The organism is Streptomyces sp. NPDC056169 (assembly GCF_042268445.1).
Taxonomy (GTDB): Bacteria; Actinomycetota; Actinomycetes; order Streptomycetales; family Streptomycetaceae; genus Streptomyces.
Genome location: NZ_JBHJUO010000019.1, coordinates 111,903 through 196,327 on the forward strand (window position 1 = coordinate 111,903; position 84,425 = coordinate 196,327).

Here is an 84,425-nt window from a genome sequence, read left to right on the forward strand (position 1 = left end):
GATGAACCGGCACGCCGAGACGCTGAAGCAGGTCAGGACCGAGCTCGACGAGCGGATCAGGAAGGCGGCCTCGGTCAACCGGTGACACGGCGAAGGGCCCTCCTCCCGCGGGAAGAGGGCCCTTTTCGTTCGCGCGCTTCAGGCCTTCGGGGCCACCTTGGTTCCACCGAGGTAACCATCGGACGAGAATTTTCCTACCGACGGTGTTACGTTTTAGGCATGAGCAGTCACGTGGCACCCCAGGCCGTCGAGCGGGCCGGCAAGAGATCCGTGTCGCTCGCCCAGTCATTGATCAAGGAAGTAGAGGAACGCGCCGGCAAGAGCGGGTTCTCCTCCGTTGTGGCCGAGGCCCTGGAGGAATGGCTCGCCGCGCAGAAGCTCCGCGAGGTCGTGACCGCCGACCGCAAGGCGTTCGGCCCCGTCTCCGCCGAAGCGCGGCGGCAGGCGGAGCAGGAGTGGTAAGCAAGCGCCTCAAGATCAAGGCAAAGAGCGAGGGCACGCTCGTCCTGGACGCCCAGGGGCTTTCACTACACGTCGACGGCGACGAGAGGATGCGTGCGCGCATTGAGGTCGCTCAGCAGAGCGGCCGACGCGTGGCGCTGTCCGCACTGACGCCCTTGGAGGTGCGCCGAACAGGAGAAGCCGCCAAGCGACTCCAGTTCCTGCTGTCCCGGTTCGACGTGAAACCGGTCAACGACGCGGTGACGGGCGCCGCAGCGAAACTGCTGGACGCCTCGGGCCTTGACGGACACGAATGCCTCGTGGACGCACTCGTGGTCGCCACGGCCGCACTCTGCACTCCCCCGGTACTCCTCGTCACGTCTGACAAGTCGCACATCCCGGCGCTGTGCAAGGCCGCCGAGGAGCTTCCGGGCTCGCCGACGGTAAAAATCGTCAACGTGTGACGGCCCAACGCCACGAGCCGGGCCGCTCGACTGTCCAGCGAGCGTCCCGGCCTTGAACGGTCAAGCTCGGGGTGCCACCTTCGAGAGGCCGTTGATGATGCGGTCCATCGCGTCGCCGCCCGTCGGATCCGTGAGGTTCGCCAGCATCTTGAGGGTGAACTTCATGAGGAGCGGGTGGGTCAGGCCGCGCTGCGTCGCGATCTTCATGACCTTCGGGTTGCCGATGAGCTTCACGAAGGCGCGGCCCAGCGTGTAGTAGCCGCCGTAGGTCTCCTTGAGGACCTGCGGGTAGTTCCGCAGGGCCAGCTCGCGCTGCGCGGGGGTCGCGCGGGCGTGCGCCTGGACGATGACGTCGGCCGCGATCTGGCCGGACTCCATGGCGTACGCGATGCCCTCGCCGTTGAACGGATTGACCATGCCGCCCGCGTCGCCGACGAGCAGCAGGCCCTTGGTGTAGTGCGGCTGGCGGTTGAAGGCCATCGGGAGGGCGGCGCCGCGGATCGGCATCGTCATGTTCTCCGGGGTGTATCCCCAGTCCTCCGGCATCGAGGCACACCAGGCCTTGAGCACCTCGCGCCAGTCCAGCTCGCGGAAGGCGGAGGAGGAGTTGAGGATGCCGAGGCCGACGTTGGACGTGCCGTCGCCCATGCCGAAGATCCAGCCGTAGCCGGGGAGCAGCCGGTCCTGCGGGCCGCGCCGGTCCCACAGCTCCAGCCAGGACTCCAGGTAGTCGTCGTCGTGGCGGGGCGAGGTGAAGTACGTGCGGACGGCGACGCCCATCGGGCGGTCCTCGCGGCGGTGCAGGCCCATGGCGAGGGAGAGCCGGGTGGAGTTGCCGTCGGCGGCGACGACGAGCGGGGCGTGGAAGGTGACCTCGCGCTTCTCGTCGCCGAGCTTGGCGTGGACGCCGGTGATGCGGCCGGTGCGGTCGTCGACGATCGGGGCGCCGACGTTGCAGCGCTCGTAGAGGCGGGCGCCGGCCTTCTGGGCCTGGCGGGCGAGCTGCTCGTCGAAGTCGTCGCGCTTGCGGACGAGCCCGTAGTCCGGGTACGAGGCGAGCTCGGGCCAGTCGAGCTCCAGGCGGACGCCGCCGCCGATGATCCGCAGGCCCTTGTTCCGCAGCCAGCCGGCCTCTTCGGAGATGTCGATGCCCATGGAGACGAGCTGCTTGGTGGCGCGGGGGGTGAGGCCGTCGCCGCAGACCTTCTCGCGGGGGAACGCGGTCTTCTCCAGGAGCAGGACGTCCAGTCCGGCCTTCGCCAGGTAGTACGCGGTGGTGGAGCCGGCCGGGCCCGCCCCGACGACGATCACATCAGCGGTGTGCTCGGAGAGGGGCTGCTCGGTCACGACGGAGTCTCCCGGAAATTCGGTGTTGAGGACGTATCGCAGTCTATGGGGGGCGGGTGCGGGGGAAGCGGAGGGTCACCCCACCGCTTTCCCACAGGGTGAACACGTGTTCCCCTGTGCGGAACGTGATGGCAGATTGATCATCCGTGACCGACTTCCGATTCGATATACGGCGGGGCGCGCTGATCACAGCCGTCCTCGCCCTCCTCTGCTCGCTGTTCTACGTGCTGCCCGCGAACGCCGAGTCCACCGACTTCGCCGACTGCCCGGCCGACACGCTCTGCCTCTACTCCGGAGCCAAGGGGACCGGTGAGCGGCGCGACTTCACCGACCTGCAGAACCTGGAGAGCTACGCCCCGGCCTGGGACGGCAAGACCCTGTCGGCGAAGAACAACACCGACCTCTGGGCCTGCGTCTACGGCGACCCCGCGTACGGCGGCGCCCTGCAGACCGTCAAGCCGGGCAACGCCGACGCGTACGCGGCCGGCGCCGTCCGCTCCCACAAGCTGGTCCCGGCCCGCGCCCGCTGCTTCACCGGCTACGAGCGCTGCCCCGACAACCGGGTCTGCACCTTCCCCGAGCCGAACGGCCGCGGCGCGATGACCGTCCACCTCCCGAAGACCGACCCGACCACCCGGAACTACGGCAACAGCTACGGCACCGGCGCCATGCCCAAGTCCGTCTGGAACCGCACGCAGAAGCACGTCTGCTTCTACCCCGAGCCGACGTTCACCGGCAGCTGGACCGACCCGGACGACGCCACGAAGTACGGCGCCTACGTCGTCCTGCGCGGCGACAGCATCACCGTCCCGGCGCCGTTCGCCACCTCCATCCGCTCGCACGAGCTCGTCAACGGAACGGCGGAATGCCAGTGACCGGGAACCGCCTCCGCCCCTGGGTGGCCATGGCCGCCGCCCTCGGCGCCGCCCTCACCCTCACCTCCGCCGCCGCACACGCCGACGTACCGGCGGCCGACCCGCTCGCCAACTGGACGAAGGGCACATCGGTCAAGATCACCGCCGGGGTCACCCACACCACCTGGACCGAGAAGGTCCTCGCGGACGGAACGAGCCCCGACAACCGGGCCAAGCCCCGGATCCTCCAGGTCGTCGAGATCGACCCGACCGCCGGGGGCCTCACCCTGGAGAGCACCATCGGAACGAGCGGCGGATCGGCCGAGGTGGTGACCGACCAGCTCACCCAGGTCTCCAACACCGTGGCCCGCCGCCCGTACGCGGGCGTCAACGGCGGCCTCTTCCAGCCGGAACCCGCCGGGGCCGGCGTCGCGGACACCGCGGCGCACTCCAGCGTCTCGGCCACCGACGGCGTCCTGCACAGCTCCAGCTGCTGGAACGGCGGGAAGGGCAGTACCGGCGCGGTGATCCAGTACGGCACCCCGTACATCACCAAGCTCCTCACCGACCTGAAGCTGACCGGGCCCTCCGGCGAGACGGTGCGCGTCGACGACTTCAACCGGACCCCGGGCCGGCCCCCGCACTGCGCGCGCGACGCCGAGGACACGCAGGTGACCACGAAGCCGTCCGTCTTCACCGACCCCGACGAGATCGTCGTGTTCACCGACGACTACGGCCTTCCCGTGCCCAAGCCCGGCACCGACCCGACCATCGCCGCCACCGCCGACGCCGGCTTCGAGGTCGTCGTCGACGCGCACGGCGTCGTCACCCAGGTCCGCGAGGGCCGCGGCGGGACCACCGTCCCGGAGGGCGGCCGCGTCATCCAGGGCATCGGCACCGGGGCGCAGTGGCTCCGCGAACGGCTCGCCGTCGACGACCGGGTGACGATCGACCAGAAGCTCCACGACGTCACCCTGAACCGCGACATCCCGCTGGACGAGTCGGTCGACGTCGTCAGCTCCTTCCACCAGCTGCTCCGCGACGGATCGATCCCCTCGGAGCTGCCCAACTCGTGCAGCGAGCCGAGGACCGGCAAGGACGGCACGACCCAGATCTGCATCGACTCGCGCACGGCGCTCGGCACCAACGTCTACGGACGCCCGGTGCTCGTCACCCTCAGCGGCGAGACCGTCCCGAGCGGCGACCTCACGACCAACGAGGACGGCGCCTACCTGCGGGACTTCGCCACCCTCCTGGACGCCCCCGGCCTCGGGATCATCGACGCCATCAACCTGGACGGCGGCGGCTCCACGACCCTGGTGACACGGCCGCTGACGGACATGGCCGTGAACACCCCGCCGACGGACCGGGTGGGCGGCAAGTACGTGTACCGGAAGGTGGCGGACTCGGTGTACGCCGGGGTGGGCGGCTACGGCATGTACGCGAAGTAGCCGCCGACCGCTCAGACGGCCTTGAACCCCCGGTGGAGGGCGACGATCCCACCGGTCAGGTTCCGCCAGGCCACCTTCGACCAGCCGGCCTTCTGGAGCAAGCCCGCCAGGGTCGGCTGGTCCGGCCAGGACTGGATGGACTCCGCCAGGTACACGTACGCGTCGGGGTTCGAGGAGACGGCACGCGCCACCGGCGGCAGCGCGCGCATCAGGTACTCCTCGTACACCGTGCGGAACGGCCCCCAGGTGGGGTGCGAGAACTCGGAGATGACGACCCGGCCGCCCGGCTTCGTCACCCGGTACAGCTCGCGCAGCGCCTGCTCGGTGTCCTGGATGTTCCGCAGCCCGAAGGAGATCGTGACGGCGTCGAAGACGTCGTCGCGGAAGGGCAGCTTCGTGCCGTCGCCCGCCGTGAACGGCATCCACGGGTGGTTCTTCTTGCCGACCTGGAGCATCCCGATCGAGAAGTCGCAGGGCACGACGTACGCGCCCGCGCGCGCGAAGGGCTGCGAGGACGTGGCCGTACCCGCCGCCAGGTCGAGGATCTTCTGCGCGGGGCGCGCGTCGACCGCCTTCGCGACCTCCTTGCGCCAGCGGCGGTCCTGGCCGAGCGAGAGCACGTCGTTGGTGAGGTCGTAGTTGGCCGCGACGTCGTCGAACATGGAGGCGACTTCGTGCGGCTGTTTGTCCAGGTTGGCTCGGGTCACGGGACCCATTCAAGCAGCCGCCCGAATCTCTTCCCGTACCGCTTCAACCTTTCGGGCCCGGCGGTGCTCAAGGACGGTCGGAAGCGCTCTTCGGAGGCGCTGTCCGGGACCGAGAGGAGCAGGGGTGCGATGGCAGTGCCGACCGAGGTGAGACCCGTGGGGGTGAACGTGGGACCCGACGGGGGACCGGACGTGGGGACGGCTGTGGGGACGGACGTGGGGACGGTCGCGGGGTTCGAGGAGTTCGCCCGCTCCGCGCAACAGCGGCTGTACCGGACGGCGTACCTGCTCTGCGGGGACGCGGAGGGCGCCCGGGACCTGACCCAGACCACGCTGGCCAAGCTGTACCAGCACTGGCGGCGGGCGGGGGCCGCCGATCATCCGTACGCGTACGCCAAGACGGTGCTGACCCGCACCTTCCTGTCCGAGCGGCGGCGCCGGCTGCGCGATCTGCTCGCGCTGACCCGGACCGGGGGCACGGAACCGGCACCGCCCGCCGACCACACCGATCTGCGGGTGACGCTGCTCGGCGCACTCGCCGAGCTCCCGCCCCGGGCACGGGCGATGGTCGTGCTGCGCTACTGGGAGGACCAGAGCGTGGCCTCCGTGGCGACCCTGCTGCGGTGCAGCGAGGCCACGGTCAAGAGCCAGTGCTCGCGTTCGCTCGCCCGACTTCGCGTACGCCTGGCGGATGCCGGGCTCTCGATCACGGAAAGCTGAGGTCCACCGTGGAGAACAACGACGGCACCGCTCTGTTGCGCGACGCCATGGACCGCACGACGGACGGTCTGCCCCCGCTGCCCGACCTCGCCCCGCTCGCGGTGCGCGAGGGCCGCAGGCGACGGACCCGGTCCCGGCTCGCGGTCGGGGCGGCTGCCTTCGCCGTGGTCACGGCGGGGGCCCTCGGCCTCACGCTGCTGCCGGGCCCGGGGGCGGACGTCGCCGGGGTGGCGAAGCACGTCGACGCCGAGGCCGAGGCCGAGCGGGAGCGAGCCACGGAGCACCAGCGGAAGACGGCGGCGCTCCTCGACGAGCTGCTGCCCGCGAAGGTCACCGACATCCGGCCGGTGGAGGGCCAGGTGGCCGAGTACCGGATCACGGTGGACGGCCGGCCCTTCATCATGACGGTCTCGGTGCGGCCGATGTCGGCTTCCCTCCTCCAGGACTGCCGCGACTGCGAGAAGGACACGAAGCTGAAGACCGGGCAGATCGTCGAGTGGGCTGACTTCAAGGCCGTGCAGTACTGGTACGGCAAGAGCCGGGTCGCGCTCTCCGTGTTCGGGGAGGGAGCGGCGGTGCCGCTGACGGCACGCGACCTCTCCGCCCTGACCGGAGACCCCCGCTTCCTGGACCTGGTGAAGGCCCGGAACGCGCATCCGCTGGAGCCGGAGGAGCCGCTCAACGGAGGCCTGACACGACCCCGCACGAAACTCTGAACGGACCCGGGACGGACCCGGCACGGACCCCGGAACGGACCCGGGACGGCTCAGCGGGCGCGGTAGACCAGCCGGCCGCCGATCACGGTGGCCACGCAGGTCGACGGGCCGAGCCGGACCAGGGCCGCCCGGTCCGGGACGTCGAAGACGGCGAAACGCGCCGGGCCCCCCGGGGCCAGACCGGGCAGGAGGATCAGCGGCGCCGGCGAGAAGGACGGGCCGGCCGGGAGCTTGTCGGGGCGGCGGCCGACGGCCAGACCGGCCCGGCGCACGGCGTCCGCCGCCGCCTGGCCGCGGAGCTCGCCCGCTACCGCGACCGTCCCGTGCGCGAGCATCCGCTGCACGCCGCGGCGCGCGGACGCCCCGCGGCGGGACGGGTCCATCCGGAAGATCCGCTGCGCCCGCTCCCCGGGGATCGGCTCGGTGCCGAACCCCTCGGCCTCCCGGGGGTCCGGGTGGTACATGCCCTCAAGGAGCTCGGGCCCGTACGGGTTGAGCAGTCCGGGCGTGAGGATGCCGGGCCACTGCCGCACCCGCGCCTCGGGGCGCAGGGCGGCCAGGTCCTCGTACGGTCCGACGGCGGCGACGACGTCGCCGTCGACCAGGACGGCGGTCTCGGGCGACGCCTCGGCGTAGTGGATCGTCAGCACGGTCGCCTCAGTTGGCGTCGAGGAGCTTCAGCTCGGGGTGTGCCGTGCCGCCCTCGATCGCCGTGGACGAGATGTGCGAGGCGACGCGCTCGTCGACCGGGTCGTTCGCCGGGTCGTCGTGGACCACGATGTGCTCGTACGTCGTGGTGCGCTGCGCCGGGACGCGGTCCGCCGTGCGGATCATGTCGATCATCTCGCGCAGGTTGGAGCGGTGCTTGGCGCCCGCCGACGAGACGACGTTCTCCTCCAGCATGATCGAGCCGAGGTCGTCCGCACCGTAGTGCAGGGTCAGCTGGCCGATCTCCTTGCCCGTGGTGAGCCACGAGCCCTGGATGTGGGCGACGTTGTCGAGGAAGAGGCGGGCGACCGCGATGATCCGCAGGTACTCGAAGAGCGTGGCGTGCGTACGGCCCTTGAGGTGGTTGTTCTCGGGCTGGTACGTGTACGGGATGAAGGCCCGGAAGCCGCCCGTCCGGTCCTGCACGTCACGGATCATGCGCAGGTGCTCGATCCGCTCGGCGTTGGTCTCGCCGGTTCCCATCAGCATGGTGGAGGTCGACTCGACGCCCAGGCCGTGCGCGATCTCCATGATCTCCAGCCAGCGCTCGCCGCTCTCCTTGAGCGGGGCGATGGCCTTGCGCGGCCGCTCGGGCAGCAGCTCGGCGCCGGCACCTGCGAAGGAGTCGAGACCGGCCGCGTGGATGCGGGTGATCGCCTCCTCGACGGAGACCTTCGAGATCCGGGCCATGTGCTCGACCTCGGAGGCGCCGAGCGAGTGGATGACCAGCTGCGGGTAGGCCTGCTTGATCGCGGCGAAGTGCTTCTCGTAGTACTCGACGCCGTAGTCCGGGTGGTGGCCGCCCTGGAACATGATCTGGGTGCCGCCGAGCTCCACGGTCTCCGCGCAGCGGCGCAGGATGTCGTCGAGGTCGCGGGTCCAGCCCTTGGCCGTGTCCTTCGGCGGCGCGTAGAACGCGCAGAACTTGCACGCCGTCACGCAGACGTTCGTGTAGTTGATGTTCCGCTCGATGATGTACGTCGCGATGTGCTCGGTCCCCGCGTACCGGCGGCGGCGCACGGCGTCGGCGGCGGACCCCAGCGCATGCAGGGGCGCCGAGCGGTACAGGTCGAGCGCCTCCTCGGGGGTGATCCGGCCACCCGCGGCTGCGCGGTCGAGAACAGACTGGAGCTCGGCCTTCTCGGTCACCGGGTACGTCCCTTTCGGAGGGGTTCTGATCGACCGAACCAGCGTACGCCAGCGCTTGTCACGGCTTCCTCAGGGTGTTCGGCGGCAGCAGTTCCACCCGGACGTCGGCCGGGAATCCCGTCGTCGGGCCGGTGCGGCGGGCGAACTCCCGCACCCCCGCGAGCTGCTCCGGGCCGAAGCGGAAGTCGAGCGTGCGGAAGTACCGCTCCAGGAGTTCGGCGTCGAAGGTCTCCCAGCGGGCGGCCTGCTCGGCGACCTTGGCGACCTCTTCGAGGGAGAGGTCGCGCGAGGCCAGGAACGCCTGGTGCACCTCGTGGACGGTCTCGGGCTCGCGCGCCAGGTAGTCCTTGCGCGCCGCCCAGACGGCGAAGACGAACGGCAGCCCGGTCCACTCCTTCCACATGAGGCCCAGGTCGTGGACCTGGAGCCCGAGGCGGGGAGCGTCGTGCAGCGAGGCCCGGAGCGCGGCGTCGCCGATGAGGACCGCCGCCTCCGCCTCCTGCATCATCACGCCGAGGTCCGGCGGGCAGGTGTAGTAGTCGGGCTTCACCCCGTACTGCTCGGCGAGCAGCAGCTGGGCGAGCCGTACGGAGGTGCGGGAGGTGGAACCGAGCGCGACCCGGGCCCCGTCCAGCTCCTTCAGCGGCCGCTGGGAGACGATCACGCAGGACATGACGGGGCCGTCGCAGCCGACGGCGATGTCGGGGAGGGCGACCAGGTCCTCCGCGTTGCGGAGGTACTCGACGAGGGTGATGGGGCCGACGTCGAGGTCGCCCCGGACGAGGCGCTCGCTGAGCTTCTCCGGGGTGTCCTTCGTGAGCTCGAGATCGAGGAGCGTTCCGGTCCTCGCCAGTCCCCAGTAAAGGGGCAGGCAGTTCAGGAACTGGATGTGTCCGACGCGGGGCCGGCTGCGTCGGTGGGCGCCGGTTGCGTCGTCGGTTGCATTGTCCACATTGCGAGGCTAGACCCGCCTCGCGGCGCGGGCATCGCCGGGGCTCGCGACACGTCGGACGTCAGCGTGGAACCGCAGATCAAACATGTGGGTGACGTGATCTTTCCCTCTACCGCCCGCCGCGCCCTGCGTGCTAGGCTCGTCCGCAAGTTGCAGTTTGGTTTCCCTTGCAGTACAGAGCCTGCGGAGCATGTGACCCGCAGGCTTTTGTAGTTTTCAGACTTGTTTGCAGGTTCTGGAGCAGGGCGACCCTTTGGCCCATAGGAGGGCTCATGGCTACCGGAACCGTGAAGTGGTTCAACGCTGAAAAGGGCTTCGGCTTCATCGCCCAGGACGGCGGCGGCCCGGATGTCTTCGTCCACTACTCCGCGATCAACGCGAACGGCTTCCGTTCGCTTGAGGAGAACCAGCTCGTGACCTTCGACGTCACGCAGGGCCCGAAGGGCCCGCAGGCGGAGAACGTCACCCCGGCCTAAGTTGCCCGGGTCGGCTTCAGCGCTGGTCTAGAGCAGTACCCAAGGAGCCCCGCTCCGTGCCTCCGGGCACGAGCGGGGCTCCTGCCTTTTTCCCGTCGGGTCAGCAGGTGGGGATGACCGCCCCGTTGTTGTCACGGGCCTCGTCGTTGCCCCAGCGTGACAGGTAGTACGCGGAGACGTACGCTCCGTTGCCGTTCTTCCCGGCGTAGACGGTGTCGAGGTCCGTCCTCAGCCACCAGTGGTTGAAGTTCCCGGAGCCGTCCCGGACCTCCTGCCCCCAGACCTTGCAGTAGACGTAGTTGGTGCCCGCGTTCAGCACGCCCTGGGCGTCGTTGGTGTTCGCCTGGGCGTAGCCCGTGGCGTTGGCGAAGGTGTCGACCCAGTACTTCCCGCCCCCGCCGCCCGAGCAGCCGTTGTCGCTGGTCAGGTACTTGGAGCCGTAGGAGCCCGGGTAGGGGGCGAGGGAGGCGCCGTTGATGACGATGGGCTGGCCGACGCCGTTGTAGAGCTGCTCGTAGTGGATGTGGGCGCCGGAGCTGTTGCCGGTGGTGCCGGTGGTGCCGATCTGCTGTCCCTGGGCGACCCAGGCACCGTCGGCGACGGAGTAGGCGTTGAGGTGGAAGTAGTACGTCTTCCAGCCGCTGCCGTGGTCGACCACGATGTAGTTGCCGGCGCCGCTCGGCTGGGAGTAGCGGTAGGCGGTGCCGGACGCCGAGGCGAGGACCGGGGTGCCGGCCGTCGTGCCGCCGTCGGAGCGGATGAAGTCGAGGGCCTGGCGGACCTCGGCGGAGTGGTGGCTGTAGGTCCACTGCTGGCCGCACGGGTAGGGCGCCTTGAAGAGCGGCGCCGCCTGGGCGGGGGTGGTCGTGACGAGCGCGGTGAGCAGGCCCGCGACGAGCGCGAGCAGGGTGCCGAGTGGAGTGATCCGTGCACGCATGCGTCCTCCGGTACGAGGGGTGGGGGCGGGGATCGGCGGCGCGGGGACCCTTGGGGGATCAGGGTCGACGCGCGTTGAACGGACCACAGCGTGCCGGAAGATCGCGTGCCGCAGTAGACCGCGAGAACCACACTCGTGCGGCGGTGATTACGTAGTCTGGACACATGACCGAACGGAAACCGCCGGGCGTGAGCTTCGAGTCGTTCGTCGACAAGCAGATCCGGGAGGCCTCGGAGCGCGGCGAGTTCCGCAGCCTGCCCGGCTTCGGAAAGCCCCTGCCCGACGACTCGGCCCCGTACGACGAACTGTGGTGGATCAAGGGCAAGATGCACAGCGAGGGCGCGTCCGTGCTCCCGCCGTCGCTCGCCCTGCGCAAGGAGGCCGAGGACGCGGAGGAGGCGGTGGCCGCGGCCGTCTCGGAGCGCCAGGTCCGCCGGATCCTCGGCGAGATCAACACCAAGATCGCCGAAGCCCTCGCCCGGCCGCTGGCCGGACCCCCGCTCAACCGGACGCTCTTCGACGTCGAGGCGACGGTGGCGCGGTGGAAGGCGGAGAGGAGCCACCCGTGAACCCCGCGACTCCCAGGCATCTCAGCCATCTCACGCATGACACACATCCCGTGAACAGCGCCGCGCTCCTTGTGGACGCGTTCGGCCGGATCCGCGAGGTCGTCCGCGATGCCGTGGAAGGGCTGACGGAGGACGAGCTCGCCGCCCGGATCGACCCGGACGCCAACTCGGTCGCCTGGCTCGTCTGGCACCTCACCCGGATCCAGGACGACCACCTCGCGGACGCCTTCGACACGGAGCAGCTGTGGGCCTCGGACGGCTGGGCCGCCCGCTTCGCCCTGCCGTTCCCCCGCCGGGCCACCGGATACGGGCAGACGAGCGCCCAGGTCGGCGAGGTGCGCGCGTCGGCCGAGCTGCTGCTCGGGTACCACGACGCCGTGCACGCGCGGACGGTGGAGCTGATCGGCTCGGTGACGAACGCGGACCTCGGCCGGATCGTCGACACCGCCTGGGACCCCCCGGTCACCCTCGGCGTCCGACTGGTCTCGGTGATCGCGGACGACCTCCAGCACGCGGGTCAGGCGGCGTTCGTGCGGGGCGTGGTGGAGCGGCGCGCAACGTCGTGACGCGTGTCAGCGGTGGCTGACAGCCTCTGCTCGATCTTCGCGTGAGGCAACTGTTCCGGTTGGGGGGCACCACCGGCCGCCTCCGCGCGCCACGACCGCGTCGCAGCCTGCCTTCGCGCGGTCGCCCCTGGGGAGGATCTCCCGACCGGCCCGATCGTCTATTTGTTCGGGCCGGTCGTACAACCACCGGCGACGATCAAGAGTCCAACCAAGCGTGGCACGCGCCATGTCCGTTTGTCTTGGGGGGATTTGACCTTGCAGAACCGTTTGTCCGGCCGTCGCCGTCACCTCGTCGCCGCCGTGGCCGCCGTCCTGTCGATCACCGCCGGTACGGCCCTGGCCGCCGGTCCGGCCATCGCAGCCGGTCCGGCCGCCCTCGCCGCCGCGCCGGCGGCCCCCGCTGCCGCCGCCGAGGACGTGAACGTGCCGTTCCCGGTCGACGCGGGGATCGCGGGTGCCGGGGCCACCGGCTTCCTGACCCGGAACCAGGGCGGCGAGCTCCACTGGACCCGGTACGCGGACGGCGTCAAGACCGAGGTCATGTACGCCGCGGGCGGCGGTGTCGACCGTACGGGCACGGACATCCTGGTCATCGGGGACTCGAACGCCCCGGACCTGATGCGCTCCGTCACCCTCCGGAACATGGCCGTCCCCGGCACCCCCTCCGTCCACTTCGACCTCGGCTCGCTCTGGGCCAGGTACGTCGAGGCCATCGGACCGGACTCGGTCCTCGCCAAGCGGGTCGGCTCGGACAACACCGAGAAGCTGCTCATCGTCACCAACGAGAACGGCATCGCCCGCGAACGCGAGGTGACCGGCCTTCCCGCCGACGCGAACGGCTTCTTCGCCGGCGCACCCGTCCTCGACGGCAAGATCCTCGTCGGTTACGAGACCGGCTCCTCCGACCTGCGCACGGACGCCCGTGCCGTCATCGACCTGACCACCGGCGCGGTCGTCGAGACGTACCCCGCCGGCGTGTCCGGCTCCGCTCACCACCAGCTGGCCCTCTCGGCCACGCACGTCGCCTGGACCTCGTTCTCCGAGAGCGACGGCATCGTCTACACCACGGTCGACCGGAAGACCCGCGTCTCGCAGCGGCACACCTTCGACATCACCGACGAGTACTTCATCGGCCTGGCGGGCCACTGGCTGGTGTACGGCGCCCCGAGCAAGCTGACCGACAACGGCACGTTCCCCAACACGAAGCTGCAGGCCGTCGACCTGACGGCCGGTCCGAACTCCGAGCCCGTCGAGATCGCCGCGTACGCCGGCTCGATGGAGGCCGCGGGCGACGGCAGTCTGCTGGTGCGCGGCGGTACGGTCGCACAGGGCGAGGGCCTCTACAAGGTGTCCTCCTCCGCGGGCGGGGAGCTCGCCGTCCAGAAGGTCGCGACGACGGGGCAGCCGACCGAGCTGACCTACCTCGGCTCGCAGGTGCCGGCCGTCATCGACCTCGACCGGGACAGCGAGGCCGAGCTGAAGTGGCGGATGTCCCGGCTCAACGCCGACGTCCACCTGAAGCTCACCCACAAGAAGACCGGGCAGAGCTTCGTCCGCGACCTGAAGCTGCGCCGCGACTTCCCCTCCCGGCACACGTTCGACGACATCACCTTCGGCCTGACCTGGCAGGGCCTCGTCGACGACCTCTCGCTGGACGACAAGTCGGCCTTCAACGGCGACTACACCTGGTCGTTCCGCGCCGTCCCGCAGAACGGCATCGGGGCCGCCGTGGAGCAGTCGGGCACCTTCAAGGTGGTCCGCTCGGTCAAGCCGCACGACTACAGCGACAACGGTTCGCCGGACCTGTTCGCCCGGGACGGGAGCGGCTCCCTGTGGCGCTTCGACAGCACGTACAACTCGTACACGCGGAAGCTCGCGCCGACGTACCAGCGCACGGCGGTCGGTCCCGGCTGGAACGCGTACGACCGGATCGAGTCCGTCGGGAACGTCGCGGGGACGAACGTCGCCGACACCGTCGCCCGTGACAAGACCGGCGTCCTGTGGCTGTACCAGGGCACCGGCGACGAGACGAAGCCGCTGGGCGCCCGTACGAGGATCGGCTCCGGCTGGGGCGTCTACAACCACCTCGCCGGCGGCAGCGACCTCACCGGTGACGGCAAGCCCGACCTCGTCGCCGCCGACAAGGCCGGGGACCTCTACCTCTACAAGGGCACCGGCAGCACCACCGCGCCCTTCGGCGCCCGGAAGAAGGTCGGCGGCGGCTGGGGCGGCTACAACCAGCTCACCGCCGTGGGGAACCTGGCCGGCGGCCCGGCCGGCGACCTCGTCGCCCGCGACACGGCCGGCATCCTCTGGCTCCACCTCGGCAAGGGCGACGGCACGTTCGCGACCCGCGTCAAGGTCGGCAGCGGCTGGAACGGCTACACCGAGCTCATCGGCTTCGGGGACGCGAACAAGGACGGCCGCCCCGACCTGTACGCGTGGGGAGGCCCGGGCCGCCCGTCGTACCACTACGCCGGTACGGGCAACTGGAGCGCGCCCTTCGCGGGCCGCGCCCCGGCCGAGCTGCTGATGTACGGCGGCGCGGGCTACCAGCACGCCTTCTGACAGCCGGCGGCACCTCGCCGCCCCTTCCGAATCCGGGACTCCCGTTTCGACGACTCCCGTTCCGACGACTCCAGAGGAGACGATCCTTTGACTCGCTCGCGTACCTCTTCCCGGCGTCACCTCGCCGCCGCCGTCACCGCCGTCCTGGCGCTCACGGCCGGCACGGCCCTCACCACCGTCCCGGCCACGGCGGCCCCCGTCCCCGGCCCGGCGGTCGGGCAGACGGCCGAGGCGATCGGCACGATCCCGCAGGACGCGCGGGTCGCCAGCGCCGGGACCACCGGCTTCCTCAGCACGGTCCAGCACTACGGCGAGACCTACACCACCGACTACCTCTGGACGAAGTACGCCGACGGCTCCACCACCGTCCTGAACAGGCCGAACACCGGTTTCTTCGGCCAGGGTTCGGACATCGTCTGGGGCCATCAGCCCGGTTCGCTCTCGTACTCGATGTGGGACATGGCCCACCTGGACAACGCCGTGGGCGGCGTCTCGATGAACAACGGCACCTCCGCGCGCGGGGCCATCGGCTCGGCGCTCGTGACCACCACCGAGGACCGCTACACCGGCGCCGTGAGCGTCGGCATCCTCCGCCAGAGCAGCTCCGGCGCCCCCGTCTCCACCCCCGTCCCCGGCATCCCGGGCAACGCCAACCTGACCAAGGTCGTCCTGACGACGCCCGGCACGGCCGTCATCGTGTACGAGACGGGCCGCGCCGACACCCTCCGCTACCACATGGCCGCCGTGGACACCATGACCGGCGAGGTCCTGGAGACGCGCCCGGCGGGCTCGCTGGAGTTCGGCGACGTCGCGCTCTCCGCGACCCACTGGTCCTGGATCGAGTACGACTACCCCGACGGACCGATCGGCGGGAAGCGCGTCGCCCTCCTCCACACCGCCCCGCGCGGCGGCGGCGCGCCCACCACCACAAACCTGGGCATCGTCGGCGCCAGTGAGTCGATGCGCACGGGCCTCCAGGGCGACTGGGTGACCTACACCAGCGTCGGTGGCTACCAGTCCAACGGCCCGTCGCCGTACTACCCGCTGGTCGCCCGCCCCCTCGGCGGCGGGACACCGGTCAAGCTCCTCGACCACGTCGTCACCGCGGTCTCGGACACCGACGGCAACCTCGTCGTGCGCGGCGGCAGCCTCACCGAGGGCGCGGGCTCGGGCGAGGGCGTCTACAAGGTCTCGGCGAACGCGACGGGCGGCGCACCGACCGTCACCACGGTCGCGACCGCGAACACGCCGACGGCGCTCGGGATCGTCTCCCAGGACGCCGCCCCGACCGTGGTCGACCTCGACAAGAGCCAGGGGGCGAGATTCAGCTGGACCCTGACCCAGGCGAACGCGGACGGCACGTTCACGCTGAAGCACACCCGCACCGGCAAGACCGAGCAGATCTCCGTCTGGACCGACAACCCGACGGCCAACCCGGACAACAAGGCCACCGTCGACTGGTCGGGCAAGCTCGTCCACTCCTCCCTCGACGCCTACAACGGCGACTACACCTGGGAGCTCCGCGTGAAGCCGCGCAGCGGCATCGGCCCCGAGGTGAAGAAGACCGGCGCCCTCAAGGTGGTCCGCAAGGCCGCCGCGCACGACTACTCCGACAACGGCACCCCGGACTTCCTCGCCCGGGACTCCGCCGGCCGGATCTGGCGCGACGACATCAACAGCAGGACGCCGCAGGACGGCGTCCCCACGTCCACGCACACGCTGCTCGGCTCCGGCTGGGGCGTCTACAGCCACATCGAGGCCGCGGGCAACGTCGCCGGCGGCTCCGTGAGCGATGTCGTCGCCAAGGACAAGGACGGCAACCTCTGGCTGTACCTCGGCAAGGGCGACGGCACCTTCGCGCCCCGCACCAAGATCGGCCCCGGCTGGAACGCGTACAACAAGATCACCGGCGGCAGCGACGTCAACAACGACGGCTGGTCCGACCTCTTCGCCACCGACACCTCCGGCGTCCTCTGGCTCTACAAAGGCACGGGCAACTGGCGCACCCCCTACGGCAGTCGGACGAGGGTCGGCGGCGGCTGGGGCGCCATGAACCAGATCACCGCCACCGGCAACCTCGGCGGCACCGTCCACGGCGACCTCGTCGCCCGTGACACGACCGGCGTCCTCTGGCTGTACCCGAGCACGGGCACCGGCACCTTCGGCGCGCGCGTGCGCATCGGCGGCGGCTGGGGCGGCTACACCCAACTCGTCGGCGCCGGCGACATCAACGGCGACGGCCGCGCCGACCTGTTCGCGTACAGCCCGGGCGGCGGCTCGTACGTCCACCAGGGCACGGGTAGCCTCTCGACCCCGTTCGCCCCGCGCACGAGCATCGGCGTCTACCTGCCGGGCTCGACGGCGCACAACCCGGTCATCTGACACGTCGGTGTCGTGACGGGCCTGACTGGCCCGAGGCATTCCGGATAGTCGTACAACCTTGCGACGCACTCGGAGGTCATGTGGGTGCGGCGTGGATCGCCGCACCCACATCACTCGAGGGAGAACTCCGTTTTGTCCCAGACCGGTTCGTCCCGCCGCCACCTCACCGCCGCCGTCGCCGTGGCCCTCGCCGCCGCCTGCGCGGGCACGTTCACGACGGGCGTGGCCCTCGCCACCACCGAGACGACGACCGCCGTTTCGAGCGGCACGGCCCAGGAGAGTGTCGCCGCGCTCCTGCCGAACTCGTACGTGACCGGCAACGGACCGACGGGCTTCCTGTCCGTCCGCAGGGCCGCTCCCTCCGGCGGGCAGTCGGAGTACCGATGGACGCGGTACCAGGGCGGCGTCACCACCCTCCTGCCCGCGGGCACGTACGAGGGCAGCGCCGGCTCGGACGTGATCGTGAAGAAGGTCAACGGGACGACGTACAACCTGTACGACATGGCCACGGGCGCCGCCCCCGTCGTCATCGACACCACCTCCGTCGGCGCGACCGCCCGGCTCGTACGGGCCGAGGGCTCGACCCTCGTCATGGAGGTCCCGCGCGCCGGGGGCGGCTCGGACGTCCACCTCGTCGGCAAGGCGGCCGACGGGACCCTCCTGAACCGCAAGGTCGCCGGGGTTCCCGACACCACCTCCGTCCGCTCCTACTTCCCGGTCGCGCCGGGCGAGCTGCTCGTCCGCTACTGGGACTCCGCCCAGAGCGTCCTGCGCGCGCTCCTCGTGGACGTCGCCACGGCCAAGGTCACGGAGAACCGGGTGCTCACCGAGAGCATCGCGAGCCCCTACGTGACCGCCTCCGCCACCCATGTGGTCTGGAGCGAGTACGCCAGCGACACCACCACGGCCCTCTGGCTGGCCAAGCGCGGCCAGGAGGGCGCCACGCGGGTCCCCGTGGGCTCGAACGCGACGCTGGCGCTCGGGGTCCTGGGCGACGACTGGGTGGCGTACGGCGATCCGCGAGGGTTCGCGGCGGCCAGGCCCAACCCCCTGCACGCCCTGACGGTCCGCTCGCTGACCGACGGCCGCACGGTCAAGCTCCTCGACCTCGTGCACCGTGTCGTCCCCACCGGCGACGGCACCCTCCTCGTCCAGGGCTCCACGCTCGCGCAGGGCGAGGGCCTCTACCGGCTCACGGTCGGCGCGGACGGCGAACCGGCCGCCACCCTCGTCGCGAGCACGGGCCGCCCCCTCGTGTACACGGTCACCGGCGTGACGGTCCCCGCGACCGTCGACTTCTCCGTCGCCATGAACGGCGTGCCGCTGAAGTGGCAGGGCAGCGGCAGCAGCGTCGGGGAGGTGACCCTGGAGCTGACGCACACGGCGACGGGGGCCCACGCGACCTTGGGCGCGACCACGCAGGGGGCCGTCAGCCTGGACTGGGGCGGCACCTTCGACAACGGCACGGCCGTTCACAACGGCGACTACACCTGGCGACTGACGACCGTGCCCGACAACGGGATCGGCGAGAAGGCGGAGCTGACGGGCTCGTTCAAGGTCATCGGCCGGCCGGCGGACCACGACTTCTCGAACAGCACCTCGCCCGACCTGCTCTTCCGCAGTGGCGGCCGGCTCTCCGTCTTCGACGCCCGACAGGTCCTGGACAGCAACACAACGGACCCGCTGTCGGAGGTCGTCGTCGGATCCGGCTGGGACACGTACGACCGGATCGTCACCCCCGGAAACCTGGGCGGCACCGTCAACGCCGACCTGCTCGGCCGGGACAAGAGCGGCGTGCTGTGGTCGTACGCGGGCACCGGCATTCCGTCCGTCCCCTTCAAGACGCGTACGAGGGTCGGCGGCGGCTGGGGGATCTACAACAAGATCACCGCCGGCCTCGACGTCAGCGGCGACGGCCGCCGCGACCTCCTGGCCACCGACAAGGACGGCGCCCTGTGGCTCTACAAGGGCACGGGCTCCATCACCTCTCCCTTCCGGCCGCGGGTGAGGGTCGGCGGCGGCTGGGGGATCTACAACAAGATCACCGCCACCGGGAACATCGGCGGCGGCCCCGCCGGAGACCTCATCGCCCGAGACAAGGACGGCGTCGACTGGCTCTACCTCGGCAAGGGCGACGGCACGTTCGCCGCCCGAACCCGGATCAGCAGCGACTGGGGCTACTACACCGACCTGATCGCCGTCGGTGACGCCGACCGCGACGGCCGGTCCGACCTCGTCGTCCGTCATGTGACCGGCGGCGACACGGGCAGCCTCCTCTTCTACCCCGGCAGCGGCGACTGGCGGAACCCCTTCCCGAAGGAGGTGCCGATCTACTCGTCGCGGCGGTTCGTCCGTGACGGCACCCTGATGTTCTGACCCGCCACCCGACCTGCGCAGCCGAAGAGAGAACAGAGCCTTGACGCGTACGAGAAACACCCGGTACCGCTTCGCCCTCGCCACGGCCGTGGCCACCGCCCTCGCCGTGACGGCGGGCGGGACGGCCGGGGCCTCCGCGCCGACGACCTCGTTCGCGGCGACGGTGGCGGCGGAACAGGACGTCGCCGTCCCGTTCCCGGTCGACGCGACGGTCGTGAGCGCCGGTCCGACCGGCTTCCTCAGCGCCCAGAGCGGCGAACAGCTCACCTGGCGGTGGACGCGGTACGCGGACGGCGTCGCGACCGTGCTCCCGCCGGGCTCGTACCGGGGCGCCAAGCAGACGGACATCGTGGCGAGGACCGACGGGAGCGGCGTCTACACGCTGTCCGACATGGCGACGGGAGGCGACCCGCTGGAGGTCGACACCCGCCCCCTGGGCGAGGGTTACGCCCTCGCCGGGGTCGCGGGCAGCACCCTCGTCATGAGGAAGGCCGCCGCGACCGGCGCCACGGAGCTCCACCTCGTCGGGAAGGAGCAGGGCGTCCTCGTCGACCACACGGTGACCGGGCTGCCCGCCGAGATCGTGAACCCCTTCGTCATCGTGGACTCGCCCGGCACCGTGCTGGTCCGGTACACGGTCACGGTGGACGGGGTGAAGCGGAGTCGCGTGACCGCCGTGGACGTCGCGACCCACGCGGTCGTCGAGGAGCACGAGACGTCCGACGTCCCGGTCATCGGCATGGCCCTGTCGGCGACCCACATCGCCTGGGTCGAGAAGCCGGCCGACTCGACGGTGAAGGTGGCCGTGGCGCGGCGGGGCGGCACCGCCGAGACCGTTCGCCACGACACGGGCAGCACGGGCAACGTGGCCATCCAGATCGTGGGCGACTGGCTGACGCACCGGCGTTACTCGGTCAACGCGCCCACCACGGCGAACCCCCTGTACTCGCTGTACGCCCGCCCCCTGTCGGGTGGCGAGCCGGTCAAGCTCCTGGAACACACGCTGAGCTCCACGGCCGGCCCCGACGGAACCCAGCTCGTGCGGGGCGGGACCTTCGAGCACGGCGAGGGCCTCTACCGCATCGCCCCCGGCACCGCCGGCGCCCGGCCCGTCGTCACCCTCGTCGCGAGCACCGGCCAGCCCACCACCCTGGAGCTGGTGAGCCACACCGTCCCCACGACGCTCGACCTCGACCTGCCCGGCGCCGGCGCCCTGACCTGGACCTTGAGCCGGGGCGCGAACGCGAGCCTCGAACTCGTCCACAAGGCGACCGGGAAGACGGCGAAGCCGGGCCTCCCCACCATCACCGAAGGAGTCCACACCGCGCGCTGGGACGGTCTCTTCTCCGACGGCATCACCGCCTACAACGGCGAGTACACGTGGAAACTGACGGCGACGCCCTGGGACCGCGTCGGTCCCGACCTCGTCCGCACCGGCACCTTCAAGCTCGTCCGCAAGCCCACCTCGCACGACTTCAACGACAACGGCAGCTCGGACCTGCTCCTGAGGAACGACCTCGGTGAGCTGCTGGTGCACGACAGCCACATGGACCCCTACCAGCGGGGACCGGTCTGGCAGAAGAAGGCACCCGTACGGATCGGCACCGGCTGGAACACCTACGACCAGGTGCTCGTCGCGCCCGGGAACATCGCCGGATCCGCGTACGCGGACATCGTCGCCCGCGACAAGACGGGCGTCCTCTGGCTCCACCAGGGCGCCGGGCGGACCCTCGCGCCCCGGGTACGCGTCGGCGGCGGCTGGCAGATCTACGCCCAGATCACCGGCGGCGGCGACATGAGCGGCGACGGCCGCCCCGACCTCCTCGCCACCGACAAGGCCGGCGTCCTGTGGCTCTACAAGGGCACCGGATCCGCCACCGCGCCGTTCTCGAAGGCCGTGCGGATCGGCGGCGGCTGGGGGATCTACAACAAGATCACCGCCACCGGGAACATCGGCGGCGGACCCGCCGGTGACCTCGTCGCCCGCGACAAGGACGGCGTGCTGTGGCTCTACCTCGGCAAGGGTGACGGCACGTTCGCCCCCCGGACCCGGATCGGCGGCGGCTGGGGCTCCTTCCCGCCCACCGCGATGGGCGACGTCGACCGCGACGGGCGGCCGGACCTCGTGGCGTACCGCAACGAGACGGTGTACTTCGCCAAGGGCACCGGGGACTGGAAGGCGCCCTTCGCGCCCGTCCGGGAGTCCACGTACCTGCCGACCGGCTCGTACGCCCCGACGGTGTTCTAAGGCGCGAGCGGGACCGGCGGAACGGTGGGGACCGTCGCCCAGACCGTCTTGCCGACGCACCGGTCCTTCACACCCCACGTGGTGGCGAGGGCGGCTACGAGCAGGAGCCCGTAGCCGCCCTCGTCGGGCTGCCCGGACGGTAACGGGCGGCGCTCGCCCCGCGCGTCGGAGAGTTCGATCCGTACGTGGTCGTCGGCGCGTTCCATCCGCACCTCGAAGTCCCTCCCCGGCACCCGGCCGTGAAGGGCGGCGTTGCTCGCGAGCTCGGCGACGACCAGTTCGGCCGCCTCGGCGGCGGGACCGGTCACGCCCCAGTCGTGGAGCTGCTGCACGGCGAGTAGCCGCGCCAGACGTGCGCCCCGGCGCGTGGCCGAGAGCCGGAGCGTGAACTCACCGGTTGGGGTGGTGGTTTCGGACTTCATGCCCCTGAGCCTGGTAGGTCCGTCCTACGCTGAACAGCAGCGACGCGACGACGCTGAGTCACTGTACGGGTGCGCCAAGAGGGCGGTACGGATGTCGGAGAACCAGGCGGAGCGGCCGGAACGGCCCTCTGAAGCAGACGGGACGGCGCACCTGTTCCGTGCGCTCGGAAAGATCATCAAGGTCCTGCGGAAGAACGCGGGCCTGAGCCAGGTGGAGCTGGCCGAGATCACGCACTGCGGCGAGGACCTGATCTCGTCGATCGAGCGGGGCGTACGGATCCCCCAGCCGGACTTCTTGTTGCGGGCGGACCCTGTGCTCAATGCGGGTGGGGTGCTGATCGCGGCGGTGGGTGACGTGCGGGAGGCGCAGGCCAAGGCACGGGTGCGGCATCCGGATTGGTTCCGGAGCTTCGCGACGGCGGAGTCTGAGGCCGTGGCCCTGCACTACTACGCAGTGCAGGCGGTGCCGGGCTTGTTGCAGACGGAGCCATACGCGCGGGCCGTAATGCACCACCGGCGGCCCGTCTGGGACGAGCAGACGATCGAGAAGTGGGTGGCCGACCGTCTGACGCGCCAGTCACTCTTCGACAAGTGGCCGCCGACGACGATCAGTTTCGTCCTGGAGGAGGCCATCCTGCGACGCCCCACCGGCGGGCGGGGTGTCCATCGCGAACAGCTGCTTCGCATCATGGAGATCGCCAGTCGACGGACGGTCCACCTCCAGGTAATGCCGCTCACGTGGGAGGAACACCCCTCGCTCGACGGAGCGTTCACGCTGCTCACGCCCAAGGGCCGACGGGAGGTCGCGTACACCGAGATCTACGGGCATCCCCGCCTGATCACCGACCCGGAAGAGGTACGCACGTACACCGAGCGCTATGGGATCATCCGGGCGCAGGCACTCAGGCCCCAAGAGTCCCTGGAGTTGATCGAGAAGATGCTGGGAGAGCTATGAGCACCGTGGAACTGGCCTGGTTCAAGAGCAGCTACAGCAGTGGCGAGGGCGGCGAGTGCCTCGAAGTCGCCTACGACTGGCGCAAGTCCAGCTACAGCAGTGGCGAAGGCGGCAACTGCATCGAAGTCGCCGCCCACCCCACCGCCATCCACCTCCGCGACTCCAAGATCCCCCACGGCCCCCAGCTCGCCGTATCCCCCGCGACCTGGTCCGCCTTCGTCTCGTACGCTGCGATCACAACGCAATCGTGAGTAACGGGCGTGGTGTTGGGTAACTCCCCGCCCGTTCCTCTGGGGGGATACACCACATGAATCACGCCTACATACCCGGCCGTCGGCTCGCCGTGGCCGTCACCGCCGTGCTCGCCGTCACCGCCGTCGGCGGGACGCTCGTCGTCGCGCCCGCAGCGGTGGCCGCCGTCACCGCCCCGGCCGCGCCGCAGGACGCGACGGACGTCACGCTTCCGGCCGGCGAGAAGCTCGTCAGCAGCGGGTCGACCGGGTTCCTGAGCTCGAAGGACGACGGCGCGGGTGGGACCGCGCTGACGTGGACGAGGTTCGACGACGGCAGCCGGACGCCGATTCCGGGGGAGCTCGCCTACAAGAGCCGCTCGGACACGATCATCACCCGTGAGGCGAATCGTTTCGTCCTGCGGGACATGAGCGTCAGCATGTTCACGTCCTACGTGGAGCCGACCGGGATCGGGACGGACTTCAAGGTCGTCGGGGCGGCCGGTTCGGTGCTCTTCCTGACGGTCCCCAACCGGTACGGGGGCGAAGATCTCTACCGGCTCACCCGCGTGAACGGCGTGCAGCAGCAGGAGAGCATCTCGGCCGTCCCCACCGCCCGCGACTTCAAGGTCGCGGCACACTCCCTCTCCACCGCGTTCGTGTTCTTCACGAAGTACAGCGTCACCGGCGGGACGTCGTACTACCGCGCGCTGACGGACATCAACGGCAATTTCATGCGGCCCGAACGGAGCACGCAGGCCTACGACCCGGCCACCGTCACCGCTGCCATCAGCCCGACGTACAGCGCCTGGACGGAGACCGTGGACGGCTTCACCCGGGTGGCCGTGGAGAAGCGGAGCGAGTTCGCCCCCTTCACGCACATCCCCCTGGGCGCGGGCACGGGCGGGGTCGTCGTCGGGTTCAATGGGGACTGGGTGCTGTACGGGGTGCCGGGCGGGCTCACCGCCTCCTCCCCCAACCCGCTGTACGCGCTCACCGCGCAGAACGTCCTCACCGGCGAGACGATGACGCTGCTCGACCACTTCACGTCCACGTCGACCGCGCCCGACGGAAGCATCTACGTCCAGGGCGGCAAGTCGACCGACGGCGAAGGGCTGTTCAAGATCGGCGAGGGGGGCTATCCCCTGACCACGCTGGTCGCGAAGACCCCCGGCGCGTCCACCTCGCCGACCGTCCTCGGCAGCACCGTCCCGGCCGTGGCGGAGCTCGACCGCAACGGCGGGCAGGTCGCCCTGGAGTGGCAGCTCTCCCGGTACAACGTGAACGTGGACGTCACCCTGCGGCACAACGTGACCGGGAAGACGTACACGAAGCGGCTCTCGCGGCCGACGGCGCCCGCGCGGCTCACGTGGGACGGGCTGCTCGCGGACGGCTCCAGCGCCCCGAACGGCGACTACACGTGGAACGTCACCCTCACGCCGACCAACGGCATCGGGTACCCGGGATACGCCTCCGGCGCCTTCAAGGTGACGCGGAAGGCCAATCCGCACGACTACAGCGACAACGGTTCGCCGGACCTGCTCGCGCGGGACGCGGCGGGCGTGCTGTGGCGGGACGACCTGCTCGACTGGCCGGTCGCCGGTCAGGTGACGCCGGCGAAGCCGCGCGTGAAGATCGGTCCGGGGTGGAACACGTACAACCTCGTCGAGGCGGCCGGGGACATCGCGGGCAGCGGTGTCGGCGACGTCATCGGGCGGGACACGGCCGGCGTGCTGTGGACCTACCTCGGCAAGGGCGACGGCACCTTCGGGACCCGGATCAAGGTCGGCCCCGGCTGGGGCGTCTACAACAAGCTCGCCGGCGGATCCGACCTGAACGGCGACGGCAGGGCCGACCTCGTCGCCACCGACGCGTCCGGCGTTCTGTGGTTCTACAAGGGCACGGGCAGCCCCAGCGCTCCGTACGCGGGCCGCGTGAAGATCGGGCCCGGCTGGGGCATCTACAACCAGCTGACGGCCGTCGGGAACATCGCCGGGGGCGTCGCCGGGGACCTCGTCGCCCGGGACGCGGCGGGCGTGCTGTGGCTGTACCTGGGGAAGGGCGACGGAACGTTCGCGGCCCGGACCAAGATCGGTACGGGCTGGGGCGCGTACAGCCAGCTCGTGGGTGTCGGTGACGCGAACAACGACGGGCGGCCCGACCTCGTCGCGTACGGGTCGGCGGGGACGCACGTGTACCTGGGGACGGGTTCGTGGTCGGCGCCGTTCACGAAGACGACGACGTCGCTGTACGCGGGCGAGGGAACCAAGTTCACGTCGGTGTCGTGACGCCCGCCTGACCCGGTACGGGTCAGGGCCTGCCGGTCGCGCCTCGGATCGCTCGTCGTAGCATCCGGGGCGTGACCTCCCAGAACTTCGTTCTCTTCGACGTCGACGGCACCCTCATGGACGCCGTCGCCAACCAGCGCCGCATGTGGCACGAGTGGGCCGCGCGGTACGGGCTCGACGGGGACGAGGTGTACGCGGTCGCGCTCCGGACCCGGCCCGTCGAGACCTTCGCGGCCGTCGCCCCGGAGCACGATCCGGACGCGTGCCTCGCGCTGCTGCACGAGCTGGAGGACGAGGACGTCCGTACGGGGACGTACACGGCCTTCGACGGCGCCGCCGAGCTGCTCGCCGGGCTTCCGGCGGACCGGTGGGCGATCGTCACGTCGAACTACGAGCACCGGGTGCGGGGGCGGTTCGAGCGGACCGGGCTGCCGCTGCCGGGGCTCATCGTGGACGCGGCCTCGGTGACCGAGGGGAAGCCGTCCCCCGTCCCGTACCTGCTGGCGGCCGAGAAGCTGGGCGCGGACCCGGCGGAGTGCCTGGTCGTCGAGGACGCGCCCTCCGGGGTCCGCTCGGGGCTCGCCGCCGGAATGACGGTCTGGTCGGTCAACGGCCCGGCTGCCGTGGACGGCGCCCACCGCCACTTCCCGACCTTGGCGGACGCGGCGCCGCACATCCTGGCGTCTCTGAGCTGACTCGGGGCGGGCCTGCTTCGTGGGCTTCTGGTGGGACCGCCCTCTCTCCGAGAGTCGCACCTTCCACCACCGCGTCAAGGGCAAGTCGGCTCCGCCGATGGCCTTCGGCCACCCTTGACCCGGCGGCGGAAGGTGCGCAACAACTCTCGGAGGGCGGTCCGGGGGCCGGGGTCGCCGGGGCCCGGGCATCGGCGGGGGTCGGATGAGCGGGTGGCGGGCCGGTGGGTGGGGGCTGGGTTCGCGGTCGGGGCGGGTGGGCGCCTTCCCTTGGCTCGGGGTGCGCGGTCGTTGAATGGGGCAGCCGGGCTCGGCTTAGCGGCGAACGTCCGTCCCTTGGCTGGGATTCAGGCCCCGCTGGTCACTCCTGGTGGGTGGGGGCATGCCGAGGCGGGCACCGATTCGCCAGGAACCGGATTCCTCCAGCGCGCTCGGCGTCGCCCAGGCCGCGGGTGCTACGGACGACGTACTCAGCCGGTGTGGGACACCACGGCGTCGATGAGCTGCGACCAGAGTTCTCGGGGACGGTCGTGACCCATGTCGGGGATCAGCAGGAGTTCCGCACCGGGCACGAGCTCCGCGGTGCGCCTTCCGCCGCTGGGGTCGATCAGCGTGTCGTCCAAGCCGTGGATCACCAGCGTCGGCACCCGCAGTTCGCGGAGGGCGTCCGCGCGTGAACCGCTGAGGATCATCGCGGCGAGCTGTCGGCCGAGCCCCGCGGGGTAGTACGAGCGGTCGTAGCTTGCGGCGGCCAGTTCACGCAGCGCCGCGGCGTTGCCGTAGCGCTTGGACGCCCACACCAGTTCCTTCTCCGCCGCCGCGACGTATCCCTCGCGGTCTGCGGGCTTCGGAGTGGACAGCGCCGCCTGGGCCTCCGGGCTGGACCGGCCGTATGCGTTCTCGCCTGTCGAGGACATCATCGACGTCAGGGTCAGCACCCGCTCGGGGGAGGAGAGGGCCATCGTCTGGGCGATCATTCCGCCCATCGAGGAGCCGACCACGTGGGCGCGTTCGATGCCGAGCGAAGTGAGCAGGCCGAGTCCGTCGTCGGCCATGTCGTTCAGCCGGTAGGGGGCCATCGCGAGGGCGGCGGGAGTGTCACCCGAGCTGACGGTGGCGATGAACTCGCCCGTGTCGACGGGGTGATCGTCGAACTTGGTGGACAGCCCGCAGTCACGGTTGTCGTAGCGGATCACGTAGCGGCCGCTGTCCGCCAGCGCCCGGCAGAAGTCCTCGTGCCAGCCGAGCATCTGCGCACCGAATCCCATGACGAGCAGGACGGGTGGGTCCCCGGGGTCGCCGAAGCTCTCGTACGCGATGGATACCTCGGGGGACACGACAACGTTCGGCATGCATGAAGCCTGCCATGGGTCCCACCATGAAGCGCACCCATAAATCCGGCGCGTGACCTGCGCCTCTCCTGTCGATCCCCCATGATCGGCCGGGCAGAGCCCAACCCGCAGCTACTCCCAGTAACAGACGCGAGAATAGCGGGCATTGGGGACATCTCACCCCCATCGGGCCGAGAAAGTGCACGAATGTCTCGCCGCCCGCCCTCACGCACCACTGGCCACCGGCCACCGACCACCGACCACCACCCACCGGGAATGACCAGCGGGGCCTGAATCCCAGCCAAGGGACGGACGTCCGCCGCTAAGCCGAGCCCGGCTGCCCCATTCAACAACCGCGCACCCCGAACCCGACCGAAGGGACTCACCCTCCCCCGCCACTGACCAAGCCCCCACCCACCGGCCCGCCACCCGCCATCCAGCCCCGGATACTGCCCGGGCCCCCGCGTGGCCACGCCCCCGGCCGCCCTCCGAGTGTGAAAAGGCGGCCTCCGCCGCCGGGTCAAGGGTGGGCGCAGCCCATCGGCGAAGCCGACTTGCCCTTGACGCGGTGGCGGAGGCCGCCACACTCGGAAAGAGGGCGGCCGCACCAGAAGCCCGTGGGGGACGTTCACCCCTGGGGCCTGGGCGACCCGCACCCTCCTGCGGCTCACGCGGTCTGACCGTCGGTGGCGCCGGCGATGGCGCGTGCGGCGTCGGCGACCGCGCGGAAGTCCTTGCGCAGGATCTTGGAGTGGTTGCTGGGGACCTTGGCGCTGAGCTGGATGTTCGGGTTGCGGTCGGTGACGGGGGTGAGGTTGCTGCGGATCTTCTCCATCAGCTTGGGGTCGCCGCCGAGGTTGCCGCCAGTGGCGAGGACGTAGCGGGTGGGGACGGTGATGCGGTCGAAGACGGGGTCGAGGACGGCGGGCGCGCAGAGTTCGTTGACCTCGATGTTGATCTCGGCGTGCTGCTCGGCGCTCATCCGGGCCGCCATGCCGATGCGGCGGGCGACGGGGAACAGGGGGCTGAGACGGCGGAACAGCTTGCGGACCTGGGTCTTGGTGGCGTCGTCGAGCCAGGAGTGGGGCAGGGCGCCGTCGACGGACACGACCCCGGCGACGCGGTCGGGGTTCCGGGCGGCGAAGTGGACGGCGAGCATGGCGCCGTAGGACCAGCCGACCAGGATCGCGCTCTCGATCCCCCGGGCGGTCAGGACCGCGTCGAGGTCACGCAGGCACGCTTCGAAGGAGTAGTCGGCGGACAGGTCCGACTTGCCCCGGGCGCGCTCGTCGTAGGTGATGTGGCGGTAGTCGCCGCCGAGTTCGGTGATGACGCGGCGCCAGTGGGACTGGTCGGCGTAGGAGCCGTTGAGGTAGACGACGGGGCGGCCGGGGCCGCCGGTGTCGGTCACGGCGAGGGCGGTGTCGTCGACGTGGACCATGCCGGTCCACGCGGCGACGGACTGCGGGGTGACGGCGGCTGCGGTGGCGGTGTTGGTGGTCATGGCGTGGTCCTCTTTCGGCGTGTGCGTACGTAAGGGGGTGGGGGTGAGGGTGGGAGTGGGAGTCAGAGGCTGCGGGCGATGATGTCGCCGTGCGCCGTGGTGGCGTGGATGTTCAGAACGGCGGCGGAACCCTCGGAGTTCTGAAGGGTGTTGGTGATGCGGCCGTAGGTGGTGCCGGCGTCGAGCGTGGCGGAGACGCCGGTCGCGGCGCCGACCTCCAGGTCGCCGGACTCGGTGCGCAGGACGACCGTGCCGCCCTGGGCCTCGCCGATCCGGATCCCGCCCTGCTGGGTGCGGAGCTCGGCAGCGCCGCCGAGGCGGCCGATGGTGATGTCGCCGGCCTGGAGGGTGAGGTGCGCGGCGGCGGTCTCGTCGAGGTTGACGGTGCCCTGGGCGCTGTCGAAGGTGACGTCGCCGAGGCGTCCGACGCTGTGGAGTTCGGCGGCGGCGGTCTTCGCCTCGACGCGGGAGCCGGCGGGGAGGTGGACGGTGACCTCGACCTTTCCGGAGGTGCCGAGGATCTTGTTCTTGGCCTCGGCGGCCTCGATCCGCAGGACGCCGTCGGCGTAGGCGACCAGGACCCGCTCGGCGGCCTTCGTGTCGTTGCTGTTGGCGGCGTTGGCGGGGAGGACCTCGACGGTGGTGTCGGCCCGGTCGGCGGCGATGAACCGGATGAGGCCGGCGGGGATGTCGAGGGTGGTGACGATGGCGGCGGGGGTCTGGAACTTCTGCATGGCGTTCTCCTTGTTTGCGGCTTTCGGACTCACTGTCCGCGCCGTTTCCGACAAGGGAAAAGCTACGTTGCGTTCAAAGATCGAGCAACACACGCGCCGCACCCAAACCCCATAATCGCAGGTCAAGGCCAAGATTTCATTGCAACCATGATGCGGCCTAACGCAACAACCAACACCTTGACGTTGCAATGGATTGAGAGTGAACGCGCCGTCGCCGCCACCCCGGCCGTTCAACCCCCGTACAGAAACCCACACTTGGCTTCCGTATAGATGTGAATAACCCTCAGCTAATGTGTGGCCCATGCAGGGGGAACTGGAAGACCACTCTGGTGTGGGCAGTCTCGACGGCAGCGGAGCCATGCCTCTGGAAGCGGGGGATCCCCGTCAGATCGGGGCGTTCCGGCTGCTCGGTGTGCTCGGCTCAGGAGGCATGGGGCGGGTCTATCTCGGCGCCGTGCCCGGGAAGTTCGCGGCGGTGAAGCGGGTCCTTCCCGTGCTCGCCGAGGACGCCGACTTCCTGAGCCACTTCGGGCACGAGCTCGACAACCTCGCCCGGCTGCCCGCCGGGGCCAACACGAAGCTTCTCGCGAGCGACCGCACGGCCAAACCGCCCTGGTTCGCCACCGAGTTCATCCCGGGCATCACGCTCAGCGAGGCCATCCGGCTGAACGGCGGCCCGCTGCCCGGGGAGTCGCTGTGGCGGCTGCTGCGGGACGCGGCGGCCGGGCTGCGGGTCGTGCACGGCGCCGACATGGTGCACCGCGACCTCAAGCCGTCCAACGTCATGCTGACCGGCGACGGCCTCTCCCTCATCGACTTCGGCGTGGCCCGCGCCGCCGACCAGAGCCGGCTGACCAAGACCGGCATGGTCATCGGGACCCCCGCCTACATGGCCCCCGAGCAGGCCGTCGCCGACCGGCAACTGACCGGTGCCGCCGATGTGTTCGCGCTCGGGAGCCTGCTGCTGTACGCGGCGAACGGGCGGCCCCCGTTCGGTGACGGCTCCGGGCCGGACCTCCTCTACCGGGTCGTCCACGGCGAGCCCGACTTCGGGCGGCTCACGGAGACCGACCCCGAGCTCGCCGCGCTCGTCCGGACCTGTTTCGCCAAGGACCCGGCGGACCGGCCGACCGCCGCCGAGCTCGTCGAGCGGGCCACCGAGGGGGCCGCCGGGGCCGCGTGGCCCACCGCCGTCGCCGAACGCATCGGCGAGCGGGCGGTCTTCGCCGCCGGGGCGCCCACCGCCGAGCACCTCGCGGAGCTGGAGCGGATCGAGCCGGCCCAGGACGTCGCGACCGCCTCGCTCACCCCGCAGGGCGGCAAGGAGCCCGCCACCGCCTCCCCCGACGCCGTCTCCGTCACCGGGACCGCCGCCGGCGGCAAGCGGGTACGGCGGAATCGCTTCGTCATGTTCGCCGTGCCCGTCGTCGTCGCGACCGGCACCACCCTGACCGTCGCCCTCGGCCCGTACGAGATCGGCCGCCTCGGCGCGTCCCCCGACACCTCCGGGTCGCCCTCCTCGGTCGCCTCGCAGCCGGCGCCGGGCGACCCCGCGCCCGTACCCACGTCGTCGTCCGGGAAGCCGGGCACGTCCGCCTCCCCGTCCGCGTCCTCCTCCGCCTCGGCGGGGCCGTCGTCCGTGCCTCCGGGCGGGTCCACGGCGGCACCGCCGCCCGGCACGGGTGACGGCGGGGGCGGGACGGTACCCGGCGACGGGAGCGGCTCCGGGAGCGGCTCGGGCGGCGGGGCGGGCAGCGGGTCCGAGTCCGGGTCCGGGTCGAAGACGACCAGTCCGGGCGGCGGCGGATCCACCACGACCAGTCCCGGCGGTGGCGGTGGCGGGGGCGGGGGCGGGTCGACGACCACCCAGCCCCCGCGCACGACCACCCAGCCCGCTCCCCCGCCGCCCCCGCCGACGACCGGCGGTTCGACGCCCTCGGGGACGTACTCCATCCAGAGCGTCTCCAACGGGGAGTGCCTGGCCGAGTCCAACCCCGGGTACGCCATCATGGCCAACACGGCCCCGTGCGGCGAACCGCCCAGCAGCGGCACGATCTCCTACGCGTGGACCTACACGTCCAACGGGAACGGCACCTTCCGGCTGGTCAACAGGGCGACCGGCCACTGCCTCCAGCCGGGCGGGACACCGGGCTTCACCGCCAAGGCCTGCAACGGCTCCAGCACCCAGTCTTGGAAGATCAACACCAAGACGTCCGCCGGCATGACCATCAAGAACATGGACAGCGGCCAGTGCATGGTCGCCGGCCCGCCGTTCATGATGTCGTACACCTGCGACCCGAGCATGAAGGCGCAGCTCTGGCGGAACATCTCGCCCGCCTGACCGATCGCCTCCCCGCCGACGCCGCCGCCCAGGCCTGGGCGGCGGCTTCAGGCGACGGCGTCAGGCGACGGCTTCAGGCGACGACTTCAGGAGGCCTCAAGAGGCTTCAGGCGCCGCCGCCCGTGAAGACCGGGACCGTCATCTCGCCCTCCGCACGGAAGGCGACCCGTAGTTCCATCCCGATCCGGAGGTCCACCTCCGGCACGTCCACGATCTCGGTCATCATGCGCGGGCCCTCGGCGAGGTCGACGACGGCCGCGACGTACGGGACGCGCTCGCCGAAGGGCGGGAGGTCGTTCCGGTGGACGACGGACCAGGTGTAGAGCGTGGCCCGGCCGCTCGCCGGCTCCCAGCGGACGTCCTCGCTCCAGCAGTGGGGGCAGAACTCGCGCGGGTAGTGGTGGGTCCGGTCGCAGGCCGCGCAGTGGCGCAGGAGCAGCCGTCCTTCGGCTGCGGCGTCCCAGTACGGGCGGGTGAAGGTGTCGACGTCGGGGTCGGCGGCCGTCATCAGAAGAGTCCGATCGCGGAGTCGAGGGACCAGGTCTGCCAGGACAGGGCGAGAAGGGCGACCAGGGAGATCAGCGCCATCATCGCGTTCTGCCCCTGCTCGGCCCAGTCGTGGATCATCAGGACGAGGTAGAGGAGGTTGAGGAGGAGGCCGCCGACGAGGGCGACCGGGGTGAGGAAGCCGACGACCAGGCCGAGGCCGAGGGCGAGTTCGGCGTAGACGACGATGTACGCCATGGCCTTGGGGCGGGGGGCGACGACGGTGTCGAAGCCCTTCTTCACCTGTGGCCACTTGTGCTTGGCGGCGACGTCGGCGGCCCAGGCGATGCCGGTGCCGCGCTCGAACCAGCCTTTCCTGTCCTTGTGTCGCCAGCTCTCCAGCCACCACAGGCCGAGGCCGATGCGGAGGACGGCGAGCCATTCGGCGCCGGTGAGCCAGACGGTCTGCATGCGCGCCCCCTCGAGGAGTCGTATCTGACGGTACGTCAGTTCAGCGCAGGCGGGCCCCGCGCGCAAGAGGCCGGCGCGAGGAGTGCGCGCAAGGAGCGGACACAAGGGGCGGGCGGGAGTCCGGCCCGGAGCCGGGGCGGAGCCCGCCGCGAGCCACGGCGAGGCCGGCGCGGAGCCGCGACGGAGCCGGACCGGAGCCACGGCGGGGCCGGCGCGCACGTGACCGATTCGCAACCGAAATCCCTCTTGGTCGAGACCCACTCCGTGTACACGTCATTACGCTCAGCATTCATGGTCACCACCCCCCAGCAACCCTCCACCCACCCCGTGTACGTCATCGGCGGCGGCCCCGGCGGACTCGCCGTCGCCGCCTCCCTGCGCGAGCGCGGCGTCCGGGCCGTCGTCCTGGAGAAGTCCGACGCCGTCGGCGCCTCCTGGCGCACCCACTACGACCGGCTGCGGCTCCACACCACCCGGCGGCTCTCCGGCCTCCCCGGCCTGCGGATACCCCGCGCCTTCGGCCGCTGGGTCGCCCGCGCGGACATGGTGCGCTACCTGGAGAAGTACGCGGAGAAGCACGAGCTGGAGGTCGTGACGGGCGTCGAGGTCTTCCGGGTCGAGCGGGCGGGCGCGGAGTGGGTCCTGCACGCGACCGGCGGGCGGCGGCTCACCGGGCGGGCGGTGGTCGTGGCCACCGGGTACAACCACACCCCGCACCTGCCGGAGTGGCCGGGCCTCGACGGCTACGAGGGCGAGCTCGGCCACGCCTGCGGCTACCGCAACCCCGGCCCGTACAAGGGCAGGGACGTCCTCGTCGTGGGCGCCGGGAACACCGGGGCGGAGATCGCCGCCGACCTCGCCGAGGGCGGCGCCGGGCGCGTACGGCTCGCGGTGCGGACCGTCCCGCACCTCGTGCGCCGGACGACGCTCGGCTGGCCCGCCCAGCGGTCCGGCATCCTGATCCGGCGGCTGCCCGCCGGCCTGGTGGACCGGCTGGGCGCGCTCGTCGCGAGGTTCGCGACGCCCGACCTCACGGCGTACGGCCTGCCCCGGCCGGACACGGGCCTCGCCACCCGGCAGCGGGCGGGCGCGATCCCGGTGCAGGACGTGGGCCTGATCGACGCCGTACGGTCCGGGAAGGTCGAGGTCGTCGCCGCCGTCGACGCCTTCGAGGGCGGCAAGGTGCTCCTCGCGGACGGCACCCGGATCGCTCCGGACGCGGTGATCGCGGCGACCGGGTACCGGCGCGCCCTGGAGCCGCTCCTCGGACACCTGGACGGGGTGCTGGACGGGCACGGGCGGCCGGTGGCGCACGGGGCGCGCTGCCCGCGCGAGGCGCCGGGGCTGCACTTCACCGGCTTCACCAACCCCATCAGCGGCATGTTCCGGGAGCTGGCGCTGGACGCGGAGCGGATCGCACGGCGGATCGCCCGGTCGGACAGGCGCGCGGGCCGCGGGTGACCCGCCCCGCAACGGCCGTCGCGTAACCGCCCGCTCCCCGCCTCCCCCTGGCCGCCGGGGTAGCCATGCGCATCTCCCCCTTGCAGAATTGGTCTAGACCTGGCAAGGGGGATGAGAGATGCAGCAACACACGTGCTCCCGGGGCGACTGCGAGCTGGTCCTGGTGCAGGCGGACGCCCGATTACGGCCCGGCGTCATCGGCTACGGCGCCTACCGCCTGACCGGAGCGGAACCGCAGCAGTGGTACTTCGCGGCCAACGGGAGCGTCTCCGTCTTCCTCACGCTCGACGGGGAGATGTCGGCCGGTCACACGGGAGACGGGGAGGACGCCACCACGGGACTGTCCCGGCCCTCCGTGTTCTACGGGACGCACGCACGCCCCAAGATCCTCCGCCGCCAAGGGGCCGTCGAGGGGGTCGAGATCAGCGTCCTCCCCTGGGTCGCCCGCCGGCTCTTCGACGCCTCGATGGACGATCTGGCCGACACGGTGGTGGACGCGGACGCGGTCGTGGGGCGCCGCCTGTCCTTCCTCGCCGAGGCCGTCAGCGAGGCCTCCGACTGGCGTACGCGCTTCGGCATCCTCGACCGGCAGCTGCTGCGGTGGACGGCGCGCGCCGACAGCGCCCGCCACTCCGCCCCCGCCCCGACAGTGCTGCGCGCCTGGGACCTGATCACCGGCACGGCGGGCACCATGCCCATCCACGACGTCGCGGCCAGGGCGCAATGGAGCCGGCGGCAGCTGGAGATCCGGTTCCGTGAACAGATCGGGCTCACGCCGAAGCGCCTGGCGCGCGGGCTGCGCCTGGACCGGGCCATCGCGCTGCTGTCGGCAGGCCTCAGCCAGGCGGACACCGCGTCCGCCGCCGGCTTCAGCGACCAGCCGCACCTCGCGCGCGAGTTCAGGACGCTGACCGGCATGCCGCCGGGGCGCTTCCTGCGCACCCTGACGCTCGGCTGCTCGTGGCCGACGATCCCGCAGGACCCCCTCGCTTGCTTCGCTTTTGTCCAAGACCCGGAGGGAGGGCCGTCGCCAGACTTTCCCCACGAGGAACGCACCGCCTCCTGAGCGTGCGACCCACCCGCACTCATCCTTCGAGGGGAATCCGCAATGTCTCGTTCTCTTGGACGCGTCTCGGCCGTGGCCGCCGGTCTGGCCGCTCTGGCCACCACGCTCATCGCGGGCGCGCCGTCCGCCTCCGCCCTGGGCACGTCCACCTACGCCTGGGGCACCGACAACAAGTGCCTCGCCATCTACGGTCAGGCGCCGCCCCAAGGAGCCCCGGCGGTCCTGTGGGACTGCAACGGCAACCCGGACCAGCGGTGGACCCACGTCGCCGCGGGCGAGGGCTACGTCAAGCTGGCGAACGACAACAACGGCTGCATTGACATCCCGAACAGCTCCAGGGAGTGGGGCGTCCAGGCGATCCAGTGGACCTGCCACAACGGTCACAACCAGCAGTGGAGGGTCGAGCCGCTGGCCGACTCGAGCTTCCGCCTGCGCAACAGGGTCTCGGGCCTCTGCCTCGACGCCTCGGGCTACGGCGGCTCGAACGGCACTCCCCTGATCCAGTGGGAGTGCAACGGCGGCAACAACCAGCGCTGGGCCTTCTGACCCGCCCCCGGCGGAAGGGTCCACGGGGCCCTTCCGCCGGGGCCACGGGGGCTCTTCCGCCGGGCTACGGAGGCCCTTCCGCCGCTCCTCCCGCCGCCCCTCCCGCCGTACCCGCCAGTACTGCCCCCTGCACGCCCATTCCTGACTGGCCGTCAGTTCTGTAATCTGACTAGGCGTCAGGTCAGTAGTCATGGGCGGAAGGTGGAGCGGAACGATGCTTGGATCGACTCACGGCACCTTCACCACCGATCTCCGCGCACGAGTGGTCGCCTGCGGGGAGGCGCCCGCCGCCGTCGTGCACGGCGTCACCGTCGCCCCCGGCGACCAGGACGTCAGCGGGCGGCCGCTGCACGCCCCCGTACCCGACCTCGACCGGTTCTTCCGGCCCGCGTCCGTCGCCGTCGTCGGCGCGTCCGACACCGAGGGCCGCCCCAACACCGGGATCACCCGGCAGCTGCTCGCCTGGGCCGAGCGGGTCGGCGCCCGGCTCGTGCCCGTGCACCCGACCCGTACGAGCGTCTTCGGGATCGACTGCGTACCCTCCGTCGGCGCGCTCACCGAACCCGTCGACCTCGCCGTCCTCCTCGTCGCCGACCCGCTCCCCGTCATCGAGGAACTCGCCGACACGAAGGTGAAGTTCGCCGTCGCCTTCGCCTCCGGCTTCGCCGAGACCGGCGAGGCGGGTGCCGCCGCGCAGGAACGGCTCGCCGCCGCCGTACGCCGCTCGGGGCTCCGGCTCCTCGGCCCCAACACCAACCTCAACGCCTTCGAGCGCTTCCGCGACGACCTCGAAGGCCCCGCCGTCGCCCTCATCACCCAGTCCGGCCACCAGGGGCGGCCCGTCTTCACCCTCCAGGAGCTGGGCGTCCGGCTCTCCCACTGGGCCCCCACGGGCAACGAAGCCGACCTGGAGACCTCCGACTTCATCTCGTACTTTGCCGGACTGCCCGAGGTCGGGGCCATCGCCTGTTACGTCGAGGGGCTCAAGGACGGCCGCGCCTTCCTCCTCGCCGCCGACCGGGCCGCGCGCCAGGGCGTCCCCGTCGTCGCCGTGAAGGTGGGCCGCACCGAGACCGGGGCCCGCACCGCCGCCTCCCACACGGGCAAGCTCACCGGCGCCGACCAGGTCGTCGACGCGGCGATGCGGCAGTACGGGGTGATCCGGGTCGACGGGCTCGACCAGCTCCAGGACACCGCGACCCTGCTCGCCCGCGCCCGCAGGCCGCAGGCCGACGGAGTCGTCGTGTACTCGATCTCCGGCGGTACGGGAGCCCACTTCGCCGACCTGGCCACGGCGGCGGGACTCGAACTCCCCACCCTGTCCCAGGCCAAGCAGGACGAACTGCACCAGTGGATCCCGGAGTACCTGAGCGTCTCCAACCCCGTCGACAACGGCGGGCACCCGGTGGGCGACTGGCGCGGCCGGAAGATCATCGACGCGATCCTCGCCGACCCCTCCGTCGGCGTCCTCATCTGTCCGATCACCGGCCCCTTCCCGCCCATGAGCGACAAGCTCGCGCAGGACCTGGCCGACGCGGCCGAGGCGACGGACAAGCTGGTGTGCGTGATCTGGGGCTCGCCGGTCGGGACGGAGGAGGCGTACCGCACGACCCTCCTCGGCTCCTCGCGCCTCGCCACCTTCCGTACCTTCGGCAACTGCATCGGGGCCGTGAAGGCCTACCTCGACCACCACCGCTTCACCACCGGCTACCGCTCGCCCTTCGACGAGGCCCCCCGCACCCCCTCCCCCTCCCTCCGCAAGGCCCAGGCCCTCATGCGGCCCGGGCGGCGGCTCAGCGAGCACGCGGCGAAGCAGCTGCTGCGGGCGTACGGGATACGGGTGCCGCGCGAGCAGCTCGTGACGAGCGCGGCGGCGGCGGTCCGGGCCGCGGGACTCGTCGGCTACCCGGTGGTGATGAAGGCGTCGGGTGCGCAGCTCGCGCACAAGACGGAGCTGGGCCTGGTGAAGGTCGGGCTGACCTCGGCGAGCCAGGTCCGGGACGCGTACCGCGAACTCACCGACATCGCCCGGTACGAGTCGATCGACCTCGACGGCATCCTCGTCTGCCAGATGGTCGGGCGAGGGGTGGAGATGGTGGTGGGCGTGACCCGCGACGAACTCTTCGGCCCGACGGTCACGGTCGGCCTCGGCGGGGTCCTGGTGGAGGTCCTCAACGACACGGCCGTACGGGTCCCGCCCTTCGGCGAGCACGAGGCCCGCTCGATGCTCGCCGAGCTGCGCGGCCGGGCGCTCCTGGAGGGCGTACGGGGAGCTCCGCCGGCCGACGTCGACGCGCTGGTCGAGGTGGTGCTCCGGGTGCAGCGGATGGCCCTCGAACTCGACGGCGACCTCGCCGAACTGGACATCAACCCGCTGATGGTGCTGCCGCGCGGGCAGGGGGCGGTGGCCCTGGACGCGCTCGCGGTCTGCCGCTGAGGAGATCACGTATGACCGAGGTACTCCACGCCGTCGAGAACGGCGTCTCGTGGATCACGCTCAACCGCCCCGAGGCGATGAACGCGGTCACCTGGGACCAGCGGGAACGGATCATCGACCTGCTGGCCGAAGCCTCCGCCGACCCGGAGGTCCGGGCGGTGGTCGTCACGGCGACGGGCCGGGGCTTCTGCGCGGGCGCGGACCTGCGGGGGGCGCCCGCCACCGGGGAGCGGGTCGCGGGGGACGTGGCCCGGATGATCCGGCTGGGCGCGCAGCGGTTCATCGGCGCGGTCATGGACTGCGAGAAGCCGGTGATCGCGGCGGTGAACGGCACGGCGGCGGGCATCGGGGCGCACCTCGCGTTCGCCTGCGACCTGGTGCTGGCGGCGGACTCGGCGCGGTTCATCGAGGTGTTCGTACGCCGGGGACTCGTCCCGGACGGCGGCGGCGCGTATCTGCTGCCTCGGCTGATCGGTCCGCAGCGGGCGAAGGAGTTGATGTTCTTCGGCGACGCGGTGCCGGCGGCGGAGGCGAAGGAGCTGGGCCTGGTGAACCGGGTCGTCCCGGCGGAGGACCTGGAGAAGACGGCCCGCGAATGGGCGGAACGCCTCGCCCAGGGCCCGACGCGGGCCCTCGCCCTGACGAAGCAGCTGGTCAACGCGTCCCTGGACACGGACCGGGCGACGGCCTTCGCGACGGAGGCGACGGCCCAGGAGCTCAACATGACGACGAGGGACGCACAGGAGGGGGTGGCGAGCTTCGTGGAGCGGCGGGAGGCGCGGTACGAGGGGAAATAGTCGCGCGACGCCGTCGGGACCGGCCGCCCGCGCCGACCTCGTACGCCTGCCATACGGAAGCCCCCGGGGGCGACGGACGGTCGTCGCCCCCGGGGGCTTCCCGTCCGTCGGGCCCGGGGGCTTCCCGTCCGTCGGGCCCGGGGGCTTCCCGTCCGTCGGGCCCGAGGGCCTCCCGTCCGTCGCGCCAGGGACTTCCTGTCCGTCGTCTGTCCGTCGTGCCCGGGGCTTCCTATCTGACGAACCGTCAGCTTCAATGGGTGATGTGATGGGACACGCCGGGATGGCGGCCACCGCCGTCCGACACCTGAGAGCGGCCGGTTCGCCCACGGCCGTCGAACCACTGCCACGGCCGGTACTGCGCGCGGTACGGGAGGACGAGCGACCGCCCGTCGATCCCGCCGAATTCCGCCGCGTCCTCGGTCACTTCGCGAGCGGGGTCACGATCGTCACGGCCCTCGACGACGACGGCCCGGCGGGCTTCGCCTGCCAGTCCTTCGCCTCGCTCTCCCTCGACCCGCCCCTGGTCGCCTTCATGGTCGCCCGTACGTCGACGACCTGGCCCCGGATCGCGGACGCGGGCACCTTCTGCGTCAACATCCTCGGCGCCGAACAGGGCGCCCTGTGCCGGTCGTTCGCGGTGAGCGGGGCCGACAAGTTCGCGGGGGTCGACTGGGACCCGGCGCCGGCGACCGGCTCGCCGCGCCTCGCCGGCTCGCCCGCCTGGATCGACTGCACGATCACCGCCGTCCACACGGGCGGCGACCATCTGATCGTGGTCGGCCGGGTCGACTCCCTCGGCGCGACGGAGGACGGGGATCCGCTGCTCTTCCACCGGGGTCGGTTCGGGCGGTTCGACTCCTAGAGGCGGGGGTCAGTCCGCCGCGTACACGACGACTCCGCCCACCGTGAAGACGCTCACCACCGCGAGCGTGTCCCAGGTCCTCGCCGGGCAGCACCACCGGCAGGACCGGTTCAGCGCGTCGGCGCGGGGGCCTTGCGCCGGAAGCCGAGGCCACGGCCACGGCCGAGACCGAGACCGAGGCCACGGCCCCCGCCCGCCCTCCGGGTGACCAGCGCGGCCACCGACAGGACGACCACTCCGGTCAGCCACGCCCCGGCCGAGTCCGCCGGGCCCGAGCCCGCCGAGAGCGCGCGGGGCAGGACCGGCACCGTGGCCGCGGCGGCGGCCACGACCGGGATCCAGGCGTCCGCGCGGCCTCGGAAGCGGCGCTCCAGCTCCTCGCCCAGCCACACCACGGGCAGCACCAGGAACACGGCCGCGGCCGCCAGGCTCAGCAGCCAGATCGCCGCGAGCGTCGGGTGCGTGAAGACCGCCAGGAAACCGGCCCGGTCGTCGCCGGGGCCCGCGAACACGGCCCTCGCCGCCACCGTCAGAGCCCCCTCCAGCAGCAGCGTCAGCACCGCCACCCGCACCATCCGACCGACGGTCCGGTCGGCCGTCCGGTCTGCGGTCCGGTCTGCGGTCCGGCCGCTCTCGTCATCGCTCATGGGCGATCACCCCCTCCGTACCATCATGCGCTGAGCGGAACCGCCGCTTCCGATCGGGGTCGCCTGATGACCAGGGCCATCAGGGCCGCCGCCGCGCACAGCGCGCCGGAGGCGTACCAGACGATGTCGTACGAGCCGAAGACGTCCCGGGCGACGCCGCCCCCGAAGGCGACGATCGCCGCGCCGACCTGGTGGGAGGCGAGGACCCAGCCGAAGACGATCGCCGAGTCCTCGCCGTAGTGCTCACGGCAGAGGGCGATCGTCGGCGGGACCGTGGCCACCCAGTCGAGGCCGTAGAAGACGATGAAGAACAGCATCGGCGGGTGGACGGTCGGCGCGAGCAGCATCGGCAGGAAGAGCAGCGAGATCCCGCGCAGCGCGTAGTAGACGGCGAGGAGGCGGCGCGTGGAGAAGCGGTCCGTGAACCAGCCGGAGGCGATCGTGCCGACGACGTCGAAGACGCCGATCACCGCGAGCAGTCCCGCCGCCGCCGTGACGGGCATCCCGTGGTCGTGGGCGGCGGGCACGAAGTGGGTCTTGACCAGGCCGTTCGTCGAGGCGCCGCAGATCGCGAAGGTGCCGGCGAGCAGCCAGAAGGGACCGGTGCGGGCCGCCTTGAAGAGGACGGTGACGGCCCGGCGCGCGGCGCCCGTGACGGGGGCGGGCTTCTCGGCGTACTCCCCGCCGTACGGGGCGAGTCCGACGTCCGCCGGGTGGTCGCGGAGCAGCAGCCAGACGAAGGGGACGACCGCGAGCGCGGCGAGCGAGACGGTGACGGCGGCCGGGCGCCAGCCGTGGTGCTCGACCAGCCAGGAGAGGAGGGGGAGGAAGACGAGCTGTCCCGAGGCGCCGGCGGCGGTGAGGATGCCGGTGACGAGGCCGCGGCGGGCGACGAACCAGCGGTTGGTGACGGTCGCGGCGAAGGCGAGCGCCATCGAGCCGCTGCCGAGGCCGACGAGCACGCCCCAGAAGAGGACGAGCTGCCAGGCGGCCGTCATCCACACGGTGAGGACCGAGCCGACGGCGATGATCGTCAGCGCGACGGCGACGACCCGGCGGATGCCGAAGCGGTCCATGAGCGCGGCGGCGAAGGGGGCCGTGAGGCCGTAGAGGGCGAGGTTCACCGAGACGGCGAAGCCGATCGTGCCGCGCGACCAGTCGAACTCGCCGTGCAGCGGCTCGATCAGCAGGCCCGGCAGGGACGCGAAGGCCGCCGCGCCGATGATCGTGACGAAGGTGACCGCCGCGACGAACCAGGCGCGGTGGACGCGGGGCGGGCGGCGGGGCGTGCCGGACGTACCGGGTGTGCCGGACGTGTCGGATGTGTCGGACGTGCCGGACGGGCGACGCGGGGAGGGCGGGAGCGCGGAGCCGCGGCTCTCGGTTGTCTGGGCCATGCCACAGAGCATCCCGCCCGCGCGCCCGTACCGACCATTGGCCCGGACGACAGGTTTGCAAAGGATCGGGCCATCAGCCCGCCCCGCATCGAGCCACTGGCCTCCGCGCCGGACCCCTACGCCCGCGGCAGCGTCCTGATCGGCCGTACGACGAGCAGCGCCGCCACCACGAACACCGCGACCCCCGCCCCCGCGAGCAGCACCTGCTCCGTGCCGACCACCGCCGCCACCGGGCCCGACAGGGTGCGCCCGACGCCCATCATCAGGAGCGAGCCGGCCACGTCGTACGCGTGCATCCGGTTGAGGGCCTCCTGCGGGACGTGGGTCTGGACGGCGGTGGACCACATGACCAGCCAGAACGCGAAGCCCGCGCCGCCGATGAGCTGCCCCGCGCCCAGCAGCCACACGGAGGCGTCCGTACCGAGCAGGAAGAGGTTCACGGGGAGGCCGAGGAGGGCCACGGCGCCCGCCGCGAGGGGCCGCCGGGGCCGCAGCCGGAGCGCGAGGAGGCCGCCGACGGCGCTGCCGGCGCCGTTGACCGCCATCAGCACCCCGTACGTGGCGGAGCCGTGGTCCCCGGTGACCAGGCTCGCGGTGAGCGGCACCATCGGTCCCGCGACGGTCAGCCCGTACACGGTCCAGATGGAGATGACCCCCCACAGCCAGCTGCGGGAGCGGAACTCCCGCCAGCCGCCCGCGAGTTCGGCGCCGAAGGAGTCGCGGCGGGCCGTGTCGGACGGGATCGGGGCGAGCCGCATGAGCGCGAGACAGAGGGCGCTGACGGCGAAGGTCAGGCCGTTGACGGCGAAGGCCGCGCCCGCGTTCCACAGGGCGACGAGCAGGCCCGCCGCGGCCGGTCCCGCCATGACCATGAGGGCTTCGACGACCCGCAGGACGGCGTTGGCGCGCTGCACGTCGGGGGCGATGCGCGGGATCGTGGAGGCGACCCCGGGCTGGAAGAGGGCGGCGCCGATGCCGCTGAGCACGGAGAGGCTGTAGACGGCCCACAGGGGCGGGCTGCCGAGGGTGAACGAGACGGCGAGGACGGCGGCGCCGGGGAGCCGGAGGAGGTCCGCGAGGATCATCATGCGGCGGGCGGTGAACCGGTCGGCGAGGACGCCGCCGAAGAGGACGAAGAGCGCGAAGGCGGCCGTCCAGCCGCCGAGCGCGTAGCCGACGGTGGAGCCGGGGTGGCCGGCTCCGAGGAGTCCGGCGGCGTAGGCGACGGGGACCATGCCCTCGCCGAAGACGGCGACCGCGCGGGCCACGAAGAAGAGCCGGAAGTTACGGTTCCACAGTGCGGGCGGCTCGGCCGGTACGGGAATCCGTTCGGCGGCCTCAGACTTGTACGTGTTGTCCGTCACGGAAACGAAGAGGTACCAGTAACTGGTCTGGACCACCACTGATTTTCTCGCCGTCGCGCTTCGGAAGGAGCCTCCCGCCGTGCCCGTGCCCCACCGCGTCGTCGTCCTCGCCCTCCCCGGGCTCCTCCCCTTCGAACTGGGCATCCCGCACCGCATCTTCGGCCGCGCCCGGGACGCCGAGGGCACCCTGCTGTACGAGATCGTCACCTGCGCCCCGGTCGCGGGACCGGTTCCCACGGACGCCGACTTCTCCGTGTACGTGGAGCACGGCCCCGAGATCCTCGCCACCGCCGACACGGTCGTCGTCCCCGCCTCGTACGAACTCGGCCCGGTCTACGAGGAGGGCAGGCTCACCGGCGAGCTCGCCGCCGCCCTCGCGCACATCCGGCCCGGCACCCGGCTCGTCTCCATCTGCACCGGCGGGTACGTGCTCGCCGCCGCCGGCTTCCTCGACGGGCGCCCGGCCACCACCCACTGGTCCTCCGCCGCGCACTTCCAGCGGCTCTTCCCGAGCGTGCGGGTCGACGCGGACGTCCTCTTCGTCGACGACGGCGACGTCCTCACCTCGGCCGGCGTGGCCGCCGGGATCGACCTGTGCCTGCACATCGTGCGCCGCGACCACGGCACGGCCGTGGCCAACGACGTCGCCCGCAGGACCGTCGTCCCGCCGCACCGGGACGGCGGCCAGGCCCAGTACATCGAGCGGCCCCTCCCCGAGGCCGGCACCCACACCACGACCACCGCGCGGGCCTGGGCGCTCGCCCACCTCCACGAGCCGATCCAGCTGCGGGACCTGGCCGAGCGGGAGGCGATGAGCGTACGGACGTTCACCCGCCGCTTCCGGGACGAGGTCGGCATCAGCCCCGGGCAGTGGCTCACGCAGCAGCGCGTCGAGCGCGCCCGGCACCTCCTGGAGTCCACCGGGCTGCCCGTCGACCGGATAGCGCAGGACGCCGGCTTCGGCACGGCCCAGTCGCTGCGCGTGCACCTGATGAGCGCGATCGGGGTGACCCCGACGTCCTACCGGCGCACCTTCCGGTCCTCCTCGACCGCCGAGTCCGCCGAGTCCTCCTCGACCGCCGAGACCGCCGAGACCGCCGCGCCCTCCGAGTCCGCCACGCCCTCGGCAGGTCCCTCCGTCTGACCCGCGGGGACGCGGCGCGTCAGCCGTCGCTCCCCCACCGCGCCGATCGCCGTGAGCAGCACGGTCAGCGCGACGCCGTAGAGGATCGCGGTCGACGGGGCCACGACCTTCAGCAGGCCGCCCGCGAGGGCGCCGCTCGCCGCGTAACCGGCGCCGACGGCCGCGTACATGACCGAGTACCCGGCGGCGAGCGCGGACGGCGGGAGGAGCCGGCGCAGGGCGAGGTTGCGGGTGAGCCCGGCGGGGGCCTGGAGGAGCCCGGCGGCGACCAGGACGGCGCCGATGGCGGCGGCCCAGGGCAGGAGGGCGACGAGGGCGACGCCCGCGGTCACCGCGAGGACCAGGAGGACGGACTGCACGAGCAGCGGGCCCGGCCAGCGGGCCCGCAGGCCGTAGACGAACGCGCCGACCGCCGAGCCGATCGAGAACCCGGCGAGCAGCGGACCGGCCCAGCCGATGGCGATTCCGCGCTGTTCGAGCAGGGCGGGCAGGAGCAGCTCGGCGAGCGCGAGCAGGGAGAGTCCGGCGGCCCCGAGGACGTACACGGGCCAGGCCCGCAGCAGCGCCCGCCGCGCGGAGACGCCCTTCTCGGGCGGCTCGGCCGCCCAGCCGACGGGCAGCAGCCACATCCCGGCCACCGCGAGCACCGTGAGGGCGGTCATGAGGAGCAGCGGGACGGCGGGGCCGACGCCGAGCGCGAGGCCGGTGGCGAGTGCGGGGGCGGCCGCCCAGACGCCGAAGACCAGCATCGACTCCATGCTCATGGCCTGGGTGACGGCCCGCTCGGGGACCATGCTCGTCAGGAGGGCGCGCAGCCCGCCCGCCACGGCCGCGGGTCCGGCGCCCGCGAGCACCGCGAGGACGGCGAGGACGACGGGGTGGGCGTCGGGCGCGAACCCGAGTCCGGCGAACCCGACGCCGCCGACGGCGAGTCCGGCGACGAGCTGCGGCCGGGCCCGCTCGGCGTTCATGCGCAGGCCGAGGACGGGTGCGGCGACGATCTCGCCGATGACGTACGCGGCGGCGAGCGCGGCCCCGAGGGAGTACCCGCCGGGCCGCTCGCGCACGAGGAAGACGAGCGCGAGCGGCGCCATGGCGACGGGCAGCCGCCCGGCGGCGGTGACGGCGCACCAGGCGAGGACGGGTCGGGTGGCGAGCTCGCGGTAGGACATGGCCATGACCGTAACCCTCAGGCGGTCCTGTCCCCCAGAGATTTCCGTACCGGCCCGCGCGGCTCAGAAGGTGAGCACTCCCCGCGCCACCTTCCCCTGCTCGGCGTCCTCGACGGCCCGTGCGAAGTCCTCCACGGGGTACGTCCGCGTCACCAGCTCGTCGAGGAGGAGGCTGCCGGAGCGGTACAGCTCCGCGTAGAGCCCGATGTCCTTCTGGGGGCGGGAGGAGCCGTAGCGGCAGCCCAGGATCGACTTGTCCAGGAACATCGCGGCGGGCGGGAAGCTCGCCTCCGCCGTCGGGGCGGTCATGCCGAGGAGGATCGCCTGGCCGTGCCGGTCGAGGAGTTCGATCGCGGTACGGACGAGGCCGGTGTGCCCGACGCACTCGAAGACGTGGTCGGCGCCGGTGGGCAGGATCTCCCGTACGCCGTCGGTGGAGGCGAGGAAGTGCGTGGCGCCGAACCGCCGGGCCACCTCCTCCTTCTCCGGGTTGGTGTCGACGGCCACGATCGTCGGGGCGCCCGCGATCCGGGCGCCCTGGATGACGTTGAGGCCGATGCCGCCGGTGCCGATGACGACGACGGTCTCGCCGCGGTCGACCTTCGCGCGGTTGAGTACGGCTCCGACGCCGGTGAGGACGCCGCAGCCCATGAGGGCGGCGGAGGTCAGCGGGATGTCCTTCGGGATCTTCACGGCCTGGACGGCCTTGACGACGGTCCGCTCGGCGAAGGACGAGTTGGACGCGAACTGGAAGAGCTTCTGCCCGGTCGACGCGCGCGAGAACGGCTGCCCGGGCATGCCGATCGCCTTGCGGCACATGGTGGGCCGGCCGCGGTCGCAGTCGGCGCAGGCGCCGCAGTTCGCGAGGGTGGAGAGGGCGACGTGGTCGCCCGGGACGACATGGGTGACGCCGGGGCCGACGGCCTCGACGACTCCGGCGCCCTCGTGGCCGAGGACGACGGGCGGCGGGAACGGGATGGTCCCGTCGACCACGGACAGGTCGCTGTGGCACAGCCCGGCGGCGGCGATCCCGACGAGCACCTCTCCGGGCCCGGGCGCCCGCACCTCCAGATCGTCGACGACCTGCACGGACTTCCCGTCGAACACGACACCACGCATGAGCCAGCTCCTCATCTCCGGGGCGCGCGCCCCCAACGATCCGGTACGTGTACGGGTACGTGCTACGCGTTCGGGCGGGTGCCCTCGGCCGCCGCCCGGGCCATCTCCTCCAGGCGTGCCAGCATCGGCATCGGGTCGGTCCCCACCGTCCCCGGCAGGAAGTCGGCGATCCGCTCCGGTGTCCACGCCCCGCCCTCGGCGTATCCGGCCCGCAGCTCCCTCGGCTGCGCCCACACGGCGATCTTCGGGCCGGCGATCGTGTACACCTGGCCGGTGATCTTCTCGGCCCTGGCCTGCTCCGACAGCAGGTAGACGACGAGCGCGGCCACGTCCTCCGGCTCCCCGATCTCCTTCAGCTCCATCGGGACGTTCGCGGACATCCGGGTCCTGGCGACGGGGGCGACGGCGTTCGCGGTGACCCCGTACTTGTGGAGTCCGAGGGCGGCGCTCCGGACGAGCGAGATGATCCCGCCCTTCGCCGCCGAGTAGTTGGCCTGCGCGACCGAGCCCTGGTGGTTGCCGCTGGTGAAGCCGATCAGCGTGCCCGTGCCCTGCTTGCGCATCACCGCGGAGGCCGCGCGGAAGACCGTGAACGTGCCCTTCAGGTGGGTGGCGACGACCGGGTCCCACTCCTCCTCGGACATGTTGAAGAGCATGCGCTCGCGCAGGATGCCCGCCACGCACACGACGCCGTCGATGCGTCCGTACTCCGCGAGGGCGACGTCCACGATCCGCTGCCCGCCCGCCATCGTCGAGATGTCGTCGGCGACGGCGACGGCCGTGCCGCCGGCCGCCTCGATCTCCTTCACGACGGAGAGGGCGATCTCCGAGGTCGGTTCGCCGCCCTCGATCGACACCCCGTAGTCGTTCACGACGACCTTCGCGCCCTCCGCCGCGCACGCGAGGGCGACGGCGCGGCCGATGCCCCGCCCCGCTCCCGTGACGGCCACGACCTTGCCAGCCAAGAAGTTCCCCATGCCCGGCCCCTCCCACAGTTTCTGACGGTCCGTTAGATTCATTCGTCGTCAGGATTCTACGACCCGTCAGATACGGGAAAACAAGACCCCGGAGGCCCCGATGTCTCTGCCCGCCGCTTTTCACGAGATCGCCAAACGCGTCAACAACTGGGGCCGTTGGGGCCAGGACGACGAGATCGGCACGCTCAACCTCATCACCGACGAGGTCGTGCGCGAGGCCGTCGCCACCGTCCGCACCGGCCGACGGATCCCCCTCGCCGTCGACCTCGAGCAGGACGGCGTCCAGACCGGCATGATCCCCGGCCGCGTCAATCCGCTCCACGTCATGGTCCAGGTCAACCAGGAGCTCTTCGGGCCCGGCACGGTCGCCACCAGCGACGACGCCGTGACCCTGGGCCTCCAGGCCGGCACCCACTGGGACGCCCTGACCCACGCCTCGCACTCCGGGCGGATCTACAACGGCCGCCCCGCCGACACGATCACCGCGCACGGCCGCGCCGAGTTCAGCGGCATCCACACCGCCCGCCAGGTCGTCTCGCGGGGCGTCCTGCTCGACGTGGCCGCCGCCAAGGGCGTCGACCGGCTGCCCGGCGACCACGCCGTCACCCCCGAAGACCTCGACGAGGCCGCCGAGTTCGGCGGGGTCACGGTCCGGTCCGGCGACATCGTCCTCGTACGGACGGGGCAGATGCAGGTGTACCTGGCGGGGGACAAGCACGGGTACGCGTTCCCGTCGCCGGGGCTCTCGGTCCGTACGCCGGAGTGGTTCCACGCCCGGGACGTCGCGGCCGTCGCCAACGACACGCTCACCTTCGAGATCTTCCCGCCGGAGATCGACGACCTCTGGCTGCCCGTCCACGCCCTCGACCTGGTCGAGATGGGCATGCTCCAGGGGCAGAACTGGAACCTCGAAGGACTGTCCACAGCCTGTGCACAGGAGCGGCGCTACGTCTTCCTGCTCTCCGCGATGCCGGAGCCCTTCGTCGGCGGCACGGGCACACCGGTGGCCCCGATAGCCATCCTCTGACGCAGAGGCTCACCGGCCAGCGGCCACCGGCCACCGGCTTCACGGGCGGCGGCGCGCTCGCGCGCGCCCCGAGCACGGCACGGTCGCGCCGCCACCCGGCCACGACCCGCACACGCCGAGGGCAGCACACGACGCCCTCGGCTCCCCTCGCCACGAATCGCTCACACCAGAGTGGGCAAAACGGAACGAACCGTCAACAGTGCACCCGGCCGGGCGACACCGCGCCCTGCCCGCGCGCGGGCGCCACCGCCACCGCCACCCGGTCGACCTCGCACCAGATGCTCTTGCCGGCACCCTCGGGCTGCCAGCCCCACCGGTCCGCGAGGCCGTCCACCAGCTCCAGGCCGCGCCCGTTGGTGTCGTCGCCCTCCGCGTGCCGGGGCTGCGGCGGGCGGTCGCTCGCGTCCGCCACCTCGACCCGTACGCCACCCTCCGCCGCGAACAGCATCCGCAGCACGGCCGGGCAGCCCGTGTGCACCACGGCGTTGGTCACGAGCTCGGAGATGAGCAGCACCAGCGTCTCCGCGAGCGGCTCGTCGTCCCCTATGCCCGAACCGGCGAGCCGCGACCGCGCCCACCTCCGGGCTCGCCCCACTTCCGCCGGGTCGGGCCCGACCTCCAACTGCACCTGAAGCACCTGCACCGCTCACACCATCCGAACCGGCGGACACACCTTCACGGAACGTGATTCCCTTATGGGACAGCATGGTTGACGTACAGTCACCGCAACAAGCGCTTCGGGCATATTCCAGCGCGAAGGAGTACGCATGGTCCATACTGTGCGACGCACGCTGCGGGTAGTCGAACGCCGGGCGCGAGCGGCGGGCATCCCCGGGCCCGGGGTCACCTCAGGGGCGACACCGGGACGATCCGGGCCAACGAGCACTCGCATCCCACGGAGAGTACCGGAGCCGACGACCGACTCCGGGCCGTGACGGCCGCGCCGTAGGACACAACCCGATATCGACATTCCGTGACCCGGCGAACGCGGAGCGCTACAACCGGGCCGCCACCACCTCCTCGGCGCGCGCCGCGGGCAGCCGCAGCTCGGCCCGCACCCAGGCCCGCTTGAGGTGCAGGTGCACGTCCGCCTCCCAGGTGAAGCCCATGCCGCCGTACACCTGGAGGCAGTCACGGGCGTTCCCGGTGGCGGCCTCGTCGGCGAGGAGCTTGGCCCCGGCGATCTCGACGGGATCGCCGGTCACGGCGGCGGCCCGCACGGCGACCCGCGCGAGCTCGGCCCGCACGAGCATCCCGGCACAGAGATGCTTCACGGCCTGAAACCCCCCGATGACCTGCCCGAACTGCTCCCGCTCCCGCGCGTACGAAACAGCCATCTCGGTGGTCCGCTCCGCACTCCCCACCTGCTCGGCGGCGGTGAGCAGGACCGCCACCAGCCCGTCGCCTTCCGGCAGGCCCTCCACCGTTGTGGCCTTGTGCAGGGGCGTCAGCGGATCGACCGACCGCATCGGGACGGCGCCCTCCGCGTCACCCAGGACCACATCGGCCTCGTCCAGCCAAGGGACCAGCCCCTCCGAGGCGTCGGTCACCACGACATCCCCCTCCGCCGCCCCCAGCACGGACCCGGCAGCCACATGCGTGGCAACCAACGGCCCCGGCACCAGCGCCCTCCCCGCCTCCTCGAAGAGCAGCACCGCCTCCGGCAGCCCGAGCCCCACCCCGCCCTCGTCCTCGGGCAGCCGCAGGGCGAAGAACCCGGCCGTGCCGAGCTCCCGCCACAGCCCCCGGTCCAGCCGGCCGCCCGAGTCCACGGCCGCCCGCAGCGCCTCCCGGTCGAAGAGCCGCGCGAGCAGTTCCCGTACGCCCTTCCGCAGCGCCCGCTGGTCCTCGGTGAGTCGGAAGTCCATGGCGGGGGTCACCGTCCTTTCGGGAGGCCGAGGATGCGCTCGGCGACGATGTTGCGCTGGATCTGGGACGTGCCGGCGGCGATCGTGTACGAGAGCGAGGACAGCCGGTCGAGGGTCCAGTCGCGGCCGAGGTCGAGCGCGTCGGGCCCCAGCACGCCGGCAGCGGCCTCGTACAGCTCCTGGCGGGCGTGCGAGTAGTGCAGTTTGAAGACGGAGCCGCCGGCGCCGGGCACCCCGCCCGTCGCCTGCGCCTCGCTGACGTTCGCCTGGGTGAGCCGCCACAGCGCCTGGAACTCGGCGGAGAGCCTGCCGAGCCGCCGCCGCAGGACGGGGTCGTCCCAGGTGCCGTTCTTCCGGGCCGTGCGGGCGAGTTCGCCGAGGAGGCGGCGGCAGGCGACGACCTCGCCGACGAACGCGGTGCCGCGTTCGAACGACAGGGTCACCATGGTGACGCGCCAGCCGTCGTTCTCCTCGCCGACCCGGTTGGCCACCGGCACCCGCACCTCGTCGAGGAAGACCTCCGCGAACTCGGTCGAGCCCGCGAGGGTCCGCAGCGGCCGGACGGTGATGCCGGGCGCGTCCATGGGCATGGCGAGCCAGCTGATGCCCCGGTGTTTGGAGGGCGCCTCGGGGTCCGTCCGTACCAACAGCTCGCACCAGTCGGCGACCTCGGCGTGCGAGGTCCAGATCTTCTGCCCGGTGACGACGTACGCGTCGCCGTCCCGGACGGCCCGGGTGCGGAGCGAGGCGAGGTCGGAGCCGGCGTCGGGTTCGCTGAAGCCCTGGCACCAGACCTCGTCGCCGCGCAGGATCGACGGCAGCCAGCGCTCGCGCTGTTCGGCGGTGCCCTCGGCGGCGATCGTGGGGCCCGCGTGGAGCAGCCCGACGAAGTTGGCGCCGACGTAGGGCGCGCCGGCGAGTTCGGTCTCCTCCAGGAAGATCAGCCGCTGGGTGGGTGAGGCGTCCCAGTGGACGTCCGCGTATCCGGCGTCGTGGAGCCGGCGCTGCCAGCCGCAGTCGTAGGCGCGCCGGGCCGGCCAGTCGAGCGGGTCGGGTTTCGCCGGGAGGGTGGGCAGTACCGCGGCCAGCCATTCCCGCAGCCGGACCCGGAACTCCTCTTCCTCCGCGCCGTAGGCGAGGTCCATCAGACGAGGCCCCGGCCGAGACCCCCGCCGAGGCCCCGGTCGAAGTCCAGGTCGAGCATGCGGATGGCGTTGCCCCGCATGAGTTTGTAGATCGTCTTGTCGTCGAGGCCCTGGACGTGGTCGAGGGCGACCTCCTTGGTGTGCGGGAAGGTCGAGTCGACGTGCGGGTAGTCGGTCTCGAAGGTGGCGTTGTCCCTGCCCACGACGTCGAGGGACGCGATCCCGTGCTTGTCGCGGAAGAAGCAGCAGAAGATCTGCCGGTAGTAGTACGTGGACGGGGGCTCGGGGATCAGGTCGCGGACGCCGCCCCAGGCGCGGTGCTCCTCCCACACGTCGTCGGCGCGTTCGAGGGCGTACGGGATCCAGCCCATCTGGCCCTCGCTGTAGGCGAGCTTGAGCCTGGGGAACTTCACCAGGACGCCGCTGAAGAGGAAGTCCATCATCGAGGCCATCGCGTTGTTGAAGCTGAGGGAGGCCTGGACGGCGGGGGGCGCGTCGGGGGAGGCGGCGGGCATCTGGGAGCTCGACCCGATGTGCATGTTGACCACCGTGCCGGTCTCCTGGCAGACGGCGAAGAAGGGGTCCCAGTAGCCGGAGTGGATGGAGGGGAGTCCGAGGTGGGTGGGGATCTCGGAGAAGGTGACGGCCTTGACGCCCCGGGCGGCGTTGCGGCGGATCTCGGCGACCGCCAGGTCGATGTCCCAGAGCGGGATGATGCAGAGGGGGATGAGGCGGCCGCCGCTGTCGCCGCACCACTCCTCGACCATCCAGTCGTTGTAGGCGCGGACGCAGGCGAGTGCGACCTCCTTGTCGTGGGCTTCGGCGAAGGTCTGGCCGCAGAAGCGCGGGAAGGTGGGGAAGCAGAGGGAGGCCTCGACGTGGTTGAGGTCCATGTCGGCGAGGCGTGCCTTGGGGTCCCAGCAGCCGCGGCGCATCTCGTCGCGGGTGATGCCCTCCAGGGTCATGTCGTCGCGGTCGAAGCCGACGGCGGCGATGTTGCGCTTGTACGGGAACTTGAGGTCCTCGTAGATCCACCAGTCGGTGGGCGGCCCTTCGGGGTCCATCGTGATCTGGTACTTGCCGGCGACGTAGGCGAGCTCGCCGATGCCGGCCGTGAGGGCCTTGGGGCCCCGGTCGCGGTACTTCTTCGGGAGCCAGGTCTCGAAGAGGTGGGCCGGCTCGATCACGTGGTCGTCGACGCTGATGATGCGGGGCAGTTCCGTCATGGAGCCCTCCCGGATTCGGCGGACCGTTCCCGATCCGTTTCTGATGACCCGTCAGATCTGACGGGATCAGGCTAGCCCCGCACCCCTGGACCGACAAGCGCCGGACCTCTACGCTCTCCGCACGATCTGACGGAACGTCAGCCAAGAGGAGTACGGTCATGGATACGGCCCTGGACCAGACCGCGCACGCCCTGGGCGAGTCCCGCACGCTCTGGGAGCTCGTCGAGCGCCGCGCCGCCCTCACCCCCGACCGGCCCGTCCTGCTCCAGGGCGACCGCGTCCTCACCTTCGGCGGCCTCCGCGAACGCGCCGAACGCTGCGCCGCCGGGCTGTACGGGATGGGCGTCCGGCCGGGCACGGTCGTCGCCTGGCAGCTGCCCACCCGCATCGAGACCGCGGTGCTCTCCTTCGCGCTCGCCCGCATCGGAGCCGTACAGACGCCGGTGATCCCCTTCTACCGGGACAAGGAGGTCGGCTTCGCGCTCCGCGAGTCCCGGGCCGAGTTCTTCGCCGTCCCCGGCGTGTGGCGCGGCTTCGACCACACGGAGCTCGCCCGGCGGCTCGGCGCGCGCGGGATCTTCGAGGCGTACGGCCCCGAATCCCTCCCGGACGGCGACCCGGAGATCCTGCCGCCACCGCCCTCCTCCGGGACCGACGTCCGCTGGATCTACTGGACCTCCGGCACGACCTCCGACCCCAAGGGCGTCCTGCACACCGACCGCTCGCTCCTCGCGGGCGGCTCCTGCCTCGCCCACGCCCTGCGCCTGACGGCGGAGGACGTCGGCTCGATGGCCTTCCCGTACGCGCACATCGCCGGGCCCGACTACACGGTGATGCTCCTCTTGTACGGATTCCCCGCCGTCATGTTCGAACAGTTCGCGCTGCCCGAGGCGCTCGCCGAGTACCGCGCGCACGGCGTGACCGTCGCCGGCGGCTCCACCGCCTTCTACGCGATGTTCCTCGCCGAACAGCGCAAGCAGCCGGGCGAGCCCGTCATCCCCACCCTGCGGCTGCTCGCGGGCGGCGGGGCGCCGAAGCCGCCGGAGATCTACCACGCGGTGCGCAAGGAGCTGGGCTGCCGGCTCACCCACGGGTACGGCATGACCGAGGTCCCGATGATCACGATGGGCGACCCCGACGACACCGAGGAGAACCTCGCGACGACCGAGGGCCGCCCGCCCGCCGGCATGGAGATCCGGATCACCGACTCCGGGGAGGTCCGGCTGCGCGGCGAGGCCGTCTGCCGGGGCTACCTCGACCCGGCCCAGACCGCGGCCGCCTTCGACGAGGACGGCTTCCTCGTCACCGGGGACGTGGGCCACCTGACCCCGAGCGGCCACCTCGTCCTCACGGGCCGGATCAAGGACATCATCATCCGGAAGGGAGAGAACATCTCGGCCAAGGAGATCGAGGACCTCCTCCACGGCCATCCGGACGTCGGCGACGCCGCCGTCATAGGCCTCCCGGACCCCGAGCGCGGCGAACGCGTCTGCGCGGTCGTCGAACAGCCCCCGGGCGCCGCCCCGCTGAGCCTGGGGACGGTCACCGCCTACCTCCGCGAGGCCGGCCTCTCCGTCCACAAGCTCCCGGAACAACTGGAGGTCGTCGCCGCCCTCCCCCGCAACGAGACCCTGCGCAAGGTGCTCAAGTACCAGCTCAGGGAACGGTTCGGCCCGTCGCGCTGACCGCAGCGGGGACGTCCCCGTACACGTCGAAGAGACGCCGGACGCCGAGGGCGGACAGGACCCGGTCGACATGACCGTCCACGCCCTCGATCCCCGTCTCCGGCAGGATCAGGCGGAGGCGGCCGCCGCAGGAGCGCAGGAGACGGCGGGCGGCGATGAGGACGCCGACGCCGCTGGAGTCGCAGAACCGCACGGCGGACAGGTCTATCACCAGGTCGTGGCGGCCGCCCGCGACGGCGTCGTGGACGCGGCGGCGTATCCCTGGGGAGGTGACCAGGTCCAGTTCCCCCCGGATGCTCAGCACCGTCCAGGGGCCGTGTTCGTCCTCGTCGACCTCGATCGTCGTCACGGTCGCCGCCTGCCCCGACACCACCGGCCGAAACCCCCGCGCCCAGGGATGGCGCTTTCCTTACCATCCAGAACCGCGTCAAGGGCGCACTTGCGGCAAACAGGCGTGCGTTGTCGGCACCGCGCATTACTTTGGAGAACGAGGACTCGGGGACCGGCACCGGCAGGGGACGGAGGATTCGCATGGCGATGGAGACACCACCGCGTTGGGACCGCAAGATGCAGCAGCGGCTCGCGCGCGGGGAGGCCGCCGCTCTCGGCGAGTTCTACGACCGCTTCGCCTCGCTCGTGCACAGCCTGGCCCACCGGGTGCTCGACGACGACGCCGCGGCCGACCAGGTCACCCGCGAGGTCTTCGGCTACATCTGGGAGAACCCCGACGACTACGACCCCAAGCAGGGGAACATGCGGTCGTGGGTGGCCCGGCTGACCCAGCGGCAGGCCGTCCACCGGCTGCGCCAGGTCGAGGCGACGGCCTACGCGGAGACCGGGCAGGGCTCCGCCGAGGAGCTGGAGCAGAAGGTGCGGCGGGCCTCCGTCGCGGCCCGCGCGGACTACATCGTGACCTCCATGCCGGCGCCGCTGCGGGCCGCGCTCGAACTGGCCTACTTCCAGCGGCGGGACTACCGCCAGACCGCGGCCGACCTCGGGGTCACGGAGGACGAGGCGCGCCGGCGCCTCCGGCTCGGCCTCCAGCTGCTCTCCTCCGCGAACACCCGCCCCCTGGAAGGCTCCTCACCGCCCGGTTACGGGCGGGCGCTGTGACGGGGGCGAACGGCGACGCGGACGACGTCGCACGCGCCCCGTGGATACCGGGACCGCGCCGGTCGGCGGACGACCACGCGGACCTGTCGTCCGAACCGACGACTGCCCCGACGTCCGAACCGACGACTGACCTGACGACTGACCCGACGACTGACCCGACGGCTGCCACGACGGCTGTCCCGGCGGAGGGCGCGGAAGCCGAGGAAGCCGCGGACCTGACGGCGGAGGCCGTGCCGGGCGCCGACGTACCGGAGGAGCCCGAGGAGCCGGACGTCCCGCAGCTGACGCACCGCGTGCTCAAGTCCCTCCTCGGGGCATGGGCGCTCTCGGCGTGCTCCGCCGGGGAGACGACGGCCGTCGAGGACCACCTCACCGAGTGCGCGCCCTGCGCCGAGGAGGCCCTGCGGCTGCGGGACGCCGTCGCGCTGCTCCACGAGGACCGCGATCTGGACCTCGACCCGCTGCTGCGGTCCCGGGTCCTGGAGAACTGCCTGGGCCGCCGCCCCGCCCGCGTCCCCGTGCCCGAGTGGGTCACGCCGTACGACGCGGAGACCGCCCGGCTCGACGCGCTGCTCCGGGACATCGGCGAGTCGGAGTGGCACGCCCCGGTGCGGCTCAAGTGGTACGAGGACGAGCACGTGATGCGCCGGAAGACCACCGTCGCCGGGGTCATCGGCCACCTCCTCGCGGTGGACGGCCTGGTGACCTCGGCGCTCGGCATCACGGACCCGCTGGGCGCGGGCGTACCGGAGCTCTCGCCGACGGAGCGGACCGAGGCGTTCTGGTCGGCGCTCGACCGGCCGCCGAACCGTGCGCTGCGCGGGCCCTGGCGGGACCAGACGCACACCCTGATCCGCACGGTCTCGTTCGCGGGCCGCGGCGTGAGCGACCTCACCGTCACGTACAAGGACTTCGCGCTGCCGCTGCGGGACTCGCTCCTGGAGCGGGCCTTCGAGTGCTGGGTGCACGCGGACGACATCGCCAACGCGGTGGCGTACCCGTACGCCCCGCCGAGCGGCGCCCATCTGCACGGCATGATCGACCTGGCGGCCCGGCTGCTTCCGGCGGCCCTCGCCGGCCGGCGTCGCAGCGGCCTCGCGGCCCCGGCCCGGCACCTCGTCGCGGCCGGTGCGCCCGGCCGCTCGCTCCACCTGGAGGTCGAGGGCGCGGGCGGCGGCCACTGGTACATCGCGCTGGACTCCCCCGCGGCGATCGGCTCGCCGGACCGGGCGGTGGCACAGGTGGCGATGGACGGGGTGGAGTTCTGTCAGCTGGTGGCGGGCCACATCTCCCCGGAGGAAGCGGCGGCCGGCCAGGACGGCGACCGGGAGGCCATCCGCGACGTCCTCTCGGCGGCGGCGTCCCTGAGCCGCCTGTAGCGCTCCGGCGGCAGCGCTCGGGCGGTCGTGCTCCGGCCGTAGCGCTCAGACGGGGTTACGCGAAGACGACCGTGCGGCGGCCGTTCAGGAGGATGCGGCGCTCCGCGTGCCACTTCACCGCGCGGGCCAGCGCCTGGCACTCCACGTCGCGGCCCACGGCGACGAGCTGGTCCGGGGTCACCTCGTGGCCGACCCGCTCGACCTCCTGCTCGATGATCGGGCCCTCGTCGAGGTCGGCCGTCACGTAGTGCGCGGTCGCGCCGATCAGCTTCACCCCGCGCGTGTGCGCCTGGTGGTAGGGCTTGGCGCCCTTGAAGCTCGGCAGGAAGGAGTGGTGGATGTTGATGATGCGGCCGGAGAGCTGCTTGCACAGGTCGTCGGAGAGCACCTGCATGTAGCGGGCGAGGACGACCAGCTCGACGTTCTCCTCGCGGACCAGGTCGAGGAGCTCGGCCTCGGCCTCGGCCTTGTTGTCCTTGGTGACCGGAATGTGGCGGAACGGGATGCCGTACGAGCCGACGAGCTCCGTGAAGTCCGTGTGGTTGGAGACGACGGCGACGATCTCCACCGGCAGCGCGCCGATCCGCGAGCGGAACAGCAGGTCGTTCAGGCAGTGCCCGAACTTGGAGACCATGAGCACGACCCGCATGCGCTCGTCGGCGCGGTTGATGTGCCAGTCCATCCCGTAGGAGTCCCCGACCGCCGTGAAGCTCGCCCGCAGCTTGTCCACGTTCACCGGCGCCTCGGCCGAGAAGTGGACCCGCATGAAGAAGAGACCCGTGTCGCGGTCTCCGAACTGCTGGCTGTCCTCGATGTTGCACCCGGTGATGAACAGGTAGCTCGACACGGCGTGCACGATGCCCTGCTTGTCCGGGCACGAGAGGGTGAGGACGTACTGGTCGGTCATCCCGTCAGCCTGCCACACCGGGGCGGCCCGCAAGAGCCACCGTCCGTCAGGCGGAACGGCTCAGGACCGGGTCATGATACGGAGCACGTCCAGGGAGCGCGGGGGCGTGTCGGGGTCCTCCCCGTCGGCCTGCGCCATCCGTACGTGTGCCTCGCGGGCGGCCCGTACGGCCTCGGGCCAGCCCTGGTGCTCCAGGTAGGCGGAGACGGGGGCGTCGGGGCCCACCTGGTGCATGATCCGCAGCACGCGGAGCACGGCGGCGTCGACGAGGGCGGCCTCGCCGCCGTCGCGGAAGACCGCGCCCACGTATTTCTCGGCGGACCAGTTGTCGAGCCAGGTGTCCTCGACGAGGCGGTAGACGGCGTCGGTAACGTCGCCGTACCCCTCCTGGCCGGTCAGCCAGGTGGTCTCGTGGAATCCGGGGTCGGAGAGCATGTGCAGCGCGGAACGCACGTTGATGCGCCAGCGCCACCACGGCATGTCGTTGAGCGGCATGCCGCCCATGGTGGAGGAGCGACGGCCGCGACGGGAAGAGTTAACCGAACCGGAGACTGGACTGGACACGTTTCGATCGTACGTTCCCTTGCGGCGTAAGCGGACTCACCCCCTCCTCATCGGCGCCCCGCCCCCGTAATTCACCTTCACGTCACCCTTCGTTGAACCGCGCTCACTCCCGCGTTACCCGTGAGGCGGAAATGTGCATGCCCATGACCGGTAGGCGACTGACCTCACTCCTCGCGTACGTCACGACCGCGGCGGCCGGAGCGTCGCTGCTCACCGGGTGTGGCGTGCTCCCTGGGGCCACGGGGGGCTCCAGGGAGCCCGTCACGGTGATGACCTGGGCTCCCGACCAGACCCGAGCGACCAACATGCCCGGAATGCCCGCAATGGCGCAGGCTTATGCCCGTTGGGTCAACTCCCAGGGCGGCATCGACGGCCACGAACTCCGCGTGCTCACCTGCAACGAACAGAACACCAGCGCCGGCGCCGCCGCCTGCGCCCGCCGGGCCGTCCGCGAGAAGGCGGTCGCGGTCGTCGGCTCGTACAGCCAGAACGGCAGCTCGTTCCTCGCCCCGCTGGAGGCCGCCGGCGTCCCGTACATCGGCGGCTACGGCATTTCGGACGACGAGTTCACCAGCTCGCTGTCCTACCCCGTCAACGGCGGACAGGCCGCGCTCATCGCCGGCCACGGCATGCAGCTCGCCGAGTCCTGCCGCCGGGTCTCCCTCGTCCGGCCCGACACCGTCGCCGGCGACCGGCTCCCCGACCTCCTCAACTCCGGTCTCCGCAAGGCCAGTCACCGCAGCGCCGTCGACATCCCGGCCGTCGAGGACGCCGCCGAGTACACCGAACAGGCCGGCCGCGCCCGCGACAAGGCCGGCGCCGAGAAGGGCTGCGTCACCGCCGTGCTCGGCGAGCGCACCCAGACCTTCTTCGACTCGTTCCGGCGCCTCCCGGAGGACGGGAAGAACGAGGAGTCCGGCAAGAAGGGCGACCCCGTCCGCATCTCCTCCGTGCTCGGCAGCGTCGCCCAGCCCGTCATCGACCGCACCGGCGGCGCCCACAGCCCCTTCGAGGGCGCGTACGTCACCGGCTGGTACCCGGAGGCCTCCGACAAGAGCTGGGCGCCGATGCGCAAGGTCATCCAGGAACACGCCTTCGCCGACAACCGGGTAGACCCGGCCGACACCGGCGTCCAGACCACCTGGATCGCCTACACGGTCCTCAAATCGGTCGTCGAGTCCCTCGACAAGGACCAGATCACCTCCGAGCAGATCACCCACGCCCTCGACCAGGGCGCGCGCATCGACACCGGCGGCCTCACGCCCACCCTGCGGTGGAAGTACGAGGACCTGCTCGGCGCCCCCGGCCTCACCCGGGTCGTCAACCGCGAGGTGACGTTCCAGGTGGTCCGCCAGGGGCGGCTCGTGGCGGAGAAGCCCGGTTTCGTCGACGTCGGCGAAACCGTCCTCAGCGCCCCGTAACACCCTCCCCTAGAGCTGGGTGGGCGTCCGCTTGTCCAGTCCGTACTTCGTGGCGGTCGGGTTCCACAACCCGGCCGCCTGCCGCTTGGCCGCGGTGGCCTCGCCGCTCGCCTTCTCCGCCTCGGCGAGACGGTTGGTCCGCTTGGCCTTGCCCTTGCAGGCCTTCTTGGCCTTCATCTGGTCGGCCCAGGCCGCGTAGTGGTCGTCCGCGGCGGCCGAGGCCCGCCACGCCTTCGTCAGCGCGGACGTCAGCGCCGGACTGTTCGGGAGCTTGTCCACCGAGAGCGTCTGGAGCTTGGTCACCAGGCCCCGGCGCTGCTCGGCGGCGCCCCGCAGGTCGTTCGCCGCCTTGTCGAGGTCCTTGCACTGGTTGATCTTCGCGACCGAGCTGATCACCGTGTCCCGGCTGCTGTTGCTGGTCGCGAGGAGCTTGTCCAGCTCCTTCGCCTGCGGCTCCGCCGGGTCCGCCGGCTTCTCCGAGGGCGGCGCCTCGGTCGAGGCGGAGGGCGCGGCGGAGCTCGCCGCGACGTTCTGCCCGGGCGTCTTGGGGTCCTTCTCGTCCTCGCCGCTGAGCAGCATCCCGGCGCCGAGGCCGACGACCGCGCAGCCCACGACGACGGCCGCGATCAGCGCGACCGGCGACTTGCGGCGCGGCGGCTCGGGCTCGTCGTCGTAGTAGGCGTCCTGGTACGCGTACTGCTGCGGGGGCTGCGGCGGCTGGTAGCCGTGCTGCGGCGGCCCCTGGTGCTGCTGGTGCTGCTGGTACGCCGGCGGGGCGGGCTGCTGGTGCTGCTGCGGCGGCTGGTAGGCCTGCGGCTGCTGCGGGGCGCGCGGCGCCTCCGTACGGAACAGGTTGTCGAACTCGGCGGGCGGCTGCCGCTCACCGGGCTGCTGGGCCTGGGCCTGCGGCGGTACGGGGGCGATGTACTGGGTCGCGTCCGAGGCGCCCGCGGCCTGACCGGGCCCCTGGTGCGGGAGCGAGCCCGTCCCCAGGAACTGGGTGTCGGAGCCCGCGCCCGGGTGCGGCGGCACGGCGGCGATGTGCTGCGTCGCCTGCATGTCGGCGGCGGCCTGGGCGGCCGGCGGCGGGTAGCCGTACCCCGGCTGCGGGGCCTGGGCCGCGGGCGGCGGGTAGCCGTACCCCGGCTGCGGGGCCTGGGCCGCGGGCGGCGGGTAGCCGTACCCCGGCTGCGGGGCGTGCACCGGCGGCATCGCGCCCGGGACCGGCGCGATGTGCTGGGTCGCCTGCATGTCAGCGGCGGCCTGGGCGGCCGGCGGCGGGTAGCCGTACCCGGGCTGCGGCGGGACCTGCTGCGGCATCTGCGGTATCGGCGGCGCCTGCGGCGGGATGGGCGCGAGGTACTGCGTGGACTGCATGTCGGCGGCGCCCGGCGTCGCCTCCGGGGGCAGCGGCTGCGCGGGCGGCAGCGGCTGCCCGCCCGGCTGACCACCGGCGGGGCCCCAGGCGCCGTCCCACGACTGAGCTCCCCCATGGGCACCGTCGTGCGCGGGGGGCACCGCCGGGTACTGCGGCTCCGGACCCTGTCCGTTCTGCGTCACCGGGACTCCTACTGATGGACCGACCTACGGAATCGTCGGCTCACGCTACCGGGTGCGCGCAGGGCTCCGCACACACGTGTGAGCCCGGTTACACAACCTTCTTGCGCGGCGACGGGTCCGGGGGCGGCTAGGCGGCCGACAGGTCCATCCGCGCCCCGAACTCCCGCACCACCGCCTCTCCCGCGTACGGCTCCAGGCTCTCCCGCAGGTCGTCCAGGTACTCCGCGCCCCGCGACGACCGCAACGTGCCGAGGAGTTCCAGCGCACGCGTCCCCGTCCGGCAGGCCTGCTCCACCTCCCGCTGCTGCACCTGCGCCGAGGCCAGCAGGGCCAGACCGATCGCCCGGCGCCGCGCCCGCGTCTCCGGATGCCCCGCGATCGACTCCCGCGCCGCCCGCGCCGCCGCCTCCGCCTGCCCCAGGTCCCGGTAGCAGTGCGCCAGTTCGTCCGCGAGATAGGCCTGGTCGAAGTGCGCGATCCACACCGGGTCGTCGCCCGCCTCCGGATCGGCCTGCTCCAACGCCCGTACGGCACGGCCCGCCGCCGTCTCGAAGGAGCTGAGGTCCCCGAGCAGCGCGTGCCCGCGCGCCTCGGCCGCGAGGAACATCGCCTCCGCCCGCGGCGGCACCTTCCCCCGCGCCCCTTCCTGCGCCGCCCGCGCCAACTGGGCGATCTCCCGCGGGTTGCCGAGCTGCGCGGCGAGGTGGCTCATCGACGCGGCGAGGACGTAGCCGCCGTAGCCCCGGTCCCCCGCCGCCTGCGCGAGCCGCAGCGCCTGGATGTAGTACCGCTGCGCGAGCCCCGGTTCGCCCGTGTCCACCGCCATGTACCCGGCGAGTTCGGTCAGTCGCGCGGCCGCCGCGAAGAGCTGCCGGCCCACGGCCTCCCGGTACGAGCCGGACAGCATCCCCGACACCACGCTGTTGAGGTAGTGCACCACCACCGGCCGCACGTGACCGCTGCCGAACCGCCGGTCGAGGTCGACCAGCGCGCTCGTCATCTCCCGTACCGCCGCGACGTCCGCGACCCCGACGCGCGCACCCGCGAGCCGCGCCACGTGCGCGTCCGGCCCGGTGATCAGCCAGTCCCTGCTGGGCTCGACGAGCGCGGAGGCCGCGACCGTGGAGCCCGTGAGGAAGTCCCGGCGGCCCACGTCGCTGCGCCACAGCTCGCAGGCCTGCTCGATCGCCCCGAGGACGGTCGGCGCGAACTGGAGGCCCACGCCCGCGGCGAGGTTCCGGCCGTTCGCCATCCCGACCTCGTCGATCGTGACCGTCCGGCCCAGTTTGCGGCCCAGCGCCTCCGCAATGATGCCCGGCGCCCGGCCGCGCGGCTGCTGCCCGCGCAGCCACCGCGCCACCGACGTCTTGTCGTACCGCAGGTCGAGGCCGCGCTCCGCGCCGACCATGTTGACCCTGCGGGCGAGGCCGGCGTGCGAGCAGGCCGCCTCCTGGATGAGGACTTGGAGCCGTTCGTTGGGCTGACGCGCGACAAGTGGCCTGGCTGCCATGAGTTACCCCCTGAGGCCGAGCGGTGATCACAGGTGCAGTGATCACGGGAAGTGATCAATGCCCGGTGAATATCCGGTCAATGCCGATGTGAACACGCGAAACCGGACAGGCCGGCCGCGACGCTGCCGCCGGCGCCCCCCACTGACGCGTCCACGGGTACGCGCCCATGACGGCCGCGCACCGATGGGCACGCACCCGTGACGGCCGCGTACCCACTGGTACGTACCCACCCCCGCTCCCCGGCCTCCCGCGCGCCCCCGTCGGTGCACCCGTGCGCCCCATGTGCAGGATCGATGCGTCACACCGCTCTTCCCCACGCCCGTAACCCCAGGTGACGGGGGCAGTTGTGTTCACCGTGGAAGAGACCATCGGAGTCACGGAAGCCGCACAGATCCCCCAGCAGCGAGGCGAGCAGCTGCTGGACAGCGCCGTGCGGTACGCGGAAGAGCGGCACTGGGACGTGTTCCCCGGGACCTGGCTTGAGGCCGTCGAGGGCAGGGAGCGCTGCTCCTGCGGCGCGGAGTGCGCCGTCCCCGGCGCGCACGCGGTCAAGCCCGACTGGTCGACCCAGGCCACGGGGAGCGGCGTCGGGGCGCGGCGCATGTGGTCGAAGACGCCGAAGGCGTCGATCCTGCTGCCGACGGGCCGGACGTTCGACGCGATCGAGGTGTCGGAGTCGGCCGGTTTCCTCGCGCTCGCCCGGATGGAGCGCATGGATCTGACGCTCGGCCCCGTGACCTGTACGCCGGACCGCCGGATGTTCTTCTTCGTCCTGCCGGGCGCCGCCGCCAAGGTGCCCGACCTCGTCCGCAAGCTGGGCTGGGTCCCGGGCGCGATCGACCTCACGACGCGCGGCGAGGGCCATTACGTGGCGGCCCCGCCCACCCGGATCGGCGGCGTCGGCGCGGTGCAGTGGGCGCGCCGCCCCACCCCGGCGAACCGCTGGCTCCCCGACGCGGAGGAGCTGATCAGCCCCCTCGCGTACGCGTGTGGCCGGGAAGCGGCGGAGGCGCGCAGCCGGGCGCAGTGATCCCTGGGCCGGGCCAGGTCTCACCCGTATGGTGGTGCCCGTATCCACGGGGACAACCGAAGGGTTGACGGACCATGCCTGACCAGGCATTTGACGGAGTTTTTGACAAGGCGGGCGCCACAGCGGGCACCGCACCGGGTGCCGGTGCGGTGCCCGCTGTGCGTGTCGAGGGGCTGTGGAAGCGTTTCGGCCAGCAGATCGCGGTGAACGGGATCGATCTCGTGCTGCCCGCGGGGAAGTTCATCGGGCTCGTCGGGCCCAACGGGGCCGGCAAGACCACCACCCTCTCGATGATCACGGGCCTGCTCCGGCCCGACCACGGGCGGATCCTGGTGGCCGGGCACGACGTCTGGGCCGACCCCGAGTCGGTCGCCGAGGTCAAGGCGCGGATCGGCATCCTGCCGGAGGGGCTGCGGCTCTTCGAGCGACTCTCCGGCCGTGAACTCCTCGCCTACAGCGGGCGGCTGCGGGGGCTGCCCGGTGCCGAGGTCGACAAGCGGGCCGCGCAGCTCCTCGACGTCCTCGACCTGACGGGCTCGCAGAACAAGCTGGTCGTCGACTACTCGACCGGCATGCGGAAGAAGATCGGCCTGGCGGCCGCCCTGCTCCACAACCCGGAAGTGCTCTTCCTCGACGAGCCGTTCGAGGGCGTCGACCCGGTCTCCGCGCAGACCATCCGCGGGGTCCTGGAGCGGTACACCCGGTCGGGCGCGACCGTCGTCTTCTCCAGCCACGTCATGGAGCTGGTCGAGTCGCTCTGCGACTGGGTCGCCGTGATGGCGGCGGGCCGGATCCGCGCGCAGGGACCGCTCGCGGAGGTCCGCGGCGACCGGCCCTCGCTCCAGGCGGCGTTCCTGGAGCTGGTCGGGGCGAGCGGGCACGAGACGGCCGGGGACTCCCTGGACTGGCTGGGCGGCGGGACGCAGCGATGAGCACGACCACCGCCACCGCTCCCTCCACCGCCGCCTCCCCCGTACCGTCCCTGACGTCGACCTTCGTACGGCTCAAGCTGTCGCTGCTGAAGAACGGGCTGCGGCAGTCGGGCGGGCGGACCGCCGCGTACATCGTCTCGATCGTCTTCGGCGTCCTCTTCGCCGCGGGCATGGTGCTGGCGTCCGTCCTGCTGCGGGGCAGCTCGTCGGCCGGCACGATCGCGGTCCTCCTCACCGGGACCCTCGCGCTGGCGTGGACGTTCATGCCGCTCTTCGTGCCGAGCGGGGACGAGACCCTCGACCCGTCGCGGCTCGTGATGCTGCCGCTGCGGCCCCGGCCGCTGGTCCGGGCGCTGCTCGTGGCGTCCCTGGTGGGCGTCGGCCCCGCCATCACCCTCCTCCTGGTGTTCGGCTCGGCCCTTTCGGTCGCGCGGGGCGCGGCGGGCGTCGTCGCCGCCGTCCTCGCCGTCCCGCTCGTGACGGCCGTGTGCGTCGCGCTGTCCCGGGCGGTGGCCGCCGCCAACGTCCGGCTCCTGACCTCCCGCAAGGGCCGGGACCTGGCGCTGCTCAGCGGCCTGGTGATCGCGGTCGGCATGCAGGTGGTCAACTTCGGCGCCCAGCGCCTCGGCCAGGCCGGCGGTATGGGCCCGCTCGAACCGGTGGCGGCCGTCGTCGGCTGGCTGCCGCCGGCCGCGGCGATCGGCGCGGTCGACGCGGCGAGCAACGGCGACCACGTGGTGGCGGCGGCCCGGCTGCTGCTCACGGCGGCGGCGCTCGCGGGGCTCGTCCACTGGTGGCAGCGGAGCCTGGTGCGGCTGATGGTCGAGCCGGACGGTTCGACGATCGGCGCGTCCTCCGGCTCGGACGTACGGAAGAAGTCCGGGGGTACGGGGCTGCTCGGCCGGATCCTGCCGGGCGGGCGCACGGGTGCGGTCATGGAGCGCAGCCTGCGCTACATCTGGCGCGACCCGAAGACGAAGGCGGCGTGGGTGACCTCGCTGGCCATGGGTCTGATCGTGCCGCTGTTCAACGCCCTCCAGGGCGTGGGCACGATCTACTGGGCGTGCTTCGCCTCGGGGATGCTCGGCGTCCAGATGTACAACCAGTTCGGGCAGGACACGTCGGCGTTCTGGATGGTCGCGCAGACCATCTCGACGAAGGACGACGCGTACGCCGAACTGCGGGCACGGGCCCTGGCCCTGCTGACCATCACGCTGCCGTTCACGGCGCTGGTGACGGTGGCGACCGCCGCCGTCCTCGGCGACTGGTCGGCCCTCCCGGAGGCGCTCGGCCTGGCGCTGGGCCTGCTCGGCGCGCTGGTGGGTTCGGGCGCGGTGGCCTCGGCGGTCTTCCCGTACTCGATCCCGCAGGACAGCGGCTACAAGAACGTGGTGCCGGGGCAGGGCGGGCTGGCCTGGATGTCGATCCTGGGCGGCATGTTCGGCTCGGCGCTGCTGTGCTCGCCGCTGATCGGCGCGACGGTCTACCTGCACCTGTCCGACCAGGAGTCCGCGCTGTGGCTCCTCCTCCCGGCCGGTGTGCTCTACGGCGCGCTGCTCGTCTGGGCGGGCCTGAAGGTGGCGGCCCCGCGCACGGCGCGGCGGCTGCCGGAGATCCTGGCGGCGGTCAGCAAGGGCTGACCCGAAGGCCTCCGCCGGTGCTCTCCGGAGCTCTGGAGTAGCTCAAGTCCCTTGCCTCCCCGGTTCCTTGGCGGCAGTGTCGACCGCACCATCTGACCAATGGTTCCGGGGGGACAAGAGCATGAAGATCAAAGAGACCTTCCTGTCGGCGTGCGCCGTGGCCGCGCTGCTTGCGGGCACCGCCGCGTGTACGTCCGACGGCGACGGGCCGGCCGACAAGGCCGGGCCCACGACCGCTGCCGCGTGCAAGAACGGCACCTACACGTGGTTCAACGTGGACAAGAAGGACGTCCTGACGGGCATCAGCGAGAAGCAGAAGATCGGCAAGGGGGGCAGCGACCTCGCCTCGACCCTGAAGCCGCTCCACACGCCGCGCACGGCCGTCACCTTCGAGAAGGGCGCGCGGGGCGACGCGAAGGCCGCGCTGCTCTCGCTGGGCAGGCGCGTCGGCGAGGTGAGCGCCGAGGACGACGGCGTGAGCCACGAGTTCGCCAATGTCCGCAGGCAGGTACCGAGTCTCGTGAGCCACACCCGTGTCACCGGCGCGGGAAACTTCGTCGACTACGCCTGGGTGGAGGAGGTCACCGGCGACTTCCGGTACACCTGCGGGACCGAGAAGCCGGTGACGGGCCGGGCCGTCGGGTGGACCATCGACGGCGGGGGCATCCTGGAGTGTTCCGAGCCGGTGGTGGAGCAGCGCGAGAGGCACGCCATGGAGGCGGCCCTGCTGGCCTGCGGCCCGGACGCTCCGGCGGCGAAGGGCCGGTCGAAGTCAGGCGGGTGAACGGCGCCGTATGAGGGAGGCGAGCGCCGTGACGCCGATGACGAGGGCGAGGGAGCGGAGGGGGAGGAGCGTCCCGGGGGCGTCGTCGATGACGTCGATGCCGTTCCCCACGGCGCCGATCCAGACCGCGGTGCCCACGAGGACCATCGGCCAGACCTTCCGCTCCCCGCTGATCCGCATCCCCGCCCACAGGACGAACGGCATCGCCAGGAACGTGTTGATCAGCGCGTTCGTGAAGGCCTGGTCCGCCGAGTAGCCGGGGGCGGCGCCCAGCGTCGAGGCCGCCTGGCTGCTGAAGGACAGGCGCAGGGTGTCGGACAGGACGAGGTGCGCCGCCGCGACGGCGAGCAGCGTGACGATCAGCGCCTTGAGGAGCCGGGGGGCGGTCGCGGTACGCGGGGACGGTGCCATGCGGCCGACTATACGCAGTGCGTATACACCGGGTTTATAGGGGGTGGGGAAGGAGCTCGACCGGGGCGCCGGCACCGCCACGGCACCGCCCCTGATCTCCGACCCGGAGCGGGAGTCGGGGTGAGCTCCGGGTGGGCTCAGGGTGATCACCGATGAGCAACAGGCGGTGCGGGCGCGAAGGTTGGACCAGCCGCAGTCAGGCGAAGACCCGAGCCGCCCGCCCCGTCCCCAGGAGCCACCGATGAGCGCCCTCCCCCGTACCCTCAGCCGCCGCCTCGCCGCCACCGGCCTCGCACTGGCCGCGTTCACGGCCGGCGTCGGCGCGGCCCCGGCGGCGACGGCCGCCCCGGCCTCCCACCACTCCCCCGACGCGGTAAGGGCGTTGCTCGCCACGATCCCCGACGACGTGACGGACGCGGCCCTGGTGAGGGTGGCGGGTCAGGGCATGCGCTCGCCGTACACGGGGACGGCGGGACCGGTGGCGGCGGACGCGCGGTTCCCGGTGGGGAGCGTGACGAAGGTGTTCACCGACGCGGTGATCCTCCAGCTGGTGGCCGAGCGCCGGATCGGCATCGACGAGCCCGTACGCCCCCACCTCCCGGAGCTGATCCCGGCCGCGTACGCGGACGTGACGGTACGCCAACTCCTCGACCACACCAGTGACTTCCCCCGCCCGGCACGGGTGCCGCTCGACCCGCGCGGGGTGGTGACCGCGTCCTTCGAGGGGGACGCGACGGCCCGCCCCGGCCACGTCCCGGCGCCCGGGACCGTCCAGCAGTACAACGGGCTCAACAGCTTCGTCGCCGGGCTGCTGGTGGAGCGGGTCACGGGCCGCACCTTCGCCCAGGAGCTAGACCGGCGCGTCCTGCGCCCCCTGGCCCTGCGCCACACCGCCCTCTCCGAGGAGCCGGCGATCGCCTGGTCCTGGGCGGAGGGCGGACTGACGTCCACCGCGGCCGACCTGGACAGATTCCTGCGCGCGCTGCTGGACGGGCGGCTGCTGCCTCGGGCCCAGCAGCGGCACCTCTTCGAGATACCCGCGGTCCCCGGCGGCCCCGAGAACACCAGCTGCCCGCCGGCCACGGCCTGCTTCAGCGCAGGCGGGCTGATGGGGCTCGACCTGAACGGCACGAAGGTCTGGGGCAAGACCGGCTCCAGCGGTGGCTGGACGAGCGGCGTCTTCGCGACCACCGACCCGCACGCGCACCGTCGGGTCGTCTACACCCTGCGCCCCGACGCCCAGGCCACCCCGAAGCAGCAGCGCGGCCGCGTCGAGGCCGTGGTGGGGGCGGCGGTTCACACCTTCCGTCGCGCGCACACCTCCTCAAGCGTGTTGGTCCCGGGTTCCGCGGGGAGCGGGGGCTGACCCCACCCTTGATCGGCCGGACAGCCGGATGGCCCGGCGGGTCCCGTGTCGGCGACGGTGGGGAGGTACCCAGCAAGTCGCCTACAGAGAAGGCAAGATCGTGCGCATCGTCACGGCCACCGCCGTCGCCCTGGCCCTCGTCGGCGCAGCCGCGCCGGCCGCCACCGCCCATCAGCCGGCCACCGACGGAATCTGGCGCACCGACGGCTACGGCACGGTGCTGTCCATCCGGAACGGAACCCTCCAGGAGTACCAGACCACCGCCGTCAGCTGCATCGCGGGCGACACCGCGCGGCGGACCGGCCCCGGCACCTACACCACGCCCGGGGGTGGCACCGTCTTCACCGTGCGCACCCGCGGGGACCGCGACCGCGCCTCCGTAGGGCTGGACGGCGACGTCGGTGAACGGAACCTGCGCCGGATGACGGAACTGCCCGACGCCTGCGCGCCGTCCGCCCCCGGGGGACCGCTCGCCTCCTTCGACGTCTTCTGGCAGTCCTTCGAGGAGAACTACCCCTTCTTCGCCGCCAAGGGCATCGACTGGCACGCCGTACGCGACCGGTACCGGCCCACGGTCCACGAGGGGACGACCCCGGACGAACTCTTCGCCGTCTTCAGCAAGATGGTCGAGCCGCTCCACGACGCCCACGTCGCTGTCTTCGACGTCGACGCCGACGCCGACGGCATTCCCGACCGGGCGTTCGCACAGGTCCGCCCCGGCACCGTCCGGCCCGACGGGAGGCTTGACGCCAAGGTCAAGAAGTTCGTGGTGGAGCGCGACCTCAAGGACGCCCGGAACGTCCAGGACTTCGCCGCCGGGCGGATCACCTACGCCGACCTCCCCGGCGGGCGGGGCTACCTGCGGATCTCCGGCTTCGGCGGCTACGCGGGCGACGGGGCCTCCTACGCCGCCGAGCTGGCCGAGCTCGACAAGACGCTGGACACGATCCTCGACCGGGAGCGCACCCGGCACCTGAAGGGCCTGGTCATCGACCTGCGGATCAACGGCGGCGGCTCCGACGCCATGGGGCTCCACCTCGCCGGGCGGCTGACCGACACCCCCTACCTCGCCTACTCCAAGCGGGCCCGCAACGATCCCGCGGACCCCACCCGGCACACGCGCCCGCAGCCCCTGTACGTCACGCCCGCCCAGGGTCCCCGCTACACCGGACCGGTCGCCGTTCTGACCGGAGGCTCGACCGTCAGCGCGGGAGAGACCTTCACCCAGGCCCTCATGGACCGGCCCGGCCGGACCGTGCGGATCGGGCAGCCCACGCAAGGCGTGTTCTCGGACGTCATGGTGCGCAAGCTCCCCAACGGCATGTCGGTCTGGCTGCCGAACGAGGAGCTGCTGACCCGGTCGGGCAGGACCTTCGACGGCGCGGGCATCCCGCCGCACCTCACCGAGCCGGTCTTCACCAAGGAGGAGTTCGACCGGAACGAGGACTCGGCCTTCGACCGGGCCGTAGAGGTCCTGCGGGACTAGGTCGTGTCCGGCGGATCAGGCCCCGCGACCCCGACCTTGGGCGACGCTCCCTAGCGGGCGGCGAGGGTGGTGCGGAGCCGGGCCGCCCAGGCGCGCGGGTGGGTGGTGTTGCCGTTGTGGCCGCCGGGGAAGGCGGTGACCTCTCGGCCGACCAGTGCTCCCAGGCTGTGGGCGGCCTGGTAGTCGAAGACGGTCGTCGGGGTGGTGCGGCCGGTGGCGGGCAGGATGCGGGTCGTGGTGGCGGCGAGGCGGTCGCGGCAGCCGGGGTCGGTGCGCAGGGCGGTGAACTCCGCGGTGATGAAGTGGGCGAAGTTGGCGCGGCGGCGGTCGTCCATCGGCTGCGGGGTCAGGTCGGGTTCCGCGCCGGGCTGGGCCGGGTCGATGCCGAGGGAGGCCGCGATGGCCGGGAGTGCGGCAGGCAGGCCGCCCGCCGCGAACAGGTCCTGGAGCTCCGCCAGTTCGTGGCGGTGGGCGTCGGAGTCCGCGTCGAGCAGCCAGGGGGCGACCGGTTCATGGGCGATGAGGGTGTCGAGCTGGTCCGCGTGCTCGGCGGCCAGGTGCAGGCCGATGACCGCGCCGAAGCTGCATCCGAGCATGAGCGCCGGGCCGTCGGCGACGTGGGCGAGGAGGCGGTGGGCGTCGTCGGTGTGGTCGGCCATGGTGACGGGCCGGCCGGGGGCGTCGAGGGTGCTGCGGGACAGGCCGCGCCGGTCGTAGGTGAGGACGGTGAAGTCGTCCGCGAGGGCGTCGACGAGGTCGGTGGTGCGGCCGGCGTCGCCTTCGCCGCTCTGCGAGATGAAGAGAAGCGGGCCGGTGCCGCGCTGCTCGAAGTAGAGGGTCGCGCCGTCGACGGTCAGCAGGCCGGTGGTCATGGGAGTTCCTCCTTCGTCGGGTGTGGACCCCACAGTAATCCATCAGATCTGATGCATCAAGAGTGATGCATCTACATTGATGTACCTTGCTGGAGTGAACGGCATGGATCTGGCCCTGCTGGGCCGCACGTTGATGAAGCTCGGCGAGGCTTCCATCCCCACCGAGGGCATCGGCACCCACGGCACGAGCGCGCAGTCCGTGATCATCGTCGCGGCGGACATCAAGGCCCACCCGGGCACGCCCGTGAAGGACGTCGCCGCGAGGACCGGCTTCCCGCAGAGCAAGGTCTCGGCCTGCGTGGCGCGCCTGCGCGAGGCGGGTGCGGTCGAGACCCACACCGACCCCGCCGACCGCCGCCGCACCCTCATCAGCCCCGCCCCGACCGCCTCCCCCCGTGTCGCCGAGGTCCGCTCCGCCGACATCGACGGCGTCCTCACGCGCGTACTGGAGGACCCGGAGCGACTGGCCGAGGTCAAGGCCGCGCTGGCGGTCGTCGCCGAACACCTCGGCCCGAGCGTCCTCGCCCGCCTCGGCGACTGAGCGCGACCCGACCGATCCTGAATCCGAGGCTCCCCCCGGGATGCCCGGCATGCCCGGCAGGGGCGGGTCATGATCGAAGTAAGCTGGTCCGTTGATCACTCAAGAGGAAAGACGGGCAAGGAACTTGAATCGCATACGAACGACGGCGGCGCTCGGTCTGGTGCTGTCCGCGGCTCTCGTGACCGGATGCTCCGGAGGCGCGGAGCCCGATGCCAAGCCCAGTGGCGGGGAGACGGGCAAGGTCACGGAGTCCGCGTCCGCGTCCGCGGCGCCGAAGACCCCGGTCTTCAAGGGCAAGCCGGTGCCCGGCCTGGCCGCGAAGCCGGCCTGGAGCCTGGCGAGGGACGAGGCGGGGAACTGCGCGGGCAAGGCGTCCGTGAAGGACGCGTCGCGGAACGACATCTGCACGGTCGGGGACGCCCTCATCGTCACCAGTTACACCAACGGGCCGGATGGCACGGGCGTCTTCACCGCCCGGCTCCTCGACGCCGAGACCGGCAAGCTGCGCAAGAAGCTCGACTTCGTCCACCCCGCGGGTGACGGCAGGCCCGAGTCCGCCTCGGCGGTGACCATCGCGCAGGTGGGCGAGTGGCGGGACGGTTCGCCGGCCCTGCTGATCCGCAGCCGCGTCGACACCCCGCCGAGCGGCCTGAAGAAGGCCTCGTCCCAGACCGTGCTGACCATGTACGCGCCGTCCGGCGAGAAGCTGGGGAGCTCCTCCTTCGACGAGGACACCCACATGTCCACCCCCGTCCGGAACGGCTACATCGTGGACGCCAGCTCCATCGGCGCCGGCACCACGTTCACCCCGATCGGTGACGGGGAGACCGTGACCAGCGATGTCTCGGCCTACGACCTCAAGGGGACGGTCGGCTCCGGTCTCGGCTACTACTCGGAGCCGGACATCTCCTACCAGCCCTCCGCCGACTGGCTGATCGCCAAGGACGTCCGTACGGACAACAAGGCGTGGACCAGCGAGGACCTCACGCCGCCGGCCCCCATCGCCAAGCTGGTCACCTCGGACAAGGCGACCAGTGCGCGGCTGATGCCGTTCCGGGGCGACAAGGCCCTCCTCGAATGGTCCTCGTACGGCGACTCCGAAGCGGTCATCACGCTGATCGACGTCAAGAGCGGCCGCCGGTTCGCCGAGGGGCCGGCCATCGACACCAACGGCACCACCGACGACGACGGCCTCGCCGTCTCCCCCGACGGCAAGACCGCCGTGGTGCAGTACGGCAAGGGCGCGGTCGCCTGGAACACGGAGACCGGCAAGGAGCTGTGGCGCCAGGCGGATGACGAGGTGACCATCGGGCCGGGCGACCTCCCGGGCAACGGCGTCCTCTACGCATACCTGGACGGCGTCGGAGCCGCGCTCGACGCCGACGACAAGAAGCTGCTGGCCTCCGACATCGCGGAGATGCCGCAGTTCACGACGAACGGCTACGCCGCCATCCACACCTCCGAGGGCCTCTTCGTCTTCGCCACCCAGCCCGTCTGACGGACGCCCCGCCCCCGGTTCAGGGGGCTTCGGTCGAGGACTCCGCCTCGCGGGACATCACGTACGTGTTCCCGATGTCGGGATCGCCGACGAAGAAGAACAGCTCCAACGCGTCGCGCTCATCGCGGCGCACGTAGAAGTCCCAGGAGTAGACGGAGGGCGGGTCGGCGGTCGGGGTGGGTGCGACCGGGACCGCCGAGGGGGAGGGTGACGGTGAGCGGGTCGTGACCTTCGTCCGCTTCGTCAGCTCCAGCCGGACGCTCTGCCCGCCCTTCTCGTCGGCGAGTTTCCACGTCCCCGTACCGAAGAGGCGCCAGCCGTCCTCGAAGGCGAAGTCCGGCCCGTCGAGCGCCTCGACCTGGGCCGTCCCGTCCTTACGGAGTACGACCCGGGTCCCCTCGATGTTCTCCCACGCCCCGGCGACCTCGGCCGCCGTGGCGTCGTGGACCCCTGTCCCCTCGTAGTACTGATACGGCCCGGCGCACCCCGTCAGCACGACCAGCGCCAACACGAGGCCACCCATGGCGGACCCCCACGCGCGCACCCCACTCCCCCGCACCACCACACCCACCTCCGAGTCGATGGGTGACACCTTGCCAGAGCAGTTGAACGCGTTCAACTCTCAAAGTCTCCTTGAACGCGCGATGCCGCGAAACCGCGAAGCCGCTGGTGGCCGATCCGGTCGGACGGCTGGGGATGACAGCGCGGATACCGCCTTGGCGGAGGTGACTGCGGATCGCGCGGGACGAGTACGCGCGGTCCGCGAGGACGGCGTCAGGCGGGGTCCTGCACGACTGTCGCTGGCGAGGTGGAGGAACAGTCAAGACCTGTGCACGAGGGGGCCGGCCGTCGGCTGGCGAGGGGGCTTGAGTCTCCCGTAGGGGGAGACACCAAGCTGTGGGCATGGACGGCGACACGCTTTACTCGATCGGCGAGCTGGCTCGGCGGACCGGTCTCACGATCAAGACCATTCGGTTCTACTCCGATCGAGGAATCGTGACGCCGACGGACCGCAGCCCGGCCGGCTACCGCTTGTACAACATCGACGCCGTCGCTCGCTTGGACCTCGTGCGGACCCTGCGGACACTGGGGCTGGACCTTCCCACGATCCGCAAGATCGTCGATCGGGAGCTCTCGCTCCCCGAGGTCGCCTCGGCGCATGCCGAGGCACTCGCGGTGCAGATTCGCATCCTGCGTCTGCGGCACGCGGTGCTGACAGTCGTGGCCGAGCGTGGGCTCACTCCCGAGGAGACCGATCTCATGCACCAGCTTGCCCAGCTTTCCGAGGACGAACGCCGAGAGCTCATCGGTGATTTCCTCGACACTGTCTTCGACGGTCTCGGCGCCGACCCGGCATTCGCAGGGGTCATGCGCTCGATGACCCCCGAACTGCCGGATGCTCCCGAGGCGGAGCAGGCCCGAGCATGGGTGGAGTGGGCCGAACTGGCCCTGGACCCGGACTTCCGTGCCGGCGTGCGACGAATGGCCGAGGATCTGGCGGCCGAACGGGCACAGAGCGACACCGCGGGCCCGCGCCGCGACTTCGCCGCAGCTGTCCGTGACCTCGTCGCCCCGGCCCTGACAGCGGGCATCGACCCGGCCTCCCATCAGGCCGATCCGATCGTCGCGGCGCTTGCGGATCACTACGCGCACATCTGCGGCCGCCCTGACGACGCCGAGCTTCGCCGTCGGCTGCTGCTCCGGCTGGAGAGTGCGAACGACCCGCGCAGGGACCGGTACTTCCAGCTACTCGCAGTGATCAACAGCTGGCCTGCTCCGGAGAGCCTGGCGCGAGTGCTCGACTGGTCCGTCGAGGCCCTGCGCGTTCGGACGCAGCGGTAGTGGGCCCGGAACCGTCTCTGCCGGGGCCGGACGCCGACGCGTACGATCGGCCGGTGCCTGACACCGCCGTACTGCGTGCGGATGCCACGCCGTCCGCTCCCGCCCTCGTTATTCGTCCCTGGTGCATGCAGGACGTTCCCGCGCTGGTCGAGGCGTGCCGGGATCCAGCCTTGCGCCTCTGGACAAGCTCTTCCGTGGAGAACGACGCCGACGCGGTGCGGTGGGTGCGGGCCCAGCAGCGAGGATGGGCGGTGGGCGACCGGTTCGGCTTCGCGGTCCTTGAAGCGCAACCCGACTCAACCCATGGGCAGTTGCTCGGCAATGTGGTCCTCAAGGAAGTCGCCTCCGGCAAACCCTCGGCTGAGGTGGGCTATTGGACCGCGGCGCATGCTCGCGGACGGGGTGTGGCGCCTCGCGCTCTGGAGGCTCTCACCGGCTGGGCCTTCGACACGCTCGGGGCCGGTTGGCTGAAGCGTCTGGAACTCCTGCATCAGGTGGACAACTCCGCTTCGTGCCGGGTTGCACAGAAGAGCCGGTACGAGTTCGACAGCCTTCTGCCCGCGGCGCCGCCCTCCTTCCCTCTCGACGGTCATCTGCACATACGGTGCAGGGATACCTGAGATCCACTCGCGCCCTGCGGATCGGCCGAGGTGGCTCATGCCGCGCAGGCAGCTTGAACACCATGGCGAGTCCAGCAGCACGTCCTGGTCGCTGGTGATCTTCGATCAACTGAGCAACCATTCGAAGAGACACGCTCTAGGTGATCAGGCCCTTCGCGTACTTGTCGAAGTGGTCGCGCCAGGCGACCGGGCCGGGGTCGGGGGCACTCTGGGGTCGGGGGTGGCGGCGTTCGTGGGCCTCCCAGGCCGCCTCCGTGCGGCACGAGCCGCAGTGCGTCTCGCCGGCCGCCGGGCGGAAGACGTGCAGGTCTCCCGGGCCCTCGCAGGTGATCAGCGGCGCCGGGCGGGTGGGCGGTTCGGGTGAGGTGTCCGGGGTATCCGCCGGGGCCGCCGGGGGCGGCATCTTTTCCGTCAGGCGGTGCCGCAGGAAGCCGACGGCCGACCGTACGCCGTTGCTCGGCAGGTACGCCGTCAGGGCGCGGCGCAGATCGGCGGCCGGGATCCCGCGACGGAGCCATTCCGCCGCCTGTTCGGCCAGCCCCCGCGCCTCCCGGACGCCCAGGAGCAGATCCCTGTGCGAGTGGCGGAGGGAGAGCAACAGGCGTTCGGCCTGGAGGAGTTCCGGGTCCCCTTCCGGGTTCGGGTCCGGGTCGCGTTCCGGGTCCGCTTGGGAGGGTGGGTGGGGAGGAGTCTTCCCACAGTCTTCTTCTACCGGTTTACAGGTTCGGGCTTTCCGCGTACCCAAAGAACCGACCATCGGATCCCGCTCACTCGGTGGCTCCGCCGGAGGACCCCCGTCCCGAAGCGCGATCGCCTCATCGCTCGTCAGCGTGACGTTCGACGTGAGCTGATCCGTGACCCAACGCCCCCGGTCGTTCTGCCACTTCCACTCGTGGAGGTACCCGTTCGCGATCAGATCCTTCCTCGCGTTCCGGTACTGCCGGGGCGTCAGCCCCAGCGCCTCCGCGTACGCGCCGAGCGCGTCGTACCGGTCCTTCTCGGGGAGGCTCTGGACGACGAGGAGCAAGACCTTCGCGTCGTTGTTCATCCGACGCGAGTGGAGGATCTCGTTCGAGACCTTCGTATAGCTGCGCACAGGCGCGATAGCATGCCGAAGCATTTCTGGTGGACCTCTGGATTCCACTGGGCGTGAAGGTCCTCGGGCGGTGTTGGCGCACCCCCGGGGACCGCTCCATTTACGGAGCGTGATAACAGGGTTACCGTAGCGCAGACTTCACGGTCCAATGCAACAACTCCGCCTCTACGAACGGATCTTCGAGCGTCGGTCGTGACCGCCAGTCCAACGGCCAGGTCAGCCCGCGCAACGCCGGGATCCCGACGTACGCCTCACTCCTGCCGCTCCCACTCAGCGCCCTCGTCGGCGCCGGCCACGCGAACTCACCGGCGGTGCGGGGCGGCAGCAGAAAGTACAGGTTCTTCTCACCGGTCGCCTCGCGGACGATCGGGCCCGCCTGGAAATCCGTGAACGACATGATCCGGTACGCCACGTCCTCACCGAGGAACCCCCCGATCCGTACGGCGTCGAAGTGCACCCCCGCGTGACGGAGAGCGTGACCGGTCGCGGGCACCCAAGAGGGCGCGATGTCAAGCGACTTGCGCAGATTCATGCGACCAGCTTTGCGGGCGTGATGTGCTGTGACCAGCGACACAGGCCGGTTGTGCCGGACTGTGCACTCGGGAGGTCGGGTGTGAACAACGAGAAGAAGGGGAGCCCGGGGGCCGCGAAGGCCTTCGGCGCGCTCCTGCGCTTCTACCGCGAGCGGGCAGGGATCTCGCAGGAGGCGCTGGGCCGGGCGACCGGCTATTCCAAGTCCCAGGTGGCGATGATCGAGCGCGGTGAGCGGCGGGCGAGGGGGAATTTCGTCAAGATCGTGGATGAGTTGCTCGGTGCACAAGGTGCACTTTTGCAGGTCGCCGAGGAGGTGACGGCCAGTGGTGTCGCCGCCTGGTTCGAGGACTACTTGGAGGAGGAGGCGAAGGCTGCCGGTATCCACAAGTACGAGATCCAGCTGATCCCCGGGCTTCTCCAGACCTCGGAGTACGCGCGGGCGGTGTTCCACTGCGGCGTCCCGGTCCTGGAGGAGGAGGTCATCGAGGCCAGCGTGATCGCGCGCATCAAGCGGCAGGAGGTGTACTTCCGCAAGCCGCAACCTCTTGTGACCTTCGTCCTGGAGAAGGCCGCGCTCATCAAGCCGATCGGCGGACCGGACGTGCTTCGGAAGAACCTGCGCTACATCCGCGAGTGCGCCGACCTGCGGAACGTCACCATTCAGGTCATGCGTGACGACGGGTGGACCCATGCGGGACTCAGCGGATCATTCACGCTGCTTGAGACCGAGGAGCGCCGCAGTCAACTCGTCTATGTCGAGGGACAGAGCAGCAGGTACTTTCTCAGCGAGCAGCCGGAGGTGGGGGATTGCTTCGCCCGCTACAGCGCGTTGCGGGCACAAGCCTTCACTCCAGAGGAATCCGCACGACTCATCGAACAGGTGGCACGAGAGCTATGAGTACCGACCTCAACTGGTTCAAGAGCAGCTACAGCAGCGACCAGCAAGGCGACTGCGTCGAGGTCGCCTCCTCCGCCCACTCCGTTCACGTCCGGGACTCCAAGGACCTCACCGTCCCCTCCCTCTCCCTCTCCCCCTCCGCCTGGGCCGCCTTCCTCGGCTCCATGTGACCCCTCCCCCCTCACGATCGGCAGGTCAGCCGGGTCGTACCCTCGGGCTCTCCTGCCGATCTTGAGGGGTTGCCACATGATCAGACTCGCTTCCGCCGTCACGCCCGTCCTCCTGAACGGAGTGCCGCTCGCCTCCGAGGCCAGCGTCGCGCAGTCGTTCTTCTGGGAGGCGTTCGATCAGTACTGGTACGTGTGTCAGCGGGACATCACCCCCGAGGACCAGGACCGGCTGCTCGTCACGCGGCTCCGTGCCGACGGGAGCGTCGTGGACTCGATGCACGTCGACCGGGCCGGGCACGGGGCGAACATAGGGGTCGAGCGGACCGGGGGCGGGGTGTTCCTGTGGACCGACGCGCTGCCGGTCGGCGGGTGGGCGTCGGCGGTCGCGCGTATCCCGTACGTGCCCGGCGGCACCGTCGACGCCTCCGACACCGCCGCCCCGGCGACCGCGATCACCTTCCACCGGCCCCGGACGTCGGGGGCGTACCGCGTGTCGGCGACCATCGATCCGACCCGCCGGGAGCTGATCTACCGCTGGCAGTCGAGCAACGTCGGTTCCGATTCCTCCGCCGGCGGTGTCGACCGCTACGACCTGGACGCCGCCGTGGCCGGTACGTACACGCCGCTCGCCACGCTGCCGTTCACGCCCTCCGGCCGCACCCTCCAGGGGTACGCCAGCCTCGGGGACTACCTGTACACGCTCTACGGGCAGCCGTCCGGCGAGTGCCGCGTGACCTGCGCCCACTGGGACACGGGTGCGGTCGTGCAGGACGAGGTCGTCGCCGCCTTCGGGTCGATCACGTACCGCGAGCCCGAGGGGCTGTGCGTGTACGGGAACAGTCCCGGCGATCCGCAGGCCACCCTGGCGTTCGGGTTCGCGGGCGGGGCCTCCGGCGCGCGGCGTTTCCACGCGGCCCGCTACCCGCACCCCGGGACCAGCCCGTGGGTGGAAGTCCCGTACGACACCGTCGTGTTCGCGCCGAACAGCGCGTCCTACGCGCCGCAGTACCGGCTCTCCGGCGACCAGGTCCACCTGCACTTCTCGATGGACCGCGTCGACAAGCTGGCCTGGGCGGACGTGACGAAGCTCTTCCAGCTTCCGCAGCCCGCCCGGCCGAACCGTACGCAGCGGCTCGTCGGCGTCCTCTCCGGGGCGTACGTGACGGGTCAGCCGCTGCTCGTCCGGCTCGAAGTGACGACGGACGGCTGGGTGACGCTCTTCGACGACCGCGCCTTCAAGGGCTGGATCGGTGCGGACGTCAGCTTCTGGACCTGCTGACCGCCTCGTCGATGAGGGCGGAGGCGGCCCGGCGGGCCGTCTCCTCGGTCCGGCCCGGCTCGCTCAGCGCGAGCGGGCGGGGAAGGCGGACCACGCGGCGGCCGGTGAGCGCGGTGCGGCCCGTGACGATCACCGCGCCGTACCTCGCCGGACGCACGCGGCCCTCGCGGACGTCCCCGGCGGTGGCGTACGTGACGTCGTACCCCTCCTCCTCCAGCCAGCGGACGACGCTCGCGTCGGCGCCCGGCTCCCCCGAGACGACGTGGAGGACGCCTGAGGCGCGGGCGGGCTCCCGTACGACGAACGGCGTGTGGGCGCGGTGGCCGTCGGGCGTCGTGAGGACGGCGAGGTGGAGGCCCGAGACCCACTCGGCGGGGATCTTCAGGGTCCAGGTCCGGTCCGCGTCGGTGGCCGTGAGGAGGTGGCGGGCGCGGGCGCCGGCGTAGTGGCCGAGGCGGTAGATCGAGACGGTCGCGCCGGGGGTGGAGAGGTGCAGGCGGAGGGTCTCGCCGGGGGCGACCGAGTCCCGCTCGGCGCGGCCCGCGATCTGCGGGCGGGCCGGGTCCACCCCGCAGGTCTCCGCGCAGCCGACGGCCCACTGGTCGGAGCCGGGCGCCCTGTTCTCCCGTACGACCGGGTTGTCGGCGGTCCTGGCGGGCGGGACGGCCGGGGTCGCGGCTGCCGTGCCCGCCGTCAGCCAGGGGGTCGCCGCGACGGCACCCGCGCCTGCGCCGAGGCCGTGCAGGACCGTACGACGGGACAGCTCCGACATGGGGCGACCTCCGGGCCGGTTGTCATGGAGCGATCATGGTACGGGCGTTCCCCGTACACATGGATGAAGGCCTCCACCCCTGGGCGAACCCGGGGCGGAGGCCTTCGTCTCACGTGGAGCGGAGCCGGAGGGGAGCCGGAGCTGAGCCTGAGCCGGAGCAGCGCCGGATCAGAACCGGATCAGAAGGCGCCGTTCAGCTGCCACCAGCTGTCGGTCTCCGGGAAGCCCGCTTCGAACTTGCCGGTGCCCGTGCCCGAGTAGAGGATCAGGGCGCCGTCGCCGCGGAACACGTTCGACGAGTAGCTGCTGTTGGTGATGGCGGCCAGGTCGTGGTGACCGTCGCCGTCGTAGTCGCCGACGGCGAGGAGCTGGTCCATGACGTTCCAGCCGCTGCCCAGGAGCACGCGGGAGCCGAACGTGCCGCCGGCCTTGCCCGGGTACATCCACAGCTTGCCCGTGGACGCCTCGCGGGCGACCAGGTCGGGACGGGCGTCGCCGTTCAGGTCGCCGGTGCCGGCGAAGGCGTTCATGCCGTTCCAGCCGCCGCTGCCCAGGAGCACGCGGGAGCCGAGGGTGCCGGTGGTGGTGCCCGGGTACAGCCAGAGCTTGCCCGAGGACTTCTCGACGGCGACCAGGTCGGAGCGGGTGTCACCGTTCAGGTCGCCGACGCCGACGAGCCGGCTCATGACGTTCCAGCCGCCGGTGCCGATGAGCTTGCGGGCGCCGAGGGAGCCCGTACCCGTGCCCGGGTACAGCCACAGCTTGCCCGTGGACGCCTCGCGGGCGATCACGTCCTCCTTGCCGTCACGGCTGAAGTCGCCGTGACGCACGAGGGCGTTGAAGGCCTGCCAGCCGCCGGAGCCGACGAGCTTGCCGCTGCCGCCGCCGGGCAGGAACCAGAGCCGGCCCGCCTTGTCGCGGACGAGGACGTCCGCCGTCCGGTCGGCGTCGAGGTCGCCGAAACCGGCCGCCTTGGGGGCCTCGGCCGCGTACCAGACCGGGTACGGGTCCATGGCGCACTCGCGCTCGGCGGCGACGAACTTGAGCGAGCTGATCGAGTTGCTGCCGGGGCCGCCCCACTCGGAGCCCGAGGGGTCGGGGTACACGGAGTAGACGGCGCCGTCGGTGCCGTGGTTCGGGTCGTCGTACAGGCAGGCGAACTTGTTCGTGCGGTTGACGACCGAGCGGAACGTGTTGTCCCAGGTCCCGAGCGTCGCCGCGTTCGCGTTCGTCTTGTACATCGTGCCGGTGCCGTTGTCGGTCTTCCAGGCACAGAAATAGCCCGACGGGCAGTCGCTGATCGCGGCCTGGGCGGGCGCGGCGCCCGCGCCGAGCAGGCCGGCAGAGGTGAGCCCCAGCGCCGCGGCCACCGTGGCCAGGCGCTTCAGCAGTGAAGTGCGCAAATTCGTTTCCTCCCTGAGGTGGCGCGGAGAGGCCTCGACGCGCCACGGGGAGGACCGTACCTTGCCATTCGACGATCATGGCAAGGGGGTTCCGGTTCCTCGTCGTCAGGGCGTCAGGACCCCGTTCAGGAAGGGCTCGACCGCCTCGCTCCAGGCCTCCGGGTGCTCGTAGTGGAGGAGGTGACCCGCGTCGGGGATCTCCGCGTACGCCCCGTGGGGCAGGACCCTGACCATCTCCTGGGCCTCGGCGCGGCCCAGCTCCCCGTCGAGGCCGCGGACGACGAGCGTCGGGCAGCGGACCTGCGCGAGGGACTCCCAGTGGGCGTCGTGGACCCACGTCTCGCGCGAGGTCAGCATCTGCGCCGGGTCGAAGACCGGGCGCCAGCCGTCCGGACGCTCGGCCATCACCTCGGCGAAGAAGGCGGCCCGGGCGGGGTTGGGGCGCTCGACCCACGGGTCGTCCTCGCCGAACCAGCGGCGCACGGCGTCCAGCGACGGGAAGGGCGCGGGCCAGTCCCGGAACCAGTCCTGCCACGCGCGCTGCGAGGCGGCGCCGAGAGCCGAGGCCCGCATGTCGCAGATGACGAGGGCGCGGACCAGGTCGGGGCGCTCGGCGGCCAGCTGCCAGGCGGTGAGGGCGCCCATGGAGTGGCCGACGAGGGTGACCGGGCCGAGGCCCAGCTGCTCGACCGCGGCGGCCGCGTCCGCCACGTACGCCTCGCGGGTGAAGGGGCCGGCGGCCGGCTTCTGGCTGTGGCCGTGGCCGCGCTGGTCGAGGGCGACGACGCGGTGGCGGCCGGTGAGCCGGCGGACCGCGGGGGCCCAGTGGGCCGCGTGGCCCATGAGGCCGTGGAGGAGTAAGACGCCGGGGGCCGGGGTGGAAGCGGGTGTGGGCGTGGGCGTGGGCGTAGGCGTGGGCGTGGGCGTGGGCGTGGGCGTGGGGGCCGTCCGGGGGCCGGGTGGGCGGGGGACCGACCGTGAAGCAGCCTTCGGGTCGCCTTCGCGGATGTCGTGGCCTGCGTCGCCTTCGCCGGTCAGCGTCGTGTAGTCCCAGGCGGCCAGGCGTACGCCGTCGGCCCCGGTGACGTCGAGTCGTCGCGCCATGTCCCTGGCACCCCCTCTTTCCCGTCGAACCGCATCAGAGTATCGAACTCGCATTCGAAAATGAGCTTCTGCCACCCAACACCCCTCGTTCGAGTGACAGGGCTCAAGGGTTGACCCCCGCCGCCGAGGGGAGATCTTGAACGGGAGGCGGACCGCTCGGGGAAAAACGGTCCGACGGGACTGACCTTGAGAGCTCGGGGCTCCAGGTCAGGACAGGGGAGGACAGGCCCCGGCGCCGGAAGGCGCCGGGGCCCTCTGCTGCCCGCCACCCTGTCGCCCGTCGCCCTGCCGTCGATCGCCCTGCTGTCCGTCGCCCTGCCGCCGCCGGCCACCCCTCTGCCGCCGACCACCCCGCTGTCGCCCGTCGCCCTCGGTCCCGCGTCGTCCTCATGAGCCACTCCTCACGGCAGCACACGGCTCGTCAGCACACGGCTCGTACCAGCGTTGCACGCCGAGGGGGCGGGCGTGGCCATTCCGGCGTAAACCGGGGCGCACGACGGACGTTGGACTTCTGAACCTCTGGACCTCTGAGCCTCTGAACCTCAAAGACGAGGGGCGGGCCCCCCCCCCCGGGGGGGGGGCCCCGGCGCCGGGACCGCCACCCATTGATCAATTGTAGCGCCCAGCCCAACCGCCGGGGACCGAAACAACCGCCCCCCCCGACCCC

General features: G+C 71.8%; 78 protein-coding genes and 2 pseudogenes (1 of these 80 only partly in view). 44 read left to right on the forward strand and 36 right to left on the reverse strand.

The window, feature by feature from the left end:
* The 3 genes from ACFC0G_RS29670 to ACFC0G_RS29680 all read left to right on the forward strand — a co-directional run.
* Positions 1 to 85: the final stretch of a hypothetical protein gene (locus ACFC0G_RS29670; protein WP_376408819.1), read on the forward strand. It extends 905 nt beyond the left edge of the window; the window shows 85 of its 990 coding nt (coding positions 906-990); its start codon lies off the left edge, out of view; the stop codon is at positions 83 to 85.
* A gap of 134 nt (positions 86 to 219) precedes the next feature.
* Positions 220 to 462, forward strand: coding sequence for a hypothetical protein (locus ACFC0G_RS29675; protein WP_147420012.1), 243 nt, complete (start codon positions 220 to 222; stop codon positions 460 to 462).
* Positions 456 to 905, forward strand: coding sequence for a DNA-binding protein (locus ACFC0G_RS29680; RefSeq protein ID WP_376408822.1), 450 nt, complete (start codon positions 456 to 458; stop codon positions 903 to 905). Before ACFC0G_RS29675 ends, ACFC0G_RS29680 begins: the two co-directional genes overlap by 7 nt.
* A gap of 60 nt (positions 906 to 965) precedes the next feature.
* On the opposite strand, the gene ACFC0G_RS29685 is transcribed toward ACFC0G_RS29680, so the two are convergent.
* Positions 966 to 2,252 (reverse strand): geranylgeranyl reductase family protein, encoded by a 1,287-nt coding sequence (locus ACFC0G_RS29685; RefSeq protein ID WP_376408825.1) that lies wholly within the window; start codon positions 2,250 to 2,252, stop codon positions 966 to 968.
* 146 nt (positions 2,253 to 2,398) lie between these two features.
* Here ACFC0G_RS29685 and ACFC0G_RS29690 point away from each other — a divergent pair, with 146 nt between their 5' ends.
* Together ACFC0G_RS29690 and ACFC0G_RS29695 are read left to right on the forward strand one after the other, a co-directional pair.
* Positions 2,399 to 3,127, forward strand: coding sequence for a peptidase inhibitor family I36 protein (locus tag ACFC0G_RS29690; RefSeq protein WP_376408828.1), 729 nt, complete (start codon positions 2,399 to 2,401; stop codon positions 3,125 to 3,127).
* Positions 3,118 to 4,557, forward strand: a complete 1,440-nt coding sequence (locus ACFC0G_RS29695; protein ID WP_376408831.1) for a phosphodiester glycosidase family protein — start codon at positions 3,118 to 3,120, stop codon at positions 4,555 to 4,557. Before ACFC0G_RS29690 ends, ACFC0G_RS29695 begins: the two co-directional genes overlap by 10 nt.
* Positions 4,558 to 4,568: 11 nt before the next feature.
* Here ACFC0G_RS29695 and ACFC0G_RS29700 read toward each other — a convergent pair whose 3' ends face one another.
* Positions 4,569 to 5,264 (reverse strand): demethylmenaquinone methyltransferase, encoded by a 696-nt coding sequence (locus ACFC0G_RS29700; RefSeq protein WP_376408834.1) that lies wholly within the window; start codon positions 5,262 to 5,264, stop codon positions 4,569 to 4,571.
* Positions 5,265 to 5,393: 129 nt separating this feature from the next.
* Here ACFC0G_RS29700 and ACFC0G_RS29705 point away from each other — a divergent pair, with 129 nt between their 5' ends.
* On the forward strand, positions 5,394 to 5,984 hold the full coding sequence (locus tag ACFC0G_RS29705) for a SigE family RNA polymerase sigma factor (RefSeq protein WP_376408837.1): 591 nt from the start codon (positions 5,394 to 5,396) through the stop codon (positions 5,982 to 5,984).
* A gap of 8 nt (positions 5,985 to 5,992) precedes the next feature.
* Positions 5,993 to 6,700 (forward strand): hypothetical protein, encoded by a 708-nt coding sequence (locus ACFC0G_RS29710; RefSeq protein WP_376408839.1) that lies wholly within the window; start codon positions 5,993 to 5,995, stop codon positions 6,698 to 6,700.
* 50 nt (positions 6,701 to 6,750) lie between these two features.
* Here ACFC0G_RS29710 and ACFC0G_RS29715 read toward each other — a convergent pair whose 3' ends face one another.
* From ACFC0G_RS29715 to ACFC0G_RS29725, 3 genes are read right to left on the reverse strand one after another with little or no spacing between them, the layout of a single operon-like run.
* Positions 6,751 to 7,350 carry a hypothetical protein gene (locus tag ACFC0G_RS29715; protein WP_376408842.1) on the reverse strand — a complete coding sequence of 200 codons (600 nt, stop codon included), beginning with the start codon at positions 7,348 to 7,350 and terminating at the stop codon, positions 6,751 to 6,753.
* A gap of 7 nt (positions 7,351 to 7,357) precedes the next feature.
* A complete protein-coding gene (mqnC, locus tag ACFC0G_RS29720; protein ID WP_376408844.1) occupies positions 7,358 to 8,557 on the reverse strand; it encodes a cyclic dehypoxanthinyl futalosine synthase in 1,200 nt (399 codons plus the stop codon).
* A 58-nt stretch (positions 8,558 to 8,615) separates the two neighbouring features.
* Positions 8,616 to 9,509, reverse strand: coding sequence for a menaquinone biosynthetic enzyme MqnA/MqnD family protein (locus ACFC0G_RS29725; protein ID WP_376408847.1), 894 nt, complete (start codon positions 9,507 to 9,509; stop codon positions 8,616 to 8,618).
* Positions 9,510 to 9,781: 272 nt separating this feature from the next.
* Here ACFC0G_RS29725 and ACFC0G_RS29730 point away from each other — a divergent pair, with 272 nt between their 5' ends.
* The gene (locus ACFC0G_RS29730) at positions 9,782 to 9,985 is read left to right on the forward strand and encodes a cold-shock protein (RefSeq protein WP_030208785.1); all 204 of its coding nucleotides are present in this window, start codon (positions 9,782 to 9,784) and stop codon (positions 9,983 to 9,985) included.
* 100 nt (positions 9,986 to 10,085) lie between these two features.
* On the opposite strand, the gene ACFC0G_RS29735 is transcribed toward ACFC0G_RS29730, so the two are convergent.
* Positions 10,086 to 10,922: a M23 family metallopeptidase gene (locus ACFC0G_RS29735; RefSeq protein WP_376408850.1), complete on the reverse strand. Its 837-nt coding sequence runs from the start codon at positions 10,920 to 10,922 to the stop codon at positions 10,086 to 10,088.
* A 164-nt stretch (positions 10,923 to 11,086) separates the two neighbouring features.
* Here ACFC0G_RS29735 and ACFC0G_RS29740 point away from each other — a divergent pair, with 164 nt between their 5' ends.
* From ACFC0G_RS29740 to ACFC0G_RS29765, 6 genes are all read left to right on the forward strand, one after another.
* On the forward strand, positions 11,087 to 11,491 hold the full coding sequence (locus ACFC0G_RS29740; protein WP_376408853.1) for a DUF1992 domain-containing protein: 405 nt from the start codon (positions 11,087 to 11,089) through the stop codon (positions 11,489 to 11,491).
* Positions 11,492 to 11,541: 50 nt separating this feature from the next.
* Positions 11,542 to 12,057: a DUF664 domain-containing protein gene (locus ACFC0G_RS29745; protein ID WP_351822740.1), complete on the forward strand. Its 516-nt coding sequence runs from the start codon at positions 11,542 to 11,544 to the stop codon at positions 12,055 to 12,057.
* A 255-nt stretch (positions 12,058 to 12,312) separates the two neighbouring features.
* The gene (locus ACFC0G_RS29750; RefSeq protein ID WP_376408856.1) at positions 12,313 to 14,625 is read left to right on the forward strand and encodes an FG-GAP repeat domain-containing protein; all 2,313 of its coding nucleotides are present in this window, start codon (positions 12,313 to 12,315) and stop codon (positions 14,623 to 14,625) included.
* 87 nt (positions 14,626 to 14,712) lie between these two features.
* Positions 14,713 to 17,007, forward strand: coding sequence for an FG-GAP repeat domain-containing protein (locus tag ACFC0G_RS29755; protein WP_376408859.1), 2,295 nt, complete (start codon positions 14,713 to 14,715; stop codon positions 17,005 to 17,007).
* A gap of 132 nt (positions 17,008 to 17,139) precedes the next feature.
* Positions 17,140 to 19,383, forward strand: coding sequence for an FG-GAP repeat domain-containing protein (locus ACFC0G_RS29760; RefSeq protein WP_376408862.1), 2,244 nt, complete (start codon positions 17,140 to 17,142; stop codon positions 19,381 to 19,383).
* A gap of 40 nt (positions 19,384 to 19,423) precedes the next feature.
* Positions 19,424 to 21,631 carry an FG-GAP-like repeat-containing protein gene (locus tag ACFC0G_RS29765; protein ID WP_376408865.1) on the forward strand — a complete coding sequence of 736 codons (2,208 nt, stop codon included), beginning with the start codon at positions 19,424 to 19,426 and terminating at the stop codon, positions 21,629 to 21,631.
* On the opposite strand, the gene ACFC0G_RS29770 is transcribed toward ACFC0G_RS29765, so the two are convergent.
* Positions 21,628 to 22,053 (reverse strand): ATP-binding protein, encoded by a 426-nt coding sequence (locus ACFC0G_RS29770; RefSeq protein WP_376408868.1) that lies wholly within the window; start codon positions 22,051 to 22,053, stop codon positions 21,628 to 21,630. The two genes, ACFC0G_RS29765 and ACFC0G_RS29770, sit on opposite strands and share 4 nt — an antisense overlap.
* Before the next feature lie 91 nt (positions 22,054 to 22,144).
* Here ACFC0G_RS29770 and ACFC0G_RS29775 point away from each other — a divergent pair, with 91 nt between their 5' ends.
* From ACFC0G_RS29775 to ACFC0G_RS29790, 4 genes are all read left to right on the forward strand, one after another.
* Complete coding sequence (locus tag ACFC0G_RS29775; protein WP_376408870.1) at positions 22,145 to 23,008, forward strand: helix-turn-helix domain-containing protein; 864 nt, start codon at positions 22,145 to 22,147, stop codon at positions 23,006 to 23,008.
* On the forward strand, positions 23,005 to 23,259 hold the full coding sequence (locus ACFC0G_RS29780; RefSeq protein ID WP_376408873.1) for a DUF397 domain-containing protein: 255 nt from the start codon (positions 23,005 to 23,007) through the stop codon (positions 23,257 to 23,259). Before ACFC0G_RS29775 ends, ACFC0G_RS29780 begins: the two co-directional genes overlap by 4 nt.
* 56 nt (positions 23,260 to 23,315) lie before the next feature.
* Positions 23,316 to 25,526 (forward strand): FG-GAP repeat domain-containing protein, encoded by a 2,211-nt coding sequence (locus ACFC0G_RS29785; RefSeq protein ID WP_376408876.1) that lies wholly within the window; start codon positions 23,316 to 23,318, stop codon positions 25,524 to 25,526.
* A 71-nt stretch (positions 25,527 to 25,597) separates the two neighbouring features.
* Positions 25,598 to 26,221 carry an HAD family hydrolase gene (locus tag ACFC0G_RS29790; protein WP_376408878.1) on the forward strand — a complete coding sequence of 208 codons (624 nt, stop codon included), beginning with the start codon at positions 25,598 to 25,600 and terminating at the stop codon, positions 26,219 to 26,221.
* A gap of 467 nt (positions 26,222 to 26,688) precedes the next feature.
* Here ACFC0G_RS29790 and ACFC0G_RS29795 read toward each other — a convergent pair whose 3' ends face one another.
* The 3 genes from ACFC0G_RS29795 to ACFC0G_RS29805 all read right to left on the reverse strand — a co-directional run bounded on the left by ACFC0G_RS29795 (position 26,689) and on the right by ACFC0G_RS29805 (position 29,787).
* Positions 26,689 to 27,570, reverse strand: a complete 882-nt coding sequence (locus ACFC0G_RS29795) for an alpha/beta fold hydrolase (RefSeq protein WP_376408881.1) — start codon at positions 27,568 to 27,570, stop codon at positions 26,689 to 26,691.
* Positions 27,571 to 28,216: 646 nt separating this feature from the next.
* Positions 28,217 to 29,053: an alpha/beta fold hydrolase gene (locus ACFC0G_RS29800; protein ID WP_376408884.1), complete on the reverse strand. Its 837-nt coding sequence runs from the start codon at positions 29,051 to 29,053 to the stop codon at positions 28,217 to 28,219.
* A gap of 62 nt (positions 29,054 to 29,115) precedes the next feature.
* Positions 29,116 to 29,787: a DUF4097 family beta strand repeat-containing protein gene (locus tag ACFC0G_RS29805; RefSeq protein WP_376408887.1), complete on the reverse strand. Its 672-nt coding sequence runs from the start codon at positions 29,785 to 29,787 to the stop codon at positions 29,116 to 29,118.
* Between the two features lie 358 nt (positions 29,788 to 30,145).
* Here ACFC0G_RS29805 and ACFC0G_RS29810 point away from each other — a divergent pair, with 358 nt between their 5' ends.
* Positions 30,146 to 32,128 carry a protein kinase gene (locus tag ACFC0G_RS29810; RefSeq protein ID WP_376408890.1) on the forward strand — a complete coding sequence of 661 codons (1,983 nt, stop codon included), beginning with the start codon at positions 30,146 to 30,148 and terminating at the stop codon, positions 32,126 to 32,128.
* A 106-nt stretch (positions 32,129 to 32,234) separates the two neighbouring features.
* Here the strand turns inward: ACFC0G_RS29810 and ACFC0G_RS29815 are convergent, their stop codons facing one another.
* Entirely contained in the window at positions 32,235 to 32,636 is a 402-nt protein-coding gene (locus tag ACFC0G_RS29815) for a Zn-ribbon domain-containing OB-fold protein (RefSeq protein WP_376408893.1), read from the reverse strand.
* A complete protein-coding gene (locus tag ACFC0G_RS29820) occupies positions 32,636 to 33,085 on the reverse strand; it encodes a DoxX family protein (protein WP_376408896.1) in 450 nt (149 codons plus the stop codon). The genes ACFC0G_RS29815 and ACFC0G_RS29820 overlap by 1 nt, the downstream gene beginning before the upstream one ends.
* Before the next feature lie 291 nt (positions 33,086 to 33,376).
* On the opposite strand from ACFC0G_RS29820, the gene ACFC0G_RS29825 reads away from it, so the two are divergent.
* From ACFC0G_RS29825 to ACFC0G_RS29850, 6 genes are all read left to right on the forward strand, one after another.
* A complete protein-coding gene (locus tag ACFC0G_RS29825) occupies positions 33,377 to 34,546 on the forward strand; it encodes a flavin-containing monooxygenase (protein ID WP_376408899.1) in 1,170 nt (389 codons plus the stop codon).
* A 118-nt stretch (positions 34,547 to 34,664) separates the two neighbouring features.
* Positions 34,665 to 35,612 carry a helix-turn-helix domain-containing protein gene (locus ACFC0G_RS29830; protein ID WP_376408902.1) on the forward strand — a complete coding sequence of 316 codons (948 nt, stop codon included), beginning with the start codon at positions 34,665 to 34,667 and terminating at the stop codon, positions 35,610 to 35,612.
* A gap of 42 nt (positions 35,613 to 35,654) precedes the next feature.
* Positions 35,655 to 36,158: an RICIN domain-containing protein gene (locus ACFC0G_RS29835; RefSeq protein ID WP_376408905.1), complete on the forward strand. Its 504-nt coding sequence runs from the start codon at positions 35,655 to 35,657 to the stop codon at positions 36,156 to 36,158.
* A gap of 214 nt (positions 36,159 to 36,372) precedes the next feature.
* Positions 36,373 to 38,595, forward strand: coding sequence for an acetate--CoA ligase family protein (locus tag ACFC0G_RS29840; protein ID WP_376408908.1), 2,223 nt, complete (start codon positions 36,373 to 36,375; stop codon positions 38,593 to 38,595).
* An 11-nt stretch (positions 38,596 to 38,606) separates the two neighbouring features.
* Entirely contained in the window at positions 38,607 to 39,392 is a 786-nt protein-coding gene (locus tag ACFC0G_RS29845; protein WP_376408911.1) for an enoyl-CoA hydratase/isomerase family protein, read from the forward strand.
* Positions 39,393 to 39,672: 280 nt separating this feature from the next.
* The gene (locus ACFC0G_RS29850) at positions 39,673 to 40,254 is read left to right on the forward strand and encodes a flavin reductase family protein (RefSeq protein ID WP_376409017.1); all 582 of its coding nucleotides are present in this window, start codon (positions 39,673 to 39,675) and stop codon (positions 40,252 to 40,254) included.
* A gap of 110 nt (positions 40,255 to 40,364) precedes the next feature.
* On the opposite strand, the gene ACFC0G_RS29855 is transcribed toward ACFC0G_RS29850, so the two are convergent.
* From ACFC0G_RS29855 to ACFC0G_RS29865, 3 genes are all read right to left on the reverse strand, one after another.
* Positions 40,365 to 40,901, reverse strand: a complete 537-nt coding sequence (locus tag ACFC0G_RS29855) for a hypothetical protein (protein WP_376408914.1) — start codon at positions 40,899 to 40,901, stop codon at positions 40,365 to 40,367.
* Positions 40,902 to 40,924: 23 nt separating this feature from the next.
* On the reverse strand, positions 40,925 to 42,298 hold the full coding sequence (locus ACFC0G_RS29860; RefSeq protein ID WP_376408916.1) for an MFS transporter: 1,374 nt from the start codon (positions 42,296 to 42,298) through the stop codon (positions 40,925 to 40,927).
* Positions 42,299 to 42,414: 116 nt separating this feature from the next.
* A complete protein-coding gene (locus tag ACFC0G_RS29865) occupies positions 42,415 to 43,662 on the reverse strand; it encodes an MFS transporter (RefSeq protein ID WP_376409019.1) in 1,248 nt (415 codons plus the stop codon).
* 79 nt (positions 43,663 to 43,741) lie between these two features.
* Between ACFC0G_RS29865 and ACFC0G_RS29870 the strand changes: the two genes are divergently transcribed.
* Positions 43,742 to 44,806, forward strand: coding sequence for a GlxA family transcriptional regulator (locus ACFC0G_RS29870; RefSeq protein WP_376408919.1), 1,065 nt, complete (start codon positions 43,742 to 43,744; stop codon positions 44,804 to 44,806).
* Here the strand turns inward: ACFC0G_RS29870 and ACFC0G_RS29875 are convergent.
* From ACFC0G_RS29875 to ACFC0G_RS29885, 3 genes and pseudogenes are all read right to left on the reverse strand, one after another.
* Positions 44,764 to 45,978 (reverse strand): annotated as a pseudogene (locus ACFC0G_RS29875) (MFS transporter); the annotation flags it as partial. The gene ACFC0G_RS29870 and the pseudogene ACFC0G_RS29875 overlap by 43 nt on opposite strands.
* A gap of 63 nt (positions 45,979 to 46,041) precedes the next feature.
* Positions 46,042 to 47,097: a Zn-dependent alcohol dehydrogenase gene (locus ACFC0G_RS29880; protein ID WP_376408922.1), complete on the reverse strand. Its 1,056-nt coding sequence runs from the start codon at positions 47,095 to 47,097 to the stop codon at positions 46,042 to 46,044.
* Between the two features lie 62 nt (positions 47,098 to 47,159).
* Positions 47,160 to 48,074, reverse strand: coding sequence for an SDR family oxidoreductase (locus tag ACFC0G_RS29885; protein WP_376408925.1), 915 nt, complete (start codon positions 48,072 to 48,074; stop codon positions 47,160 to 47,162).
* 100 nt (positions 48,075 to 48,174) lie between these two features.
* Here ACFC0G_RS29885 and ACFC0G_RS29890 point away from each other — a divergent pair, with 100 nt between their 5' ends.
* Positions 48,175 to 49,101, forward strand: a complete 927-nt coding sequence (locus tag ACFC0G_RS29890) for a cyclase family protein (RefSeq protein ID WP_376408928.1) — start codon at positions 48,175 to 48,177, stop codon at positions 49,099 to 49,101.
* Positions 49,102 to 49,294: 193 nt separating this feature from the next.
* On the opposite strand, the gene ACFC0G_RS29895 is transcribed toward ACFC0G_RS29890, so the two are convergent.
* The 4 genes from ACFC0G_RS29895 to ACFC0G_RS29910 form a co-directional block, all read right to left on the reverse strand.
* Positions 49,295 to 49,744, reverse strand: coding sequence for an ATP-binding protein (locus ACFC0G_RS29895; RefSeq protein WP_376408930.1), 450 nt, complete (start codon positions 49,742 to 49,744; stop codon positions 49,295 to 49,297).
* Positions 49,745 to 50,096: 352 nt separating this feature from the next.
* The gene (locus tag ACFC0G_RS29900; RefSeq protein ID WP_376408933.1) at positions 50,097 to 50,969 is read right to left on the reverse strand and encodes an acyl-CoA dehydrogenase family protein; all 873 of its coding nucleotides are present in this window, start codon (positions 50,967 to 50,969) and stop codon (positions 50,097 to 50,099) included.
* Positions 50,970 to 50,977: 8 nt separating this feature from the next.
* Positions 50,978 to 52,114: an acyl-CoA dehydrogenase family protein gene (locus tag ACFC0G_RS29905; protein WP_376408935.1), complete on the reverse strand. Its 1,137-nt coding sequence runs from the start codon at positions 52,112 to 52,114 to the stop codon at positions 50,978 to 50,980.
* Positions 52,114 to 53,340 (reverse strand): amidohydrolase family protein, encoded by a 1,227-nt coding sequence (locus ACFC0G_RS29910; RefSeq protein ID WP_376408938.1) that lies wholly within the window; start codon positions 53,338 to 53,340, stop codon positions 52,114 to 52,116. Before ACFC0G_RS29910 ends, ACFC0G_RS29905 begins: the two co-directional genes overlap by 1 nt.
* 170 nt (positions 53,341 to 53,510) lie before the next feature.
* Here ACFC0G_RS29910 and ACFC0G_RS29915 point away from each other — a divergent pair, with 170 nt between their 5' ends.
* A complete protein-coding gene (locus ACFC0G_RS29915) occupies positions 53,511 to 55,025 on the forward strand; it encodes a class I adenylate-forming enzyme family protein (RefSeq protein ID WP_376409022.1) in 1,515 nt (504 codons plus the stop codon).
* On the opposite strand, the gene ACFC0G_RS29920 is transcribed toward ACFC0G_RS29915, so the two are convergent.
* Entirely contained in the window at positions 54,997 to 55,374 is a 378-nt protein-coding gene (locus ACFC0G_RS29920) for an STAS domain-containing protein (protein WP_376408941.1), read from the reverse strand. The genes ACFC0G_RS29915 and ACFC0G_RS29920 overlap by 29 nt on opposite strands.
* 182 nt (positions 55,375 to 55,556) lie before the next feature.
* Between ACFC0G_RS29920 and ACFC0G_RS29925 the strand changes: the two genes are divergently transcribed.
* Both ACFC0G_RS29925 and ACFC0G_RS29930 read left to right on the forward strand, forming a co-directional pair.
* Positions 55,557 to 56,138, forward strand: a complete 582-nt coding sequence (locus ACFC0G_RS29925) for a sigma-70 family RNA polymerase sigma factor (protein ID WP_376408944.1) — start codon at positions 55,557 to 55,559, stop codon at positions 56,136 to 56,138.
* Positions 56,135 to 57,517 (forward strand): maleylpyruvate isomerase N-terminal domain-containing protein, encoded by a 1,383-nt coding sequence (locus tag ACFC0G_RS29930; RefSeq protein WP_376408947.1) that lies wholly within the window; start codon positions 56,135 to 56,137, stop codon positions 57,515 to 57,517. The genes ACFC0G_RS29925 and ACFC0G_RS29930 overlap by 4 nt, the downstream gene beginning before the upstream one ends.
* A gap of 55 nt (positions 57,518 to 57,572) precedes the next feature.
* Here the strand turns inward: ACFC0G_RS29930 and purU are convergent, their stop codons facing one another.
* Together purU and ACFC0G_RS29940 are read right to left on the reverse strand one after the other, a co-directional pair.
* Positions 57,573 to 58,424, reverse strand: coding sequence for a formyltetrahydrofolate deformylase (gene purU / locus ACFC0G_RS29935; protein WP_376408949.1), 852 nt, complete (start codon positions 58,422 to 58,424; stop codon positions 57,573 to 57,575).
* A gap of 60 nt (positions 58,425 to 58,484) precedes the next feature.
* A complete protein-coding gene (locus ACFC0G_RS29940) occupies positions 58,485 to 58,928 on the reverse strand; it encodes a hypothetical protein (RefSeq protein ID WP_376408952.1) in 444 nt (147 codons plus the stop codon).
* Positions 58,929 to 59,119: 191 nt separating this feature from the next.
* Here ACFC0G_RS29940 and ACFC0G_RS29945 point away from each other — a divergent pair, with 191 nt between their 5' ends.
* Positions 59,120 to 60,409, forward strand: a complete 1,290-nt coding sequence (locus ACFC0G_RS29945) for an ABC transporter substrate-binding protein (protein ID WP_376408955.1) — start codon at positions 59,120 to 59,122, stop codon at positions 60,407 to 60,409.
* Between the two features lie 9 nt (positions 60,410 to 60,418).
* On the opposite strand, the gene ACFC0G_RS29950 is transcribed toward ACFC0G_RS29945, so the two are convergent.
* Positions 60,419 to 61,969, reverse strand: a complete 1,551-nt coding sequence (locus ACFC0G_RS29950) for a hypothetical protein (protein ID WP_376408957.1) — start codon at positions 61,967 to 61,969, stop codon at positions 60,419 to 60,421.
* Positions 61,970 to 62,096: 127 nt separating this feature from the next.
* Positions 62,097 to 63,479 carry a transcriptional regulator gene (locus ACFC0G_RS29955; RefSeq protein WP_376408959.1) on the reverse strand — a complete coding sequence of 461 codons (1,383 nt, stop codon included), beginning with the start codon at positions 63,477 to 63,479 and terminating at the stop codon, positions 62,097 to 62,099.
* A 347-nt stretch (positions 63,480 to 63,826) separates the two neighbouring features.
* On the opposite strand from ACFC0G_RS29955, the gene ACFC0G_RS29960 reads away from it, so the two are divergent.
* From ACFC0G_RS29960 to ACFC0G_RS29975, 4 genes are all read left to right on the forward strand, one after another.
* A complete protein-coding gene (locus ACFC0G_RS29960; protein ID WP_376408962.1) occupies positions 63,827 to 64,510 on the forward strand; it encodes a bifunctional DNA primase/polymerase in 684 nt (227 codons plus the stop codon).
* Positions 64,511 to 64,584: 74 nt separating this feature from the next.
* The gene (locus ACFC0G_RS29965; protein WP_376408964.1) at positions 64,585 to 65,442 is read left to right on the forward strand and encodes an ABC transporter ATP-binding protein; all 858 of its coding nucleotides are present in this window, start codon (positions 64,585 to 64,587) and stop codon (positions 65,440 to 65,442) included.
* Complete coding sequence (locus tag ACFC0G_RS29970; protein ID WP_376408966.1) at positions 65,439 to 67,082, forward strand: transporter; 1,644 nt, start codon at positions 65,439 to 65,441, stop codon at positions 67,080 to 67,082. The genes ACFC0G_RS29965 and ACFC0G_RS29970 overlap by 4 nt, the downstream gene beginning before the upstream one ends.
* 121 nt (positions 67,083 to 67,203) lie before the next feature.
* Positions 67,204 to 67,866 (forward strand): hypothetical protein, encoded by a 663-nt coding sequence (locus ACFC0G_RS29975; RefSeq protein ID WP_376408968.1) that lies wholly within the window; start codon positions 67,204 to 67,206, stop codon positions 67,864 to 67,866.
* Here ACFC0G_RS29975 and ACFC0G_RS29980 read toward each other — a convergent pair.
* Complete coding sequence (locus tag ACFC0G_RS29980) at positions 67,855 to 68,277, reverse strand: hypothetical protein (protein ID WP_351816572.1); 423 nt, start codon at positions 68,275 to 68,277, stop codon at positions 67,855 to 67,857. The genes ACFC0G_RS29975 and ACFC0G_RS29980 overlap by 12 nt on opposite strands.
* Before the next feature lie 241 nt (positions 68,278 to 68,518).
* Here ACFC0G_RS29980 and ACFC0G_RS29985 point away from each other — a divergent pair, with 241 nt between their 5' ends.
* Both ACFC0G_RS29985 and ACFC0G_RS29990 read left to right on the forward strand, forming a co-directional pair.
* Complete coding sequence (locus ACFC0G_RS29985; protein WP_376408971.1) at positions 68,519 to 69,643, forward strand: serine hydrolase domain-containing protein; 1,125 nt, start codon at positions 68,519 to 68,521, stop codon at positions 69,641 to 69,643.
* Between the two features lie 100 nt (positions 69,644 to 69,743).
* Positions 69,744 to 71,129 (forward strand): S41 family peptidase, encoded by a 1,386-nt coding sequence (locus tag ACFC0G_RS29990; protein WP_376408974.1) that lies wholly within the window; start codon positions 69,744 to 69,746, stop codon positions 71,127 to 71,129.
* Positions 71,130 to 71,179: 50 nt separating this feature from the next.
* Here ACFC0G_RS29990 and ACFC0G_RS29995 read toward each other — a convergent pair whose 3' ends face one another.
* Positions 71,180 to 72,001, reverse strand: coding sequence for an alpha/beta fold hydrolase (locus ACFC0G_RS29995; protein ID WP_376408977.1), 822 nt, complete (start codon positions 71,999 to 72,001; stop codon positions 71,180 to 71,182).
* A gap of 103 nt (positions 72,002 to 72,104) precedes the next feature.
* Between ACFC0G_RS29995 and ACFC0G_RS30000 the strand changes: the two genes are divergently transcribed.
* Positions 72,105 to 72,542 carry a MarR family winged helix-turn-helix transcriptional regulator gene (locus ACFC0G_RS30000; protein ID WP_376409023.1) on the forward strand — a complete coding sequence of 146 codons (438 nt, stop codon included), beginning with the start codon at positions 72,105 to 72,107 and terminating at the stop codon, positions 72,540 to 72,542.
* A gap of 124 nt (positions 72,543 to 72,666) precedes the next feature.
* Positions 72,667 to 74,040 (forward strand): PQQ-binding-like beta-propeller repeat protein, encoded by a 1,374-nt coding sequence (locus tag ACFC0G_RS30005; RefSeq protein WP_376408980.1) that lies wholly within the window; start codon positions 72,667 to 72,669, stop codon positions 74,038 to 74,040.
* 19 nt (positions 74,041 to 74,059) lie between these two features.
* Here the strand turns inward: ACFC0G_RS30005 and ACFC0G_RS30010 are convergent, their stop codons facing one another.
* Complete coding sequence (locus ACFC0G_RS30010; RefSeq protein ID WP_376408983.1) at positions 74,060 to 74,563, reverse strand: hypothetical protein; 504 nt, start codon at positions 74,561 to 74,563, stop codon at positions 74,060 to 74,062.
* A 116-nt stretch (positions 74,564 to 74,679) separates the two neighbouring features.
* A pseudogene (locus ACFC0G_RS30015) lies at positions 74,680 to 74,828 on the reverse strand (IS5/IS1182 family transposase); the annotation flags it as partial.
* A 115-nt stretch (positions 74,829 to 74,943) separates the two neighbouring features.
* Between ACFC0G_RS30015 and ACFC0G_RS30020 the strand changes: the two are divergent.
* Positions 74,944 to 75,882 carry a MerR family transcriptional regulator gene (locus ACFC0G_RS30020; protein ID WP_376408986.1) on the forward strand — a complete coding sequence of 313 codons (939 nt, stop codon included), beginning with the start codon at positions 74,944 to 74,946 and terminating at the stop codon, positions 75,880 to 75,882.
* Positions 75,883 to 75,935: 53 nt separating this feature from the next.
* Positions 75,936 to 76,502, forward strand: a complete 567-nt coding sequence (locus ACFC0G_RS30025; protein WP_376408989.1) for a GNAT family N-acetyltransferase — start codon at positions 75,936 to 75,938, stop codon at positions 76,500 to 76,502.
* 136 nt (positions 76,503 to 76,638) lie between these two features.
* Here the strand turns inward: ACFC0G_RS30025 and ACFC0G_RS30030 are convergent, their stop codons facing one another.
* On the reverse strand, positions 76,639 to 77,598 hold the full coding sequence (locus tag ACFC0G_RS30030; RefSeq protein WP_376408992.1) for a hypothetical protein: 960 nt from the start codon (positions 77,596 to 77,598) through the stop codon (positions 76,639 to 76,641).
* 121 nt (positions 77,599 to 77,719) lie between these two features.
* Complete coding sequence (locus ACFC0G_RS30035) at positions 77,720 to 78,130, reverse strand: hypothetical protein (RefSeq protein ID WP_376408994.1); 411 nt, start codon at positions 78,128 to 78,130, stop codon at positions 77,720 to 77,722.
* An 81-nt stretch (positions 78,131 to 78,211) separates the two neighbouring features.
* On the opposite strand from ACFC0G_RS30035, the gene ACFC0G_RS30040 reads away from it, so the two are divergent.
* The 3 genes from ACFC0G_RS30040 (at position 78,212) to ACFC0G_RS30050 (ending at position 80,479) form a co-directional block, all read left to right on the forward strand.
* A complete protein-coding gene (locus tag ACFC0G_RS30040) occupies positions 78,212 to 79,030 on the forward strand; it encodes a helix-turn-helix domain-containing protein (protein ID WP_376408996.1) in 819 nt (272 codons plus the stop codon).
* On the forward strand, positions 79,027 to 79,200 hold the full coding sequence (locus ACFC0G_RS30045) for a DUF397 domain-containing protein (protein ID WP_376408998.1): 174 nt from the start codon (positions 79,027 to 79,029) through the stop codon (positions 79,198 to 79,200). The genes ACFC0G_RS30040 and ACFC0G_RS30045 overlap by 4 nt, the downstream gene beginning before the upstream one ends.
* A gap of 76 nt (positions 79,201 to 79,276) precedes the next feature.
* The gene (locus tag ACFC0G_RS30050) at positions 79,277 to 80,479 is read left to right on the forward strand and encodes a hypothetical protein (RefSeq protein WP_376409000.1); all 1,203 of its coding nucleotides are present in this window, start codon (positions 79,277 to 79,279) and stop codon (positions 80,477 to 80,479) included.
* On the opposite strand, the gene ACFC0G_RS30055 is transcribed toward ACFC0G_RS30050, so the two are convergent.
* The 3 genes from ACFC0G_RS30055 to ACFC0G_RS30065 form a co-directional block, all read right to left on the reverse strand.
* Complete coding sequence (locus tag ACFC0G_RS30055) at positions 80,460 to 81,251, reverse strand: N,N-dimethylformamidase beta subunit family domain-containing protein (protein ID WP_376409002.1); 792 nt, start codon at positions 81,249 to 81,251, stop codon at positions 80,460 to 80,462. The genes ACFC0G_RS30050 and ACFC0G_RS30055 overlap by 20 nt on opposite strands.
* Before the next feature lie 179 nt (positions 81,252 to 81,430).
* Positions 81,431 to 82,654, reverse strand: a complete 1,224-nt coding sequence (locus tag ACFC0G_RS30060; protein WP_376409005.1) for an FG-GAP-like repeat-containing protein — start codon at positions 82,652 to 82,654, stop codon at positions 81,431 to 81,433.
* A 105-nt stretch (positions 82,655 to 82,759) separates the two neighbouring features.
* Entirely contained in the window at positions 82,760 to 83,758 is a 999-nt protein-coding gene (locus tag ACFC0G_RS30065) for an alpha/beta fold hydrolase (RefSeq protein ID WP_376409007.1), read from the reverse strand.
* Positions 83,759 to 84,425 lie beyond the last annotated feature (667 nt).

What these genes read in the sequence shown, in the direction of transcription:
- ACFC0G_RS29770 (WP_376408868.1), bottom strand. Translation starts at nt 22,053, where the DNA reads ATGAAGTCCGAAACCACCACCCCAACCGGTGAGTTCACGCTCCGGCTC.
- ACFC0G_RS30020 (WP_376408986.1), top strand. Translation starts at nt 74,944, where the DNA reads ATGGACGGCGACACGCTTTACTCGATCGGCGAGCTGGCTCGGCGGACC.
- purU (WP_376408949.1), bottom strand. Translation starts at nt 58,424, where the DNA reads ATGACCGACCAGTACGTCCTCACCCTCTCGTGCCCGGACAAGCAGGGC.
- ACFC0G_RS29810 (WP_376408890.1), top strand. Translation starts at nt 30,146, where the DNA reads ATGCCTCTGGAAGCGGGGGATCCCCGTCAGATCGGGGCGTTCCGGCTG.
- ACFC0G_RS29815 (WP_376408893.1), bottom strand. Translation starts at nt 32,636, where the DNA reads ATGACGGCCGCCGACCCCGACGTCGACACCTTCACCCGCCCGTACTGG.
- ACFC0G_RS29855 (WP_376408914.1), bottom strand. Translation starts at nt 40,901, where the DNA reads ATGAGCGATGACGAGAGCGGCCGGACCGCAGACCGGACCGCAGACCGG.
- ACFC0G_RS29800 (WP_376408884.1), bottom strand. Translation starts at nt 29,053, where the DNA reads ATGACCACCAACACCGCCACCGCAGCCGCCGTCACCCCGCAGTCCGTC.
- ACFC0G_RS29850 (WP_376409017.1), top strand. Translation starts at nt 39,673, where the DNA reads ATGGCGGCCACCGCCGTCCGACACCTGAGAGCGGCCGGTTCGCCCACG.
- ACFC0G_RS29785 (WP_376408876.1), top strand. Translation starts at nt 23,316, where the DNA reads ATGAATCACGCCTACATACCCGGCCGTCGGCTCGCCGTGGCCGTCACC.
- ACFC0G_RS29740 (WP_376408853.1), top strand. Translation starts at nt 11,087, where the DNA reads ATGACCGAACGGAAACCGCCGGGCGTGAGCTTCGAGTCGTTCGTCGAC.
- ACFC0G_RS29905 (WP_376408935.1), bottom strand. Translation starts at nt 52,114, where the DNA reads ATGGACCTCGCCTACGGCGCGGAGGAAGAGGAGTTCCGGGTCCGGCTG.
- ACFC0G_RS29980 (WP_351816572.1), bottom strand. Translation starts at nt 68,277, where the DNA reads ATGGCACCGTCCCCGCGTACCGCGACCGCCCCCCGGCTCCTCAAGGCG.
- ACFC0G_RS29825 (WP_376408899.1), top strand. Translation starts at nt 33,377, where the DNA reads ATGGTCACCACCCCCCAGCAACCCTCCACCCACCCCGTGTACGTCATC.
- ACFC0G_RS29910 (WP_376408938.1), bottom strand. Translation starts at nt 53,340, where the DNA reads ATGACGGAACTGCCCCGCATCATCAGCGTCGACGACCACGTGATCGAG.
- ACFC0G_RS29900 (WP_376408933.1), bottom strand. Translation starts at nt 50,969, where the DNA reads ATGGACTTCCGACTCACCGAGGACCAGCGGGCGCTGCGGAAGGGCGTA.
- ACFC0G_RS30010 (WP_376408983.1), bottom strand. Translation starts at nt 74,563, where the DNA reads ATGGGTGGCCTCGTGTTGGCGCTGGTCGTGCTGACGGGGTGCGCCGGG.
- ACFC0G_RS30000 (WP_376409023.1), top strand. Translation starts at nt 72,105, where the DNA reads ATGGATCTGGCCCTGCTGGGCCGCACGTTGATGAAGCTCGGCGAGGCT.
- ACFC0G_RS29780 (WP_376408873.1), top strand. Translation starts at nt 23,005, where the DNA reads ATGAGCACCGTGGAACTGGCCTGGTTCAAGAGCAGCTACAGCAGTGGC.
- ACFC0G_RS29925 (WP_376408944.1), top strand. Translation starts at nt 55,557, where the DNA reads ATGGCGATGGAGACACCACCGCGTTGGGACCGCAAGATGCAGCAGCGG.
- ACFC0G_RS29830 (WP_376408902.1), top strand. Translation starts at nt 34,665, where the DNA reads ATGCAGCAACACACGTGCTCCCGGGGCGACTGCGAGCTGGTCCTGGTG.
- ACFC0G_RS29995 (WP_376408977.1), bottom strand. Translation starts at nt 72,001, where the DNA reads ATGACCACCGGCCTGCTGACCGTCGACGGCGCGACCCTCTACTTCGAG.
- ACFC0G_RS29730 (WP_030208785.1), top strand. Translation starts at nt 9,782, where the DNA reads ATGGCTACCGGAACCGTGAAGTGGTTCAACGCTGAAAAGGGCTTCGGC.
- ACFC0G_RS29940 (WP_376408952.1), bottom strand. Translation starts at nt 58,928, where the DNA reads ATGGGCGGCATGCCGCTCAACGACATGCCGTGGTGGCGCTGGCGCATC.
- ACFC0G_RS29820 (WP_376408896.1), bottom strand. Translation starts at nt 33,085, where the DNA reads ATGCAGACCGTCTGGCTCACCGGCGCCGAATGGCTCGCCGTCCTCCGC.
- ACFC0G_RS29705 (WP_376408837.1), top strand. Translation starts at nt 5,394, where the DNA reads ATGGCAGTGCCGACCGAGGTGAGACCCGTGGGGGTGAACGTGGGACCC.
- ACFC0G_RS29955 (WP_376408959.1), bottom strand. Translation starts at nt 63,479, where the DNA reads ATGGCAGCCAGGCCACTTGTCGCGCGTCAGCCCAACGAACGGCTCCAA.
- ACFC0G_RS29975 (WP_376408968.1), top strand. Translation starts at nt 67,204, where the DNA reads ATGAAGATCAAAGAGACCTTCCTGTCGGCGTGCGCCGTGGCCGCGCTG.
- ACFC0G_RS29845 (WP_376408911.1), top strand. Translation starts at nt 38,607, where the DNA reads ATGACCGAGGTACTCCACGCCGTCGAGAACGGCGTCTCGTGGATCACG.
- ACFC0G_RS29840 (WP_376408908.1), top strand. Translation starts at nt 36,373, where the DNA reads ATGCTTGGATCGACTCACGGCACCTTCACCACCGATCTCCGCGCACGA.
- ACFC0G_RS29890 (WP_376408928.1), top strand. Translation starts at nt 48,175, where the DNA reads ATGTCTCTGCCCGCCGCTTTTCACGAGATCGCCAAACGCGTCAACAAC.
- ACFC0G_RS29970 (WP_376408966.1), top strand. Translation starts at nt 65,439, where the DNA reads ATGAGCACGACCACCGCCACCGCTCCCTCCACCGCCGCCTCCCCCGTA.
- ACFC0G_RS30055 (WP_376409002.1), bottom strand. Translation starts at nt 81,251, where the DNA reads ATGTCGGAGCTGTCCCGTCGTACGGTCCTGCACGGCCTCGGCGCAGGC.
- ACFC0G_RS29805 (WP_376408887.1), bottom strand. Translation starts at nt 29,787, where the DNA reads ATGCAGAAGTTCCAGACCCCCGCCGCCATCGTCACCACCCTCGACATC.
- ACFC0G_RS30045 (WP_376408998.1), top strand. Translation starts at nt 79,027, where the DNA reads ATGAGTACCGACCTCAACTGGTTCAAGAGCAGCTACAGCAGCGACCAG.
- ACFC0G_RS29885 (WP_376408925.1), bottom strand. Translation starts at nt 48,074, where the DNA reads ATGGGGAACTTCTTGGCTGGCAAGGTCGTGGCCGTCACGGGAGCGGGG.
- ACFC0G_RS29880 (WP_376408922.1), bottom strand. Translation starts at nt 47,097, where the DNA reads ATGCGTGGTGTCGTGTTCGACGGGAAGTCCGTGCAGGTCGTCGACGAT.
- ACFC0G_RS30050 (WP_376409000.1), top strand. Translation starts at nt 79,277, where the DNA reads ATGATCAGACTCGCTTCCGCCGTCACGCCCGTCCTCCTGAACGGAGTG.
- ACFC0G_RS30035 (WP_376408994.1), bottom strand. Translation starts at nt 78,130, where the DNA reads ATGAATCTGCGCAAGTCGCTTGACATCGCGCCCTCTTGGGTGCCCGCG.
- ACFC0G_RS29985 (WP_376408971.1), top strand. Translation starts at nt 68,519, where the DNA reads ATGAGCGCCCTCCCCCGTACCCTCAGCCGCCGCCTCGCCGCCACCGGC.
- ACFC0G_RS29945 (WP_376408955.1), top strand. Translation starts at nt 59,120, where the DNA reads ATGTGCATGCCCATGACCGGTAGGCGACTGACCTCACTCCTCGCGTAC.
- ACFC0G_RS29835 (WP_376408905.1), top strand. Translation starts at nt 35,655, where the DNA reads ATGTCTCGTTCTCTTGGACGCGTCTCGGCCGTGGCCGCCGGTCTGGCC.
- ACFC0G_RS29695 (WP_376408831.1), top strand. Translation starts at nt 3,118, where the DNA reads ATGCCAGTGACCGGGAACCGCCTCCGCCCCTGGGTGGCCATGGCCGCC.
- ACFC0G_RS29775 (WP_376408870.1), top strand. Translation starts at nt 22,145, where the DNA reads ATGTCGGAGAACCAGGCGGAGCGGCCGGAACGGCCCTCTGAAGCAGAC.
- ACFC0G_RS29735 (WP_376408850.1), bottom strand. Translation starts at nt 10,922, where the DNA reads ATGCGTGCACGGATCACTCCACTCGGCACCCTGCTCGCGCTCGTCGCG.
- ACFC0G_RS30065 (WP_376409007.1), bottom strand. Translation starts at nt 83,758, where the DNA reads ATGGCGCGACGACTCGACGTCACCGGGGCCGACGGCGTACGCCTGGCC.
- ACFC0G_RS29675 (WP_147420012.1), top strand. Translation starts at nt 220, where the DNA reads ATGAGCAGTCACGTGGCACCCCAGGCCGTCGAGCGGGCCGGCAAGAGA.
- ACFC0G_RS29795 (WP_376408881.1), bottom strand. Translation starts at nt 27,570, where the DNA reads ATGCCGAACGTTGTCGTGTCCCCCGAGGTATCCATCGCGTACGAGAGC.
- ACFC0G_RS29965 (WP_376408964.1), top strand. Translation starts at nt 64,585, where the DNA reads ATGCCTGACCAGGCATTTGACGGAGTTTTTGACAAGGCGGGCGCCACA.
- ACFC0G_RS29860 (WP_376408916.1), bottom strand. Translation starts at nt 42,298, where the DNA reads ATGGCCCAGACAACCGAGAGCCGCGGCTCCGCGCTCCCGCCCTCCCCG.